The sequence below is a fragment of the Butyricicoccus sp. AM05-1 genome (genome assembly GCF_003474415.1).
Classification (GTDB): domain Bacteria; phylum Bacillota; class Clostridia; order Oscillospirales; family Butyricicoccaceae; genus Agathobaculum; species Agathobaculum butyriciproducens.
In genome coordinates, this window is sequence record NZ_QUDG01000001.1 from 619,580 (window position 1) to 709,573 (window position 89,994).

The window sequence follows — 89,994 nt, forward strand, 5'->3', positions numbered from 1 at the left end:
GAAAAGTATCAGCCGCTGTTTGCAAACGGCGTGAAATACTTTAAGTAAAGCCTGTGCAGAAAGCGCCCTCGGAGAGGGCGCTTTCCTATCAATAAATACAATATGAAAAACGATTAAAAAATACTATAAGCGCATCATGCAAGACATTTTAGGATATATCAGTTTATCCCCATATTGACGGCAAATTCTTCGAGATACTCCTGCATTTTCCCCAATTATATTAGAGACTGCCGATCTCGCACAGTTCGATTGTCATCTTGCTCATATTTGCCAGCGAAATGGACTTTCTTTCGGTGTATATCGAACCGAGTTTGATCCTGTCAATAGTCACGAATGCTTGATCTTTATATATGCAAACGACTCATTTTGTTCACATCTTTGTGCCGTTTCCTACAATAATCTTGATTATTTATAACAGGAGCACCTACAACAGAAATTTATACAGAGCGTGGTTTCTATAACAGCTCCTATGAATTGTCTTTTCATGATCTATCCAAATATTCTTTAACGCCAAAGAACAAACTTGCAATCCAAAAACTTCGCAACTCACTTTCTTCCAATAACGAGGTGTTTTTATGAACCCCTGTGAGCACAAAGTCCAATACTATGAAACCGATGGCATGGGCATCGTCCACCACTCGAACTACATCCGCTGGTTCGAGGAGGCGCGCGTGGATCTGCTCGAGCAGCTCGGCTTCGGCTACGACCGCATTGAAGAGGCCGGTTACAGCGGTCCGGTGCTGGAGGTCTCCTGCCAGTACAAAACCATGTCGAAATTCGGCGAAACAGTGCGAATCGAAGCATCTATCACGCAGTACAACGGCGTACGCATGACGCTGCACTATGATGTCTACGACAAGGCGACCGGCACGCTGCGCTGTACCGGCGACAGCCGCCATTGCTTTATCAACGCCGAGGGCAAACCGGCTATCCTCAAGCGGTGCTGGCCGGAGTTTGACGCGACATTGGCTGCAAATATTGTCAAAGAGTAAAAAAACCGTCATCTCTGCATTTGAGATGACGGTTTTTGCCTGCGTTATCCTTTATTTTCCACGCCGGTCAGGTCCTGAACAACTTCACCTGCGATGATAAGACCCGCAACAGCAGGCACAAACGCAGTGCTGCCCGGAACCTGTCGGCGCTGTGTGCATTTTCTAGCAGTGCCCGGCGGGCAGATGCAGTTCTGGCGGCAGCCGATCGCCATATCGTCGATGGGCGTCATAGCCGGCTCCTTGGAGTACACGACCTTGAGCTTGCGGATGCGGCGCTTGCGCAGCTCGTAGCGCATAACACGCGCGAGCGGACAGCCGGAGGTCTTATAAATATCCGTCACTTCCAGCTTGTCGGCGTGAATCTTGTTGCCCGCACCCATGCAGCTGATGATGCGCGTACCGGCCTTGGTTGCCTGCTCGATCAGCTCGAGCTTGCCGGTTACGGTGTCGATGGCGTCTACAACATAGTCATATTGGGTGAAATCAAACTGAGGAGCGGTCTCAGGCGTGTAAAAGGTTTTGTAAATGTTGACCTTGCAGTCCGGATTGATATCGTGAATACGCTCGGCGGCGGCCTCTACCTTGTATTGACCGACCGTCTTGCGGGTAGCGATGATCTGGCGATTGATGTTGGTCAGGCACACCTTATCATCGTCGATGAGGTCAAGTGTACCGACACCCGAACGCGCAAGCGCTTCTACCGTGTAGCCGCCTACACCGCCGATGCCGAACACCGCAACACGCGCGTTGTACAGGCGCTCCATGCCCTGCTTGCCAAGCAGCAGCTCGGTTCTCGAAAATTGATTGAGCAAGTTTTTTCTCCCTTTCGTGCAGTTTTTCGCTTAATTATAAGTATAGCGGGGAATGCCTACTGTGTCAATAGGAAAGCTGTTGTTTCCCTGCACCGATTGACCGAGGCCGAACTGCGCAGGTGGGTTCGCCCTATCCGGGCAGCTTCTTTTTCGGCACCGACTGACCGGGGTGCTCGAACTGCGCAAGCGTGTTCGCCCCTAACGGGCGGGAAGTTTTTCGCTGAACCTCAGCGGGGGATTCGCCGTCTGCGGACGGCGGGACGTTGCGGCGCCCGCCGCGGGGGCAAAAAGGAAGGGACACCTGCGGTTTCCCTTCCTCTTTGAACTCCTACCTTTCCCTTATTTCTTAGTCTGGCGCAAATCAGAGACCGGCGACCGCTGCGAAATAGAGGAACGACAGAAGATTTTTCTCTGCTACGGACGAACTACCTTCGGAGTCCGTCCTCTTAAGCAACCTGTTCGCAGTGTCGGAGACCGTACTGCTACACAGGCGGTTTTGTCTCCGCAGGCGCGACATAACAGTGTCGCGCAAATCCTTGGCACGTTGTAACGCACGGCACCTACGGATTATGTTGCGAAACAAACAGGGTAGAAACCGTAGGTGTCTACCCTCTTGCCCACCGCGCGGGCGCGGCGTCAGCGCAGTTATACTCGCTTCCAAGCGACCAATGCCACTCCTGCCGAGATAAACTCCGTCACCCAGAACGCATGCCAGACGCCATTCGCGCCCATAATCCTACACAGCACGACCGCGATCGGCAGAATGACCACGGTATACCGGCACAGCGAAATCACGAGTGACGCCGTACCCTTTCCGAGTCCTTCCAGTGCGCCGGATGCCGTAACCGAAACCGCCGAAACAAGAAATCCCACACAGATAATGCGCAGCGCATGTGCACCGATGACCACCGTCCGGATATTTTCGGTGAAAAGCGCCATCAGCGGAGACGCGAACGCCAGACACAGCACCGTGCCGATCATCATAATGCACGCACACAGCGCAAGCGCTACCTGAAAAATACGGCTGACGCGTTCCCGCTCACCCGCACCGTAGTTGTAACCGATCACCGGACGCATCCCCTGAATAATGCCGCTCGCAGGCAGATACAGGAAGGTCTGCAACTTGTAATAGATGCCGAGCACGACCACATATGCCTGACTGAACCCCGCCAGCAGCGCATTCAGACACGAGATGAGCAATGACGGCAGCGCCAGATTGAGTGCTGCCGGAATGCCGACTGCATACAGCCGTGCCGTGATGCCTCGAGCGCCGTGCAGCCCCTTGCGTGTGATATGCACGGACACCGGCTGCAGCCGATATATCACCAGATAGAATGCCAGCGTTACCAGCTGGCCGATGCCGGTGGCGAGCGCCGCGCCGCGCATGCCGAGCCGCGGGAACGGCCCGATACCGAAGATGAGCAGCGGGTCCAGCACGATATTTGTTACGCAGCCGAACAACAGCGCCGTCATGGTCACCTGCATGCGGCCCATCGCCTGATAAATCTTCTCGAACGCGAGACCGACCATGATAATCACCGAGAACGCGAACGCAATAGACGCGTACTGCGTACCCATCTCCGCTACCTGCTCAGAATCCGTGAACAGCCGCAGGAAACGCGGCATAACGGTGATGCACACGATCATGCTCACTACGCCGTGGATAACCGAGCACGCAATACCGCGCGTCGCCGCCGCGTCCGCCTTGTCGAGCTCACCGGCACCGAGATGATACGAAATCACTGCGTTAATGCCCACGCCGAAGCCGATAGCGAGCGCGTTTATCAAATTCTGCACCGGATAGACCAGTGACAGCGCTGTTATCGCGTCCTCCCCTATTTTTGCAACAAACAGGCTGTCGATGATGTTGTACAGCGAGTTCACCAGCATGGAAACCACCATCGGCAGCGCCATTGAGAGCAGCAGCGGCAGTATCGGCTTTTCCCGCATAAAGCGTTGGTTCACGTTCGGTTCCTCCCTTTTGTGCAAATAAAAAACCGCACGACCGGAATCCCGGTCGTGCGGCGAAAAAGAACATCTTGAGATGCTGTAAAAATCCACACAAATTTTAGTGAGATAAGTTTATCATAAAAGATGCGGAATTGTCAAGCCGTCAGTTAATCTCGGTCGGCAGATCGACATAGCTGCTCAGATCGGTCGGCAGCGTAATCTTAACCGCATCGCCGGTAGCGGTTACCTTAGCGGCTGCGTTCAGAGTTGCGCTGATGGTCTCGCCCTCTGCTGTAATATCAACCGTACCGGAAATCGCGGTATCGGTAAGCATGCCATTGACTGCCTTCGCGGTAACATTCATATCGCGGGTTTTGATGGAAACACCGTCCAGCATGCCGCCGAGCAGCTCGTCAAACAGGTCGGAACTGAAGACACTGTTCATGTTGTACTTAACGGTCATACCGCCGCTGCCCTTGGTAATGCTCTCGATCGCGCTGACCGGAACAGAACTGTTCATAGCAGAAATCTCCATGCCGTTCAGCACATCATCAAAGGACATCGCCATTTTGTACTTGCCCTGTGCACCCATATCCATGTAGTAAGTGCCATTGGTGAAGTAATAGTTAATATCCTGCGAAATACTGGTATCGCCGCCGTTCGCCAAAGACGGGTCGATCGTCATGTTCAGCTTGCCGCCAAATGCCATCACGGACTTGTCCAGCTCCTTGAGGTTCATATCGGCCTTAATCGTCATCGGCATGGACATATCGAGCAGCTTGGTGGTGCCGAGTTTAACGCTTGCCTTGATGTTCATATCCATAGCCATCTTGGACTCCGCCGAGGTGTTCTTCGCAGCGGTGTTGAATGTGTCCGCGTCTGCGAAAAATGCGCCCAGAGAAGCAGCCTTGGTCTTGTCAACCGCACCGTCTGCAACCAGCTTATCGAGCAGAATGCTGTCACTGCCCTTGACATCGGTATCAAGCGCGGTCAGGCTCATTGCAACTACGTTGTCACGCAGGAAATTCTTGGTGCTGCAATTGACATCGTCCACCAGGCCAACCTGCTCACCGAAATCCAGTGCTTTGGCATAGGTAAAATCGCCCTTGGCATCCGAGTAGCCGAGTGCGCGCAGCAGGAACGTGGTATACATCTGTGCAGAGCACTTGCCGGTCGGGTTATAGGCAGTCTCACTCATGCCGTTGGCAAGGCCGTTATCGTACAGGTACTGCACATACGGCTTTTCCCAGCCCTTCAGATCGGTAAACGGTGCGGTGTAGGTCAGCTTTTCCGCCTCAGCCTCCTTGCCCAGCAGACGGACCAGCATTGCCGAAGCCTCGGCACGGGTGGGTGCCTTGTCAAGCTGGTAACCCTGATTAGTGCCCTGAAACAGTCCCACGTCCTTCAGGCGGTCCGCACAGTTTGTGAAGTTCGCCGCACCGGCTGTTGCCGTAATACCGGCAGCAACCAGCATGGATGCCAGTGCGATTCTCATCTTTTTCATATTGTCTTCCTCCTTTTAATCGAAACAGCCAATAGCTTATCCTTAATATAGCATAGTCCTTGGAAAAAGTAAACAACAATTCAGAAACGATGCAGCGATCTGATGCATGATTGCAAATCCGCGCAGAACATGGTAAACTAAAGGTGCTTTTTGTCGGTTGTTTTGCCTTTCTGACAGCAATTTTACCATACAGGGATGTTTGCTACATGGTTTTCAGCAGTCTGATTTTTCTATTTTTCTTTTTACCTGCGGCGCTGTTCTGCTATTATATCGTGCCGCAGAAATTTATCCGTGTGCGGAATGCGGTGCTGCTTTTATTCAGCCTGTTCTTTTATTTCTACGGAGAGCCAAGGCTGATCGGCATGCTAATTTTTTCGATACTGATGAACTACCTGTTTGGTCTGTCCATGCGCAGTGCATACAGAAAACCACTGCTCATTTTGTGCGTTATCGCCAATCTGAGCCTGCTGGGTGTGTTCAAGTATCTGAATTTCTTCATTAGTACGGCGGACAGTCTGCTTGGACTGAGTATTCCGGTGACAGGCATTGTCATGCCGATCGGCATCTCGTTTTACACGTTTCAGGCGCTCAGCTACGTCATTGACGTATACCGCCGGGAGGTTCCGCCGCAGCACGACCCGTTTTCGCTGGCGCTGTACGTTTCCATGTTTCCGCAGCTGATTGCAGGCCCGATCGTACGTTACCACGATGTCAACGTGCAGCTTGCCGTGCGAAAACACTCGTTTGCGCAGTTCTCCGAGGGTATCAGCCGCTTCCTGTTCGGTCTCAGCAAAAAGGTACTGCTGTCCAATGTGTTCGCGCGGATTGCGGACGGCGTATTCAAATATGCACCGAACGAGCTGTCTGCCGCCGGTGCGTGGATGGGCGCGATTGGCTACACGCTGCAGATTTACTTCGATTTCTCCGGCTACTCGGATATGGCGATCGGTCTCGGCAAAATGTTCGGCTTCGAGTTTCTCGAAAACTTCAACTATCCGTACATCAGCAAGTCGGTCACCGAGTTCTGGCGCCGCTGGCATATCTCGCTGTCCACCTGGTTCCGCGACTATGTGTACATTCCGCTGGGCGGCAACCGGTGCTCGCCCGCACGGCACATTTTCAATCTGCTTGCCGTATGGACCCTGACCGGCTTCTGGCACGGTGCCAACTGGACGTTTATGGCATGGGGTCTGTACTTCGGTATCCTGCTCATTCTGGAAAAGAAATTCCTCGCCGGATGGATTACGCGCCTGCCGTCCGTGCTGCAGCATGTCTATGCGCTGTTTTTTATCGTCATCGGCTGGGTGTTCTTCCGCAGCGATTCGATGGGACTGGCGGTGCAGTACCTCGGCAGTATGTTCACCTCGGCGGTGCCGCTCAACCGATTCGTAATCGAATATCTGCTGCGGTTCTGGCCCTACCTGCTGTTCGGTGTTGTATTGTCCGCACCGGTATTCCCGCGTCTCAAGGCCTCCCGTGTATGGCGTGTACTGGAGTTTCCGGTGCTGGCTGTCCTGTTCACACTGTGCCTGATGCGCCTGCTCGCCAGCAGCTACAACCCATTTATCTACTTCCGCTTCTGAGGAGGGCTGAGACATGAAAAACGCGAAGCATATTGTCAAAACCGTGCTGTTCTGCGGTACGCTGGCCGTTTTTTCGGCTGTCAGCGTATTCAGTCCGAAGGAAAAAGGCTCGTTTTACGAAAACCGCAGGCTGGCGGTCTTTCCGGTGCCGAGCGTCGAGACCGTGCTGGACGGCACGTTTTTCTCCGATGTAGAGACCTATATCAGTGACCACTTTGCCTGCCGTGTTCCGCTGCTGCGGCTGAACATCCGCAAGGAGCTTGCGCTGCATAATCCGGTCGTCAGCAACACGGTTATCGCGGGTGATACGCTGCTGCCCTATCACGGCAAGCCGCGCACCGATTACGACCATGAGGACATGCAGACCGTACTGGATGCGCTCTCGCAGGTAAACACGGCGTGTGAGACTGTCGGTGCAAGGTTTGTCTATCTGTCCATTCCCGAGCAGAGCAGTGCTTTGCGGTACAAGTATCCGTCGTACCTCACGTCCGGCACCTACACGGATGATTCCATGCGCACGGACTTCCTCGCCGGACTGGATGCACGCGGCATTGACTGCCTGAACATGGCGGACTATCTCTGTACCGATCCGGAGAAATATTACAGCAAAACCGACCATCACTACAACTTTTACGGCGCATATGAGACCTATCTGCGCACCATGGAGCACTTGCAGACGCTCGGCATAGACACGCCTGTCACCACCGATGTGACCATCGAGCCAATCGAACGGCAGTTTCTCGGCTCCCGTTCCCGCAAGCTGCTCGGCGAGTACCCCACAGATGACAAGCTGTACCGCTTTACGCTTGGCACGCCTGTGTCCTTCACCCGCACGGATAATGGCAAGCCGGTTGCCAGCACGGTGGTCAACGAAAATTTCAACAACGTGTATGATTACTACATGGGCGGTGACATCGGCGAAACCATTATTAAGACAAACCGTCCCGGCCTGCCGCGTGTGCTTGTCATCGGCGATTCGTTCACCAACCCCTTGGAGGGCATCCTGTATACCTCGTGCGATGAAATGCACAGCCTGGATTACCGCCACTATGACGGCGAGAATATCCTCGACTATATCGCAAAATATCAGCCTGATGTCGTGCTGTATGTCCGTGATGATCTGACCTGCATCACCACCGAAGGCAACGGCACGATGGGACTTGCGGAATAAAAAAGACACCCGGGGGTGTCTTTTTCAGGTAGACATGCGGTGCAATGGAGAACGGAAAATCCTTCTCGGGCTTTTACTTCAATTACAGCCAATCAAGCGGCTTCGGCTGCTCAAATGTAGTTGTTGGCTCACAGAAGACGTGCTCATGCGCACTCTTGAGGATGCACTCCATCACCTCAAGCGAATGCAGCGCCATCTCGCCGGAGGCACGCGGCTTGCGGCCCTCCTCGAGCGCGTAGACGAGATCCACCAGACCGATACCGCGCGGGTTCTCGGCGTGGCTGACCGAATTATACGGATGGCTGTTCGGCACGACCGGCCACGGCGCGTTTACGTTCTCCGGACGGCGTTCGGCATCCGCCCAGCGGTACTGGTCGGGCGTGCGCATGAGCGTATCGCCGCCGAACAGGTTGGGACCGGAAATCGGATCCTTTTCATCAATGAGCACCGTGCCCTCAGTACCGTAAATCTCCATGCGCGGCAGCTCGGAATCCCAGACGTCAAAACTGCAGGTCAGCGTCACCTGTGCCCCGCACACAAACTCGAGAATCGCGTTGATATGAGTATCCACGTCCACCGGCAGCACCTGTCCCTTGCTCGGGCCGGACGGCACAGTTCGCGTCTCCCCTGCCTTGGTGGCCATTGCGCAGACGCGCTTTACCGGGCCGAGCAGGCTGAGCAGCGCGGTGACGTAGTACGGCCCCATATCGTACAGCGGACCCGCACCCGGCTGATAGAAGAATGCCGGAGCCGGATGGTGGAACTCGTGCCCGTGACCGACAAACCACGCACCGCCGCCCGTGATGCGGCCCAGTCTGCCGCTGTCGATCAGCTCGCGGATGTTCTGCAAGCGACCGCCGAGGAAGGTGTCCGGCGCGCAGCCAATCAGCAGTCCCTTCTCCTTAGCAAGCGAAACCAGTTCCCTGCCCTGCTCAAACGTCATCGCCAGCGGCTTCTCCGTGTAGACATGCTTGCCCGCCTTCAAGGCTGCCAGATTATACTCATAATGTGCCTGCGGTGTCGTCAGATTGAGGATAATGTCAATATCCGGGTCAGCGATCAGCTCCATACCGGAGGCATATGCCTTGGGAATATCGTGCTCTGCCGCCTTTCGCTGTGCCTTCTCCAGTCCGCGTGAGGCACACGCCACCACCTCGACTGCGTCATACTTTTTCAGATTGTTCAGGTAAACATTGCTGATGTCGCCAATGCCGATTACACCAACGCGTAATTTCTTCATCTTATGTTCCTCCCTTTGCTCTTTGACCATATTATAAAAGGAATGCGGATGGATGTCTTACAATATCTTGCGATTTCTTACAGGCAGGAGACAGGAGTTTCGATTGCGGTTTACCGCTGCGCAGGAGACCACCGACCGCCCGACAACACGGGAAACCATCGTCCGCTCCTCACTTCTGCCTCCTCATTTCTCACTTTTTACGACCTGCATGTGCGGATATGCAATATCAATGCCTTCCGCGTCATAGGTGAGCTTAATGCCCTCGAGCACGGCGCACTTCAGTGCGAATGCGGTGGCGTTATCCTTCGCCCACAGCGATGCACGCAGAACAACCGCGGAATCCGCCAGCTCAAGCACAACGACCGGCGCATCGGGCACACCGTCCTTTTTCTGCTGCTCGGTGCGAATATCGAGGAAGGCCGGCTGCTTCCGCACCTCGCGGGCGAGCAGCTCTTTGGCTTTTTTGAGGTCGCTTTCGTAGGTAATCCCCACTGTCAGGAACACGCAGACCTTGCTGTCCGCATAGTCGGCGTTCTCGATGATGGCACTGTTCATCTTGCTGTTTGGGATGATGACGCGCTTGTTCTCGAACGTGCGGACCGCAGTATGGTGCAGCGTGATCTCCTCAACGCAGCCGGTGATGTCATTATCGACATAGCGCACGACATCGCCCATCTTAAACGGCTTGAATGCGAGGATCATCATGCCGCTGACCACGCTGCCGAGGGCTTCCTGTGCTGCAAGACCGGCAACCACCGCGATCACACCGCCGGTAGCCAGCAGAGTACGCACCGCACTCGACAGCACCGGAATCGCGCCTACGATGACCATGCCGCCCGCAAAGTACACCGCAGCAACCGCTATGTAGCGCACAAATCCTAAGACGGTCGCAATACTGCTGTTCGTTTTCCGGTGACGGTCAACCAGCTTTTTCATCAGCCGATTGACCAGTCCGGCCGCCGCCAGCGTTAGGAGCAGCACCGCCACGGCCAGTATTCCCGTGGAAATCAGCTTTCCCAGCGGCGATTCCATAAATTCTGTAAACCATTCAAACATCAGGGTTCCCTCTCTTTCCGGAGATAGGTTTATTATAGCGTATCTGCGGGTACGATACAATAGAAAAAGCCTCGGAGCATACATCTCCGAGGCTTCAGCTTGTCGAAAAAGCAATATTCGATTTTTATGCTTCGTGCGGCAGCACGCATTCAATCGAATTTGCTTTGCAAATTCATAAATTCCGGGAGCATGGTCCAGACCACCCTCTCTTGCCGCTATGCGGCAATTCACCTTGTGTATCTCGGAATTTATACAAGGAAAGAAAAAATGTGTCCGCAGGACGCGGTTTTTCTTCGAGATTCGCTCGAAAGCGTGGTTTCGAGCGAGAGGCTGCTCGGAAAAAGTTAGTTTTTCGACAGCCTCAAGCCTCGGAGCATACATCTCCGAGGCTTTTCACACGTTCCTAAATGATATCCTATCGTTTGCCTGATGCTATCACCGCATAACCTCCACGAATGCAGGTTGCCCGGCAGGATGCTTACCCTTCCGGATAAAACTCCGCCGACGGTTCGGTCAGATGCTCATACACACGCACGAACGAGCTTTCCATATACGCCGAAAGAAAACCGTTCAGCACAGCGGTCAGGCATAGCGCCGCCACCAGAGCCGCCGCGAATACCGCAATCGCCATGCCGGTGCTCATCGCAGTCAGGCCGACCGTACCGAGCAGGATACATCCCCACAGAACAACGGCGATCAGTACATACCAGCCGATAAAGCTGAGGTCGAACACAAACAGCTTCATCAGATTTCCGCGGAACGCCCATGAAGCCTCACGCGTAGCTGCCCATGCACTGCGGTTCTCATCCTGCGCGAGCAGGAGCCAGCCTGCGTTATAAGTCTGCAGCTTAACGCGAATCGGAATCATCACCAGCAGGTACACAACCTGCAGCGCTCCCGCAATCACCTGATACTGTGCCATATCCGAGACAGCCATAGCAGCCGCAAACACGATTGTCGAATAGATGACGGTCGGCACGATTGACCAGATAATGCCGCGCAGCCACAGCGTAAACACCATACGGATGCCCGCCCAGACACTTTTTAACGAGGTGAACGGGTACATGAGCATACCCATCGTCACATCCTCGCCGTGTGCGAGACCAATGTAAAAGTGCATAAGGCCGAACTGCAGGGGGCCCGTGATCGCCAGCATAAGCGCAATGCACAACCATACCGTATTCAGTCCGCGCGAGAGTGCCGCCATCAACTGGTAATCATTCGCAGAAACACCGCCTGCGATGAGCGCGAACGCTCTGCCGAACACGGAAACGTACAGGATCACCATCAGCAGCACATACGGCACGAGGTACATCAGCTGGATGCCGATACACCGGCCAAGGTTTTCCATTACACGCGCCTTCTGCTCCCGCTTAAGCTGTCTGCGGGTCTCAGCTGTAAAATTGTTCATAAAATTCTCCATTTTCTTTATCATTCACCGACGTACACGACCTCATCCCGCTTGGAATAGGTGGAGCTGTTGGCCAGCACCTCGGTCGTCTTGCCATTTTCAGTAATCTGCTTGTAGGTCTTGGTCGAGTAGCCCGTGATGCCCGAGGTCTCCACGCGGCTGTCGCCTGCCTCCATCGAGCTGTCCGTCTTGGTAACGGTCTCCGGCTTATAGGTCTCGAGCACCTCTGTGCGGGTCGTGACCGTCTTGTCGCTCGTTTTGGTGCCGACAATAGTCATGATCATCTGACCGTCGGTCTGCTCGGCAAGAATCTTGACCGGATACGCCGTATTGTTGACGAACCGGAAATCCAGATTGCCGTAATCCACGGTTGCGTCCTCGCCGAGCGGTGTGTAGGACACGGTAAACGAATGATTATGCCGTTCGGTCACCTTCAAATCGGCACGCAGTACAGCCATGTACAGCGTCGAGGACGGCTGGCAGACACCGCCGCCGAACTCGTCAATAATCTTGCCGCCCGAGTAGGCATGCGCCTCCTGATAACCGCGTGCGGCTGTGCGCTCGCCAACCGTGCCGTTATAGGAAAACTCGTCACCCGGATTGAGGATAGTGCCGTTGATGGCCTTAGCCGCCAGACGGATGTTGTTCGTACGCGGTGCGTTGCCCTCGTCGAGATTGGTCGCCGTGCGCGCGAGCGTATCGTGGAACAGCTTCGCCTTGAGCGTCTCTGCCGTGATGGACGGCTGGGTGATCGTCACAGGAATGGTGTAGGTCTCTTGCGAGCCGTCGCCAATGATCTCCTTGGCCTTATCGGTGTCGAACGACACGCCTGCCTTGCCGGCGATGATGGTCTTGCCGTCCTCCTTGCTGACGGTAGCGTTGACCGGGTCACCGATAATGTCGGCTGCAATCTTGTCAACGTCAATCGCCGGAGCGGCTGTCACATCGGTCGAGACCTCATACGGCTCAAAGTCCATCAGGCGAATCTGATCAGTCAGCGCCTGCTCTACCGCATCCGTGTCAAACTTGACGCCCGGCTTGCCGGAATGCACGATCAGATTGCTGTCCTTCAGTTCCCAGGTCGGATTGACCGGTTCGGTCAGCGCCGTGTCCGCGATTTCGTTGAGCGTGCCGCGCAGACTTTCCTCATCTACAGTTGCCGCAATCTGTGCCTCTCTGTGGCCGCGCATTGCGCCGATGATATCGCGCACGCGCTCGAGCGGATTGCCGGTGCGGCCTATTTCATAGGCGTTCTCGGCGGACTGGATGCCGTCCACGCTTTTCAGCACCTTATCGACCGGAATATCATAGTTGGAGCCGTAAATCGTCACCGTGACATTCTTGCCCTCGTACAGCGGCGCACTCTGGTCCTCGATGGTGTTTGCCGCGTCATCGCGGTTCATGCCCCCGACCGCGATCGGTCCGACAGTCACGCCCGGAAAAACATTCGGGTAGCAGTACACATAGCCGAATGCACCGGCTGCCGCCGCAATGACAACGCCGACGGCAATCTTTACACCGATAGGAACACGACGTTTCTTCTTCGGCCGCTTCGCTTCCGTCCGGATGACCTGCGCCGGTTTTTCCGGCTTTTTGGCCTGCTTTTTGATCAAATGCGCTCCCTTCTTCGGTTTGTTTGCGCTTTTATCTGCCATGAGTATACCTCTTAACTAATCTATGCTTGGAATATGCTTTGGATTCTCGATGCACCCGCCATTATTCGACAGGTATACCTTTATATTATAGCGCCCTGTATTCATGATAGCAACCACAAATTCGGATAAATTCGGTATACGCCGTCATAATCTGTCGCTTTAACTTGCTATCACGGCTCTTTTCTGCTATAGTATTATTAGTATGCTAAAATTTTTGTGAAAAAGAGGAGTAAATGCAAGTGAAACAATTAGGACTGTTAATTCGACTGATTATCGGCATCATCGCCGGTATCCTCATCGGTATGTGTGGACAGTGGTTCGGCATCGCGGACACTGGGTTCTTCGTTGCCATCATCCGCCTGCTGGCAACCTTTACCTCGCTGTTCTCAACCTTCCTGTCATTCATGATCCCGCTGATTATCCTGTCGTTCATCACGGTCGGCATGGCAGAGCTTGGCAAGAAGGCCAACCGTCTGTTTGGTCTGACCCTGCTGCTGGCCTACGGCACAACCGTTATTTCCGGCCTGCTGACCTTCTTCATCGGCAAGGCCGTTCTGCCGGGGATCATTCAGCCCATCACCGGCGATGTACTCGAGAGCAACGCCTTCGAGCCGCTGTTCTCCATCACGGTTGACCCGGTGTTCGGCGTTATGACCGCACTTGTGCTCGCGTTCGTGATCGGCATCGGCATGGCAAATCTTAAGGGCGATTCCCTGCTGAACGTTTTCCGCGATCTGCAGAAGATCGTTACCGGCGTACTCAGCCGCATTATCATTCCGCTGATCCCGATCCACATCGCAGGTCTGTTCGCCAACATCGCAGCCGAGGGCCGTCTGGCGGCTACCGTCAAGATGTTCGCTTCCCTGTATGCTATCATTATTGTGCTGCAGCTGCTGTACATCTTGTCTCAGTTTGGTCTGGCAAGCATTGTCTGCCGCAAGAACCACTTCAAAAGCATGAAGAACGCCGCTCCGGCATACTTTACCGCACTCGGCACCCAGTCCTCTGCATCGACTATTCCGATTGCGCTGAACTGTGCATATAATAACAATATAAATAACGACGTTGCCGACTTTGTCGTTCCGCTGTGCGCTACCATCAACCTCAACGGCGATACCATCTGCCTCGTACTCGGCTCGATGGGCATCATGCTTGCAAGCGGCATAACCCCGACCTTTGCCATGTTTGCTCCGTTTGTATTCATGCTGGGCGTTACCATGGTTGCGGCTCCGGGTGTACCGGGCGGCGGTGTTATGTCGGCACTGGGCCTGATCACCTCGATGCTCGGCTTCACCGACCCGATGCAGCAGCTTATCATTGCCCTGCACTTCTCGCAGGACAGCTTCGGCACTGCTACCAACGTCACCGGTGACCAGGCGATTGCCCTCATCGTGGACAAGGTAGACCGTTCTGCTTCCGAAAAATAACCGGGAAGTTGTTTTATGACCATCCCCCGGTCATAAAACAACTTCCAATCTCCTGAAAGGCGGCGATTCCGGTAAATGGATATTCTGCTCGATATTGTGCATTCAGTTGACTACGGCGTTCTCGCGTACATCTCGGAGCACTGGCGCGGTGGTCTGTCCGACACAGTCTGGAAGGTGTTCTCCCTGATGGGCAGCTACGGTGCTGTCTGGATTACGCTTGCCGTACTGCTGCTGTTCTTCCGGCGAACACGCCGCGCCGGTGCGGCGATGCTGATCGCGCTCGGTGTCGGCTTTCTGCTTGGCAACGTGTTCCTCAAGAACCTTGTCATGCGGCCGCGTCCATTTGTCACCCACACCGACCTGACGGCGCTGCTCGTTCCGGAGGACCCGTGGTCGTTTCCGTCCGGGCACACGCTCAGCTCGTTTGCGGCAGCTTCGGCGCTGTACTTCTTCCACCATAAAACCGGTTTTCTGGCCTTTCTGCTGGCGGCAGCTATTGCGTTTTCGCGGCTGTATGCCAGCGTCCATTACCCGACCGACGTACTGGCCGGAGCGGTCATCGGCGTGCTGTGCGGCATTATCGCTGCATGGCTGACCGACCGCGTTACCGACCAGTGCCACACACTCCGGCTGAGAAAGGGCAAAAAATGAATCAATACAAACGCCTTCTCGGCAATACCTTTATCTTTGCGATAGGCACGTTCAGTTCCAAGATTCTCGTCATCCTCATGCTGCGTTTCTACACCGGCATGATGACGCAGGATGAAATGGGTGTCGCTGACCTGATCATCAAGACCACCAGTATTCTGTATCCGGTGGTGTCGCTGTCCATCGGACAGGCGGTCATCCGCTACGGACTTGAGCGCAAGTATTACAAGCGCAGTGTGTTTACCATTGCGCTCGTGACCGTGCTGTGCGGCTTCATTATCGCACTGCCGTTCCATCCGCTGCTGAGCCTCATCCACTATAATACCTCGGCGGGTGTTACCGGCTCACTGCTTGAGTATCAGTGGATCATCTACCTGTATGTTCTGACCTCGTGCACGCAGAATGTGTGCAGCCAGTTCATCCGCGCGCTCGGACACGTCCGCCTGTACGCGATCGACGGCATTTTCCGTACGTTCGTCACCATCATGCTGAACATCCTCTACCTGAAGGTGTTCCGCTGGAACATCCTCGGCTATGTGTTCTCCATCATCTGCTCGGACGCGCTTTCCACTGTTTGCCTGTTCATTATTGCCGGTTTGTGGAAGTACGTCAAGCTCAAGCGTCTGGACATGCACCTGTGGCGCGGAATGCTGGCGTACTCGCTGCCGCTCGTGCCGGATGCGATTCTCGTGTATATTATCGGCTTCTCGGATCAGGTGTTCCTCGCTTCCATGCAGGATACCGCAGTCAGCGCCATCTACTCGATCGCCTACCGTGTGCCGACGCTGATCGCGCTTGTCGCGTCCATCTTTGTTGATGCATGGCAGATATCCATGGTCAACAACAACACCAAGGAAGAGCAGATCACGTTCTTCTCGAACGTCGGCAACACATACTCGTCCATCGTGTTCATCATCGCGTCCGGCGGCGTAATGTGCGCCAAGCTGGCTATGACGGTTCTCGCCGTGCCCAGCTACTATATCGGCTGGACGTTCATCCCGATTCTGGCGGTCGGCGCGGGCTTCAACTGCCTGTCCAGCTTCCAGAAAAGCGTGTACCTGCTGGAAAAGAAGACGGTTGCGTCCTTCCTGTCCACGGCATTCTCCGCGGTCATTAACATCGGTCTGAACGCCCTGCTCATCCCGCGGATGGGCGGCACCGGTGCGGCGCTGGCAACGCTCATCAGCTATGTGGCTCTGTTCCTGTACCGTGCGATCGACAGCCGGCGGTTCATGCCGGTCCGCTGGAAGGTGCCGCGCTTGGCGCTGACCGTGATTTTGCTTGCCGTGCAGTCCGTACTCATGCTGCTCGAGCCGCCGCTGTGGCTCGTCTGGCAGATTGCACTGTTCGGCGCGGTTGCGGCGCTCAACAGCCGCGAGATGCTGCTCAGTGTCAAAAAGCTGCTGCATCGAGCATAAGTTTATATGCAAAGGGAATGTCTGTGGGGCGTTCCCTTTTTCTTTTGCTGTCTACACGATATTATCACGTTATATCGTAGGATGCACCGACTCGGTGCACCGCCTGTAAACCACATGCACGCACATAGAAGATAAAACCGCATCGTTCATTCTCCATTACTCAACGAAAAAAAGACAGACGAAAAATCGTCTGTCTTTTTGCGTTAGATGGAAAAATTAAGCGTTCCGTTATTGACAAGATCCTCGAGCGTGACCGAATCAACATAGTTATTGATTGCGTCATACAATCCGCGCCAAAAGCTGAGCGTAATGCATTCATCTACACGAGGACAATCCACTGGCTCATGCTCCAAACAAGCCACCGGTGCAAGAGAGCCTTCGGTAATGCGCAGAATATCGCCCACGGTATACTCCGAAGGATGCCGCGCCAGCTGGTAGCCGCCCTGTGCGCCTCGCGTCGAGATAACAAAGCCCGCACGCGAAAGCTGCACCACGATCTGCTCCAGATACTTGGCCGAAATCTGCTGTCGCTTGGAAATATCGCGCAGCGGAATGTAGCCGCCTGCGTCATGCTGCGCCAGGTCGATCATCAGACGAAGCGCATATCTTCCTTTGGTTGAAATCTTCATAGTTGCAAATTCCCCTTTTCACTAATATACCACAGGTTTACTATGAATTCAAGTCCAAACCGATTTTGTTTACAATTTTTTCAGAATTGCCTCAATATGCTCATTGGCCTGCTCTACTTCCCAGTGCAGCTCGGTCGCGGAGATACGCTCTGCGCCATGTCCGAGAATGATCATCTGCTCCATGCCGTCCGAGGTAGCCACACGAACACGGTGCTTGCGCGACAGGTCGTAGGACGCCTGCTCAATGTACATATCCGCAGTTTCGGCCTCCTTGGTGTAGACAATATGGATGCCGCCGCGATGCTCAATTGAGCCGGTGCCGCCTTTGACCTTATAGGCATCGAACACGAGAATAAGATGGCATCTGCGCACACCCTGATAATTGCTCAGCACGTTGACGAGCGCTTCACGGGCTGCGTTGACATCACGGGCGGCAATGTCGCGCAGCTCGTCCCACGAGAAGATGATGTTGTAGCCGTCCACGAGCAGATAATCGTCCTCACGAATGCGGGTGACGTACAGCTGCTCAAGCGTCGCGGCCTTTTTACGGCTCTGCTGAAAGGCTTCAAAGCCGCGGTTTTTGACCGGACCGTAGGTGCGTTCAAACAAGGCCCGCAGTTCCGCGTCGCCGCCGAAGCCGTCTCCACCGCCTGTGCCGGAGGAACGCACCGGACGGACTTGTTCCGGCTCTTCTTCCCTAGGTTTAAGCACGTTTGAAGTATCAATATGCGCGTGCTCCGGCACCTCATTCCACTTGACAACATAGCCTGCACCGTGCGAGCAGAACACGGAATCCGGCGTATTCTCCACATCGGCGGTCGGGTCGTAGGCAGCTGCCGAGATGACTTCCTCCGCGTTGTGGCAAGGCGCGTAGCCGTTCGGCGTGCACGACAGCCGACCGCGTCCCTTGGTGTACGCCGCGACCTCGGTCCAGTAGTTGCGCATGGTGGAAACCGGCGCCGTTCCGGTCAGAATCGAGCCGTGAGCACCCTGTTCCGGAGGCTCAAACGTGCCGTTCATTCGCTGAATATCGGTCATGGCGCGTCCGACGCACTCGTCCGGCAGCTCCAGCCGAAATGCATAATACGGCTCAAGCAGCAGGCTTTCCGTGCGCATAAGGCCGTTGCGGACGGCGCGGTAGGTTGCCTCACGGAAGTCGCCGCCCTCCGTGTGCTTGACGTGTGCGCGTCCTGCAAGGATGGTTATCTTCACATCCGTGATGGGTGCACCGGTCAGCACGCCCAAATGCGGTTTTTCCGCCAGATGTGTCAGAATCAGGCGCTGCCAGTTCAGGTCGAGCACATCGGTCGGACACGCCGTTGACAGCTGAATGCCGCTGCCGCGCTCTGCCGGTTCAAGCAGCAGATGCACCTCGGCGTAATGCCGCAGCGGCTCGAAATGGCCGATACCGATCACCGGCTCGGTGATGGTCTCGCGGTAGACGATACTGCCCTCGTCAAAGGTCACATCCACGCCGAAGCGTTCCGCGATAACGCTGGTGAGGATTTCCAGCTGCACCTCCCCCATTAGCTGCAGGTGTATCTCACCGAGCCGTTCGTTCCACACCACCCGAAGCTGCGGGTCCTCCTCCTCAAGCTGGCGCAGGTTGCGCAGCATGACATGTGCGTCACACCCTTCCGGCAGGCACACGCGATAGCCGAGAACCGGCTCGAGCACCGGCGGCAGTGCACCGGCTTCCGCGCCAAGACCCATACCCGGACGCGTGTGCGTGAGTCCTGTCACCGCACAGACCATGCCGCTCTCGACGCGCTCGGCCGTGCGGAATTTTTCACCCGAGTAGATGCGGATGCCGCTCACTTTTTCCTGCCAGCCGCCGTCCTCGCCGCCCGAAAGCTGCTCGCGCACGGAAAGCGCACCGCCGGTGATTTTGAGATATGACAGGCGGTTGCCCTGTGCGTCACGCGCGATTTTGAACACGCGCGCACCGAAGTCCGCGCCGTACTGCGGTGCAGGAAGATAGCGTTCCAGACCATCCAGCAGCGCGTCCACGCCGTCCAGTTTGAGTGCCGAGCCGAAGTAGCACGGGAACGCTTTTCGTTCCGCAACCAGCTGTGCGATCTGGCTGTCGTCCACCATTCCTGTCTCGAGGTACTGCTCGAGCAGACCCTCATCGCACACGGCAAGCTCCTCTGCCATTGTGTCCGTCGAAGTGAAGTCAACACAGCCGCTGTCCAGCCGCGATTTCAACTCCTGCAGGAGTGCATTTCGGTCTGCACCATCCAAATCCATCTTGTTGATGAACAGAAACGTCGGGATTCCCTGACGCGTCAGCAGCCGCCACAGCGTTTCCGTGTGCGCCTGTACGCCGTCCGTGCCGCTGATGACCAGCACCGCACAGTCGAGCACCTGCAGTGTGCGTTCCATCTCCGCCGAAAAGTCAACGTGCCCGGGCGTGTCCAGCAGTGTCACCTCGGTGTGCGGCAGGGAGAACTCCGCCTGCTTGGAGAAAATTGTGATGCCGCGCGCGCGCTCGAGCGCAAACGTATCGAGGAACGCATCCTGATGGTCCACGCGGCCTAATTTTTTCAGCGCACCCGCCTGGTACAGCATGGCTTCCGACAGGGTGGTTTTTCCGGCATCAACGTGCGCCGTGATGCCAATACAGATATGTTTCATAGCAAAATTCGCTTTCATATTCGAGTGATTCTAACTCCTACTATTATCGCAGGTTTTGCGTGATTCTTCAAGGCATAGCATGTATTCTTTCCTGTTATATCGTCATAAACAACAGATATTGGACAAATTTCTTGTGCAGGTTTACAATAGAATCATCAGCAAAGGCGCTGAAACCTACCGACTAAGGGGTTTCAGCACCTTTTTGTTTTCTTGTATTCCAAATCTTAACAGGAGCGATAGATATGCAGTATGAAATTTCCAACCGTATGAGCGATGTGCACGGCTCGGCCATCCGCGAGCTGTTCAAGCTCGGCGCAGACCCGAACATGATCTCGTTCGGCGGCGGCAACCCGTCTGCGGAGACTTTCCCGGTTCCCGAGATTGCGGACATCATCGCAGACGTCATGAAGGACGCACCGGTCTCTGTTCTGCAGTACGGTCTGTCCGAGGGCTACACGCCGCTGCGCGATACGATGAAGGACTACCTCACCCGCACACAGGGTTTTGATTTCGAGAACAATGAGCTGTTCATCCTGTCCGGCGGTCAGCAGTGCGCCGACCTGACCACCAAGGTTCTGGTCAACGAGGGCGATATCATTCTGACCGAGGACCCGGCCTTTGTCGGCTGCCTGAACACATTCCGTTCGTATGGCGCCAAGCTGATCGGCATTCCGATGCAGCAGGACGGCATGGATACGGATGCGCTTGAGGCCGCTCTCAAGGCGCATCCCGAGACCAAGCTGCTGTACACGATCCCGTCCTTCCAGAACCCGTCCGGCATCACGACTACGCTTGAAAAGCGCAAAAAGGTGTATGAACTCGCGTGCAAGTACGATATCGCCATTCTTGAGGACAACCCGTACGGCGAGCTGCGCTTTTCCGGCGAGGACGTGCCGACCATCAAGTCGATGGACACCGAAGGCCGCGTGCTGTACGCAGGCAGCTTTTCCAAGGTTATGGCTCCTGCGTTCCGACTGGGCTTCCTCGTGTTCAACAAGTCGCTCACCATGCCGCTGACCATCGCCAAGCAGACCACCGATGTGCACTCTAACGTGCTGTTCCAGTATGTCTGCAACGAGTACATGACCAAGTACGATTTTGCCGCGCACCTCGACAAAGCGCGTGACGTATACCGCGCAAAGTGCAATCTCATGCTCGATACCATGCGCCGCACCTTCCATCCGGCGGTCACGTTCTCGCAGCCGGAAGGCGGCCTGTTCGCCATGACCTTCCTGCCGGACGGCATGGATTCGCAGCCGTTTGTCCGCGAGGCGATTCAGCACGGTGTACTCTGCGTGCCCGGCTCAGCGTTCCTGGCAGACGAAAAGCAGGTGTCCAACGCCTTCCGTCTCAACTATTCTACCCCGACCGACGAGCAGATCGTCAAGGGCATCGAAATTCTCGGCAAGCTCACCCACGAATGGATCAAGGAGTAATAAAAATGAAAGTTATGGCATTCAATGCTCGTCCGGACGAACGCGCGTTCTTCGATCACTTCAGTCAGTCGCTTAATATGGATCTTACGCTGCAGAAGGACACGCTGACCCTCGATAATGTTGCGCTGACCCGCGGCTACGACGGCATTTCCTGCACCTGCGACCTGCCTGCGCCGATTCTGGAAAAGCTGGCCGAGAACGGTGTCCGCTATGTGGCCCTGCGCACCATCGGCTACGATAATGTAGACCTGAAAGCTGCAGAGCGTCTCGGCATCCGCGTATCCCACGCCGGATATTCGCCGTATGCCGTTTCCAACTACACGGTTATGCTCATGCTGATGTGCATCCGCAAGGCCGGCTACATCATGTTCCGCTCGCACACCGCAGACTACTCGCTCGGCGCATCCGGTGCGGCCCGCGGCATGGAGATGCAGAACCTGACCGTCGGCGTCATCGGCACCGGCCGTATCGGCAAGGCCGTCATTCACAATCTGTCCGGCTTTGGCTGCCGCATTATCGCACATGACCCGTTCCCGTCCGAGGAAATGAAGCAGATGGGCGTGGAGTACGTTTCGCTCGAATCGCTGTATGCGCAGTCCGATGTCATCACGCTGCACACCTTTCTCAACGACAGCACCTACCACATGATCAACACCGATGCTATTCAGCAGATGAAGCCGGGTGTTGTCATCATCAACTGCGCACGCGGCGCGCTCATCAACACCCGTGCGCTCATCGATGGCATCGAATCCGGCCGCATCGGCTCGGTCGGCGTGGACTGCTTTGAGGGTGAGGATGATGTGATCCGCGTCGATCACAATTACAACAGCCGTGTCACCAACCACGATTACATCATCCTGAAATCCTTCCAGAACACCATCGTTACCCCGCATGTTGCGTTCTTCACCGATCAGGCGGTGTTCGATATGGTTCAGTGCTCGCTCGAAAGCCTGCATCAGTTTGAGCTTGGCGAGAAGGTACCGCTGGAAGTCCACGCCGCATGATCTGTCGCGGATTTACGCCATCTGCGCAAAATACCGCTCCAAATACGCAGTAAACGCGCGAATGCTCTGCGTGCGGAACCGTCCGAGCGTCTGCACATAGATATACCGGCGGCACTGTGCGTCCTTGATGTGCAGCAGGCGCACGCCTGCGTCCTCGCAGACCTGCCGCCACTCGCCGGACGCGACCAGTGCAACACCCATGCCGCACGACAGCAGTCGGATCTGCAAGGCCGCGCTGTCGCACTCGATAGCGGCGTGCATCTCCACACCGGCTGACCGAAAAATATGCTCGGAAATCTGTCGGAACGACTGCGAATTGCTCAGCGCGATAAACGGATCGTCGGCAAGTTCTGTCAGCGATACGCTTTCCCGATCGGCATACCGGTGTCCCTCGGGCACAGCCACGCACATCTCCTCATCGTACAGCAGGACGGCGCCTGCAGGCACCTCGTCCCGCGATACCGCGGAATCGAGCAGCAGGTCGCTGCCCTCGGGCGTGCTGCTGATGCGCAGATCCAGATTGCCGTACTCGGCAGAAAAACCTGCGAGTATCTCACTGATACGCTCCGCGCACGACAGCGCACAGATGCACAGACCGCCTGTCCGGTGCAGGCTCTCCTCGATTTCGCCGCGTGCGTCGCGCTCAGCTTCCAGCATCGTCCGTGCGTACCGCAGCAGGATATCTCCCTGCTCGGTGCGACGCAATCCCTTTCCCGTTCGCTCGAATAACTCGGCTCCCAGCTCGCTTTCCAGATTCCGTATGGTTTTGGATACAGCGGGCTGCGCCACGTTCAGGCTCTCGGCGGCGCGCGTCATATTTTCGTATTTGGCTACGGCGGCAAACTGCCGAAGCTGATATAATTCCATCGTGTTCCCCTCCATTCTATGAAAGTACAGGAAAATTTCCCTTATGATTACTCAAATTCTGCTTCAGCAGACGATCATCATGTTTCTTTTGATGATGCTCGGTCTGCTCCTCTCCCGCCGCGGCATGATAACCGAACAGGGCAGCCGTGATCTGTCCAACGTGCTGCTGTACGCAGTCATTCCGTGCGTCATCCTGCGCAGCTATATGTCCGAGTTCAGCGTGGACAAGCTGCGTGCCATGGGCATTTCGGCTGTTATCGCGGTGATCGCGTTTGTCGCGTCCATCGGCGTGGCGTACCTCACCTGCGGCACCCGGCACCGGATTGAAAACTTTGCGGTCGCGTTCGGCAACGCCGGCTTCATTGGTATTCCGCTCGTCACAGCCGTGTTTGGCGCGGAGGCGGCGTTCTACATTGTCTCGTACAGCACACTTGTCAATCTGCTGCAGTGGACGTACGGTATTGTTATTATATCAGGCAAAAAGGAAACCATCAATCTGAAAATGGTGTTCGTCAATCCGGTTTTCATCTCCATGGTGATCGGTCTCATCCTGTTTGTGACTCAGCCGACGCTGCCCTCGGTCGTCACCGGCACGATCGGCTACATCGCGGATGCCAATACTGCTCTGGCGATGATTATTCTCGGTTTCTATCTGTCCAAGGTGCGCCTGCGCGACCTGTTCGCGAGTGCAAGGCTGTACGTTGTCTCTGCCGTGCGCCTGCTTATCGTTCCGGCGGTGACCGTGCTCATCTTCCTGCTGTTCCCCTTTGCCCGCGGCGAGATCACGCTGATTACGCTGATCGCAGCCGCAACGCCGGTTGCCAGCAGCACAGCCATCTTTGCGCAGAAGTTCGATCAGGACTACCGGCAGGCGGTGTCGTATGTATGCCTGTCCACCATTCTGTCCGTGGCAACGCTGCCGCTGGTAATGCTGGTGGCTGAACGTTTTCTTTCCTAAAACCAGATAACAAAAGCGGCGCAGACCGATCGGTCTGTGCCGCTTCTTTGCGTCTTCTTGAAAATATCGTTCCGCGACAGACGTTATCCCAGAACCACCTTGTGGAAGGTCTTTTTGCCCTTCTTGATCATGCACTCCTCGTTAAAGAAGTCCTTGGTCAGCTGCTGCTTGAAGTCCGCGACCTTTTCGCCGTCCAGCGATACGCCGCCGCCCTGCACCAGCTTGCGCGCCTCACCGTTGGAGGCTGCAAGGCCGCACTTGACGAGCAGCGTCAGCACACCGATCTGGCCGTCAGTGAAGTCCGCATCGGTCAGCGTGGTGGTCGGCATGTTGGCAGCCGCACCGCCGGAAACGAAGATCTCCTTGGCAGCGGTCTGTGCCTTCTCGGCCTCTTCCTTGCCATGTACCAGAGCGGTCAGCTCGTATGCGAGGATTTCCTTCGCGCGGTTCAGCTGTGCGCCTTCCCAGCTGTCCATCGTCTCGATCTCCTCAAGCGGCAGGAAGGTCAGCATACGGATGCACTTGAGCACGTCCGCATCGTCCACATTGCGCCAGTACTGGTAGAAATCGTAAGGAGAAGTCTTGTTCGGATCGAGCCAAACGGCGCCGGAAGCGGTCTTGCCCATCTTCTTGCCCTCGGAGTTGAGCAGCAGAGTGATGGTCATCGCATGCGCGTCCTTGCCCAGCTTGCGGCGGATCAGCTCGGTGCCGCCGAGCATATTACTCCACTGGTCGTTGCCGCCGAACTGCATGTTGCAGCCGTAGTTCTTGAACAGGTAGTAGAAGTCGTAGGACTGCATCGGCATGTAGTTGAACTCGAGGAAGCTCAGACCCTTCTCCATGCGCTGCTTGAAGCACTCGGCACGGAGCATATTATTAACCGAGAAGCACGAGCCGATGTCGCGGATGAACTCAATGTAGTTAAGGTTCATCAGCCAGTCGGCGTTGTTCACCATCTGCGCCTTGCCCTCACCGAATTCGATGAAGCGCTCCATCTGCTTCTTGAAGCAGTCACAGTTGTGCTGGATGGTCTCGACGGTCATCATCGAGCGCATATCGGTACGGCCGGACGGATCGCCGATCATAGCGGTGCCGCCGCCGATCAGCGCAATCGGCTTGTTGCCTGCCATCTGCATGCGCTTCATCAGGCAGAGCGCCATAAAGTGGCCAACATGCAGGCTGTCCGCAGTCGGATCGAAGCCAATGTAGAAGGTTGCCTTGCCGTTGTTGATCATCTCGCTGATCTCTTCTTCGTTCGTTACCTGCGCGATCAGACCGCGCGCTTTCAGTTCGTCGTAAAGCTGCATTATTCTGTCTCCTGTATTTCAATTTGTTTGATTTTTATGATAAAAGAGTCCGAATACCGTTACGGAGCACGCTCTTTTCTGCGTTCGTCTATGATTACCACGGGTTCACGCTCCCTGTCCGGCCGCGTCGAGCAGTTCCTCTGCATTGCGGCGTGCTGCATCCGAGATTTCCTCGCCGGAGAGCAGACGTGCAATTTCGTCTACGCGGTGTGCTCTGTCCATCGGGCTGACATCGGTGTAGCTGCGGCCGTCCCGCACGGATTTGGAAATGCGCAGGTGATGGTCGCCCATGGCGGCAATCTGCGGCAGATGGGTAACGCACAGTGTCTGCTTCTTTTTCGCAATCGCAGATAGCTTGCGGCCGATCTGCTGCGCCGCATGGCCGGAAACGCCGGTGTCGATCTCGTCAAAAATCAGCATACCAACATCTTCGCCCGCTGTCAATACGTTTTTAAGCGCAAGCATAATTCGGCTCAGCTCGCCGCCGGAGGCCACCTTGGAGAGCGGCTTTTCCGGCTCACCCGGATTGACTGAAATCTCAAACGTCACGGTGTCGCAGCCGTGCGCGGACAGCTTGGTGCCGGTGCGGACCGCAACCCGCATTTTCACCTTATCCATGTCGAGTTCGCTCAGCTCGCGCACGATTTCGCCCTCCAGCTGCTTGGCAGCCTTGCGGCGCTGCTCGGTGAGTTCAGCGGCGATGCCCTTGGCCTCCGCGAGCATGCCGCGGTACTGCTCCCGCAGTTCTTCCCTGCGGTCGTCCGCGTTCTCGAGCGTATCCAGTTCGGCGGTTATCTTCTCAAGGTACGCGAGGATTTCCGGAATCGTACCGCCGTATTTCTGCTTCAGACGGTAGATTTCATCCAAGCGCTGCTCGACCATCTCGCGCTCTGCCGGAGAAAAGTCCAGATTGTCCCCCTGACTTGCCACGCTGTCGCGCAGGTCTGCCGCCAGCAGACGTACTTCCTCGGCCTGCTCGGCCATGCCGTCGAAGGCATCCGACACTTCGCGCAGGCTCTCGATGGCGCTTGCCGCCTGATCGAGCAGCTCACACGCGCCCGCAATTTCATCGTCACCCGAGAGCGCCATACGCGCCTGCTCGAGTGCGCCCGCAATCTTGCCCGCGTGATCGAAATACGCCTTGCGCTGTGCAAGCACCTCATCTTCATCGGGTTTAAGTGCCGCCTGCTCGATTTCCTCCTTGTGGAAGGTCAGCATGTCGATGCGCTGCAGGCGTTCCTGCTCGCCGGTCTCCAGCGCAGTAATCTCCCGCCGGAGTGTCACCAGCGCCTGATATTTCGGGCGGTATCGCTCGAGTATTTCGGCACAGCCTGCGTAGCCGTCCAGATATTCGATGTGATGCGCTTCATCGAGCAGCTTCTGGCCGTCATTCTGACCGTGAATGTCGATCAGGTACGGCGCCAGCTGCCGCAGGACAGCTGCACTGGCCGGCTTCATATTCACGCGGCAGGTGCTCTTGCCGTCTGCGGAAATCTGCCGCTGGACGTACAGCGTGTCAGGCTCGTCACCGGAAAGTGCAAGCTCGTCAAGCAGTTCGCGCAGAGCACGCGGCAGATCGGTGAATACCGCGCTGACAAAGCCCTTCTGTGCACCCGAGCGCACTAAATCGCGGCTGACGCGCTTGCCGAGCAGCGCACCGATCGAATCAATAACGATACTCTTGCCCGCGCCGGTCTCGCCGGAAAGCACGGTCAAACCCTTATCGAGTTCGATGTCTGCACGTTCGATGACCGCTATATTTTCAATGTGGAGTAATTGCAGCATTGCCGCCTTATCCCTCGCTTACTTTAGAATGTCTCTTGCCTGTTTGCAGAACTTTTGCGCGCTGTCGTTATCGCGCATAACGGCGAATACGGTATCGTCGCCGCCAAGCGTGCCGACCACATCGGGTGCGCGCATGGCATCAATCGCCATTGCCGCCGCCTGACCCAGACCGGGCAGTGTTTTAATGACGACCATGTTCTGCGCCGCATCAATATCCGTGACGCATTCACGGAAAATGTTGCGCAGACGCGTGGTGAAGCTATCCGCCGCACCGGCGTTCGAGGAGGTGTACTTGTACTTGCCGGTCTCCGAGGAGAGCGTCTTGATAAGCCGCAGCTCCTTGATATCGCGCGAAATGGTCGCCTGTGTGGTGTTGTAGCCGAGTGCCCGCAGATGTGCGGTCAAATCCTCCTGCGTTTCAATCTCAAACCGGTCGATGAGATCGAGGATTTTTGCCTGTCGTTGAAACTTCATCGTTCGCGTTTTCCTCTCTTATAGCAGCGCCGCTCACAGCTTCTGCTGTAAAATTCGATAAAAACTATTGCCTTTCAGACGAATCAGCCGCGTCTGCAGGTCGGAACGGGTGATAATGACCCGATCATCCGGCCGCACGGCAAAACCCTGTCCGCCGTCCGCCGAGATGAACACCTCACTGCCGCCCTCACAGGCTGCGGTGATGGATACGCTGCGCTCGGGCGCAAACACGAACGACTTCGCCGCCAGCGCATGTGCACAGATGGGAATAACGGCGATGTTCTCCGCGCTCGGCTCAATGACCGGGCCGCCTGCCGATAGACCGTAGGCCGTTGAGCCGGTCGGCGTTGCCGCGATCACGCCGTCACCGTTAAAGCGGGTGACCTCCTCGTTGTCCGCCGAAATGCCGACGCACACCACGCGGAACGCGGTGCCCTTTGCGATAACAATATCATTGAGCGCGTCGTTCTCATACACGATACGCCCGCCGCGCTGCACAGCAACATGCAGCATCATGCGGCTGTCCAGTGAAAATTCACCGGTGAACAGCTTTTCCATTTCGGGCAGCTCAGCCGGTTCCAGTTCGGTCATAAAGCCGACGTGACCGACATTGATGCCGAGCAGCGGCAGCTGATTCTGCGCCGCCTCTCTCGCCAGACGGAGCATGGTTCCGTCTCCGCCAAGCACGACCGCCATATCCGCAAACTGCACGGCGTCCTCGGTTTTCATGTAATCCGCGTCCTCAATGATGGGCGGCACGACCCGCATCTGCTTGGGCAGCATAAGCCGCACACCGTCACGCCGCAGCTGATCGCACACCGGCTGCAGGATATCGCGTGCGCTGTCCTTGCGCAGATTGGGATAGATGAAAATGTTCTTCATCATGCCTTTGCGTCCAGCTCCTCATGTGCCTGACGGACAACCTCCGCCAGATCCGGAATGTGCTCCTCGCCCTGCTTTGCCAGATAGCCGAGAAATTCAATGTTGCCCTCAGGTCCCTTGATGGGAGAAAACGTCACATCAAGCACTTTAAAGCCTGCCGCATGCGCGTTTTCCACATAATTCTGCAGCACCTCAAGGTGAATCTCCGGCTCACGGACAACGCCCTTTTTGCCGACCTTGCCCTTGCCGGCCTCAAACTGCGGCTTGATAAGGTTGGCCACATGGCCGTCCTCGGTCAGCAGGCTGGAAACGACCGGCAGTACCAGCTTGAGGGAAATAAACGACACGTCGATGACGCAGAACGACGGCGTTTCCTCCAGCATATCCGGCGTTACATAGCGGATATTGGTGCGCTCCATGCACTTGACACGCGGATCCTGCCGCAGACTCCACGCCAGCTGACCGTAGCCAACGTCAATGGAATACACCTTGCGCGCACCGCGGCGCAGCAGGCAGTCGGTAAAGCCGCCGGTCGATGCGCCAACGTCCATCACGACCAGATCGGTCGGGTCGATATTAAAGTAGTTGAGCGCCTTCTCGATCTTCTTGCCGCCGCGGGACACAAATGCGTTCTCGTTGCCGCGAACCTCCAGTTCGGCGTTTTCGTCAACCATATCGCCTGCTTTGCCCGCCTTCTGGCCTGCAATGTAGACGATTCCCTCCATAATCGCAGTCTTTGCGCGCTCCCGTGAGGGGCAAAGACCCTTTTCAAACAGCAATACGTCCAGTCTCTTCTTAGCCAACGCCGTTCTCCTTCCCATTCCGATTTTTCATGATATATGCCGCAATGCCCTCGGCATCAATGCCGCAGTGACGGTACAGCTCGTTTACGCCGCCGTGCGGCAGAAAGCGGTCGCCGGTGTTCAGCAGATCGGTGCGCTCGCTGCGGTGCGCGGCAAGCCACTCGCCGACGCTGCCGTTCGGCACAACGTCCTCCGCAACGACACACCAGCCGCCCAGCTTTTCCTTCACCTCGGCATACGCCTGTTCCAGTCCGCTGCCGATTTCATTTACCTTGTAAACCTGTGCGCGGATACCCTCGTGCATGAGGATCTCCGCGGCGTCGATCGCCTGATTGACCATAATGCCGTGTGTGACGATCGTCACCTCACTGCCGGATTGCTCGTGTACGCACACGAGCGGCTGCGCCGACAGCTCCTTGCGGTACGCGCCTTCGCTGCCGCGCGGATAACGGATAGCGACCGGTCCGGTCTCCCTGTAAATCGCACGGGACAGCATGACTCGGAGTTCCGCAAAGTCGGACGGACAGAAAATCTTCACACCCGGGATAGACCGCAGGAACGCGATATCCAGCACACCGTTATGCGTTGCGCCGTCCGCGCCGACAATGCCCGCGCGGTCCACGCACAGAACAACGTGCAGACCTTCGATTGCAATATCGTGAACGATCTGGTCATAAGCGCGCTGCAGGAAGGTCGAGTAAATGGCCGCTACCGGCACCAGTCCCTGTGCCGCCATACCGGCCGCCATACCGATGGCGTGTTCCTCGGCGATGCCGACATCGAAAAAGCGTTCCGGGAATTTCTCGGCAAAGCGGGTCAGGCCCGTGCCGGACGGCATAGCTGCCGTGATCGCACAAATGCGGTTATCCTTCTCAGCGAGTGCGCAAAGCTCCTTGCCGAAGAACGCAGAAAAATCCTCCTTCTTCGCGGCAAGCGGTGCGCCTGTTACGCGGTCGAACTTGGAAACGCCGTGGTATTTCTCCGGATACTGCTCACTCGGGGCATAGCCTCTGCCCTTCTGTGTCATAACGTGCAGCAGAACCGGTTTTTTCATTTTTTTTGCCAGTGCGATGAACTCACACACGCTCTTGATGTCATGACCGTCCACCGGACCGAGATAGGTAAAGCCCATCTGCTCGAACAGCGAGGTCGGCAGGACAGCCCGCTTGATCTTCGCCTTGAAGCGCGATACCGCGCGCGTGATCGTTCCGCCGCCCGGAATGCGGCTGAGTCGCTCCTTGATGCGGGTTTTTGCACGCAGATATTGCGGGCTGACACGCAGGCGAGACAAATGGCGGCTAAGTCCGCCGACATTCTTGGCGATCGACATATTGTTGTCGTTGAGCACCACGAGCAGCGGCTCCCGAGAGGTGCCGGCGCTGCTCAGCGCCTCATATGCCATGCCGCCGGTCAGCGCACCGTCGCCGATGACCGCGACAACGTGGTATTTCTGGTTTTTAATCGTGCGTGCATGTGCCATGCCGAGCGCCACCGAAACCGAATCCGAGGCATGTCCCGTGATGCACGGGTCGGTGATGCTCTCCTCCGGCTTCATAAAGCCGCACAGACCGCCGTACTGCCGCAGCGTGTCAAAGCGGTCGCGCCGACCGGTCAGGATCTTGTGGACATAGCACTGATGACCTACATCGTAGATGATGCGGTCGCGCGAGGAGTCAAACTCGCGTTCAAGTGCGACAGCCAGCTCTACAATGCCCAGATTGGACGCCAAATGACCTCCGGTCTGCGACACCGAGTCCACAATGAACTCGCGCAGCGCAGCGCACAACACGCCGAGTGTGTCGTACGACAGTCCGCGCAAATCGGCAGGACTGCTTATATTGTCTAAAATTCCGTATCGTTTTTGCTTCATCAATATCCCCACCTTTGGAAAGGCAGTTTATCTGTATTTATATCGTTACTTTCGGTTATCCAGCTTGAGCGGCAGAACGGACAGCACGCGTCCGCAGAGCGCCAGCACCTTGCTGCTGCACATCACCGCGATGCCCTTGCCGGCTGCCTTGCCGCCGATGGTCAGTGCCGAAACCAGACCGGTAATCAGCAGAGATACCACAACCTTGAGTCCCGCACTCACGCCCGAGGTGATATGTGCAACAATGAGTGCTCCGGTCGCACCGGAGATAATGCCGCAGATATCGCCCACCACATCGTTGCAGATGCTGGAAACCTTCTCTGCGTTTCGCACCATCCAGACCGCCTCGCGCGCGCCGCGCACACGGTGGGCCGCCATCGAGTGAAATTCCTTCTCGGTCGCCGAGGTGGATGCTACGCCGATCATGTCAAACACAATGCCGAGCGCAATGAAGAGCAGCAGCACCGCAAAGGACAGAATCGTGCCCGCACTGGCCAATGCTTCATTCGAGATGTAGGACATGACCACGCTCAGCGCAAAGCTGATGACGGTGATCAAGCTGACCCATGCGGTATTAACAGCCTTGGGCTTTTGCGGCGGTTTTTTCTTTTGTTTGTCGGTCGTATCCACTGAAGATAACTCCTTCACCGATTTTTGCCCCGGATTTATTCCATAATAGCAGAAAATTGCGGCAAACCGCAAATTCCGCCGCCGGAGCGTCTATATGAGCCGCTTTCGCGGTTTCTTTATTAAAGTAAGTGACGGCAGACCGAGTAAATCTTGCGGCTTGAGGTTCGGTTGGTTTTCCCCGCGGACTGCCTCGCGTCGCCGTCAAGGGGGTTTCCCATTAAAGTCCGTGCCGAGATGTTACCATGTTCGGGACCGAATTGCCACTGAGTCCGCACTGCAATCCACGGTCTGCCTCGTTAGAATAGCCTAGGTGATTTCCACTACAGTCAAAACGATTCTTAGCCTCTTTTGCAGACATGGTTTCAAAAGTCAATTCCCGCGGCATTCCTGGCCGGGAAACCGCAGGCGGATACCTTATTCACCATGGCCACTCAAGGCAGGCTACACTGCACACAGCACTTTGGTCCTTACGTCGGTGATCAATCCTTTGTAACTTCCGCTGCACCGCATTGCAGGTTTCATCCCGCGCCGTTGGACGTCCATCAATCTCTTATGAAATGCTATAGGCATCCGACAGTCACGGGTCTCCACGGCAAGAGGGTCGGTACTTCATGCCATTGAAGCGCGCCCTCAAGCCTTAACCTCCAGCATCCACCCCAAACTGGGCGTAAGAAGCAAACACCAGAGACTTCATCGATATGCCCGTCTACGGATTTTTAGGCCCGTCTTGGGAATCGCATGAACTGACTAGGATACTACGTCACTTATCTGTTATATTAACACAGAACGCATAAATATTCAAGAAATGTGTGTAAATTTTATGTGAATGTGCGTCTTACCTGGTGCGGCCGGTCAGGCTGCGTGCCAGTTCGACGAGGAACGCATGACCGTCCAGCGGTTTTACCGCGTCCACCGCTTCCTCGGTCAGCTTTGCCGCAAGCTCTCGGCATTCCTCCAGACCGAGCAGAGACGGAAACGTGGATTTCTCGCTGGCCGCATCCTTGCCGATGGATTTTCCGAGTGTTGCGGCATCTCCCTCAATATCGAGGATATCGTCCTCAATCTGGAACGCCAGACCCAGCTTTTCACCGTAAGCGCGTGCCCGAGTGAGGGTGTCCTCGTCAGTCGCACCGGCAGCCGCACAGCCGAGTTCACACGCCGCACGGAGCAGGCACCCGGTCTTCAGCTTCTGCAGCAAGCGCAGTTCGTCGAGCGAGATTTTGCGGTGCTCGGCGCCCATATCGAGCACCTGACCGCCGATCATGCCGTTCATGCCCGCGTTTTCGCCCAGAATACGAATGCAGCGCACGATGATCTCCGCCGGAACATCCTTTGCCGCCGAAGCCGTCTCAAAAGCCGCCGTCAGCAGTCCGTCACCCGCGAGGACCGCCGTCGCTTCATCGAAAGCCTTGTGGCAGGTCGGTCTGCCGCGGCGCAAGTCGTCGTTGTCCATGCACGGAAGGTCATCATGGATGAGTGAGTAGGTATGGATCATCTCAAGCGCACACGCGAACGGCAGCGCCTTCTCGATATCGCCGCCGCACAGGCGGCAGAATTCCAGCACGATCACCGGGCGCAGGCGCTTGCCGCCTGCCATCGCGGAGTACTTTGCAGCCTCGAAAATGCGGTCGTAACCCTCGCCGGTCTCCCGCGAGAGGTATTTCTCCAGTGCAGGTTCAATGAGCGCAATATCTGCCTTTAACTGCTCGGAAAACGTCATTTTGCTTCCTCCTCTGCCGCAAACGGCTGCTCTGTGAGTTCACCCTGCATGTTCTCCTGCATGACGGTGACCTTCTGCTCGGCCTTGTCCAGCAGCTTGCCGAGGGACGCGGACAGTCTGGTGCCCTCCTCGAACAGCTTCATGCTTTCGTTCAGCGGTGCTTCACCGCGCTCGAGCAGCCGCACGATCTCTTCCAGACGTGCCATCTGGCTTTCAAATGTTCTTTCCGCCATGTTACTTGTCCTCCTCGATATCGGTCACGCGGCAGTCTGCCGCACCTTCTGCAAATTGAATATGCAGGGTGTCTCCCTGCTTGAGCGCCGCTGCATCGGTTACAACCGTATGCTTGGCACCCTTGGTCGCTACCGCGTAGCCGCGGCCCAAAACGCGCAGCGGACTCATTGCGTCGAGTGTCGCCACAGTCTGTGCGAACCGCAGTTTACAGCGGTGCAGACCGCTTTGTCCTGCCGTGAGCAGGCGCTGCCGCAGTCCGTTCAGTCGGTTGTGCTCGGTCTCCAGCCGCGCCGGAACCGCCGAAAGCAGGCGTTCCTCGGTCTGGGTCAGCAGCAGGCGTTTTTCCTCGATGTATTTCATCGGTGTGCGATTCGACAGCCGCTCCTGCAGACCGTCCAGCAGCTTTCTCTGCTGCTCTGTTCTGCGGTGCGCCGCCGTGTGCAGACGTGCATCCAGTGTGCGTAAGTTCAGCGCGTACTCGGCTCTGTCAGGCACGGCAAGCTCCGCCGCACCGGACGGCGTAGGCGCACGAAGATCGGCAACAAAGTCCGCAATCGTGAAATCCGGCTCGTGGCCGACCGCGGAAATCACCGGAATCTCAGAGGCAAAAATCGCCCGGGCAGTCACTTCCTCGTTGAACGCCCACAAATCCTCCATCGAGCCGCCGCCTCGACCGCACAGAATGACATCTGCTTCGCCGATGGCGTTCGCCAGAGCGATCGCGCGTGCAATGCTCTCCGCCGCGCCCTGACCCTGCACCTGTGCAGGATAGAGCACAACCTTGGCCAGTGGCCAGCGCCTACCGAGAATGCGGATCATATCGCGCACCGCCGCGCCGGTCGGTGAGGTCACAAGCGCAATGCCGTTCGGACAGGTCGGAATCGGCTTCTTGTACCGCTCGGAGAACAGGCCTTCCGCCTGCAATTTAGCCTTGAGCTGCTCAAACGCAAGGTTGAGCGCACCTGCACCGTCCGGAATGATCTCGGAGACGTAAAGCTGCACCGCGCCTGTGCGCGGGAACGAGCTGACGCGCGCCTTGACGATGACCTTCATGCCGTTCTGCAGACGGAATTTCAGCCGCATCGCATCCGAACGGAACATGACCGCATTGATGGCCGCATTTTCGTCCTTGAGCGTCATGTAGTGGTGCCCGGACGAATGCGCCTTGTAGTTCGAGATTTCGCCCTGCACCATTAACCCGCGGTAGCCGGGAACCGCATCGAGCAAGTCCTTTATTTCATTGTTTAATTGAGATACTGTGTAAATCGTTGCCATTCCAACAAGTTAGGAGTGAGGAGGCAGGACTGAGGAGTTTGGTTCATTTTCCATCCTCCATTTTCAATTTCCCATCCCTACCACCGAACTCCTACCTCCTATCTGTTACAGAGTTTTGCCGCCAGCACTGCCACGCCCACAGCATTATCTCCCGAAAGTGTCGGCTCCGCGAAGGAGATCTCCCCGCCGAACCGTTTATTCATGCGGGCACGGATAATCTGGCTGGCCATGACGCCACCGGCGCATAAAATCGGGCAATGATACTGCTCGCGTGCCTGCTCGGTGGCTTTGATAACGGCATTTGCCACGGTCTCGAGTGCAAAACGCGCCATCTGCTTTGGCTCGGCGCTCTTGAATTTATTCTCTACCTGATTCTGCATACCGGAGAGCGAGAATTTACACTCGTTTACCTTGGGTTTGAACCCCTTTTCCGGCTCGGCGGTAAGCGCCAGCGCGTCCAGTGCGCCACCGGACGGGAACGGCAGACCGAGCAGATTTCCCGCGCGATCGAGCAGCTGACCGGCTGCAAGGTCGGTCGTGCCGCCGATGCAGGCGCAGTCCGGCAGGCCGTCCGCGCCGCACTTCACATGCAGCAGCTCACTCGTGCCGCCGGACAGATGCCACGCCAGGAATTCGCCGTCAAGCAAATCCAACTTGCCAGCCGACAGCGCCGCTGCCGCGATATGTCCCTGCTGATGGGAAACGGTAAAAAGCGGCACGGAAAGCAAATGCGCCGCGCTCCGCGCGACGCTCTCTCCTGCCAGAAAACACGGCATATACGAGCCTTCCACCGCACGGGGACGGGTGCTGACGCCGATGGCGCGCACCTCTCCCTGCGGCAGAGCCTCGATTTTTTCATGCAGACGCACGGTATGCTGGAACAGCGCATCCGACTGGCGCAGACCGATCGCGCCTTCCGGCACGGTCAGCAGTCCGCCGCGGTTGACCCACTCACCGGTCTCGGCGTTGTAAATCGCCGCCGACGTGCGGTAGTTGGACGTATCAATTCCCATAAAGCGCTCAGGCATTGGTACTCTCCTGCTTTCCCTGCGGGAACTCTGCACGAGCGGCAGAGCCGAGCACGCCGTTGATGAAGGAAGCCGCATCCTCGGTGTCATACTTCTTCGCCAGCTCAACGGCCTCGTTGATCGCTACGCCAACCGGAACATCGTCCACATCGCGCATCTCAAAGAGCGCCAGACGCAGTACCGCGATCGTCATGTGGGACAGGCGGTTGAGCGACCAGCCCTTGGAATTGGCCTCGATAATGGTATCGAGCACCGGCAGGTCGTTCGCCACACCCTTTACCACCGCGCGGATATACGCGGTCTGTTCCTCGCTCAGCTTGCCCGCATACAGTGCGATATCGCCGCTGATGGACTTCATGATTTCCTCATCCAGTCGCTCGTTCAGATTTTCTTCTTCAAACTGCTGGAACCCCATCTCAAAAATCAGGTGCAGCGCAATTTCTCTTGCTTTTGTTCTGCTCATCACACACATGCGGCAGGACCTCCTATATTCTACGCAAATTTTGCCTATTATTCAGTATAACTATTTTATCCTATTTTCGGGCAAAACGCAAGGCGGTATTCCATATTTCATAAAACCGGACAACAAAAAACAGGCACAGCCGCAGCCATGCCTGTTTTGCTTATGTTACTCGGCGTCTGCCGTCTCCGCCGGAGTTTCGGTCTCGGACGATGCCGGCTCGGCCTTTTCCTCAGCCGAAGCGGACGGCTTGAATGTCACGCCGCCGACATGCACGTTGATCTCGACAACGCGCAGACCGGTCATGGACTCGATCGAGGACTTGACGTTCTCCTGCACTTCCTTTGCCACATCGCAGATGTTGTAGCCGAACAGTGCGAGGAAACCGATTTCCACCTTAACGGTATCATCGTCGCCGAGTTCGATACGGACGCCCTTGGACAAATTCTTTTTACTGATAAAGCCGACAATGTCGCTCGTCAGGCTGGAATACAAACCGCTGACACCCTTGGTTTCCGAGGCCGACAGTGCTGCGATAGACGCAACAACATCCTCAGAGATACGGATAGAGCCCTGATCGCTTTCGGTGGACCAGTACTCCTTGTGATCTGCCATAGTGCTCACTCTCCTTTTTTGAGACAATCCCATCATCCGGTATTGTCTAAGAGCATTATAGCACAGTTTGTGTAAAAAGCAAAGTAAAAATACACGCTATCTATTAAGATGCTTCCACGATTTTGATCTGCCCTGCCGTCATGCCGGTCTCCGAGATAACGATATCACGGATAACAGCCACGTCCTCAGCCTGCAGACCACCGTCCGGCGGCGCTACCACAATATTCGCGCTGCTGTCACCGAGCATCACAACTGCGTCCTCGTAGCCTTTGGCGCGAATCAGGCTCTCGATGTTGGCTTCGGCCACCGTGTCGTCCGCCAGTGCGGAAATTTGTGCCGCCGCATCGTCTTTTGCACTCTGGTCTGCGGTGTCGCTCTCACTAAGTTCCTTGAGTGTGCTCACCGCTTCGTCTCGCGCCTGCGTGCGCGTTAGCCGTGAGGACGCAAAGTAATCGCTCTCACCGGCGGCACTGCCCGCCGAGGTATCGGTCTGCGTATCCACCTGTGCGTCGGTCTGCTGCGCCGCAAGAAGGTCCTCCGGCGTGTCAACGTAGCTCCAGTTCAGGTAAGCCGCTGCGCACAGCAGCAGCGCGATCACACCGTAGACCGCTCCGCGTTTTTTGATCTTCTTCATCTGCCTGCCCTCCTAACGAATTGGTATACCTTATGTATCGGATTTCATTTTCAGAACCGTAACTTTGTCTGCACCGATGCCGCACACCGTGCTGACCGCCTGTGTGACGGACAGCCGAACGGATGCGTCATCTGCGCCATCGCACAGCACAACCGCACCGCGGAATACCGGCAGAACGCGCTTGACCGTCACGGGCGTTTCGCCGTAGCTGCCGTTCGATACCACGCTGACATCGCTCTCCAGACTGTGGCTGTCACTCCCGCTTGTCTGGCGGGTGTTGACCGCGTAGACCGATTCCTCGGTCTGGTCGAGCGACAGCATGAGCTCCACACGTCCGGCGCCGGAAATCCCCGAAAGTCTCGTCTGCAGTTCCTGTTGAAAATCGTTCAGGTCGAACGACTGCGAAACCGTTGTATCCGCACTTGTGGTCTGCACCTGCTCCGTGTTTCCGCTGTGCCCCGAGGTGAGCAGCAGCACGCCCGCGAGCAATACCGCCAGCACGGCCCGATATTTCTTCAAAACCGGCAGGATTTTCTCCTTGACGGCAGTTAAGTTTTCGTTATCCGGCAGTTTCATCTTGCGATCAGCTCCTGTCGTTCTGCGGGTACGCCGCATTCCTTGGTCAGCAGACTTTGCAGCTCGGACAGGCGATTCGCCGCTGTACTGTCATAGTACACGGTTACTTTATCGACCTGCAGCAGTCCGTCCGCATCATTCGCCATCTCCACATTCACCGTGCACGGAATACCGGCTTCCTCCGCACGCTGCTGCACCGCCTTCGCAATGCTCGCCGCGACCGTGCTCATCGTGGTCTGCATGTTGTGCGCCTGCATTTCGTCTAAGTCGCTCTGCGAGACGCTGCTCTGCCAGTTCCACGACAGCAAGTGCAGTCCCGCCAACGGCTGCAGAAGCGCCAGCAGCATGAGCAGACCGGCGGCTGTCCGCACAACCTCTTTTAAGGCTCCGCCGCCTGCCAGCTTGAGCGCCACCGCAGACGCGGCTCCCGCGATCGTCACGCGCAGTAATATTGTTTGCAGTAATTCAGTCATATCGGTTTCACCATCGCCACCATATACACGAGTTCGAGGAATAAAATCATACAGCAGGTGCTCAGCATGCCGAGCAGCAGACCAAAGCCGGTGCCTACGTTTTCGAGGAACCGCTTCATGCCGTCCGAGCACAGCGGCGAGAGCACGGCTGCCCCCGCCTTGTAGCACAAATAGCTTGCTCCCGCTCGAACGAACGGCACAAAGCAGATAGCCGCTACACACAGCATCCCGAAAATGCCGATTGAGCCGCGCAGCAGAGCCGCACCGGACAGCATGGTTTCGGTCGCGTCCGAAATCACACCGCCGACCACCGGAACCGCACCGGACACCGCAAGTTTCGCGGTCTTGAGCGCCATGCGGTCCACGTTGCCGGAAACACCGCCCGCTATCGCAAGATATGCGGTGAACAGCGTTAAAATGAGTTTAAGTACACCCGAGGTCAGGGTTTTTATGCCGTCCGCGATGCCGCGCAGCATGCCGTTGCCCGCCGCGGCATCCACCGCCGTGATAGCAAGATACGCGCACGCCGCCGGAACAAGCAGGGCGTTCACCAGCCGTATCACAAGATCAAACACCACCATAGTCGCCGCCTGTAAAACCGTTGCGGTCGCCGTGTTGCCGCCGGTCGCAAGTACAGTGGCGAGCACCGGCTGAAGTGCGCCCGAAAACACGCCGATCTGGTCGAGCGTGTCGCGGCAGAGCGACAGCACACCCGTGAAATCCCGCAGGAGCACTGCCGCACAGCCAAGTGCCGCCGCCATGTCGATCCAGTCGTTGGCCTCGCCGCCCGCCGCCGCAGAAAAGCCGCGCGCCGCCGAGGCCAGCAGCACAATCACGGCTACGCGCAACAGTCCGCCAAGTGCAGTCCGAATCGCACTTTGGCTGTCCGAGGTCATGTTTTCCAGCACGCGGGAGACCGAATCCGACAGCGTGTCCGCGTTTTCCGGCGATACGCCGTCAAGGTATTGCCGCGCACTGTTCGGCATAGCGTCAGTCAGACTGCTGCCGCCGACTGACTGCACCTGTTCCTCACTCACAGCCGCATGCGCGAACGGCAGAAGCAGCAGGAGCACGAGAATGGCGTTCAGCGCCAGTTTGCATTTGCTCATACCGCCCACTCCGTAATAAGGTCGAGCACCTGCTCGAAAAGCGGCAGGCACACGGAAAGCGTCAGGACAGCGCCTGCAATCTCCATCTTGGCGGCAAGCGCGGATTGACCGGCGTCCCGACAAAGCGCGGCTGCGATCCGCACCACGACCGCCACACCGACTGCCTTGCACACCGGCAGATACAGCGCGGAATCCAAGCCGCACTGCGAGAGCAGACCGGAAAACCGCTGCGCCGCGCTTCCGGCTGCGCTGAACACCCGCAAAAGCAGGATCACGCCTGCCGTCAGCACCAGCAGAAACGCGATAGCGGGCGCGTCCTTTTTCAGCACCAGCGACAGCGTGAGCGCCGCAAGGACAATGCCGCAAATCAAGCCTAATTCCATCGTCAAAACCCAAATACATTTTTCATCATGGTGAACAGGCGGTCGATTTCCTGAACAATCAGCATCAAAACGACAATTAAACCCGCGAGTGTCGTCATCAGCGCCTGCTCCTCCCTGCCCGAGCGGGAAAGCAGCTGTCCGAGCACCGCCACTAAAATTCCTACCGCCGCAATGCGGAAAATCAGATCAACATCCATCGTTTTCCTCCGCTTAGATCAGCACCAGAATCACCAGCAGACCGAGCGCAATGCCGCAGGTCCGGTACAGATTCCCCCGATTGGCCAAATCCTCCTGTGCTGCCTCCCGCGAGGCCGCCAGCCGCCGCTCCACCTGCGACAGTCCGGTCAGCTGCTCGTCCGCATCGTAGCGACCTAAGTAGTTTGCGGCGTCGCACAGAATGTCGCACTCCTGCGCGCCAAGTCCGACCTGTGCGCGGCAATCCCGCAGGGTGCTGCGCCACAGGTAGCCGAGCGACAGACCGTTCTGCTCCCGCAAGCGGCGCTGCAGCGTGCGAAAGACTTTGCGGATAATCGGCTGCTCGTTTTCCGCCAGCAGACCGACAATTTCCGGCATAGGTGTCCGTCTTCCGGAAATCTCGCTGCGGATAAGACCGAGCGCAAGCAGCATCGCGTCTGCCGCCGCCACTCTGCGCCGCAGATTTTGCCGCGCAGACAGTCCGAGCGCCGCACATGAGCCGAACACCATCACCGAACCGATCAGCTTTAACATTTCGTCTCCTCCCATCGTTCCATGCGGTAGACCCGCTGTCCGTCCCGTTTTTCGATAATAACCGCCTGATGAAATGCGCCGAGTGCGAGCAGCTCACGGTAGATCGGCCGCTGCCGCAGATCATCCAGTCCGGCCGCGTGTGCACACGCAATCACTGCCGTTCCACAGTGTGTGCAGAGCGATACCGCCTTTGCGTCCTCAGGCGCAGTAATTTCATCAAGAGCGAGCAGGGCAGGCGACATGGTTTTGAGCAGCATGACCGCCGCCTGCCATTTTGAGCAGCCTTCCATCACATCCGTGCAGCGCCCAACTGCAAGCTGCGGTACGCCGTCCGCGAGAGCGGCAATCTCGCTGCGCTCGTCCGCAATCGCAGCAGTGAAACCGCGGTCGGAGAAGTAGCGCACCCACTCTCTCAGCAAGGTCGTTTTGCCATATCCCGGCGGTGACAGGAGCAAGGCAGACTGCGGCTCGTCCGTTCCTATCCAGCGGGCAATCTGCGCCTGTAAATCCTCAGCTTGATGTGCAATGCGCAGGTTGATCGAACTCAGGCCGCGCACCCCGATAACGCGGCCGTCCTCTTCGGCGGCTGTGCCGCAGATGCCCAGTCGATGCCCGCCGGATAACGTCAGGAAGCCGTGCCGCAAACTGTCTGTATAACTATGCACGGAATACTGCGCGGCTCGGCTGAGCATCTCGCGCAGCTCCGCCGATGTGACTGCCTCAAGAGGGAGCGGCCGCTCTCCGACGGCAGTTTTCGCCGCAGGCGGCTGTCCCGCGCGAAAGCGTAATTCCTCGATGTCCTCCGGCCTGTCCAGCCGCTCCAGCTGCGCCCGCCGTATCGGCGGCAGGCACGAAATCGCCTGCCGGAAGGCCGCTTTTCGTTTGTCCATTTTCATCACCACTATACCTTATGCCGCAGATTGCTAAAGTAGAAGGGTAAATTGAGAATTGAGGATGGAGAATAAATGTTGTGATTGACCATTATCCTTCATTGCCAATCTGTATTGCAGGGCAGGATGACCTCATCCCGCCCTGCGGTGGTTCATTACGCATCCGCTTGACGTGCGGAAGGTCAGGGACTTGTCAGAATATATGAAAATTTATGCATTTTTTCATCGAACCATGTCAAATCAGTCATTGACAACTCGCCCGTCCAGCGATATAATAAACACAAATATTGCACAAAGCGATGACAGAGGAAAGTAATCGTTCCAAGTGCGGCTTTCAGGGAGTGTCCGGCATGACTGGAAACGGACGCAGACGCCGGTACGATGAAGTTCCCTCCTGAGCTGCGGCGCTGAACCCTATCGAATTAGGCGCTGACGGATTTCCTCCGTTAAAGGGATAGGATATATTTGTATCCGAAAAAGTGCGGCATTGTTATGCCGAATGTGGGTGGTACCGCGGAACCGTTTGTCTTTCGTCCCTCTTTGTGGATGAAGGGCTTTTTTTATACCCATTCTGCCGTGACAAACAGCAAATACCACCTATATAAGGGAGATACACAACATGATCATCATTATGAAGCAGGGCACGACCCACGAACACGTTGAGGAACTGTCCCAGCATATCGAGCGCTGGAACGTAAAGGCAAACCCGATCTACGGCGAGGGCACCATCGTTATCGGTCTGGTCGGCGACACCGGCGCTGTTGACAAGGACGCACTCATGCTTGACCCGCAGGTTGAGAACATCATTAAGGTGCAGGAGCCGTTCAAGCTGGCAAACCGCAAGTTCCATCCGGACAACTCCACCGTTGAGATCGCACCGGGCGTTGTTGTCGGCGGCAAGAAGCTGGTCGTTATGGCAGGTCCGTGCTCGGTCGAGAGCGAGGAGCAGATCATCGACGTGGCGAAGCATGTGCAGGCAGACGGCGCGACCGTTCTCCGCGGCGGTGCGTGGAAGCCGCGTTCTTCCCCGTACTCCTTCCAGGGCCTGAAGGCTGAGGGTCTGGACTTGCTGCACAAGGCGCATGAGGCAACCGGTCTGCCGGTTGTCACCGAGATCACCAATCCGGCGCATATCGACATCTTCATGGACAAGTGCGACTGCTTCCAGGTCGGCGCACGCAATATGCAGAACTTCGAGCTGCTGAAAGAACTCGGCCAGACCCGCAAGCCGATCCTGCTCAAGCGCGGCTTCGCAAACACCATGGAGGAGTTCCTGATGAGCGCCGAGTACATCATGGCGGGCGGCAACGAGAACGTTATCCTCTGCGAGCGCGGCATTCGCACCTACGAGAAGTACACCCGCAACACGCTTGATATTTCCGCCGTTCCGGTGCTCAAGCGCATGAGCCATCTGCCGGTCGTCGTTGATCCGTCCCATGCAGGCGGCATTTACTGGATGGTCGAGCCGCTGGCAAAGGCTGCTGTTGCAGCCGGCGCAGACGGTCTGATGATCGAGGTTCACAACGATCCTGCACATGCTCTGTCCGACGGTGCACAGTCGCTGACCTACGATTCGTTCCACCACACCATGAACGCACTGCGCGCTGTTGCAGCGGCAGTTGACAGAGAAATCTGATACGCATTATAATGTAAGATAGCCGGAGGTCGGTGTTCCACCGACCTCCTTCGCAAATATAAAGGATAACGGCAATTACTAATTCCTCATTCCTAATTACTAATTCAACCAAAAGGGTGTTGTAAAAATGGCAGAAACGCTGAGTCTGACGGGCGCGAACGGCGTGTCCGAAATTCATATCGAAACCGGATTGCTGGACCACGCGGGCACGGTAATCCTCGAAACCTTTTCGCCCAGCCGCGTGCATATCGTGTCGGATTCAACGGTAGCGCCGCTGTATCTCGAGAAGCTGGAAAAGCAGTTCTCCCTGCCGGTGACGCACACGGTCATTCCCGCCGGTGAGGAGCACAAGCAGCTTTCCACGGTTGAGGGCATTTACCATGATCTGCTGACCGCCGGCATGACCCGCAAGGATTTGATTATCGCGCTCGGCGGCGGTGTTGTCGGCGACATCACCGGCTTTGCGGCGGCGACCTTCCTGCGCGGTGTGTCGCTGTGCCAGATCCCGACCACGCTGCTCGCGCAGGTGGATTCCTCGGTCGGCGGCAAGACCGGCGTTGATCTGCCCGAGGGCAAAAACCTCGTCGGCGCGTTCTATCAGCCGCGGCTCGTGCTCATCGACCCGAACGTGCTCGCTTCCCTGCCGGACAGCACCTTTGCGGACGGCATGGCCGAGGTCGTTAAGTACGGCTACATTTCCAACCGGGAAATCCTGACGATGGTTTCTCAGCCGAACTACAAGTCCAACATTGAGAATATCATTTACGAGTGCGTTAAGATCAAGCGCGATGTAGTTGTCATCGACGAGCACGACACCGGACTGCGCATGATACTGAACTTCGGCCACACCATCGGCCACGCGGCAGAAAAACTGGGCAACTACACCGACCTCACCCACGGTCAGGCGGTGGCGATCGGCATGGTGGCCGCGATGCGGCTCTCTGCCCTGCTGGGCAACGAGGATCTGACCGCGCCGCTCATCGACATTCTGAAGCACATCGGTCTGCCGACCGAGCTGAACTACGACCGCGAGTCCATCTTTCATGCTCTGCTGTCGGACAAAAAGAAATTCGGCGCAACGGTCAACTTTATTCTCGTGCGAGAAGCCGGTCGGGCAGAAATTACCCCGATTGATGCAGAAAAGCTGCACGAATACGTTCTGAAGCTGTAAGGAGGGAGAAGCATGGGTTCTACCTGGGGCAATACAATCAAAATTTCCATTTTCGGTGAATCGCACGGCACGGGCATCGGCGTTGTGATCGACGGATTCCCGTCCGGTGTGGCGTATGACGAGGCGTTTGTCCTGCGCGAGATGGAGCGCCGCGCACCGGGCCGCAACAAGCAGTCCACCGCGCGCAAGGAGCCGGACAGGCCGGAAATTCAGTCCGGCATCTACAACGGCAAAACGACCGGCACGCCTATCTGTGTCGTCATCCGCAACACCGATCAGCGCTCGAACGACTACGCAGAGCTGGCGGCGCAGCCGCGTCCCGGCCACGCAGACTACACGGGTATGCTGCGCTACGATTCCTGCAACGACCCGCGCGGCGGCGGCCATTTCTCCGGCCGACTGACGGCTCCGCTGGTGTTTGCCGGTGCGCTGTGCAAGCTGTGGCTCAAGGAACAGGGCGTGACGGTCGGCTCGCACATCCAGTCCATCGCGCAGATTCAGGATATGCCGTTCGACGATGTAGAAGTCACCGCCGAGCAGCTGGATGCGCTGCGGAACGCCGAATATCCGGTGAACAATCCGCGTGCGCTCGAGGCCATGCTGGCCGCCATCGAGGAGGCCCGCGAGGAGCAGGATTCGGTCGGCGGTGTCATCGAGTGCGCCGCAGTCGGACTCCCCGCCGGTATCGGCAGCCCGATGCTCGACAGCGTGGAGAGCCGTCTGGCCTCCATCCTGTTCGGCGTGCCCGCTGTCAAGGGCGTGGAGTTCGGCGCAGGCTTTGCCTTTGCGGCGCTGCGCGGCTCGCACGCAAACGACCCGTTTTATGAGGAAAACGGGGTTGTCAAGACCGAAACCAACAACAACGGCGGCATCCTCGGCGGCATCACGAGCGGCATGCCGCTCATCGTACGCGCGTGCATCAAGCCTACGCCGTCCATCGGCATGGTGCAGGATACGCTCAACATCCACACCGGCAAGGTCGAGCCGCTGTCCATCCACGGCCGCCACGACCCATGCATCGTCACCCGCGCCGCGCCGGTGGTCGAGGCCGCCTGTGCCGTTGCACTGGCAGATCTTCTGAGGGAGGCGAAGGGTTATCATGCGTGAACTTCCCGAAATCCGTCAGGACATCAACCGCGTTGACTCCGCTATCCGCGAGCTGTTCCTGCTGCGTATGTCGCTGGCGCTCGAGGTCGCAAAGACCAAGGCCCAGTCGGACGACAAAATCTACAAGCCCGACCGTGAAGCGGAAATCGTTGAAAAGCGCTCCGCCGGTATGGAGGAGGAGCTGCAGCTCAAGTACGTTTCCCTTCTGCAGAGCATGATCCGCGCGAGCCGTGAGTATCAGTACAGTGAGATTCTGCGTCAGGCGCCGGAAAAGTTCCCATTTAAGCCAAATGAATCGCTTATCGAGCCGAAAACCGTGTTCTATCAGGGGGTTCCGGGCGCATATCAGGAGCTGGCCGCGCGGGCGCTGTTCCCGAACTGCGAACCGCACAACGTCCCCACCTGGGAGCAGGTTTTCCAGTCCGTCCGCGACGACAAGGCCGACATCGGCGTCGTACCGGTCGAGAACACGACGGCAGGCACGGTCAGCGAGGTCTATGACCTTCTGCTCGACTACGACCTGTACATCAACCGCTCGTACATCAAGAAAATCTCGCACTGTCTGGCGGCGGTGCCCGGCACAAAGCTCGAGGATGTCAAGCGTGTCTGCTCGCATCCGCATGCGCTGCCGCAGTGCCACAGCTTCATTTCCGAGCACGATCTGGAGGCCATCGAGGTGGCGAACACCGCCATCGCGGCCCAGAACGTGCAGAAAAAGGGCGACAAGAGCCTTGCTGCCATCTGCTCGCAGGAGGCGGCTGTGCGCTACGGTCTCGACATTCTCGCCGAGGGCATCAACGACATGCAGCACAACGAAACACGCTTTATCGCCGTCAGCAGAACGCTGACCTGTCAGCCCGAGGATAACCGCATCGAGATCGCATTCCACATTCCCAATGCGTCCGGTACGCTCATCACCGTGCTGGACACCATCGCGCACTACGGCATCGACATGACCGAAATCCACTCGCGTCCGCTTAAGGACAGCCCGTGGTGCTATGTGTTCTATGTCGATTTCACCGGCAACATGCGCGACCATGCGGTGCAGTCCTTGCTGTATCAGCTTCATGAGGAGCTTCCCTATATCAAAGTAATCGGCAGCTATTGCGTGCCTAACGAATAAAAGGAGTACAAACCCATGCAAATTCAACCCTGCGGCCCTTTGCGCGGTGAAATTACCGTGCCGGGCGACAAATCCATCTCGCACCGTGCCGTTATGCTCGGCGCACTTGCCAACGGCACCACCCACATCACCGGCTTTCTGATGGGCGAGGACTGCCTGTCCACCATTGACTGCTTCCGCAAGATGGGTGTCGAGATCAACATCACCGATGACGAGGTTATCGTGGAAGGCGTTGGTCTGCACGGTCTCGAAGCGCCGTCAGAAGCGCTGTACACCGGCAACTCCGGCACGACCACCCGCCTGCTGTGCGGCATTCTGGCCGGTCAGCCGTTCACCGTTACCATGAGCGGCGACCCGTCCATCCAGAAGCGCCCGATGGGCCGCGTGATGAAGCCGCTGCGTGAAATGGGCGCGTCCATTGAGGGCAAGAACGACAATTTCTGCCCGCTGACCCTGTTCCCGAGCGAGCTGCACGGTATTGAATACCGTCTGCCGGTAGCATCCGCTCAGCTCAAGAGCGCCATCCTGCTGGCAGGTCTGTACGCCGAGGGCCAGACGACCGTTATCGAGCCGGCTCCCTCCCGCGACCACACCGAGCGCATGTTCCGCGCACTCGGCGTTGAGATTGAGACCAGCGGCAGCACCATCACGCTCGACCCGCCGGAGGATCTCCATGCGGTCGATATTGCGGTTCCGGGCGACATTTCCTCGGCGGCGTTCTTCCTCGTTGCGGGCGCTATCGTACCGGGCAGCGAGCTGACCATCAAGAATGTCGGCGTGAACCCGACCCGCACTGGCGTTCTGGACGTTCTGCGCGACATGGGTGCGGACATCACCGAGTCGAACTTCCGCGATGAGGCCGAGCCGATGTGCGACCTGACCGTCAAGTACAGCAAGCTGCACGGCGTGGAAATCGGCGGCGCTATCATCCCGCGCCTGATCGATGAGCTGCCCGTTATCGCGGTAGCCGCTGCATTCGCTGAGGGCGAAACCGTTATCCGCGACGCGCAGGAGCTCAAGGTCAAGGAGTCCAACCGCATTGCCGCTATGGTCGCAGAGCTGACCAAGGCCGGCGTAGATGTCGAGGAGACCGACGACGGCATGATCGTGCACGGCGGTGCAAAGCCGCACGGCGCATCGTTCGAGACCTATAAGGACCACCGCATTGCGATGAGCCTTGCCGTGCTCGGTCTGGCAGCCGAGGGCGCAAGCCGCATTGACGAGCCGGAGGTCGTTGCTATCTCCTACCCCGATTTCTTCAACACCCTCGAACGTCTGGGGGACTGAGTCATGCTGCTTTCCATGGACGAATTTCGCGCTTTCGAGCCGAAAAAGACCACCTATGCCCTGTTTGGCTGGCCGCTCGGTCACACCATGAGCCCGGAGCTGCACGCGCAGCTGTTCGAAGCCTCCGGTCAGGATGCGGACTACATCGGCGTTGCCGTTCCGCCCGAGGATTTACCCGAAGCGTTCGAACTGGCCAAGCGCAAGCTCGGCGGCATCAACTGCACGATTCCGCACAAAAAGGCCGTCATCCCGCTGCTCGATGAGATTGATACTGCCGCCCGCGACCTGCACTCGGTCAACACGGTCCGCTTTGCGGACGGCAAGGCGACCGGCTTCAACACGGATATCCTCGGCTTTGCGGAGTCGCTGAACCGTGACGGCGTATCGCTCCAGGGTAAAAAGGTGCTGCTGCTCGGCTATGGCGGCGCGGCTTCCGTGATGGCATACCACTGCGTGACGCAGGGCGCGTACCTAATCATCACGGGACGCAACCTCGAGAAGGCGGAGGCACTGCAGAAGCAGCTGACCGATGCCGTTCCGGGCGCACGCATTTCCGTGTTCAGCCGCCGGCACATTCCGCGCGATATTCATATCGTGCTCAATTCCACACCGGTGGGCATGTACCCGAAGGAAAACGCGGCTCCGCTGCATTATCTGCCGCACAAGACCGAGTATGTGTTCGATGCAATCTACAATCCGCCGGTGACCTCGACTATGAAGCTCGCCAATCCGCGCAAGACCAAAACACGCGACGGACTGTTCATGCTGGTCATGCAGGCGGCGCATGCGCAGACCATCTGGACCGGCGTGACCTTTGAGCCGCAGGCGTGCGAAACCATTCTGCGCCGCACCTATGGTAAAATGGCGGTCAAGCGTCTGCACGAGAAGCATGGCAAGAAAAATCTGGTGCTGTGCGGCTTTATGGGCAGCGGCAAGACCACTATCGGCCGTAAGCTGGCGCGTCTGACCGGACTGGAATTTATTGACGCGGACATCTACCTTGAGGCGAAGGAAGGTAAGAAAATCTCCGAGATTTTCGCTGAAAAGGGCGAAGCCTATTTCCGCGACCGCGAGACCGCGTATATTAAAGAGCTGTCTCAAAGAGACGGCATCGTACTTGCGCTCGGCGGCGGCTCTGTCCTCCGTCCGGAGAATGTGGCGGCTGTCAAGGAGACCGGTCTGCTCATCTTGCTCGACACACCGTTCTACCGCATTATGAAGAACCTTTCCTATTCCACGAATCGCCCGCTGCTCGATAAGCCGGACAAGCAGGCGGAAACACACCGCCTGTACAATGCGCGCAAGGCGCTCTACCATCGAGTGGCCGATATCGCGGTGCGCAGTCCCAAGCTGTCCGAGGTTCTGGAAAAAGTAGTAAAGAGTGTGTAAGGTACTGGACAAATCCACCAGAAGCGTTTACAATTAGGGACATACTGAAAAGTATGTCCCTTAGCTTGTCGAAAAAGCAATATTTGATTTTTATGCTTCGTGCGGCAGCACGCATTCAATCGAATTTGCTTTGCAAATTCATAAATTCCGGGAGCATGGCCCAGGCCACCCTCTCTTGCCGCTATGCGGCAATTCACCTTGTGTATCTCGGAATTTATACAAGGGAAGAAAAAATGCGTCCGCGGGCCGCGGTTTTTCTTCGAGATTCGCTCGAAAGCGTGGTTTCGAGCGAGAGGCTGTTCGGAAAACGAAGTTTTTCGACAGCCTCAGGGACATACTGAAAAGTATGTCCCTTTTTTCACACCCGCAATAAAAGGAGGAACTCAAGGATTATGAGAACATCAGTCAAACGTCCCTATCGCCTGATTGCAGCCGCGCTTGCCGCTCTGCAGCTATGCGCAGGCGCTGCCGGAGCCGTTTTCGACAACAGCTTCAGCTACACCTACTCCCTCGGCAGCGGTCTGCAGTACAGCCGCACCGAGGGCAAAAACAGTGCCGGTCTGCAACGCGCGAACGTGCTGACGTACTCGCCGAACACCGGTGTCACGCCCCTCATGGTCTACGCCGATGAGCAGCTGTACGGCAGCAAGGCCACCATCACAAATGCGGTGAAATATCTGCAGAATCAGGGAAAAACCGTGCTTGGCGGCATGAATGCAGACTTTTTCGTTATGTCTACCGGCATTCCGATCGGTCTGGTCATCGACAGCGGCGAGCTCATTTCGTCCGATGCCTGGCAGTACGCGGTCGGCTTCAAGCAGGACGGCACAGCTGTCCTCGGCCGCCCGACTATGGGCATCCGCGTGAGTGGCAAGAGCGGCACGGTCAACGTGTCCTACTTCAACAAGACGCGCACGACGGCTGGCGCGTACCTGCTCGATCACAACTACGATGACTCGACGCACTTTGCAGCCAAGGGCACGAGCATTATCCTCGAGCGCGTGGATGATACACCGGTCAAGGTCAACGGCTCGGTCAAGCTCAAGGTCGTGAACAAGGGCACGGGCAGCAGTCCCATTACGATCACTAAAAACCAGATGGTGCTTACCAAGTCGGACGGCGCAAATGTGCCCTCGTGGGTGGATTTCGAGGTTGGCGAAGAAGTCACGCTGTCCATCGCAGCGAACGACAGCAGCTGGAGCGACGTGCAGTATGCGGTCGGCGGCAAGCTGCTGATGGACAACAGCACGATTACGACCGACGGCATTGACGCAGGCTCGACCCGCAGAGCACGCAGCGCAGTCGGCGTGAAAGCGGACGGCACGGTTGTTCTGTATGAAATCGACGGCAACCAGCCCTCGTACAGCGTCGGTCTGACGGCGGCAGAACTCGGTCAGGAGCTGAAGGAGCTCGGCTGTGTCCGCGCCATCTGTCTGGATGGCGGCGGCTCCTCCGCAATGGCGGTCCGCAATCCCGGCGAGAGCACCGCAGCATTGATCTCCCAGCCGTCGGACGGCTCGCAGCGCGCGTGCGCCAACTACATTTTCTTTGTCAACAACATCGCGGCGGACGGTGTGACGGCTCATGCTGTGCTCACGCCCAGCCACCGTTATGTGCTCCCGGGCGGAAGTACCTGGTTCTCGGTCAAGGGTGCAGATGCGTCTTACGCCTCGGCAGACGCACCGACCGACCTCAGCTACACGGTGAATGATGAACTGGGCACGGTCTCCGGCCAGACGTTCACCGCGGGCAGCGAGGCCGGACGTGCGACCATTACCGGCTCAAACGGCACGATTTCCGGCTTGATGAACGTGTGCATCACCACCGGTGTGGACTCGATCGCACTACAGAGCGGCGGCAAAGCGCTCAGCTCTATCTCGGTCAAGCCGAACCAGACCGTCAACGTGGATGCGCTCGCGTACCACCTCGGTCATATAATGGGAGCTGCGGATTCCTGCTTCAAGTGGAGTGTGTCCGACGATGTCGGTGCGGTAAATGCGGACGGCGTGTTCACTGCGGGCAGCCAGATGGCCTCCGGCACGCTCACCTGCTCGTATGGCAGCGTAAGCAAGTCCATCCCGATCAATGTCGGCATGGGCGATGCCCAGAGCGCTCATACCGTTGCGGATTTTGAAAACGGTCTGAACAATCTGACCGCATCGGACGGCGTAACACTCTCGCGGGTGACGGATTACACCTCGGTGGCACGCGGCACCGGTTCGCTCCAGGCGATGTGGAACGGCACCGACACGAACGGCTTTACGATTTCCGTTCCGGCGGCTGATGCTTCGAGCATGCAGTACCTGACACTGTGGGCGCGCAGCAGGAACACGGCAGGCACGCTCACGGCGGTGTTTGCCGACGCGGAAGGCAATGAGCTGACCGCTCCCCTGTCCGCTGCAACCGGCAACAGCTGGAAGCAGCTGACGGCAAGCGTGCCGGACGGCGCACAGCAGTTCACCGGTCTGCGGTTTGACAAATCCGGCGCAGGCTCCGGCGGCTCGGCGCTGTACCTCGACCAGATCGTACTGAGCGCAGATCATGCGGTGACGAATACGGATGCACCGTCGGTCAAGCTGAATACGACCTCGGCAACGGTCAGCATCGGCACAAATGCCGCGCTTTCCGGCACTGCCACCATGGAAAACGGCAAATATCCGGTCCGCGCAAGCAATATTGCGGTCAAGGTGGACGGCAAAGCCGTTTCCGGTGCAGCTGTGATGAGCGGCTCGACCATGACCATTACGACCGGCACGCTGTCTGCCGGTACGCATACCGTGACCGCTGACGTGTCCGATGATGCAGGCAACCGCACGCGCGTTTGTGCGACCGTAACCGCCGGTTCGGCATCCAACGTGTTCGCGGATACCGCGTCGCACTGGGCAAACGGCTATGCTTCCCTGCTGAGCGCACGCGGCATCATGAAGGGCGAAACCGCAAACGGCAGCACCTATTTTCGTCCGAACCGCAACCTGACTCGTCAGGAATTCGCGGTGACGATGGCGCGTCTGCTGAATCTGGATACCTCCAACACCTCCGGCACGCTCGGCTTTGCTGATGAGGACAGCATCCCGAGTTGGGCACGCGGCGCAGTTGCCGCAGTTTCGCGTGCGAACATTATGAACGGCTCGGGCAGCAACGGCAAGCTGTACTTCAACCCGCAGGCTACCATGACGCGCGCTGAGGTTATGACGGTCATCGGCCGCTGCCTGCCGCGCGGCTATGCGGCGGTCAGCCTGAATTACACGGACGCGTCCGTAATTCCAACGTGGGCGACCGAGCAAGTCAAGACCTGCGTTTCCGCCGGTGTCATCGGCGGTTACTCGGATGGTACCATCCGACCGAACGGCAATATCACCCGCGGTGAGATTGCGAAAATTCTGGCTCTGTTCTGATAGCTGCCGCGCAACCGCAATTTTACAACAAAAACACCCGTCAAGAAGAATCTTGACGGGTGTTTTCTTATGCCTTTTCAGTTTTCTTCGGAAGCAGCAAGCCAATCAGCAGACCGACCGCAGCCGGCATCAGCCAGCCGAAGCCGAGTGCGTTCAGCGGCAGTGCCCGCAGCAGCGGCGACAAAATCGGAATCGGGAATGCCGCGGCAATGCTCTGCACAGCAGTAAAGGCAATGCAGAGGCGGTAAACCGCACCGTGTTTCTCCGGCTTCGGGAGGAACGACAGCACGATCAGCACGATAGCGACCGGATAAATCGCGTTCAGCACCGGCGTGGACAGACGGATAATACCCGCCAGACCGATATTCGAAATAATCATGCTGGCCACAGCAAAAAACGCCGCAATGGCCGGATACGGAATACGCGGCAGCAGCTCATGGAAATACTGACCGACGCAGGCAATCAGGCCGACACAGGTATTGAAGCATGCAATGACGAAAATTGCGGCAAGCAGCACCTGCCCGACCGGGCCAAACAGACCTCTGGCAATATTGCTCAGCGTGTCCGCGCCAGTCGAGCCGCCCGGCCATGCCGCACCGGACAGTGCGCCAACGTGCGTCAGCATCGCGTAAATCAGAAGCAGCATTGCGCCTGCAATCCAGCCTGCACGGATGGTGCTGCGGCGCACCTGCTGTTCGTCCTCGATACCGTAATCCCGAATATTCAGCGCGATAACCGCGCCGAAATTGAGTGCCGCCAGCGTATCCATTGTCTGGTAGCCATCCAGAATGCCCGTCAGGCTCGGCAGCGAAGCGTAGTCTGCGGTCGGCACGCCGTAATGCTCTGCCACCGGATGAAACAGGCAGCCGAAAAACAGCACGAAAATCAGTACAATCAGCGTCGGACATAGAATGCGTCCGAGCCAGCTTGTCAGCTTTTCCGGGTGCAGTGCAACAAAAAACGCTGCCGCAAAGAACACGATAGAGTAAATCAGCTGCCGCATTGCATCTCCGCCGATGAGCGGCGCGAGCATTTGGAATGACGTACTCGCCGTGCGCGGGATGGCCAGACACGGACCGATCGACAGGTAAACCAGCAGCGCAAATACTTGCGCAAATCGCGGATGCACACGCCCGGCCAGCTCGGACAGCCCGCCTGCACGCGCGACAGCGATCACGCCAATAACCGGCAGACCGATCGCGCTGACCGCAAATCCGACAAAGGCCAGCCACGCGACAGTGCCCGCCTGTGCACCGAGATACGGCGGGAAAATCAGGTTTCCGGCACCGAAAAACATAGAAAATAGTGTAAAACCTACCAAAAGCAGGCTTCTTCGGCTCAACTTTTGCATAGCAGTTCTCCCCTTCCTTCTGAATAGTGATAGTGCCATCATCGCGGGACAATGGCGCTCGGGTTTGCATCCGGGTCAGATGCGTTTGCTCATTTTTTCGCTGTATTCTGCGCGATAGTCCTCGAATGTGCCATTATCGAGTGCGTCACGAATTTCCTGCATGAGGTGGTTGTAGAACCACAGATTGTGCATAACGAGCAGTCTCTGGGACAGCATTTCACCGCTCTTGAGCAAGTGGCGCAGATAGGCGCGGCTGAACCGCTGACAGGTCGGACACTGACAGCCTTCTTCGATCGGACGGTCATCGGTCTGGTACTTGGCGTTCATAATGTTCAGAATGCCGTTGTGCGTGAACAGATGACCGTGACGCGCGTTGCGGGTCGGCATAACGCAGTCGAAGAAATCAATGCCGCGGGCGACACCTTCAATAATGTTGCTCGGCGTGCCGACACCCATCAGGTAGCGCGGCTTATGCTCAGGCGCATGCGGCAGAACAACATCGAGAATATGGTACATGACCTCGGTGCTTTCACCGACGGCAAGACCGCCGATGGCATAACCCGGCAGATCCAGCTCCGCAATCGCTTCCATGTGCTCGATACGCAGGTCATCATAAGTGCCGCCCTGATTGATACCGAACAGCAGCTGGTGCGGGTTTACCGTATCCGGCAGCGTGTTCAGACGGTCAAGCTCGGTTTTACAGCGTTTGAGCCAGCGTGTGGTACGGTCAATGGAGTTTTTAACATACTCACGCGGCGCCGGATTCTCAATACACTCGTCGAACGCCATCGCAATATCCGAGCCAAGGTTGGACTGGATTCGCATGCTCTCCTCCGGTCCCATGAAAATCTTGCGGCCGTCAACGTGCGAGTGGAAGGTTACGCCTTCCTCCTTGATCTTGCGCAGGGTCGCCAGCGAAAACACCTGAAATCCGCCGGAGTCGGTCAGCATCGGACCGTCCCAGCGCATGAATTTGTGCAGACCGCCCATCTGCTTGACGATCTGGTCGCCCGGACGGACGTGCAGATGATAGGTGTTGGACAGCTCAATCTGGCAGCCAAGCTCCTTGAGGTCGAACGCGTCAACCGCACCCTTGATAGCACCCGCTGTGCCGACATTCTGGAATACCGGCGTCTGTACCACGCCATGTGCCGTGCAGAACTCGCCGCGACGGGCGCGGCCCTCGGTTTTGATTAGGTTAAATTTTCCGATTTCCATAATTCCCTCTTATCCTGTTTTATTAGTACAAAAGCATCGAATCGCCGAACGAGAAGAAACGATATTCTTCCTTAATGGCTTCCTGATATGCGTTCATGACCATTTCTCGTGTTGCGAATGCCGAAATCAGCATCATCAGCGTGCTCTCCGGCAGATGGAAGTTGGTCACAAGATGATCGACTGCCTTGAATTTATAGCCCGGATAGATGAAAATATCCGTCCAGCCGGACTGTGCGCGCACAGTACCGTCGTCAGCTGCGATGGTCTCCAGCGTGCGGGTGGCTGTTGTGCCGACCGCCCAGATCTTGCCGCCTGCGGCACGCGTATCGTTGATGATCCCCGCGGTCATCTCGTCCATGACATAATACTCGGAGTGCATGATGTGGTCGGTGATCTCATCCTCCTTGACCGGACGGAACGTACCCAGACCGACATGCAGCGTCACAAACGCCAGTTTTACTCCCTTGGCTTTCAGCGCATCAAGCAGTTCGGTCGTGAAGTGCAGGCCGGCGGTCGGTGCAGCTGCAGAGCCCGGTGTTTTGGAATAAACCGTCTGGTAGCGTTCGGGATCATCCAGCTTTTCCTTGATATACGGCGGCAGCGGCATGGTACCGAGCTTGTCGAGGATTTCCAGGAAAATGCCCTCATAGTGGAAACGGATCAGGCGGTTGCCGTCCGGCTGAACCGCCTCAACGGTTGCGGTCAGCAGGCCGTCACCGAAGGTCAGCTCTACGCCGGTGCGGGTCTTTTTACCCGGACGCGTCAGGCATTCCCACAGGCCGTCGCCCTTGTCGGTCAGCAGCAGCACCTCGATTGGCGTAACATGGCCGACAGCGTGGCCCATCAGCCGCGCCGGAATGACGCGGGAATTGTTGAACACCATGCAGTCGCCCGGCTGAACATACTCCAGCAGATCGCGGAAATGGCGGTGCGTCACCGAGCCGTCCCTGCGGTCGAGCACCATCAGGCGAGACGCGTCGCGCTGCTCCAGCGGATGCTGGGCAATCAGGCGTTCGGGCAAGTCAAAATAAAAATCGCTTTTCTTCATCACAAAGGCAAGGACGCTTTTAAGACAATATCGCCTAAGCGCCCCTGCCGTTTTTCCTCCCTTGCGTGTTGATTTTATAGATTACTCGGCAATCTCAATGCCGGTAAAGTAGAATTTCAGAATCTGGTCATAGGTGAAGCCCTTCTGCGCCATTGCGTAAGCGCCCCACTGACTCATGCCGACGCTGTGTCCCCAGCCGGAGCCGCTGAACGTATAACTGGTCGGATTGGTAACGGTCGGCGTGGTATTCGAGCCGGTATTGTCCGAATTACCGCTGTTTGTGCCCTCGTCATCGCCGGAATAGTCGCTCGTGGTTTTGACAAGCACAGTGCTGCTTGCGTTGTCAAAATCAACGTCAAAGCCGATCGCCTTGCCGATATCGCGCAGCTTGTAGTAGTTGTTGCCATTGATGATGTAGCCGTCCAGTGCGATCGTCTCGCCGTCGAGCACGATCGTCGAGGTGGATTTGCCGATTTTCTCCACCGCCGTGGACGAATCCGCAAGCTCACCGCCAACGGTCTCATACGCCGTGCCGGAGGTCAGGAGAATGCGTTCATTCTCCTTATCCCAACGGACGTTGAACTGACCTTTGGTGCCGCTCAGCAGATAGGCAATATCGCGCAGTTTGAAGTAATTGTTGCCGTACTGCGTGCCGTTTACAATGTAATAGCCCTGCGGAGATACGGTTTTGCCGTTGACCTTGACGTTATGCGTCGAAGCCTTGACCTGCAGACTGGTCTTGTTGCCCGAGCCGCCGACCGGCGTGATCGTGTAGCGAATGCTCTTGAGACCGAACACTGTGCGGACGCTGCTCCTGGAAATCGTAACCGACTTGCCGCTCGTATCCGTCACCGTCACTTCGTTTACGTTATCGGTTGCGGTGCGCTTGGTGACCTGCACATTTGCTACCTTGCCGATGGAGTAGCCTGCGGCATTCACCTTCTGCTGAATCTCATCGGCGGTGAGCGTCACCGTCCATCTGTCCTTGCTCGGGTCCTCATACGGGTCAGCCTTGCCCTTGAGGTACGCGTAATCGCCGCCCCAGACGTTCGCTGCGTCCTCGGTTGCGCCGCCGTCCGACGAATAGAAATAACCGATGACCGAGCTGCCGTTGTACGACAGTGTTTCACCCTTGGTCGCATCTACTGCCGCGTCAGAGGCCTCGGTTGCACGGTTGGCGCCCAGATACACCTGACAGTTCGTGGTGTTGCACAGGTCGTACTCACTGCCGTGCTTGTGTGTGCCCAGTGCGAACGAACGAGCACAGACTGCCTGCGCCTTCTGTGCTTCGGCAGGCCAGTCCGGGTCGATCTCGTACGGCAGAACACCCTTCACATAATCCTCCACACCCACATAGTTTATAACAGTGATGCTGCCGTTCGATGCGCGGCGGTACACAAAATCACCGTGCCACTTGTAGCCCTTGAACCACGTCAGCGCGCTGTTCGGACGGATGGCGATATGGTCTGCACCCGCTGCGGACGTATACAGCACCGAGCCGCTGTCGGTATCGCTGACCTGAAAGGCATCGTTCACCAGCTTGACGGTCAGCGCACTGCTCGTGATCGACTTGCTGCCGGAGAACGCGGTACCGCTGACGGTGCCGACCGTGTAGCCGGTTTTGCAGCCGCTAACGTTCTCGAGTTGCGGTGCCGCAAAGGCGGAAGCGCCGCTGATTGTCAGACCGACACGCAGGCGTGTATCGCTGTTTGCTGCATGTGCCGGAACAGCACCGATGCAGGTGACCGTCATCACAGCGCAAAGCAGCATGGATAACAGCTTTTTCATTTTATCAACTCCTGTTTTATTTTTTATCCTTGTTTCGCCTTGTTCTTATTGACAAACTCAAGGGTATATTCTAAAATAAAAAGCGAAAGTATCAATACAGATAGAGGTGCGGTTTTCATCAGTACCGGTTGGAAGGGTCCGCAGACCCGATAATCACCCGGGAAAGGGACCTCCGCCGAAGCCGGTGCTTGTTGCGGAAAGGCCGTGCTGGACGCCGTCGGAAAATATCCCAGCGTCTGTCATCAGCGGAAACGCCGGTGGAGAGCTATTCTGTTTAGAGCGCAGCGGTTTGTTCCGCTCCCTCTATTATAGTATAGATCATACCGGTTTTTCAACCGGTATTTTTCTTTTGAGGTAACTCCGCGCAATTCGTTTGCGGCACTTTGCGGAAAATTGCTCTTGCCGAATCATCCGAAGTCGCCTCTGGATATTCTTTCTGTATGTTTTTCATCACATAATTTCTTTGTTAGAATACCTTTTGGAAGGATTTGATAAACATGAAGCAGTACAAAGTAGGCATCGTCGGCGCGACCGGTATGGTAGGTCAGCGCTTCACCCTGCTGCTGGAAAACCACCCGTGGTTCGATGTCGTAGCACTCGCTGCATCCGGCCGAAACAAGGGCAAGACCTATGCCGAAGCTTGCGAGGGCCGCTGGAAGATGACCGTTCCGATGCCCGACAAGTACAAGGACATGGTAATGTATGATGCAACTGCTGATGCAGAGGAGATCGCCTCCAAGGTTGATTTCATCTTCTGCGCGGTAGATATGAAGAAGGATGAGATCCGCGCCCTTGAGGAGAAGTACGCAAAGCTCGAGTGCCCGGTTTGCTCCAACAACTCCGCTCACCGCGGTACCCCGGATGTTCCGATGATCATTCCGGAGATCAACGCTGACCATGCCGAGATCATTCCGGCACAGCGCAAGCGTCTGGGCACCAAGCGCGGCTTTATCGCCGTTAAGTCCAACTGCTCTATCCAGTCCTACGTTCCGGCGCTGTCCGCTCTGATGGACTTTGAGCCGACCGAGGTTTCCGTCTGCACCTATCAGGCGATCTCCGGTGCCGGCAAGACCTTCGAGACCTGGCCCGAGATGGTAGACAACGTTATTCCGTACATCGGCGGCGAGGAAGAGAAGAGCGAGAAGGAGCCGATGAAGATCTGGGGCCACATCGAGGGCGACCACATCGAGTCTGCGACCACTCCGGTTATCTCCGCACAGTGCCTGCGCGTTGCATGCTCTGACGGCCACATGGCTGCCGCTTCGGTCAAGTTTAAGAACAAGCCGAGCAAGGAAGTTATGATCGAGCGCTGGAACAACTTCAAGGGCCGCGCACAGGAACTGAACCTGCCGTCCGCTCCGGAGCACTACCTTACTTACTTTGAAGAGGATAACCGTCCGCAGACCAAGCTGGACCGCAACCTCGAGAATGGTATGGGTGTTTCCATCGGCCGTCTGCGTGAAGATACCATCTTTGATTACAAGTTTGTCAGCCTGTCGCACAACACTCTGCGCGGCGCAGCAGGCGGCGCTGTTCTGATGGCAGAGCTGCTTTGCGCCGAGGGCTACATGGACCGTTAAGGAGGTCACCGTTTTATTATGAAGAAGCCTGTTTTTACCGGTGCTGCGGTTGCTATTATCACGCCGTTCAAGTCCACCGGTGAGGTCGATTACGAGGAACTCGGCAAGATTATCGACCACCAGATTGCACATGGCACGGATGCCATCGTTGTCTGCGGCACCACCGGTGAGGCATCTGCCCTGCACGATAAGGAGCATCGCGAAGCCATTGCCTGGTGCTGTGAGTATGTCAATCACCGTGTACCGGTCGTTGCCGGCACGGGTTCCAACGACACCGCATACGCCATTGAGCTGACCAAGTTTGCAGCTGAATGCGGCGCTGATGCCGGTCTGTCGGTTACGCCGTACTATAACAAGACTACGCAGCGCGGCCTGATCGCGCACTACACCGCAATCGCAGACTGCTGCGATCTTCCGATCGTTCTGTACAACGTGCCGAGCCGTACCGGTGTATGCTTTACCGCCGATACCCTGTATGAGCTGTCCAAGCATCCGAACATCAATGGTCTCAAGGCCGCATCCGGCAATTTCAGCCTGCTGGCTGAGGCCATGGCTAAGTGCGGCGACAACCTGAATGTCTGGTCCGGCAACGACGACCAGATCGTTCCTCTGATGTCTCTCGGCGGCAAGGGCGTTATCTCGGTGCTGTCCAACGTAGCACCGCAGGTTGCACACGACATTACTCAGCTGTGCTTTGACAACCGTTATCCGGAAGCTGCTAAGCTGCAGCTGCAGTATCACGATCTGATCGACTCGCTGTTCTGCGAAGTCAACCCGATTCCGGTCAAGAAGGCTATGGAGCTGCTCGGCTGGAAGGTCGGCGGTCTGCGCCTGCCTCTGGTTGAGCCGAGCGAGGAGCACATCGCGTACATCAAGCGCGAGCTGGAAAACGCCGGCTGCAAGATCTAAAGGAGCTATAAAAAGATGTTGAAAATTGCACTTTCCGGCTGCTGCGGCCGTATGGGCCATGTCATCAACGACATTGTCAGCGGCAGAGAAGGTATGGAGATCGTTGCGGGATTTGATATCAATACGGTGCAGTATGCAGGTTTCCCGATTTTTGCCGATCCGTTCGAGTTTACCGGCGAATGCGATGTAATCATCGACTTCTCCAACGCCGCTTCTACCGAGCGCCTGCTCGATTACTGCGAGCAGCACGGCACGCCGGTCGTTATCTGCACCACGGGTCACTCTGCGGCGCAGCTGGACCGCATCCGTGCGGCTTCTGCAAAAATCGCAGTATTCCGTTCGGGCAACATGTCGCTCGGCATCAACCTGATGAGCGAGCTGCTCAAGCAGTCCGCCGCTGTTCTGGGTGACAAATACGACGTGGAGATCATTGAGAAGCACCACAACCAGAAGCTGGATGCTCCTTCGGGCACGGCTCTGATGCTGGCTGACGCAGTTGCGAGCGCACTCCCCTATGACGCGGAGTACGTTTACGACCGTCACGAGCGCCGCGAAAAGCGTCCGGCACACGAGATTGGTATCTCTGCCATCCGCGGCGGCACCATCGTCGGTGAGCACAGCGTGCTGTTCTGCGGCCGCGATGAGATCATCGAGATTAAGCACACCGCCCTATCCCGCGAGGTTTTCGCGGTCGGTGCGGTTGATGCAGCCGCTTTCATGGCCGAGCGCACCCAGCCGGGCATGTACGACATGAGCGACGTTATCGCATCCCACAAGTAAAGCAAAAGGGATTCTGTTTTCGGCAGAATCCCTTTTTTATACAAAAACCGCTCTCGAAAGTTCGAGAGCGGTTTATTTTTATTCTACGCGGAGCTTTTCTACTTCGGCTTCGTTCGGCGTGACATACGCGGTCTGGTACACATGGTAGATAACCATACCCGGCTTCGCGCCCGCAGGCTTTTTCACCTGGCGAACCGGCGTGTAGTCCACCGGAACCAGCGAGGACGAGCGTCCTCTCGAATGGTACGCCGCGATCATAGCGGCCTCGGTCATGGCCTCATCAGTCGGCTCCCTGCCATCCGTCACGAGGATAACGTGTGAGCCGTGAATCTTCTGCGTGTGGAACCAGATATCGCTCTTAAACGCGGTTTTGAGTGTCAAAAGATCGTTCTGCAGATTGTTTTTTCCCGCAAACACGTCAAATCCGTCGCTCGTGCGATAATGGAACGGCTTGGCCTGCACCGGCTTGCCGCGCAGCTTCTTGTTGCGCGTCTGCTTGGCAGAGAGCACACCGGACTGCGTGAGCTCCTCGCGCAGCTGTGCAAGATCACGCTCGTTTTCGGCTTCGCTGAGAGCAGCGAGGACACTTTCCAGATAATCCAGCTCAGCTGTGCCCTGTTCGATCTGCTGTGTGAGCACTTCCTCGGCGGTCTTGGCCTTGTTGTACAGCTTGAAATACTTCTGTGCGTTCTGCTGCGGCGTCAGGCGAACATCCAGCGTGATCTCGACCTCCGGACAGTTTTCTGCGTAGTAATCGACCACTTTCGCCTTGTTCATACCCTTTTCCAGCTGATACAGGTTCGCGGTGATGAGTTCGCCGGTGCGCTTGTACTGCTCACGGTTGTGCGTAGCCGCGAGTTCCTTTTTCTGCGCCGCCAGCTTACGGGCCACACGGTCACGCGCATTTGTGACAGTCTTGTGCAGATCACCGGTGCGGCGCTGCATACGCTCAACCTTGCCCTTTTTCTCAAAGAAGGCTGCAAGCAGCGCGCTGAAGCTGTCTGCCTGCGTGACATTCATCAGACCCTCATACTGCGTCACCGGCAGAAAGGTGAAGTCGAACACCGCACCGTCCTCGGCCTTGGTCAGCAGGAAAGGCTTGGCTCGGTCATCCTCGACATACGACATGAAATCGTCGTACACCTTGCCGAGCTGCTGACGGTTCTCGTCCGTCATGCGTGCGATTGGCTTGGCTGCGTCACCGGTCGCGCGGAAGGACAGCTCGCGGCAGAGCAGCGGCGAAAAGCCCAGAAGCTGACTGAGCAGCCAACGGTCGAGCGTCTGCCCTTCCTCGGCCTGCGATACGGCGGCGGCAAGTCCTGTGCCGGAAACCGTGAACGGGTCGTGCTTGTCCTGTGCGGGCGGCATGCGGTAAAACAGACCGGGCAAAACCTGCCGCTTGCCGGACAGGTCGCCGTCTACACGGCGCAGAGCGTCAATAATGCGGTTGTCCTCGCCGCACAGGATGACGTTGGAATGCTTGCCCATCAGCTCGCAGATGAGGTGCTTTTTGCAGGGTACACCCATTTCATCCGTCGTATCCAGTTCGATGGTGAGCATACGCTCGACCGCCGGCTGGCTCACTGCCGCAATCTTTGCGCCCTGCACATGCTTGCGCAGCAGCATGCAGAACATCGGCGGCGCCGCTGGATTCTCTCGAGCCGCGTCAATGAAATGCACGCGCGGCGAGCCTGCCGCGATCGACAGCAGCAGTCGGCGCGGACCGCCCTGACCGCCGCGTGTCTGCAGCACGATTTCATCGCGGTCCGGCTGATAGACCTTCTCTACACGACAGCCTGCCAGTACGTTATTGAGTTCATTTGTCACTGCCCGCAGGCAGATCGCATCTAATGGCATATAAATTCTTCCTTAAACAAATTGGATACAGTCCGCGTGCCGCTCGGAAACCTCGGTGAGCACCTGCGGGAATGCGGCTGTGATTTTATCGGCGAACACGGCCGCGACCGGATTTTCGGTCGGGAAGTGTCCTGCATCCACCAGAGACAGACCGATGGCCTGCGCACGCTGCATGAGATCGTAGCTGCAGTCGCCGATGACGAACGCCTGTGCGCCGCCTGCAGCGGCATAGTCCATCAGCTTGCCGCAGGCACCGCCGCCGACCGCTACGCGCGTGATCGGCTTGCCGCCGTCACAGAAGCGCACACCGCCCGCACGCAGGCATTCCTTGACATAGAGTGCAAATTCGCGCGGCTGCATTTCGCGCGACAGATCGCCCACACGACCGAGCATGCCGTTCTCGCCTGCCTCCATGCTCACCACATTGGTGAGAAACAGCGCAGATGCGAGTGCGTCATTGACACCGCCCTCCGCACAGTCTGCGTTGGTATGCATGCAGATAATAGAAATATCGTGCTTGATTGCGTAACGTAGCACTCGACCGGTCGTATCGTCCGATGTCACACGGCTGACCGAGGTGAAAATCGCCGGATGGTGTGCGACAACAAGCTGCGCACCGCGCTCAGCCGCTTCCTGCACGACCGTTTCTGTCACATCGAGCGCACAAAGCACGCTCGTGACCTCCTGCGCACGATCGCCGCACAGCAGGCCGACATTGTCCCAGCTTTCCGCCAGCTCGTAGGGAGCAAGACCCTCCATAAATGTCAAAATATCCTGAACTGTCGTCATTTCAGTTCCTCCCTTGCAGATTGGATGCACTGCACCAGCGCACGCTGGTATGCGAGACGCTTGTTCTCCGATGTACCCTGTTCCATGCCGTCCAGTGCCTTTTTCTCCCGCAGATAGAGCTGCTCAAGATAATCGGCGGCACCCTCTGCACGCAGCAAGGCCGGAGAGACAGCACATTCGGTCAACGGCATTTCCCGCTTCGGTGCACCGCCGCGTACGCTGAGAACGACGTAACGCCGTCTGTCCTCGCGGCACAGCGTTTCACGCTCGATGGCGTAGCCGTGCGCGTACAGCCACCGGCGCAGCTCGGCAATCATGGTCATCGGTTGGAGCAGCAGCAGATGGTTACCTTGGGCGGTCCACGGTGCGGCAGTCAAAATCTCTGCGATGGTCTGGCCGCCCATGCCTGCGATTGTTACGGTGTCGCATTCCTCTGCCCGCACGGCCTCCAGTCCCGGCGCAAGCCGCAGAGACAGGGATACGTTATGCTCTTTCGCATTGCGCTCCGCATGCGCCAGCGGTCCTGAACGGATATCCGAGCCGATAGCCGATGCAATATGCCCATCCAGCAGCAGTGAAATCGGCAGCTTGCCGTGATCCGTTCCGATATCCGCCAATCGAGCATTTTGCGGCACCAGAGCCGCCATACAGGCCAGCCGCGGTGTTAAAATCATACTTTCCATGTAAAACTCCAAAAAAACAGAGCCGGCAAACAATGCCAGCTCTAATTTTCTTACTCACTCGACTTATTCGCCCAGAAAAGCGTTGAGCTTGGCAACCAGTTCATCTGCATTGGTGCCGTGTACCATGCAGGCCTCCTCGATGCTCTCGCCCTGAGATGCCGGGCAGCCGAGGCAGTGCATGCCGATTTCCATAAAGAAACGAGCGGTCTCGATGTTCATATTCAGAACCTCACCAATGGTGGACTTCTTCGTAATAGCAGCCATGATATTAACCTCCTGTTGCTTTTTGTTTGTTTATAGTATACCGCAAAAATCCGTACTATTCAAGTAGTAAATAGTATTCCCTGTGAAATCGGTCAGAAAACTGCGTAAAGCAGACAAATCATGTATTCACCGAGAAGTTCCCGCTGTACGAATCATCTCCGGCTGCTGCGGAACTGCTTCATCCGGATTTTCGAGCAATGGCTGCATGAGGCTCCGGAGCACGCAAATCCGATGATACTCATACAAAAACAGAGCGTTTCACTGCTGTGAAGCGCTCTGTTTTCATTTTTAATTCCTGCAACAAAAAGCCGGCTCCTGCATTTTGCAGGCGCCGGCCTCATACATATCTGACACTTTTCCGCCTTCACACTGATAGCATTTCTCTATTTTCCTACCACAAGAATACCGGAAGGACTGCCGGATTTTCCATGCGATGTGCCAGATACCGCCCGAGACGGATGCCGAGCAGCCTCAGCACGAGCAAATACAGTATGATAGCCGACACGAGTGCTGCCGTGAGGGCGGTCACGGTGTTATCAAACCGGCAGGCGAACGTCTGCGCGAAAAAGCGAGTCCACAGAAAAACCGCAGCGCCGCAGAGCAGCGGCACGCCGAACCGCCGGAAGGGTTTCAGGCGGAACGCTGTCCGCCGGTGCAGGATGGCAAGGTTGACCGCAGCGGCGCTCGCTCCGGTCAAAAACATGGCAAGCAGGTAGCCGTAAATGCCGAGCGTTGGTCTTGCGCACCAGCGGTACAGCAACGCAAGCTGGCACAGCTCCGCAGAGATGGCGGTTGCCACGTTCCACCTTTGCAGACCGAGTGCATTGAGCAGGCTGCCGGTCGCCATCTGGTAGTAGGCCGCCACGGCTGCCGCGCCGAGCAGCGCGGCGTAGCCGCCGGTGAGCGGCTGGCGGAAAAACATCTCGCTCAGCTGCGGTGCCAGCGGCACGAGAACAGCAGTTGCCGGCATGCCGATGAGACCCACAGTCGTAACGGCACGGCCGGTCAAAACACGCACGCGTGCCTGCTCACCGACCGCCTGCGCTGCCGTGACGGCGGGCAGCAGCGCCGTGCAGACCGAGCTGACGAACGCGACCGGAAACAGCAGCAGCGGCATGGCCATGCCCGAGATCACGCCGAGCGCGGACAGCGCCTGCTCATAGTCCAGACCGGCCGCCATCAGCCTTTGCGGCAGCAAAACGGATCCTGCCGAGCCAAGCATATTCCCGATCAGCGCCGAGGCCGATAATGGCGCGGCAATGCCGAAAAACTGACCGTAAAGTTCCTTATCCGGTCTTGTGAAGCGAATATACCGCATATTTCGTCGGAACAGCCGTGTGAGGAAAAGCGCGCTGAAAATCTCGCTGCACACCATGCCCGCGAAGATGAGCATGGCAATTCTGCCATAGTCGCCGCTGCCATATTCGTACAGCAGAAAGCTGACCGCGAATATGCGGATAAGCTGCTCACCGACCTCGGAGCAGGCCGTGTACTGCACCCTTTCCAGTCCGATAAACAGCGATTTAAAAATATTTTCCACGCCGGTTAGTGCGAGACACAGCAGCATGTACGGAAACGCGCGCGCACAGCGTCCGTCACCGAGCAGGTTTGCCGCGATACTGCCGCCGCACAGCAGCACCACCGCTGTACAGGCCGCACTCAGCGCAAAAAAGGCCCGGAACGCCAACCGCAAAACCGCGCCTAAGCGATGACTCTCCCCTCTTGCTTCGCACGCCGCGCTCAGCCGCGAACACGCCGTTGTCACGCCGGACAGACAGCCTGCATTCAATACTAAATACACCGAATTGACCAGCCGATACACGCCCAGACCTTCCGCACCCGCAAAGCGGCTGAGCACCACGCGATAGACAAATCCGAGCACCTGCAGCAGCACATTTCCGCACGCGAGCACACCTGCCGCGTATAAAATCGTTCCTTTTCTGACCCGCACAGCATGACCCCATTTCACGAAATTCTATGCGGATTTCGGACGGAATATGCGTACAAAAACTCCCGCAGCAAACCGCCTGCTCTGTCCACGAGAATGCTTCTTTTTCCGCAGTTTTCCTCATTAAAAAAATCCCTGCACAGAATTCTCACTCTGTGCAGGGATTTTTTACTTGCGTTTGCGCTTAGGCTTCTCCTCGATGCCGGTGGACACAATATAATTCTGCCGGAACTTATTCGGCGGCATGCCGACGTTTTTGGTAAACTGCAGATTGAAATAGCTCTGCGTGTCATATCCCACCATCTCTGCGATACGCGTGATGGACAGGTCGGTCGTGATCAGCAGCGTCTGTGCTTCACCAATGCGGCGGCGCAGCAGATACTGCACGGGCGAATACCCGCTCATCTGCTTGAAAACATGCGATAAGTAATACGGACTGATGTGCAGCGCCTCACCCATGCTCTGCAGCGTGATCGGCTCCATATAATGCTTGTCAATATATTCCTTAATTCGTCTGCCGAGAATGTGCGGCTCCTCCAGCGGCTTTTCCGACTCCGCGTGAGAACCGGCGGTGACCGTCAGCACCGACATCAGCAGCGCGTGCATCAGCGAACTGCAGAACAACTCAGCATTCGGCTCGCCTGCCGACAGGGTGCGGAACATCATTTCAAACAGGCAGTGCAGATCAGCGAAATACTTGCCGGTCGGGAATACATAGCCCGCATCATCCGGAATGAGTGCGTTTTCGCGCAGACCGGGTATATGCAGCCCGCCGACGGCAATGCAGTAGCTGCCGACCTCCATATCCGGACCGGAAACCTCGTCGTGCACCACGCCTGCGTTGTATACGAGCAGATCACCCGGCTTGATGATGACTTTTTTATCGTGAATCAGGTATTCACTTGAACCGCTGCAAATAAGAATCAGCTCGACAAAATCCTCATGCGCATGCATGACACGCGGATGCGCGCTGGCATCCGGTCGGATTTCACTGACGTAAAGCAGCTTCGGCTGATTCTCCCCCTCAAAAATTGATTTAACTTCCTTCTCTACAAAGCACTGTACGTTCAGGCTTGCCTTCGGCATAGTTTTTTGCAGCTCCTCTCTTTCTCTGACGGTGATTTTACTCTTATAAAAGTATAGCACACGGATCCGTTGTGCGCTAGCACATATTTGCTTTTGCAGACCGCCGTATATCGTGCTTTTTTGCGGTCGGGCTGAGAATAATTATAGATTCTTGCTATTTGCAGATTCTTGTTTTTTGTTCTCGCTTATTTATTGTATAGCATATCCGACCGAGAATCTTCCGTATGTTTCTCTGCGGTTTTTCAGCTTTCGCAAACCTGCCGATTCGCCGGTCTCCGACCGGCAAAAAGCAGGATTTATAAAAACAAGCGCACAGCCTCAAACCCGCTCCGAAAAAATACTGTGCATTTTTACCGCCGCTTTTACCTCTAATATATTATATATTATGGGATTTTCGGGTGTCCGAAAAAAAGTTTCCGTTTTTTGAATCAAGCCAAGAATCTAAAAGAAACCGTTCGTCATATCTGCTAAACTATAAGCACAAAGAGAAGAAAGAATCTCACAGCTCAGTTGTGAGATACAACAAGAATGAAAGGACGAAGCATTATGTTAGATCCCAAAAAGGTTAAAATCGGTATCGCTCCTATTGCATGGACCGAGGACGACATGCCGGAGATGGGTGCTGAAAACAGCTTCCTGCAGACGATCAGTGAAATCGCTCTGACCGGTTATGTTGGCACCGAGATCGGCTGCCAGTTCCCGCGTGATCCGGCGATTCTGAATAAGGAGTTTGGCCGCCGCGGTATTTCCGCCATCACCGGCTGGATCAGCACCTACTTAAATGAACTGCCGATGTGGCAGAACGAGCGTGCATTTGTTGACCACATGAACTTCCTGAAGTCGATCGGTGCTACGATTATCAACACGTCTGATCAGTCGTTCTCCATTCAGCATCAGTGGAACACTCCGCTTTCCAACAAGAAGGTGCTGAACGACGATGAGTGGGAGGTACTGACCAAGGGTCTGGATCACCTCGGCAAGATCGCTTATGACAGCGGCATGAAGATCGTATACCATCATCACATGACGACTACCGTGCAGAAGACCGACGAAATCGACCGTATGCTCGCTATGACCGACCCGAAGTACGTCAGCATGATTTACGATACCGGTCATCTCACCTTCTCCGGCGAGGACCCGATCGAAATTCTCAAGAAGCACCACGACCGCATCGGTCATGTCCATCTCAAAAATGTCCGCAAGCCTGCAATGGACAAGTGCTACGCCGAGAACAAGAGCTTCCTCCGTTCGATTCCGGAAGGCGTGTTCACCGTTCCCGGCGACCCGGAAGGCTGCGTAGACTTCCCGACCGTATTCAAGCTGCTCGACGAGTACAACTACGAGGGCTGGCTGGTCGTAGAGGCTGAGCAGGATCCGGCTATCGCAAATCCGCTCGAGTACGCCCGCATGGCCCGCGCCTACGTCAAGGAGCACACCGGACTGTAAGTTAACCCATTATTTTCAAGGCAATACCGCATAATTGGACAAGAGCGATTTGCGAGTAAATTTTGCGTACTGACGAGGCGCGGTTTTGCGGTAATACTTGACGTATTACCGTGAAATCGCAACAAAGTCAGGGCACAAAATTTCCGCAAAGCGCCGCAGCTTTAATTGTGCGGTGTTGCCTTAATAAAAAGAGCAGGAAAAGATCGCAAAGGAGAGTATTACTATGAAAAAACTGAAGATCGGTATCATCGGTGTAGGCCGTCTGGGTTATGAGCATGCCTGCAACATTGCAAACCGCGTTCCGGGTTCGGAGTTGGTAGCTATTGCAGACGCAAACTTCGACCGCGCAAAGCAGGTCGCTGAAGAACTGGGCGTAACCGCCGTTTACAACGACCCGAAGGATCTGTGCGCTGACCCGAACGTCGAGGCCGTTGCCATCATCACCAACACCGCTTCTCACGTTGAGATGATCAAGATTGCGATGGACGCAGGCAAGCACGTTTTCTGCGAGAAGCCGCTGGCTGACACGGTTGAGAAGTGCAAGGAGGCCGAGGCCATCATCGCCGCTCACCCGGAGCTGACCTTTATGCTGGGCTTCATGCGCCGCTATGACCACTCCTATCAGGTAGCCAAGAAGAAGATGGAGAACGGCGACATCGGTGATGTTATTCTGGTTCGCTGCTACTCGCAGGACCCGATCTCCATCATCGAGGGCACCCTGGAGTACGCTCCGCGCTCCGGCGGTCAGTTCATCGATATGTCCATTCACGACTTCGACCTGATTCGCTGGCTGACCGGCTCCGAGGTCAAGGAGCTGTGGGCTACCGGCGGCTGCTACGAGTTCAAGCAGTACAAGGACTGGGACGACGGCGATAACGTTTCCGGCCTGATGAAGATGGAAAACGACGCTATGGCATTCTTCTTCGCCGGTCGTGCAGCAGCTCACGGCTCTCATGTTGAGACCGAAATCGTTGGTACCCGCGGCACCCTGCGTATCGCTTCCGTTCCGACCGACTCTCTCGTAGAGGTTATGAGCCAGCACGGCGTATGCCGCGAGTGCTATCAGGACTTCATCACCCGTTGGCACGATGCATACATCACTGAGATCGAGGAATTCTGCGACTGCGTAGCAACCGGCCGCAAGGCAACTCCGGGCGTTATCGACGGCACCCAGTCCACCAAGATCGCCTTCCGCTGCAAGGAATCCTTCCTGACCGACAAAAAGCTGACCCTCGAATAATCGTTCTCGAAACCGCATTCTTATTCCACATTCAATTTATTCTCTCTTATTTATATTCAAGTCTCCAAACAGAATACAAATACAACCTAATTCAAAAGAAACCCGGGAATCCTTCGATTCCCGGGTTTCGCCTTTTATTCCACCGCCAATACGCTGCGAATCGTGCGGCACACGCCGTCCTCATCATTGGATGGACAAACATGCTTTGCGACCTTCTTGAGCCGCTCATGTGCATTCGCCATCGCGTAGGACTCGCCCACCGAGCGCAGAAGCTCCACATCGTTCAGATAATCGCCGAACGCCATGCACTGCGCGGGTGTGATGTGCAGATTATCGCACATAACGCCTACGGCCACGCCCTTGCTCAGCCCCAGACGCATCAAATCCACCCAGTCCGCGCCGGAGAGCGCTACCTGCAGCTTATCGTCGAACATCTGCCGATAGTACGGCAGCACGTTGGTTTCCGCCGCATTTTTGCAGAAAAGCGCCACCTTGCACACCGGCTCCTGCTGCACGGCTTCAAGCAGATCAGGCACCTTTTTGCGCCGCGCGTAGTACATCGCCATGTTCTCCACGAACACCGGATCGTCGTCCTCGTAGGCCGCGCCGTCCCGCATGGACGCGATTGCGTGCACATTCGGCAGACCGCGCGCCAGCTCCACAGCCGCGCACACCAGCTGCTGCGGCATGGCCTCGAACGACACGATTTTGCGTCCGTCGCACACCATGCCGCCGTTTTCGCTGATGTACATCAGCTCGTCCGCGATCTCGCCGAACTGCTCGTACAGGTTGTAATACTGCCGTCCGGATGCAGGTGCGAAGCGTACGCCTATCTTTTTCAGCGTGCGCACCAGCGGAAAAAAGCCCTTGGGCAGCTGCTTACGGCTGGACAGCAGCGTGCCGTCCATATCCGCGGCGATCAGTTTGATCGACATGGTTTACCGTTCCTTTCCGGCGGTCTCCTCCGCCTCGAGCGTATGTTCTTCCTCGACAAACATGACTGCAAAGACCAGACTCAGCGGGATACAGGTCAGCAGCAGCGCTTTTTCGCCAATTCTCGCGGTCGTCAGTGCGCCAATCGCACCGCCGAGGATGAAAAACAGAATGATTGCGTAATAGTTGCGCGTTTTGCGAATCGCATTCCGGTCGCCGGTCTGTGCCCAGATCACAAGCTGCTCTGTGCCCGAACGCAGGTTGCCTGTACACATCGTGGTTGCAAATGCGCTGCCGCGCACCTTGCGGAACGACTCGACCTGCATCGCGCAGATGAATGAGATCATAATGTTGACCGTGGTATTCAGCGTCTGCGGCATAAAAGCCGCTGCGGTCAGCAGCACGATCTCGACCAGCACGACAATCTGTCTCCAGTGAATGTTGATGTCGCTCTGGCGTTTTTTGTACCGCCGCTTGACAATCTCCGCCGCCACAACGCCCAGTGCGAACGCCAGAATCGGTAAGAGATACTCGGCCGCACGCAGCCAGTTGCCCTCGGCAATATTCGCGCCAAACAGGACAATATTGCCGGTCTGCGCGTTGGCGAACACCTTGCCGCGGCAGAGATAGGTATATGCATCAAAAAAACCGCCGGCCATAGCCAGCAGTGCGCCCAGCAGCAGCGATTCCGACATCTGCCCATGCGCTCGTTTCATGGAAATTCCCCCATTTCACTTCGACAGAGAACTTTTCTTTGTCTTCCAGCGGCTATTATAGCACAAAAAATCCCCCGATTCAATCAAATCGAGGGATTTATATTCGGTCAATATGCCGAATTATTCAGTAATGCTGATACAATTCCTCTGCCGGAAATTGTATCATTTGCTCTCCGCGATGCGAATACGGTTTACCGCCTTTTTCAGCTTGCCCTGTGCGATATCCATTTCACGGTCGCCGGTCTTTTTCTGCAGAATCGCTTTCGCACGGTCTGCGGCCTCACGGGCACGGGCAACGTCGATTTCGTCGGCCCACTCGCAGGTACGCGCCAGCACGACCGTCTGCTCTGCCGAAACATCCACAAAACCACCCGAAACCGCCGCTACACGGCGTTCGCCGTTCCGGATAATGGTCAGGCCGCCGGTGCCGAGCGCCGCAACATACGGCACATGGTTCGGCAGGATGCCGACATCGCCCTGTGAGGTGCGAACCACGATACGGTCCACCTCACCGTCGAAAAACTGCTTATCGACCGTGAGCACCTTGAGATGAAAGGTAGCCATATTATGCCCCCTTCTTAGCCTTCTCCACTACCTCGTCGATCGTGCCGGCAAACAGGAACGCCGACTCAGGCAGATCGTCATGCTTGCCCTCAAGAATCTCCTTGAAGCCGCGGATGGTCTCAGCGACCGGCACATACTTGCCCGCCATACCGGTGAACTGCTCTGCAACATGGAACGGCTGCGAGAGGAAGTTCTGGATCTTACGGGCACGGGCAACGGTCAGCTTGTCCTCGTCGGACAGCTCATCCATGCCGAGGATGGCGATGATATCCTGCAGATCCTTGTACTTCTGCAGAATGGACTGCACCGCACGGGCAACCTCGTAATGCTCCTTGCCGACAACGTCCGCCGACAGGATACGCGAGGACGAATCCAGCGGATCAACCGCCGGGTAAATACCCATGGATGCGATATCACGCGACAGAACGACCTTTGCATCCAGATGCGAGAACGTGGTAGCCGGAGCCGGGTCGGTCAGGTCATCGGCAGGCACATAAACAGCCTGTACGGACGTGATCGAGCCCTTCTTCGTCGAGGTGATTCGCTCCTGCAGCGCGCCCATCTCGGTTGCCAGCGTCGGCTGATAGCCTACGGCAGACGGCATACGGCCGAGCAACGCGGAAACCTCCGAACCGGCCTGCGTGAAGCGGAAGATGTTGTCGATGAACAACAGCACATCCTGACCCTCGACATCGCGGAAATACTCCGCCATAGTCAGACCGGAAAGTGCAACGCGCATACGCGCTCCGGGCGGCTCGTTCATCTGGCCGTAAACCAGCGCGGTCTTGTTGATAACGCCGGATTCCTGCATCTCGTTGTACAGGTCGTTGCCCTCACGGGTACGCTCGCCGACACCGGTGAATACCGAAATACCGCCGTGCTGCTTTGCGATGTTGTTGATCAGCTCCATGATGATAACGGTCTTGCCGACGCCTGCGCCGCCGAACAGACCGATCTTGCCGCCCTTGGCGAACGGCGCGATCAGGTCAACGACCTTGATGCCGGTCTCAAGGATCTCGGTCGTGGACTGCTGCTCCTCGTAGGACGGCGCCGGACGATGGATCGGCCAGCGCTCCTCGCCCTCGACCGCCGGCTTGTTGTCCACCGGCTGACCGAGCAGGTTGAAGATACGTCCGAGGTTCTTGTCGCCTACCGGCACCGTGATCGGGCTGCCGGTATCGACTGCCTTCATGCCGCGCACCAAGCCGTCGGTGGATTCCATTGCGATGCAGCGCACGGTATCCTGACCGATGTGCTGCGCAACCTCGACCGTGATGATCTGACCGTGGTTGTCGATCGTAATAGCATTCAGCAGCTTCGGAAGCGCGTCAGCGGCAAATTTAATGTCAAGCACCGGTCCGGTGATCTGGACAACGGTGCCAATATTCTGCTCACTCATTGGCAAAACTCCCTTTTGTGAAAAGAGTGAAGAGTGCAGAGTTCCGAGTGAAGAGATGAAAGTGTTCTCCACTCTCCACTCTTCTATCTCCACTCTCGATTAAGCTCCTACCTCGCCCGAGCCGGCCACGATCTCCGTAATTTCCTGTGTGATCGCTGCCTGACGCGCACGGTTGTAGGACAGATTCAGATTTTCGATCATCTCGCCCGCGTTATCGGACGCAGCCTCCATTGCCATGCGGCGCGCGGACTGCTCGGAGCAGTAGCTTTCGACTACCGCGCCGTACAACACGCCGTACAGATACTCCGGAATGACTGCATCAAACACGCTCTCCGGCGAGGGATCGTATTCGGTCAGAACATGGGCGCCTGCCGGCTGCTCGTCCGCCGCATCAAAGTGCGCAGGCAGCAGCTTGAGGCACTTCGGCTCCTGCTGCAGAGGGGAGATAAACTCCGTGTAGCACAGGAAAACCTCGTCCACCCTGCCCTCGCGGAACAGCTTCAGCATGTCCTCCACGATGGGATGCGTATCACTGATGCGCATGGTCTCGGCAATGCCGGGATAGTCCGCCGCCACCGTTACCGGACGCTTTGCGTAATGCTCCTGCGCCTTTTTGCCGATGGTGATAACCTGTGCCTGCTTGCCCTGCATCTCGGCAGCGGCCAGCTTGAACAGGTTGGCGTTGTAGCCGCCTGCCAGTCCGCGGTCGCCCGCGATGACGATGTACAGGCTGTTCTTGACCTCACGCGGCTTGGTGTACACCGACTCGCTGCCGCGGGTCGCGCCCGCAAGGCGGGTGATGGTCTGATACAGCGCGTTAAAGTACGGACGGGCCCCGAGAGCACGCTCCTTTGCGCGGCGCATCTTGGAGGACGCAACCAGCTCCATCGCCTTGGTGATCTGCATGGTGGACTGCACCGATTTGATACGGCGCTTGATGTCCTTCATATTTCCGGAAGCCATTTTCAGTCCCTCCCTTTCACATTAGTGCTCGGAAAGGAACTTACTCTTGCATTCCTCGATTGCCTTTGTCAGCTTTTCCTTCACATCGTCCTCCAGCTTGCCGGTGGTGCGGATGGACTCCGGAATGTCGCCGTAAACGCTGTCCACGAAGGAGAACAGCTCCTTCTCGAACTCGCCGATCTGGTTTGCCGGAATATCGAGCAGTGCGCCCGAAACAACGGCATAGATGATGATAACCTGCTTTTCGACCGGGATCGGGCTGTTCTGCGGCTGCTTGAGCACCTCTACGATGCGTGCGCCCTGTTCCAGACGCTTCTTGGTGTCCGCATCAAGGTCGGAGCCGAACTGCGAGAACGCCTGCAGCTCACGGAACTGCGAGTACGCCAGCTTGAGCGTACCGGCAACCTTCTTCATCGCCTTGATCTGCGCGTTGCCGCCGACGCGGGATACCGAAATACCCGGGTTTACTGCCGGACGGATACCGGAGTTGAACAGCTCGGTCTCGAGGAAGATCTGACCGTCGGTAATGGAAATTACGTTGGTCGGGATATACGCCGAAACGTCGCCTGCCTGCGTCTCGATGATCGGGAGTGCGGTCAGGCTGCCGCCGTTCTGGATGTTCGCTGCACGCTCGAGCAGACGGGAGTGCAGATAGAATACGTCGCCGGGGTACGCCTCACGTCCTGGCGGACGGTGAAGCAGAAGGGAAAGTGCACGGTAAGCTACCGCGTGCTTGGACAGATCGTCGTAAATGACCAGAACGTCCTTGCCCTTGTGCATGAAGAATTCACCGATCGAGCAGCCCGCGTACGGTGCAATGTACTGCAGCGGTGCAGACTCGGATGCGGTTGCGGCTACGATGCAGGTATAATCCATCGCGCCGTTGGCAGCGAGCGTCTCTGCAACCTGTGCAACGGTCGAACGCTTCTGACCGATGGCTACATAGATACAAATAACGCCGGTGCCCTTCTGATTGATGATGGTGTCCAGACAGATCGCGGTCTTGCCGGTCTGACGATCACCGATGATCAGCTCACGCTGACCGCGGCCGATCGGGATCATGGAGTCGATCGCCTTGATACCGGTCTGGAGCGGCACATTAACGGGTGCACGCTCGATGATGCCCGGTGCGGGCATTTCGATCGGACGGCTCTCCTTGGTTTCGATAGCGCCCTTGCCGTCGATCGGCTTGCCGAGTGCGTCAACAACGCGGCCCAGCATTGCTTCACCGACCGGGACCTCTACGATTCGCTTGGTGCGCTTTACCGTGTCACCCTCGCGGATGTTCTGATCCGAGCCGAGGATAACCGCGCCGACCAGCTCTTCCTCCAGGTTCTGCGCCATGCCCTGCACGCCGCCCGGGAATTCGAGCAGCTCGCCTGCCATGCAGTTTTCAAGGCCATGGATATGCGCGATACCGTCACCGACGGTAACGACAGTACCTACGTCGGTCAGCTTGATCTGGCTCTGATAATGCGTGATCTGCTCCTTGATAATGCTGCTGATCTCTTCGGAGCGCAATTCCATAAAAATCACCTGCTTTCCTGTGTACCGGTCAACCGTGCTGCAAGCTCTTCCAGACGGGTGCGCAGACTGGTATCGAACTGCTCGTTGTTGACTTTCACAACGATGCCGCCCATGATGCTCGGATCGACCGAGCATTTCAGCTCTACCTTTTTGCCCGTAACCTGTTCCATCTTGCCGCGCAGCTTGTCGGTCAGCGCCGCACTCATCGGCACCGCCGTGACCGCCAGCACCTCTACGATGCCGTTTTCAAAATAATACTGCTCCTTATATGCCTGACACATCTCGTGGATGAGACCGATGCGGCCCTTATCCGTTACAAGCATCAGGAAATTGAGCAGAAAAGGCTCGATACGTCCCTCGAACACGGCTTTCAGGACATTCCGTTTGTCCTCCGCCGCGATAGAGGGCGTTGTGAGCATTTTGAGGAAATCCGGTTCGCTGTCAAACGCCGCACACACCTCGGTCAGCTGATCGAGATACAGCTTTTCCTGCTTCTCGTCCTGCGCGACCTCGTAAAGGCTCAGTGCGTAGCGCTCGCTTACCATATCCGCCATGTTTGCTCACCCCACCTTGTCAATAAAGTCTTCGATAAAGCGTTCGTGATCCTCCGGCTTTACATCGCGCTCCACGATCTTGGAGGCGATCATCACGGACAGATCCGCAACCTCATCCTTGAGTTCCTTGTGTGCCTTGATGCGCTCCTGCTCGATGACGCGCTCGGCCTTCTTGACCATAGCGGATGCCTGCTGCGAGGACTCGCGCAGGATCTCATCGCTGCGCTCTGCCGCACGGCGGGTAGCGGAGCCGACGATCTCGGCAGCCTCCTCCTTCGCCTTGGACAGACGCTCGGTATATTCGCTGCGCATCTGCTCGGCCTCGCTCTGCGCCTTCTCGGCGGTGGCGTACATGGACTGTACCTCCTCGCTGCGAGCAGCGAGCATCTTGCGCACCGGCTTGTACAGAAACTTCTTGATGATCAGGAACGTGATGAGCGTGTTGCACATCGTCACAAGGATCTCCCACCAGCCGATGCTGACGAACGCTTCATATAATGCTGCTGTCACTGGTTTACCTCCTTCCCAAACGGAAGAATCCGTTTCGTCTTTTCAATCATAGACCGCTCAATACGCGCGGTCTATGAAGAGGCAATATTTCAACTGGCAAACCCAGTTGGGATATTGACGCTTCCCTTAAAACTGACTAACAAACGGATTGGCAAACAGCAGGATCAGCGCGATAACCAGCGCGTAAATACCGGTGGACTCTGCCATTGCGATACCAAGGATCATGGTACGGGTGATATCGCCCTGCGCCTCCGGCTGACGGCCGATTGCGGAGCACGCCTGACCGGCGGCATAACCCTCGCCGATACCAGGGCCAAGGCCGGCGATCATTGCCATACCTGCACCAAGAGCGGACATACCTGCTACGAATGCTTTGGGATCCATACTTTTCTTCCTCCTAATTCAGATAACGAAATTGGAATTTGTTTTTTCTTCACGTCAGCTGTTGCGTGCGTCACCCACATAAGCCATGGTGAGCATACTGAAGATGAACGCCTGCATGCAGGCCGTGAAGCAGTCAAAATACAGCGACAGCACACCGGGCAGACCGATCTGCAGCAGCGCGATATTATCGGGCAGGAAACCCAATACCGCATTAGACAGCACCTTGAGTGCGCCCATGATCAGCGTAGTGATGACAAGGCCGCCTGCCATGTTGCCGAAGTGACGGAACGACATGGAGACCGGCGTTGCGATCTCGCTGAGCACGTTGAGCGGCGCCATGACGAAGATCGGCTCGAGGAAACCTTTGAGGTAGCCCTTGATGCCGCCGTACTTGATCTTATTGAACGTGATCAGCACGAACGTGATGAGCGCCCAGCCGAGCGTGGTGTTCAGGTCTGCCGTGGTAGAGCGCATCCAGAACAGGCTGGCCAGTGAACCGAACAGCGAGCTCATCATCAGCGTCATAATGTACGGCGAGAAAGCCTGACAGCCTTCTCCCATCGTGCTCTCGACCAGACCGTCGATCATCAGCACCGCCTTTTCGGCCAGTGCCTGCTTGCCTTTGGGGATCTTCTGCATGCGGTGTGTTAAAAAGATACACAGGAACAGGATAAACGCCATGATGATCCATGAGTTTCTCATGGTCTCCGTGATCGGCAGATTGGTATTGCCGAACAAATAACCCAGTATTTTAGGACCGTTTATTTCGACGTTCAACCGTTTAACCTCCTTTCCGCTGAACTGCGTGGCGCCAGAGGAGCAGCGCCTTGGTGAAAAACAGCGGAATGACCGCTGCAGCTGCGTTCAGATACGGCAGCTTGATCGCTGCGATCACGAACACCGCCGTGAGCATGTAGCGAACTACATAGCCGCGCCGCGTAATGCGAATGCCCTGTGCCGGCGGAAAGGCGGTTGCCCTTACCGTACTCCTGCCGATCATGTAGAACAGCAGCAGCGCGAACGCCGTACCGAGCAGAACGCTTGCGCCGGACCGAGCGATGCCCTGTCCGCAAAGAGCGAACACACCGAAGGTCACCAGCGCCAGCGGGAGCATGCCGCGCAGCATGCGCTTCGTTTCCTCATAAACGATGTGCATTTCCGTCACAGCTCCTTTTCTTTCTCTGCGCTTTCTCTGGCTTTGCGCTCGGTAAATCGCAGAAAGTCACGCAGGCTGCAGGCTGCAACCGCGATACCGAGCAGGATTCCGATAATCACCGCACCGTTGCCCCAACCGAACCGGTTGCGGAGCCATATCGCCCCGAAGCAGCAAAGCACCGGCGGTGTGATCACTGTGAAGCCTACCTGAGAAAAATAGATCAGGTAGCGCAGCACACTAAAGCCTTCTTTCCCTCTTTGCAATCGCATTCCCCCTTCATGAACGCCATAGCAACATTGTACAAAATGCAGCGTGCTCTCTCGGCACGCTATATTACTTATTATAAACAACTTGCCCAAAAAGTAAAATACTTTTGCTCAGAAAAGCTAAATATTTTTTGTGACTTTGTGTCGTATCATACATTCTGCATAAATTATTCTTATTAAGTATATACAAAATGCCAGATTGTCTTTTTTATCACAAAGGGAAAAAGACGCAGCATTCCCCATTGTTTTTTCTTACCAGCACGACTGCGGGCAAAAGAAAAAAGCAACGACTTTCATCGTTGCTTTTTTGTGCTTGCGATATGTATTTCCGTTTAAGGATTACAGGAAACGCTTCATGTCTTCGGTAGCAGACTCCGGCTCCTCGCTGAGCGAAACGGTGAAGTTTACGCTGTGCTTGGAAGAGAATGCGTCCAGAGCGACGAGGAACTCCTCAGCCTTGGCTGCGTCCTTGCCGCCGATGATCTTGTACAGACCGTCGATGAAGACACGGGTGATATCGTAGTTGCCGGCATGCAGACCGCCGACAAAGCCGAGCAGGCTTGCGATGTCGCTAACCGGATAATCCGCTGCGTCGATCAGACGTGCGTCATGCGAGATATCGAAAGTCAGCTTGTTGCCGCGGGAAATGCAAACGACACTGCCCTTTTCTTCTTTTACTGCAGCGTTGACCTGATCAATAAGCTCCTTGGTCTTACCGGAACCGGTACCGCCAATAATAAGTTTTACCATAGTTTTTATCCTCCCAACCTTTGAGGTTGCTATTAGTGTACCATAGTTTAGCCAAAATCACAAGTCCGAATTGCAAACTTTCCGTCATTTTGTATGGTAAATTTCTCACCCTTTCCAATTTTGTTCGGAAAACGCCGAATTTTGACGTTATTTTGCATCTTTTACAACATTTCCTGCAAGGCCGCGCACAAAGGAAATAAGCAGCCCGGACAGTCCGAGCGCGTCCACACCGGCTTGGGCGATGATCGGAACGGTTAAAACCGTCTCTCCGCCGGCGGATACCGTCATTTCGCCCAACTGCTGACCGGCCTGTATCGGCGCGGCAAGTGTCTCCGGCAGGTCGAATGTGGTCTGCATATCCTCTGCTCTCGTCTTTTCGATGACGACCGTGTCGCTGCCCTCGAGCACCGGCTGCACGGTCTCCGCGGTGCCGAGCGTCACCGGAATGGGTTCCAAGTCCTCCGCCGCAGGCGTGTACGCCGTGAAGTTGGCAAAGCCGTAGTTGAGCAGCGCGGTCGCATCCGCTGTGCGGTTCTCCTTGGTGGGCGCCGCCATCACGACCGCCACAAGGCTCAGTCCGTCCCGCTCGGCACTTGCAGAAATGCAGAAGCCGGCCTCGCGGATGTAGCCGGTTTTGAGACCGGTCAGACCCTGATAGCTTTTGAGCATCTTGTTCGTGTTCGCCAGACCGAATTTGCCGCCGCGCACGGTGTCCATCCAGATGCCGGTGTACTCCAGTATTTTCGGGTGGCGCAGCAGCTCGCAGGAAATAAGCGCAAGATCGCGTGCCGAGGTCAGCGTCTTTTGACCTTCGCCGTCCAGTCCGTTGGCGTTGATGAACGTTGTGTTCGTGCAGCCGAGTTCGCGTGCGCGCGTGTTCATCCGTTCGACAAAGGCGGCCTCTGTGCCCGCCAGATGCTCCGCTACCGCAACCGCACAGTCATTCGCTGAACCGACCGCAATCGCCTTGAGCATTTCATCCAGTGTCAGCTGCTCGCCCGGCTCCAGCCAGATCTGCGTGCCGCCCATCGAGCAGGCGTACTCACTGCCGGTTATCATGGTGTCCAGTGTCACCTCGCCGCGCTCGAGCGCCTCCATCGCCAGCAGCATGGTCATGATCTTTGTCACCGACGCAGGCTGCAGCTGCTCGTCGGCGTTGTAGACGTAAAGCTCCTGCCCGTTTGCCGCATACAGTGCCGCCGATTTCGCGTAGAGCGCGCCCATTTCGGGCAGCGCCGCCGCCTGCACCGTAAGCATACCGCTGAGTAAAGCGGCACAGATTATCTTCTTCACTTCTGTTCACCCCTTTATGACAGGCTATGTGCCGGACGGATAGATTATGCAGTCAGGCAGGAGTTAGGAGTGAGGAGGTTTCCTTAATTAGTAATCAGGAATTAGAAGTTAGTAATTGGCGGAATCTGGTGTGTTCTTCCAGTATTCCGGATTTTTTGGCGAGAAATCGCTATTTCTTGGCGAGAAATGGGCATTTCTTGGCGAGAAAGTACACAGAGCAGAGAAGAGTACAGAAGAGCAGAGAACAGTACAGTAGAGCAGACCAGAGCAGAGAAGAAAAGAAAAGAGTAGATATTATAGTAGAGAACAGCAAAGCAGAACAAAATTGAGAATTGAAAATGATTGACTGATTCTGATTTGACTGATCTGACGGAAAGTGAATTTATTTCTGAATGAAAAAATGGAGAACGCGCTCCCATCGAGTTCATTCTCCATTATCCATTCTCAATTATCCTCCACGGTGCGACCGTACCGAACGAATGAAAATTCCACCGGGCCTCGGTGAGCGACAGCCCATGATTCTGGTCGCTCGGCTTATTCGGCTCACCTTCGACATCGTAATCAATCTCCCATCCGCACATCGGGCAGATATAACCCCACGAAGGATTCTCGGGGATCTCTGCGCCGCAGCACGGACACGGCTCGGTCGGCGTTTCCGGCAGCCAGCTCATATCCGGCTCGGGTTCTTCGTCCTCGGGTACGGCATCCGGCCGAAAGTACGGGTCGAGCACCTCCTCGTCCTCCCGCTCCTGCACGCCGTCGAAAAACGCCTCCGGCAGAAAGGCATACTCGTCCTTATTCAATTTCGATCAGCACCGGACAATGATCCGAACCGAACACGTCGGTCAGGATGCGCGCGTCCTTGACCCGCTGGGCAAAGCGATTGGACACGAGGAAATAGTCGATACGCCAGCCTGCGTTCTTCTCTCTGGCGTGGAAACGGTAGCTCCACCACGAATACACGCCCTCGAGCGTGGGGTAAAAATGGCGGAACGTATCCGTAAAGCCTGCGGCGAGCAATTCGGTCATCTTGCCGCGCTCCTCGTCGGTGAAGCCTGCGTTCTTGCGGTTGGTCTTGGGGTTCTTGAGGTCAATTTCCTGATGCGCGACATTCATATCGCCGCACACGATGACCGGCTTCTCCTTATCCAGTCGGCACAGATACTCGCGGAAGGCGTCCTCCCACGTCATGCGGTAATCCAGACGCTTCAGCTCATTCTGCGAGTTGGGCGTATACACGGTAACGAGGTAGAATTCGCCGTAGTCGGCGGTGATGACACGACCCTCGTGGTCGTGCTCCTCAATGCCGAGACCGTAAACGACGCTCTGCGGCTCGGTTTTGGTAAACAGCGCCACGCCGGAGTACCCCTTCTTCTCTGCCGAGTTCCAGTATTCGCGGTAGCCGCCCTCGAGCGGCACATCAGCCTGTCCCGGCTGCATTTTGGTCTCCTGCAGGCACAGCATATCCGGCTGCTCGGCGGCGACGAAATCAAGGAAACCCTTGCCCATGCACGCACGCAGGCCGTTTACATTCCATGAAATCAGCTTCATTTGCGTTCTCCTTCACGCTACGATGCGGACGGTATTGCCGTCCGGGTCGAGCACAAAACTGCCGTAGCAGCCATCCTTGCCGACGACAGGGCCATCCGTGATCTCATAGCCCTCCGAGCGCATCTGCTCGGTCAGCGCGTCCACGTTCTCTCGGGTGCCCGCCTTGAACGACGTATGCGCCCAGCCGGTCCACAGACGCGAATGCTCGGCGTCCTCAAACTGCGGACGGGTCACGATTTCAAGCCGTGCGCCGTCGGCAAAGGACACAAAGCACGCCTGCGTGCCGGTCTCCTCGTTCTGGTACAGCTTGCCCGCCGTACCGTCAAAATATTTGGTGTAAAATTCACACAGACGCTCTAAATCACGCGTGTACAGTGCAATATGGTCGATCTGCATAATAGAAACTCACTCCTTTACAATACCGCTCTCGTCAATGCGACGAACCGCCTCTGCCATGCGCTCGGGCGGAACGACAAGCGCCATGCGGACGTAGCCCTCGCCCTGCGCACCGAAAGCGCTGCCCGGAACCACGATAACGCCGGTCTTTTCCATCAGCTCAATGGCGAAGTCCACCGAGGACACAAAGCGCTCCGGAATCTTCGCCCAGACGAACATGGTGCCCTGTGCATCCGGCACGTTCCAGCCGATCGAGCGCAGACCGCCGCACAGCGCGTCGCGGCGTGCCATGTAGCCGGTGCGGTTGCTCTCTACCACATCCTGCGGACCGTTGAGCGCGGCAGCCGCACCCGCCATGATCGGGTAGAACATGCCGTAGTCGATCTGCGAGCGGAACGCGCGGAAACGGCTGATAACCTCGCGGTTGCCGAGTGCGAAGGACACGCGCATGCCGGTCAGGTTGTAGGTCTTGGACAGCGAGTTGAACTCAATGCCGACCTCCTTCGCACCCGGAATGGACAGGAAGGACAGACCCTTTTCCCCGTTCAGCATAATGTCGGAATACGCGTTGTCGTGCAGAACGATGATGTTGTGCTCACGCGCCCAGAGTACCAGCTTTTCGTAGAACTTACGGTCGGCAACGGCGGTGGTCGGGTTGTTCGGATAGGAAACAACGATCGCCTTTGCACGCTCTGCCACGTCCTCCGGAATGTCGTTAAAGTCCAGCTGCCAGTTTTTCTCGGCGTACAGCGGGTACAGACCGACCGTTGCGCCGGTCATCATCGGGCCGAACGAGAAGATCGGGTAGCCCGGGTCCGGTGCAAGGATCAGGTCGTTCGGGCCGGCGAAGGCAAAGCCAACGTGTGCAATGCCCTCCTGCGAGCCGCACACAGCCATGATCTCGTCGTCGGCAAGCGTGACGTCATAGCGGCGCTTGTACCAGTTTTCTACGGCATCGAGCAGCTCGCGCGTTTCATTCAGCGAATACTTGTACATCTCCGGATCGAGTGCAGCGCGGCTGACGGCCTCCATCACATGCTTTCCCGGCTGAAAATCCGGCGTGCCGATGGACAGATTGATGACGTCCATGCCGCCTTCGAGGAGTGACTTCTTGCGCTCGTCGAGCTTGTTGAAAATATTGCTGTCTGCGATTTCTCCCGCTTTGATGAATTTCATGCTGATTATCTCCCAAGTAAAAATTCTATAACCGTCCGGTTGAAGCGGGACGGCTGCTTTGCTGCAACAAAGTGGTCGCCGTCGCGGAAAACCTCCACTTCACAGTGGGGAATGTGCGAGGCCATCTCCTTTGTCTGCTTTTCGCGTATTGCATCGTGCTCACCGACGATGATGAGGGTCGGCATGGTCAGCCGCTCCAAATCGTTCATCGTCACCCCATACGGGTGCACCATCAGTCCGAGCACATCCCTTCGGCGCGCCGCCTTTTTGCTGAAACGGCTCAGCGCCGCAGCAACACCGTAGCCTGCCATAATGGGCAGCTGCACCTGCGGTTTAACGCCGCTGAACATCTCCACATTAGCCGCGTTGAGGATGAGTTTATCTATATATTCCGGGTACGTCAGTGCGAATTTGATCGCCAGATTGCCGCCGTCCGAAAAGCCGAGGAAGTGCGCTTTCTTCACGCCGAGCGTGTCCAGCACGGTTTTGAGATCCTCCGCCATCATTTCAAACGACAGGCCGTGCCCGCCGCTCCCGGAGGCGCCGTGCCCGCGGCTGTCCACCGCAATAACGCGGTAAAAGCGGGTCAGCTCGGGTATCTGGGCGTTCCAGTACGAGCTGTCCTCGCCGTTGCCGTGCAGCAGCACGAGCGGCTTTCCTCGGCCGACATCGTAATAAGCAATCCGGGCATCGCCGCACACGACGAATTCCGGTTCATAACCGAACATATCTATTTCAAACCCTTTCTGCATTGCTCCACAAAATCAGTCGGGTGATGGATGAGAGCGGCGGTTTCCTCCACGGAACGGCCCTCGTCCAGCAAGCGAAGTGCGATGTGCTCCATGGACTCACCGACCTCGATCATGTGCCAGTCCGGGTCGTACAGGCGCACCACACGCTGTTGCCACGCATGCGTCATCGGCGGATGCACCAGTTCCACGTCCAGGTGTCCGCGCAGCTTTTCCGTGAACGCGTCAAAGTCGTCCACCTCAAAGTAAAGCTCCATGTTGTGCGACTGGTGCAGGATCGTGGATTTGGGCACGCCGGTCAGCCTGTCAAAATCCTGCTGAACGGAAAAGCCGCCGGAAAACGTCACGTTTCCGCCTAAATCCAGCACAACCTCCTGATCGAACAGATCATGGTAAAATTTCTTTGAAATCTCCACATCACGCACCGCCAGCAGCGGCATTCGGAACTTTATCATAGTGCAGCCTCCATCAAACCAAACCCAAAGCGGAAAATCCGCTCGGAATAGAAACTAAATTTTCTGTTTGGTTTCTATTTTATCACATTTTGATGAATCGGTAAAGTAGGCATGGAAAAAGGGAATGAATTTTACTTCATTCCCTTCTTGCAATCAGATTGTCGCCAGAACGCTCTTTGCAGGCTCCAGCTCCGTGCGTTTAACGTAGATCTTGTAAACGAATCTCACCTCGGCATTCATGCCGAACGTGCCGGACGAACGCCGGTTTTCCAGTAAACCACCGCTCATCAGATCGACCGTTTTCGTGGTCGCGTCTATGCCTTTCGCGCTGAGTATCTTGACGATTTTGTCCATCTCCTCCATGGTGGAGACTTCGGTAAGCTCTGTTTTGAACAGCATTACATTCCCTCCCTATGCAATTCCGTAAATAATTATCCTGCCTTGTGCTTATCATACCCCGGAGAGTGCGGTTTGTCAATCGTCATGCGGCAGCCGGATTACAGTTTTAACAAACACAAGGAAAAGAGATACAAAAGCGTAAAATTAAATTAAAACATAACAAAAACCCGAGTTTTCTAACGAAAACTCGGGTTTCGTGGTACACCATCACGGGCTCGAACCGTGGACCCACTGATTAAGAGTCAGTTGCTCTACCAACTGAGCTAATGGTGCATACTTTCTTGTGTACAAGAAAGTATGCAAAGAAAACTTTACCTGCACACTTCGTGTGCTTTACTTTCTCATTCACAATCTGAAAGTGTAATTTATTTCTTTACACCCTCAAAACTGAACAATCCTACTCGCAAGCTATCTTTCGAGGTTACCTAACATTTAAGGTCAAGCCCTCGGCCTATTAGTATCAGTCCGCTCCATACATTACTGCACTTCCACTCCTGACCTATCAACCTTGTAGTCTACAAGGGGCCTTACTCCCGAAGGATGGGAACACTTATCTCGAGGGGAGTTTCACGCTTAGATGCCTTCAGCGTTTATCTCGTCCGTACTTAGCTACCCAGCTATGCCCTTGGCAGAACAACTGGTGCACCAGCGGTACGTCCATCCCGGTCCTCTCGTACTAAGGACAGCTCCTCTCAATATTCCTGCGCCCGCAACAGATAGGGACCGAACTGTCTCACGACGTTCTGAACCCAGCTCGCGTACCGCTTTAATTGGCGAACAGCCAAACCCTTGGGACCGAATTCAGCCCCAGGATGCGATGAGCCGACATCGAGGTGCCAAACCTCCCCGTCGATGTGGACTCTTGGGGGAGATCAGCCTGTTATCCCCAGGGTAGCTTTTATCCGTTGAGCGACGGCATTTCCATTCACATACCGCCGGATCACTAACTCCAACTTTCGTTACTGCTCGAACCGTCATTCTCGCAGTTAGGCTCGTTTATGCGTTTACACTCAGTGCACGATTTCCATCCGTGCTGAACGAACCTTTGAGCGCCTCCGTTACTCTTTTGGAGGCGACCGCCCCAGTCAAACTGCCCACCTGACAGTGTCCCCCGACCAGATTCATGGTCGCAGGTTAGAATCCCAATATCCCAAGAGTGGTATCCCAAGGTTGGCTCCATAAACGCTGGCGCGCTTACTTCCTAGCCTCCCACCTATCCTGTACATGGAATACCGAGATCCAATATCAAGCTACAGTGAAGCTCCATGGGGTCTTTCCGTCTAGTTGCGGGAAACCGGCATCTTCACCGGTACTACAATTTCGCCGGGCGGGCTGTTGAGACAGTGCCCAAATCGTTACGCCATTCGTGCGGGTCAGAACTTACCTGACAAGGAATTTCGCTACCTTAGGACCGTTATAGTTACGGCCGCCGTTTACTGGGGCTTAAGTTCGCACCTTCGCTTGCGCTAAGCACTCCCCTTAACCTTCCAGCACCGGGCAGGCGTCACCCCCTATACGTCATCTTTCGATTTAGCAGAGAGCTGTGTTTTTGCTAAACAGTCGCTTGGGCCTTTTCACTGCGGCCTGCTCTCGCAGGCGCCCCTTATCCCGAAGTTACGGGGCCAATTTGCCGAGTTCCTTAACAACCCTTCTCCCGTTGGCCTTAGAATACTCATCCCATCTACCTGTGTCGGTTTGCGGTACGGGCACCTTAGTATACACTAGAGCTTTTCTCGTCTCTCTCGCCAGTTACTTCCCTACTATATTTCGGTCCCTTACGCCCGGGGCAACCATCGCCCGGGATAACCTTAAAGAAAGCGTCCCTCTAGCTTAAATGTTCGGTGGTTACGGAATTTCTACCGTATGTGCATCGCCTACGCCTTTCGGCCTGAGCTTAGCTCCCGACTAACCTTGGGCGGACGAACCTTCCCCAAGAAACCTTAGATTTTCGGCCATTATGATTCTCACATAATTCTCGCTACTTATTCCGGCATTCTCACTCGTATGCAGTCCACCAGTGCTTCCGCTCTGACTTCGCCCCGCATACGACGCTCCCCTACCCAATGTACAAAGTACAATGCCTAAGCTTCGGTTGAACACTTAGCCCCGTTACATTTTCTGCGCAAAACCACTCGACCAGTGAGCTATTACGCACTCTTTGAATGAGTGGCTGCTTCTAAGCCAACATCCTGGTTGTCTTCGCAGTTTCACATCATTTTCCACTTAGTGTTCATTTGGGACCTTAGCTGTAGATCTGGGCTGTTTCCCTTTTGACTATGAGACTTATCTCACACAGTCTGACTGCTATTCATCAATTATCCGGCATTCAGAGTTTGATAGGCTTTGGTAACCTCGCGGCCCCTAGACCATTCAGTGCTTTACCTCCGGTAATCTAAAATAACGCTAGCCCTAAAGCTATTTCGGGGAGAACCAGCTATCTCCGAGTTCGATTGGAATTTCTCCGCTATCCACAAGTCATCCCCGGCTTTTTCAACAGACGTGGGTGCGGCCCTCCACGGTGTCTTACCACCGCTTCAGCCTGCTCATGGATAGGTCACCCGGTTTCGGGTCTAATACCTGCAACTTCATACGCCCTGTTCAGACTCGCTCTCGCTGCGGCTCCGGAACTCCAGTTCCTTAACCTCGCTGCAAATATTAACTCGCCGGACCGTTCTACAAAAAGTACCCGATCATCCATTAACGGACTCTCGGTGCTTGTAGGCACAAGGTTTCAGGTTCTTTTTCACTCCCCTCCCGGGGTACTTTTCACCTTTCCCTCACGGTACTGCTCCACTATCGGTCACTGAGTAGTATTTAGGCTTGGAGGATGGTCCCCCCATCTTCCCAGCGGGTTTCACGTGTCCGCTGGTACTCTGGATACTG

General features: G+C 56.4%; 84 protein-coding genes, 1 tRNA gene, 1 rRNA gene, 1 riboswitch and 1 other annotated feature (1 of these 88 running past the window's edge). Of the genes, 22 read left to right on the forward strand and 64 right to left on the reverse strand.

Annotated features, from left to right (window positions below; all coding sequences use genetic code 11):
* Both DW088_RS03475 and DW088_RS03480 read left to right on the forward strand, forming a co-directional pair.
* Window positions 1–48: the 3' portion of a phosphoribosylformylglycinamidine synthase gene (locus DW088_RS03475; RefSeq protein ID WP_199720397.1), read on the forward strand. Its footprint begins 3,684 nt before the window's first position; 48 of the gene's 3,732 nt are visible here — the last part of the coding sequence; its start codon lies beyond the left edge, outside the window; the stop codon is at window positions 46–48.
* A 527-nt stretch (window positions 49–575) separates the two neighbouring features.
* The gene (locus tag DW088_RS03480) at window positions 576–992 is read left to right on the forward strand and encodes an acyl-CoA thioesterase (protein WP_118359509.1); all 417 of its coding nucleotides are present in this window, start codon (window positions 576–578) and stop codon (window positions 990–992) included.
* Window positions 993–1,036: 44 nt separating this feature from the next.
* On the opposite strand, the gene DW088_RS03485 is transcribed toward DW088_RS03480, so the two are convergent.
* The 3 genes from DW088_RS03485 to DW088_RS03495 form a co-directional block, all read right to left on the reverse strand.
* On the reverse strand, window positions 1,037–1,804 hold the full coding sequence (locus DW088_RS03485) for a tRNA threonylcarbamoyladenosine dehydratase (RefSeq protein ID WP_118359511.1): 768 nt from the start codon (window positions 1,802–1,804) through the stop codon (window positions 1,037–1,039).
* A 645-nt stretch (window positions 1,805–2,449) separates the two neighbouring features.
* Window positions 2,450–3,769 carry an MATE family efflux transporter gene (locus tag DW088_RS03490; RefSeq protein ID WP_118359513.1) on the reverse strand — a complete coding sequence of 440 codons (1,320 nt, stop codon included), beginning with the start codon at window positions 3,767–3,769 and terminating at the stop codon, window positions 2,450–2,452.
* Window positions 3,770–3,917: 148 nt separating this feature from the next.
* Entirely contained in the window at window positions 3,918–5,258 is a 1,341-nt protein-coding gene (locus tag DW088_RS03495) for an S-layer homology domain-containing protein (RefSeq protein WP_118359515.1), read from the reverse strand.
* A 206-nt stretch (window positions 5,259–5,464) separates the two neighbouring features.
* Here DW088_RS03495 and DW088_RS03500 point away from each other — a divergent pair, with 206 nt between their 5' ends.
* Together DW088_RS03500 and DW088_RS03505 are read left to right on the forward strand one after the other, a co-directional pair.
* Window positions 5,465–6,841 carry an MBOAT family O-acyltransferase gene (locus DW088_RS03500; RefSeq protein WP_118359517.1) on the forward strand — a complete coding sequence of 459 codons (1,377 nt, stop codon included), beginning with the start codon at window positions 5,465–5,467 and terminating at the stop codon, window positions 6,839–6,841.
* A 13-nt stretch (window positions 6,842–6,854) separates the two neighbouring features.
* Window positions 6,855–8,012: a DHHW family protein gene (locus DW088_RS03505; RefSeq protein WP_118359519.1), complete on the forward strand. Its 1,158-nt coding sequence runs from the start codon at window positions 6,855–6,857 to the stop codon at window positions 8,010–8,012.
* An 82-nt stretch (window positions 8,013–8,094) separates the two neighbouring features.
* On the opposite strand, the gene DW088_RS03510 is transcribed toward DW088_RS03505, so the two are convergent.
* The 4 genes from DW088_RS03510 to DW088_RS03525 all read right to left on the reverse strand — a co-directional run bounded on the left by DW088_RS03510 (window position 8,095) and on the right by DW088_RS03525 (window position 13,374).
* A complete protein-coding gene (locus tag DW088_RS03510) occupies window positions 8,095–9,252 on the reverse strand; it encodes a Gfo/Idh/MocA family protein (protein ID WP_118359521.1) in 1,158 nt (385 codons plus the stop codon).
* Between the two features lie 183 nt (window positions 9,253–9,435).
* Window positions 9,436–10,308, reverse strand: coding sequence for a mechanosensitive ion channel family protein (locus DW088_RS03515; protein ID WP_158574596.1), 873 nt, complete (start codon window positions 10,306–10,308; stop codon window positions 9,436–9,438).
* Window positions 10,309–10,786: 478 nt separating this feature from the next.
* Window positions 10,787–11,719 carry a DUF975 family protein gene (locus tag DW088_RS03520; protein ID WP_158574597.1) on the reverse strand — a complete coding sequence of 311 codons (933 nt, stop codon included), beginning with the start codon at window positions 11,717–11,719 and terminating at the stop codon, window positions 10,787–10,789.
* Between the two features lie 20 nt (window positions 11,720–11,739).
* Complete coding sequence (locus DW088_RS03525; RefSeq protein ID WP_118359527.1) at window positions 11,740–13,374, reverse strand: VanW family protein; 1,635 nt, start codon at window positions 13,372–13,374, stop codon at window positions 11,740–11,742.
* Window positions 13,375–13,613: 239 nt separating this feature from the next.
* Here DW088_RS03525 and DW088_RS03530 point away from each other — a divergent pair, with 239 nt between their 5' ends.
* The 3 genes from DW088_RS03530 (at window position 13,614) to DW088_RS03540 (ending at window position 16,867) form a co-directional block, all read left to right on the forward strand.
* Complete coding sequence (locus DW088_RS03530) at window positions 13,614–14,801, forward strand: cation:dicarboxylate symporter family transporter (protein WP_199720398.1); 1,188 nt, start codon at window positions 13,614–13,616, stop codon at window positions 14,799–14,801.
* A gap of 75 nt (window positions 14,802–14,876) precedes the next feature.
* Window positions 14,877–15,452 carry a phosphatase PAP2 family protein gene (locus DW088_RS03535; RefSeq protein ID WP_118359676.1) on the forward strand — a complete coding sequence of 192 codons (576 nt, stop codon included), beginning with the start codon at window positions 14,877–14,879 and terminating at the stop codon, window positions 15,450–15,452.
* Complete coding sequence (locus tag DW088_RS03540) at window positions 15,449–16,867, forward strand: lipopolysaccharide biosynthesis protein (protein WP_158574598.1); 1,419 nt, start codon at window positions 15,449–15,451, stop codon at window positions 16,865–16,867. The genes DW088_RS03535 and DW088_RS03540 overlap by 4 nt, the downstream gene beginning before the upstream one ends.
* A 203-nt stretch (window positions 16,868–17,070) precedes the next feature.
* Here DW088_RS03540 and DW088_RS03545 read toward each other — a convergent pair whose 3' ends face one another.
* Both DW088_RS03545 and DW088_RS03550 read right to left on the reverse strand, forming a co-directional pair.
* Window positions 17,071–17,496, reverse strand: coding sequence for an RrF2 family transcriptional regulator (locus DW088_RS03545; RefSeq protein WP_110436718.1), 426 nt, complete (start codon window positions 17,494–17,496; stop codon window positions 17,071–17,073).
* A 69-nt stretch (window positions 17,497–17,565) separates the two neighbouring features.
* Window positions 17,566–20,133, reverse strand: a complete 2,568-nt coding sequence (locus tag DW088_RS03550) for a translation factor GTPase family protein (RefSeq protein ID WP_118359678.1) — start codon at window positions 20,131–20,133, stop codon at window positions 17,566–17,568.
* 242 nt (window positions 20,134–20,375) lie between these two features.
* On the opposite strand from DW088_RS03550, the gene DW088_RS03555 reads away from it, so the two are divergent.
* Entirely contained in the window at window positions 20,376–21,569 is a 1,194-nt protein-coding gene (locus DW088_RS03555) for an aminotransferase-like domain-containing protein (protein WP_118359533.1), read from the forward strand.
* 5 nt (window positions 21,570–21,574) lie between these two features.
* A complete protein-coding gene (locus tag DW088_RS03560; protein WP_118359535.1) occupies window positions 21,575–22,573 on the forward strand; it encodes a D-isomer specific 2-hydroxyacid dehydrogenase family protein in 999 nt (332 codons plus the stop codon).
* Window positions 22,574–22,585: 12 nt separating this feature from the next.
* Here DW088_RS03560 and DW088_RS03565 read toward each other — a convergent pair whose 3' ends face one another.
* Window positions 22,586–23,440 (reverse strand): LysR family transcriptional regulator, encoded by an 855-nt coding sequence (locus tag DW088_RS03565; RefSeq protein WP_158574599.1) that lies wholly within the window; start codon window positions 23,438–23,440, stop codon window positions 22,586–22,588.
* Between the two features lie 43 nt (window positions 23,441–23,483).
* Here DW088_RS03565 and DW088_RS03570 point away from each other — a divergent pair, with 43 nt between their 5' ends.
* Window positions 23,484–24,398, forward strand: a complete 915-nt coding sequence (locus tag DW088_RS03570) for an AEC family transporter (protein WP_118359539.1) — start codon at window positions 23,484–23,486, stop codon at window positions 24,396–24,398.
* Between the two features lie 83 nt (window positions 24,399–24,481).
* On the opposite strand, the gene tyrS is transcribed toward DW088_RS03570, so the two are convergent.
* From tyrS to DW088_RS03675, 21 genes are all read right to left on the reverse strand, one after another.
* Window positions 24,482–25,705 (reverse strand): tyrosine--tRNA ligase, encoded by a 1,224-nt coding sequence (tyrS, locus tag DW088_RS03575; RefSeq protein WP_118359541.1) that lies wholly within the window; start codon window positions 25,703–25,705, stop codon window positions 24,482–24,484.
* A 105-nt stretch (window positions 25,706–25,810) separates the two neighbouring features.
* Window positions 25,811–27,490 carry a DNA repair protein RecN gene (recN, locus tag DW088_RS03580; RefSeq protein WP_118359543.1) on the reverse strand — a complete coding sequence of 560 codons (1,680 nt, stop codon included), beginning with the start codon at window positions 27,488–27,490 and terminating at the stop codon, window positions 25,811–25,813.
* A gap of 18 nt (window positions 27,491–27,508) precedes the next feature.
* Complete coding sequence (locus tag DW088_RS03585; protein WP_110436711.1) at window positions 27,509–27,964, reverse strand: arginine repressor; 456 nt, start codon at window positions 27,962–27,964, stop codon at window positions 27,509–27,511.
* Window positions 27,965–27,997: 33 nt separating this feature from the next.
* Window positions 27,998–28,849 carry an NAD(+)/NADH kinase gene (locus tag DW088_RS03590; protein ID WP_118359545.1) on the reverse strand — a complete coding sequence of 284 codons (852 nt, stop codon included), beginning with the start codon at window positions 28,847–28,849 and terminating at the stop codon, window positions 27,998–28,000.
* Window positions 28,846–29,667, reverse strand: a complete 822-nt coding sequence (locus DW088_RS03595) for a TlyA family RNA methyltransferase (protein ID WP_118359547.1) — start codon at window positions 29,665–29,667, stop codon at window positions 28,846–28,848. The genes DW088_RS03590 and DW088_RS03595 overlap by 4 nt, the downstream gene beginning before the upstream one ends.
* Window positions 29,642–31,519 (reverse strand): 1-deoxy-D-xylulose-5-phosphate synthase, encoded by a 1,878-nt coding sequence (gene dxs / locus DW088_RS03600; RefSeq protein WP_118359549.1) that lies wholly within the window; start codon window positions 31,517–31,519, stop codon window positions 29,642–29,644. Before dxs ends, DW088_RS03595 begins: the two co-directional genes overlap by 26 nt.
* A gap of 45 nt (window positions 31,520–31,564) precedes the next feature.
* Window positions 31,565–32,149, reverse strand: a complete 585-nt coding sequence (locus tag DW088_RS03605; protein WP_199720399.1) for a hypothetical protein — start codon at window positions 32,147–32,149, stop codon at window positions 31,565–31,567.
* 835 nt (window positions 32,150–32,984) lie between these two features.
* Complete coding sequence (locus DW088_RS03610) at window positions 32,985–33,869, reverse strand: polyprenyl synthetase family protein (RefSeq protein ID WP_118359551.1); 885 nt, start codon at window positions 33,867–33,869, stop codon at window positions 32,985–32,987.
* Entirely contained in the window at window positions 33,866–34,102 is a 237-nt protein-coding gene (xseB, locus tag DW088_RS03615) for an exodeoxyribonuclease VII small subunit (protein ID WP_117490672.1), read from the reverse strand. Before xseB ends, DW088_RS03610 begins: the two co-directional genes overlap by 4 nt.
* Before the next feature lies 1 nt (window position 34,103).
* A complete protein-coding gene (gene xseA, locus DW088_RS03620) occupies window positions 34,104–35,378 on the reverse strand; it encodes an exodeoxyribonuclease VII large subunit (protein WP_118359553.1) in 1,275 nt (424 codons plus the stop codon).
* A gap of 98 nt (window positions 35,379–35,476) precedes the next feature.
* Complete coding sequence (locus tag DW088_RS03625; RefSeq protein WP_118359555.1) at window positions 35,477–36,406, reverse strand: DNA-binding protein; 930 nt, start codon at window positions 36,404–36,406, stop codon at window positions 35,477–35,479.
* Window positions 36,399–36,878 carry a transcription antitermination factor NusB gene (gene nusB / locus DW088_RS03630; protein WP_118285986.1) on the reverse strand — a complete coding sequence of 160 codons (480 nt, stop codon included), beginning with the start codon at window positions 36,876–36,878 and terminating at the stop codon, window positions 36,399–36,401. The genes DW088_RS03625 and nusB overlap by 8 nt, the downstream gene beginning before the upstream one ends.
* 156 nt (window positions 36,879–37,034) lie before the next feature.
* Entirely contained in the window at window positions 37,035–37,481 is a 447-nt protein-coding gene (locus DW088_RS03635) for an Asp23/Gls24 family envelope stress response protein (protein WP_118359557.1), read from the reverse strand.
* 103 nt (window positions 37,482–37,584) lie between these two features.
* Window positions 37,585–38,115: a SpoIIIAH-like family protein gene (locus DW088_RS03640; RefSeq protein WP_118359559.1), complete on the reverse strand. Its 531-nt coding sequence runs from the start codon at window positions 38,113–38,115 to the stop codon at window positions 37,585–37,587.
* Between the two features lie 30 nt (window positions 38,116–38,145).
* Window positions 38,146–38,691: a hypothetical protein gene (locus DW088_RS03645; RefSeq protein WP_118359561.1), complete on the reverse strand. Its 546-nt coding sequence runs from the start codon at window positions 38,689–38,691 to the stop codon at window positions 38,146–38,148.
* Complete coding sequence (locus tag DW088_RS03650) at window positions 38,688–39,164, reverse strand: stage III sporulation protein AF (protein WP_118359563.1); 477 nt, start codon at window positions 39,162–39,164, stop codon at window positions 38,688–38,690. The genes DW088_RS03645 and DW088_RS03650 overlap by 4 nt, the downstream gene beginning before the upstream one ends.
* The gene (locus DW088_RS03655; protein WP_118359565.1) at window positions 39,161–40,273 is read right to left on the reverse strand and encodes a stage III sporulation protein AE; all 1,113 of its coding nucleotides are present in this window, start codon (window positions 40,271–40,273) and stop codon (window positions 39,161–39,163) included. Before DW088_RS03655 ends, DW088_RS03650 begins: the two co-directional genes overlap by 4 nt.
* Window positions 40,270–40,656 (reverse strand): SpoIIIAC/SpoIIIAD family protein, encoded by a 387-nt coding sequence (locus DW088_RS03660; protein WP_118359567.1) that lies wholly within the window; start codon window positions 40,654–40,656, stop codon window positions 40,270–40,272. Before DW088_RS03660 ends, DW088_RS03655 begins: the two co-directional genes overlap by 4 nt.
* Window positions 40,657–40,658: 2 nt before the next feature.
* On the reverse strand, window positions 40,659–40,853 hold the full coding sequence (gene spoIIIAC, locus DW088_RS03665; protein ID WP_110436696.1) for a stage III sporulation protein AC: 195 nt from the start codon (window positions 40,851–40,853) through the stop codon (window positions 40,659–40,661).
* 13 nt (window positions 40,854–40,866) lie between these two features.
* Window positions 40,867–41,385, reverse strand: a complete 519-nt coding sequence (locus tag DW088_RS03670; RefSeq protein WP_158574600.1) for a stage III sporulation protein AB — start codon at window positions 41,383–41,385, stop codon at window positions 40,867–40,869.
* The gene (locus DW088_RS03675) at window positions 41,379–42,275 is read right to left on the reverse strand and encodes a stage III sporulation protein AB (protein WP_147356542.1); all 897 of its coding nucleotides are present in this window, start codon (window positions 42,273–42,275) and stop codon (window positions 41,379–41,381) included. The genes DW088_RS03670 and DW088_RS03675 overlap by 7 nt, the downstream gene beginning before the upstream one ends.
* A 290-nt stretch (window positions 42,276–42,565) precedes the next feature.
* Window positions 42,566–42,816: a binding site (T-box leader), on the forward strand.
* A 78-nt stretch (window positions 42,817–42,894) separates the two neighbouring features.
* Between DW088_RS03675 and aroF the strand changes: the two genes are divergently transcribed.
* The 7 genes from aroF (at window position 42,895) to DW088_RS03710 (ending at window position 53,383) form a co-directional block, all read left to right on the forward strand.
* Window positions 42,895–43,911, forward strand: coding sequence for a 3-deoxy-7-phosphoheptulonate synthase (gene aroF / locus DW088_RS03680; protein WP_118359573.1), 1,017 nt, complete (start codon window positions 42,895–42,897; stop codon window positions 43,909–43,911).
* A 127-nt stretch (window positions 43,912–44,038) separates the two neighbouring features.
* On the forward strand, window positions 44,039–45,082 hold the full coding sequence (gene aroB, locus DW088_RS03685) for a 3-dehydroquinate synthase (RefSeq protein WP_118359575.1): 1,044 nt from the start codon (window positions 44,039–44,041) through the stop codon (window positions 45,080–45,082).
* A gap of 12 nt (window positions 45,083–45,094) precedes the next feature.
* Window positions 45,095–46,189, forward strand: a complete 1,095-nt coding sequence (aroC, locus tag DW088_RS03690) for a chorismate synthase (RefSeq protein ID WP_118359577.1) — start codon at window positions 45,095–45,097, stop codon at window positions 46,187–46,189.
* On the forward strand, window positions 46,182–47,312 hold the full coding sequence (gene pheA, locus DW088_RS03695; RefSeq protein ID WP_117750868.1) for a prephenate dehydratase: 1,131 nt from the start codon (window positions 46,182–46,184) through the stop codon (window positions 47,310–47,312). The genes aroC and pheA overlap by 8 nt, the downstream gene beginning before the upstream one ends.
* Before the next feature lie 15 nt (window positions 47,313–47,327).
* On the forward strand, window positions 47,328–48,599 hold the full coding sequence (gene aroA, locus DW088_RS03700; protein WP_118359579.1) for a 3-phosphoshikimate 1-carboxyvinyltransferase: 1,272 nt from the start codon (window positions 47,328–47,330) through the stop codon (window positions 48,597–48,599).
* Window positions 48,600–48,602: 3 nt separating this feature from the next.
* Window positions 48,603–49,988, forward strand: coding sequence for a shikimate kinase (locus DW088_RS03705; protein ID WP_118359581.1), 1,386 nt, complete (start codon window positions 48,603–48,605; stop codon window positions 49,986–49,988).
* 392 nt (window positions 49,989–50,380) lie between these two features.
* On the forward strand, window positions 50,381–53,383 hold the full coding sequence (locus tag DW088_RS03710) for an S-layer homology domain-containing protein (protein WP_118359583.1): 3,003 nt from the start codon (window positions 50,381–50,383) through the stop codon (window positions 53,381–53,383).
* A gap of 67 nt (window positions 53,384–53,450) precedes the next feature.
* Here the strand turns inward: DW088_RS03710 and brnQ are convergent, their stop codons facing one another.
* The 4 genes from brnQ to DW088_RS03730 all read right to left on the reverse strand — a co-directional run bounded on the left by brnQ (window position 53,451) and on the right by DW088_RS03730 (window position 58,788).
* Entirely contained in the window at window positions 53,451–54,734 is a 1,284-nt protein-coding gene (gene brnQ / locus DW088_RS03715) for a branched-chain amino acid transport system II carrier protein (protein WP_118359585.1), read from the reverse strand.
* 75 nt (window positions 54,735–54,809) lie between these two features.
* Window positions 54,810–55,952, reverse strand: a complete 1,143-nt coding sequence (tgt, locus tag DW088_RS03720; RefSeq protein ID WP_118359587.1) for a tRNA guanosine(34) transglycosylase Tgt — start codon at window positions 55,950–55,952, stop codon at window positions 54,810–54,812.
* A 22-nt stretch (window positions 55,953–55,974) separates the two neighbouring features.
* Window positions 55,975–57,000 (reverse strand): tRNA preQ1(34) S-adenosylmethionine ribosyltransferase-isomerase QueA, encoded by a 1,026-nt coding sequence (gene queA, locus DW088_RS03725; protein ID WP_118359589.1) that lies wholly within the window; start codon window positions 56,998–57,000, stop codon window positions 55,975–55,977.
* A gap of 81 nt (window positions 57,001–57,081) precedes the next feature.
* On the reverse strand, window positions 57,082–58,788 hold the full coding sequence (locus DW088_RS03730; RefSeq protein ID WP_118359591.1) for a SpoIID/LytB domain-containing protein: 1,707 nt from the start codon (window positions 58,786–58,788) through the stop codon (window positions 57,082–57,084).
* A gap of 93 nt (window positions 58,789–58,881) precedes the next feature.
* Window positions 58,882–59,064: riboswitch (Lysine riboswitch) on the forward strand.
* 221 nt (window positions 59,065–59,285) lie between these two features.
* Between DW088_RS03730 and asd the strand changes: the two genes are divergently transcribed.
* Genes asd through dapB form a run of 3 tightly spaced genes read left to right on the forward strand, consistent with a single transcriptional unit; the run spans window position 59,286 to window position 62,057 of the window.
* A complete protein-coding gene (asd, locus tag DW088_RS03735; protein ID WP_117490632.1) occupies window positions 59,286–60,368 on the forward strand; it encodes an aspartate-semialdehyde dehydrogenase in 1,083 nt (360 codons plus the stop codon).
* Between the two features lie 18 nt (window positions 60,369–60,386).
* Window positions 60,387–61,277 carry a 4-hydroxy-tetrahydrodipicolinate synthase gene (dapA, locus tag DW088_RS03740; RefSeq protein WP_118359593.1) on the forward strand — a complete coding sequence of 297 codons (891 nt, stop codon included), beginning with the start codon at window positions 60,387–60,389 and terminating at the stop codon, window positions 61,275–61,277.
* 15 nt (window positions 61,278–61,292) lie between these two features.
* Entirely contained in the window at window positions 61,293–62,057 is a 765-nt protein-coding gene (gene dapB, locus DW088_RS03745) for a 4-hydroxy-tetrahydrodipicolinate reductase (protein ID WP_118359595.1), read from the forward strand.
* 78 nt (window positions 62,058–62,135) lie between these two features.
* Here dapB and DW088_RS03750 read toward each other — a convergent pair whose 3' ends face one another.
* From DW088_RS03750 to DW088_RS03775, 6 genes are all read right to left on the reverse strand, one after another.
* Complete coding sequence (locus DW088_RS03750) at window positions 62,136–63,914, reverse strand: Rqc2 family fibronectin-binding protein (RefSeq protein WP_118359597.1); 1,779 nt, start codon at window positions 63,912–63,914, stop codon at window positions 62,136–62,138.
* Between the two features lie 12 nt (window positions 63,915–63,926).
* Window positions 63,927–64,703 carry a Nif3-like dinuclear metal center hexameric protein gene (locus DW088_RS03755; protein WP_118359599.1) on the reverse strand — a complete coding sequence of 259 codons (777 nt, stop codon included), beginning with the start codon at window positions 64,701–64,703 and terminating at the stop codon, window positions 63,927–63,929.
* Window positions 64,700–65,386 (reverse strand): tRNA (adenine(22)-N(1))-methyltransferase, encoded by a 687-nt coding sequence (locus DW088_RS03760; protein WP_118285965.1) that lies wholly within the window; start codon window positions 65,384–65,386, stop codon window positions 64,700–64,702. Before DW088_RS03760 ends, DW088_RS03755 begins: the two co-directional genes overlap by 4 nt.
* 63 nt (window positions 65,387–65,449) lie before the next feature.
* Window positions 65,450–65,650, reverse strand: coding sequence for a DUF1858 domain-containing protein (locus DW088_RS03765; protein ID WP_110436676.1), 201 nt, complete (start codon window positions 65,648–65,650; stop codon window positions 65,450–65,452).
* A 391-nt stretch (window positions 65,651–66,041) separates the two neighbouring features.
* Window positions 66,042–67,601, reverse strand: a complete 1,560-nt coding sequence (locus DW088_RS03770; RefSeq protein WP_158574601.1) for an oligosaccharide flippase family protein — start codon at window positions 67,599–67,601, stop codon at window positions 66,042–66,044.
* Window positions 67,602–67,766: 165 nt separating this feature from the next.
* Window positions 67,767–68,684, reverse strand: coding sequence for a helix-turn-helix transcriptional regulator (locus DW088_RS03775; protein ID WP_118359603.1), 918 nt, complete (start codon window positions 68,682–68,684; stop codon window positions 67,767–67,769).
* Between the two features lie 546 nt (window positions 68,685–69,230).
* On the opposite strand from DW088_RS03775, the gene iolE reads away from it, so the two are divergent.
* Together iolE and DW088_RS03785 are read left to right on the forward strand one after the other, a co-directional pair.
* Window positions 69,231–70,130 (forward strand): myo-inosose-2 dehydratase, encoded by a 900-nt coding sequence (gene iolE / locus DW088_RS03780; RefSeq protein ID WP_110436673.1) that lies wholly within the window; start codon window positions 69,231–69,233, stop codon window positions 70,128–70,130.
* A 223-nt stretch (window positions 70,131–70,353) separates the two neighbouring features.
* A complete protein-coding gene (locus tag DW088_RS03785; protein ID WP_116705252.1) occupies window positions 70,354–71,370 on the forward strand; it encodes a Gfo/Idh/MocA family oxidoreductase in 1,017 nt (338 codons plus the stop codon).
* A 134-nt stretch (window positions 71,371–71,504) separates the two neighbouring features.
* On the opposite strand, the gene DW088_RS03790 is transcribed toward DW088_RS03785, so the two are convergent.
* From DW088_RS03790 to DW088_RS03900, 23 genes are all read right to left on the reverse strand, one after another.
* Window positions 71,505–72,305, reverse strand: a complete 801-nt coding sequence (locus tag DW088_RS03790) for a Cof-type HAD-IIB family hydrolase (RefSeq protein ID WP_118359604.1) — start codon at window positions 72,303–72,305, stop codon at window positions 71,505–71,507.
* A gap of 3 nt (window positions 72,306–72,308) precedes the next feature.
* On the reverse strand, window positions 72,309–73,019 hold the full coding sequence (locus DW088_RS03795; RefSeq protein ID WP_118359606.1) for a YoaK family protein: 711 nt from the start codon (window positions 73,017–73,019) through the stop codon (window positions 72,309–72,311).
* A 162-nt stretch (window positions 73,020–73,181) separates the two neighbouring features.
* Entirely contained in the window at window positions 73,182–73,583 is a 402-nt protein-coding gene (gene atpC, locus DW088_RS03800) for an ATP synthase F1 subunit epsilon (protein WP_118359608.1), read from the reverse strand.
* A 1-nt stretch (window position 73,584) separates the two neighbouring features.
* On the reverse strand, window positions 73,585–74,982 hold the full coding sequence (atpD, locus tag DW088_RS03805) for a F0F1 ATP synthase subunit beta (RefSeq protein ID WP_117750882.1): 1,398 nt from the start codon (window positions 74,980–74,982) through the stop codon (window positions 73,585–73,587).
* A 99-nt stretch (window positions 74,983–75,081) separates the two neighbouring features.
* Complete coding sequence (gene atpG, locus DW088_RS03810) at window positions 75,082–75,945, reverse strand: ATP synthase F1 subunit gamma (protein ID WP_118359610.1); 864 nt, start codon at window positions 75,943–75,945, stop codon at window positions 75,082–75,084.
* Window positions 75,946–75,966: 21 nt separating this feature from the next.
* Window positions 75,967–77,472 (reverse strand): F0F1 ATP synthase subunit alpha, encoded by a 1,506-nt coding sequence (atpA, locus tag DW088_RS03815; protein ID WP_118359612.1) that lies wholly within the window; start codon window positions 77,470–77,472, stop codon window positions 75,967–75,969.
* A 5-nt stretch (window positions 77,473–77,477) separates the two neighbouring features.
* On the reverse strand, window positions 77,478–78,026 hold the full coding sequence (atpH, locus tag DW088_RS03820) for an ATP synthase F1 subunit delta (RefSeq protein WP_118359614.1): 549 nt from the start codon (window positions 78,024–78,026) through the stop codon (window positions 77,478–77,480).
* Between the two features lie 6 nt (window positions 78,027–78,032).
* On the reverse strand, window positions 78,033–78,536 hold the full coding sequence (gene atpF, locus DW088_RS03825) for a F0F1 ATP synthase subunit B (protein ID WP_118359616.1): 504 nt from the start codon (window positions 78,534–78,536) through the stop codon (window positions 78,033–78,035).
* A gap of 126 nt (window positions 78,537–78,662) precedes the next feature.
* The gene (gene atpE / locus DW088_RS03830; RefSeq protein ID WP_117490611.1) at window positions 78,663–78,920 is read right to left on the reverse strand and encodes an ATP synthase F0 subunit C; all 258 of its coding nucleotides are present in this window, start codon (window positions 78,918–78,920) and stop codon (window positions 78,663–78,665) included.
* Between the two features lie 54 nt (window positions 78,921–78,974).
* A complete protein-coding gene (locus DW088_RS03835; RefSeq protein ID WP_242988059.1) occupies window positions 78,975–79,697 on the reverse strand; it encodes a F0F1 ATP synthase subunit A in 723 nt (240 codons plus the stop codon).
* Window positions 79,698–79,701: 4 nt separating this feature from the next.
* Window positions 79,702–80,076 (reverse strand): ATP synthase subunit I, encoded by a 375-nt coding sequence (locus tag DW088_RS03840; protein ID WP_110436662.1) that lies wholly within the window; start codon window positions 80,074–80,076, stop codon window positions 79,702–79,704.
* 5 nt (window positions 80,077–80,081) lie between these two features.
* A complete protein-coding gene (locus DW088_RS03845; protein ID WP_147356543.1) occupies window positions 80,082–80,339 on the reverse strand; it encodes an AtpZ/AtpI family protein in 258 nt (85 codons plus the stop codon).
* A 342-nt stretch (window positions 80,340–80,681) separates the two neighbouring features.
* Window positions 80,682–81,092 carry a hypothetical protein gene (locus DW088_RS03850; RefSeq protein WP_118359620.1) on the reverse strand — a complete coding sequence of 137 codons (411 nt, stop codon included), beginning with the start codon at window positions 81,090–81,092 and terminating at the stop codon, window positions 80,682–80,684.
* A gap of 147 nt (window positions 81,093–81,239) precedes the next feature.
* A complete protein-coding gene (locus DW088_RS03855; RefSeq protein ID WP_147356544.1) occupies window positions 81,240–82,385 on the reverse strand; it encodes a D-alanyl-D-alanine carboxypeptidase family protein in 1,146 nt (381 codons plus the stop codon).
* A gap of 434 nt (window positions 82,386–82,819) precedes the next feature.
* Window positions 82,820–83,188 (reverse strand): CPCC family cysteine-rich protein, encoded by a 369-nt coding sequence (locus tag DW088_RS03860; RefSeq protein ID WP_118359624.1) that lies wholly within the window; start codon window positions 83,186–83,188, stop codon window positions 82,820–82,822.
* Window positions 83,181–83,936: an exodeoxyribonuclease III gene (locus tag DW088_RS03865; protein WP_118359626.1), complete on the reverse strand. Its 756-nt coding sequence runs from the start codon at window positions 83,934–83,936 to the stop codon at window positions 83,181–83,183. Before DW088_RS03865 ends, DW088_RS03860 begins: the two co-directional genes overlap by 8 nt.
* A 12-nt stretch (window positions 83,937–83,948) precedes the next feature.
* Complete coding sequence (locus DW088_RS03870) at window positions 83,949–84,332, reverse strand: VOC family protein (protein WP_110436655.1); 384 nt, start codon at window positions 84,330–84,332, stop codon at window positions 83,949–83,951.
* 9 nt (window positions 84,333–84,341) lie between these two features.
* Window positions 84,342–85,508 (reverse strand): aminotransferase class I/II-fold pyridoxal phosphate-dependent enzyme, encoded by a 1,167-nt coding sequence (locus tag DW088_RS03875; protein WP_118359628.1) that lies wholly within the window; start codon window positions 85,506–85,508, stop codon window positions 84,342–84,344.
* Between the two features lie 5 nt (window positions 85,509–85,513).
* Complete coding sequence (locus tag DW088_RS03880) at window positions 85,514–86,236, reverse strand: alpha/beta fold hydrolase (protein WP_158574602.1); 723 nt, start codon at window positions 86,234–86,236, stop codon at window positions 85,514–85,516.
* A 2-nt stretch (window positions 86,237–86,238) separates the two neighbouring features.
* Entirely contained in the window at window positions 86,239–86,709 is a 471-nt protein-coding gene (locus DW088_RS03885; RefSeq protein WP_118359680.1) for a VOC family protein, read from the reverse strand.
* A gap of 156 nt (window positions 86,710–86,865) precedes the next feature.
* Window positions 86,866–87,111: a hypothetical protein gene (locus tag DW088_RS03890; protein ID WP_118359632.1), complete on the reverse strand. Its 246-nt coding sequence runs from the start codon at window positions 87,109–87,111 to the stop codon at window positions 86,866–86,868.
* 197 nt (window positions 87,112–87,308) lie between these two features.
* Window positions 87,309–87,384: transfer RNA gene (locus tag DW088_RS03895), tRNA-Lys, on the reverse strand.
* Between the two features lie 161 nt (window positions 87,385–87,545).
* Window positions 87,546–89,994 (reverse strand): 23S ribosomal RNA (locus tag DW088_RS03900); the annotation flags it as partial.

Coding starts and splice junctions, on each gene's coding strand:
- DW088_RS03480 (WP_118359509.1), top strand. CDS start 576: ATGAACCCCTGTGAGCACAAAGTCCAATACTATGAAACCGATGGCATG.
- DW088_RS03495 (WP_118359515.1), bottom strand. CDS start 5,258: ATGAAAAAGATGAGAATCGCACTGGCATCCATGCTGGTTGCTGCCGGT.
- DW088_RS03500 (WP_118359517.1), top strand. CDS start 5,465: ATGGTTTTCAGCAGTCTGATTTTTCTATTTTTCTTTTTACCTGCGGCG.
- DW088_RS03505 (WP_118359519.1), top strand. CDS start 6,855: ATGAAAAACGCGAAGCATATTGTCAAAACCGTGCTGTTCTGCGGTACG.
- DW088_RS03510 (WP_118359521.1), bottom strand. CDS start 9,252: ATGAAGAAATTACGCGTTGGTGTAATCGGCATTGGCGACATCAGCAAT.
- DW088_RS03515 (WP_158574596.1), bottom strand. CDS start 10,308: ATGTTTGAATGGTTTACAGAATTTATGGAATCGCCGCTGGGAAAGCTG.
- DW088_RS03520 (WP_158574597.1), bottom strand. CDS start 11,719: ATGAACAATTTTACAGCTGAGACCCGCAGACAGCTTAAGCGGGAGCAG.
- DW088_RS03525 (WP_118359527.1), bottom strand. CDS start 13,374: ATGGCAGATAAAAGCGCAAACAAACCGAAGAAGGGAGCGCATTTGATC.
- DW088_RS03535 (WP_118359676.1), top strand. CDS start 14,877: ATGGATATTCTGCTCGATATTGTGCATTCAGTTGACTACGGCGTTCTC.
- DW088_RS03540 (WP_158574598.1), top strand. CDS start 15,449: ATGAATCAATACAAACGCCTTCTCGGCAATACCTTTATCTTTGCGATA.
- DW088_RS03545 (WP_110436718.1), bottom strand. CDS start 17,496: ATGAAGATTTCAACCAAAGGAAGATATGCGCTTCGTCTGATGATCGAC.
- DW088_RS03550 (WP_118359678.1), bottom strand. CDS start 20,133: ATGAAACATATCTGTATTGGCATCACGGCGCACGTTGATGCCGGAAAA.
- DW088_RS03555 (WP_118359533.1), top strand. CDS start 20,376: ATGCAGTATGAAATTTCCAACCGTATGAGCGATGTGCACGGCTCGGCC.
- DW088_RS03560 (WP_118359535.1), top strand. CDS start 21,575: ATGAAAGTTATGGCATTCAATGCTCGTCCGGACGAACGCGCGTTCTTC.
- DW088_RS03565 (WP_158574599.1), bottom strand. CDS start 23,440: ATGGAATTATATCAGCTTCGGCAGTTTGCCGCCGTAGCCAAATACGAA.
- DW088_RS03570 (WP_118359539.1), top strand. CDS start 23,484: ATGATTACTCAAATTCTGCTTCAGCAGACGATCATCATGTTTCTTTTG.
- tyrS (WP_118359541.1), bottom strand. CDS start 25,705: ATGCAGCTTTACGACGAACTGAAAGCGCGCGGTCTGATCGCGCAGGTA.
- recN (WP_118359543.1), bottom strand. CDS start 27,490: ATGCTGCAATTACTCCACATTGAAAATATAGCGGTCATCGAACGTGCA.
- DW088_RS03585 (WP_110436711.1), bottom strand. CDS start 27,964: ATGAAGTTTCAACGACAGGCAAAAATCCTCGATCTCATCGACCGGTTT.
- DW088_RS03590 (WP_118359545.1), bottom strand. CDS start 28,849: ATGATGAAGAACATTTTCATCTATCCCAATCTGCGCAAGGACAGCGCA.
- DW088_RS03595 (WP_118359547.1), bottom strand. CDS start 29,667: ATGGGAAGGAGAACGGCGTTGGCTAAGAAGAGACTGGACGTATTGCTG.
- dxs (WP_118359549.1), bottom strand. CDS start 31,519: ATGAAGCAAAAACGATACGGAATTTTAGACAATATAAGCAGTCCTGCC.
- DW088_RS03610 (WP_118359551.1), bottom strand. CDS start 33,869: ATGACGTTTTCCGAGCAGTTAAAGGCAGATATTGCGCTCATTGAACCT.
- xseB (WP_117490672.1), bottom strand. CDS start 34,102: ATGGCGGAAAGAACATTTGAAAGCCAGATGGCACGTCTGGAAGAGATC.
- xseA (WP_118359553.1), bottom strand. CDS start 35,378: ATGGCAACGATTTACACAGTATCTCAATTAAACAATGAAATAAAGGAC.
- DW088_RS03625 (WP_118359555.1), bottom strand. CDS start 36,406: ATGCCTGAGCGCTTTATGGGAATTGATACGTCCAACTACCGCACGTCG.
- nusB (WP_118285986.1), bottom strand. CDS start 36,878: ATGTGTGTGATGAGCAGAACAAAAGCAAGAGAAATTGCGCTGCACCTG.
- DW088_RS03635 (WP_118359557.1), bottom strand. CDS start 37,481: ATGGCAGATCACAAGGAGTACTGGTCCACCGAAAGCGATCAGGGCTCT.
- DW088_RS03640 (WP_118359559.1), bottom strand. CDS start 38,115: ATGAAGAAGATCAAAAAACGCGGAGCGGTCTACGGTGTGATCGCGCTG.
- DW088_RS03645 (WP_118359561.1), bottom strand. CDS start 38,691: ATGAAACTGCCGGATAACGAAAACTTAACTGCCGTCAAGGAGAAAATC.
- DW088_RS03650 (WP_118359563.1), bottom strand. CDS start 39,164: ATGACTGAATTACTGCAAACAATATTACTGCGCGTGACGATCGCGGGA.
- DW088_RS03655 (WP_118359565.1), bottom strand. CDS start 40,273: ATGAGCAAATGCAAACTGGCGCTGAACGCCATTCTCGTGCTCCTGCTG.
- DW088_RS03660 (WP_118359567.1), bottom strand. CDS start 40,656: ATGGAATTAGGCTTGATTTGCGGCATTGTCCTTGCGGCGCTCACGCTG.
- spoIIIAC (WP_110436696.1), bottom strand. CDS start 40,853: ATGGATGTTGATCTGATTTTCCGCATTGCGGCGGTAGGAATTTTAGTG.
- DW088_RS03670 (WP_158574600.1), bottom strand. CDS start 41,385: ATGTTAAAGCTGATCGGTTCGGTGATGGTGTTCGGCTCATGTGCGGCG.
- DW088_RS03675 (WP_147356542.1), bottom strand. CDS start 42,275: ATGGACAAACGAAAAGCGGCCTTCCGGCAGGCGATTTCGTGCCTGCCG.
- aroF (WP_118359573.1), top strand. CDS start 42,895: ATGATCATCATTATGAAGCAGGGCACGACCCACGAACACGTTGAGGAA.
- aroB (WP_118359575.1), top strand. CDS start 44,039: ATGGCAGAAACGCTGAGTCTGACGGGCGCGAACGGCGTGTCCGAAATT.
- aroC (WP_118359577.1), top strand. CDS start 45,095: ATGGGTTCTACCTGGGGCAATACAATCAAAATTTCCATTTTCGGTGAA.
- pheA (WP_117750868.1), top strand. CDS start 46,182: ATGCGTGAACTTCCCGAAATCCGTCAGGACATCAACCGCGTTGACTCC.
- aroA (WP_118359579.1), top strand. CDS start 47,328: ATGCAAATTCAACCCTGCGGCCCTTTGCGCGGTGAAATTACCGTGCCG.
- DW088_RS03705 (WP_118359581.1), top strand. CDS start 48,603: ATGCTGCTTTCCATGGACGAATTTCGCGCTTTCGAGCCGAAAAAGACC.
- DW088_RS03710 (WP_118359583.1), top strand. CDS start 50,381: ATGAGAACATCAGTCAAACGTCCCTATCGCCTGATTGCAGCCGCGCTT.
- brnQ (WP_118359585.1), bottom strand. CDS start 54,734: ATGCAAAAGTTGAGCCGAAGAAGCCTGCTTTTGGTAGGTTTTACACTA.
- tgt (WP_118359587.1), bottom strand. CDS start 55,952: ATGGAAATCGGAAAATTTAACCTAATCAAAACCGAGGGCCGCGCCCGT.
- queA (WP_118359589.1), bottom strand. CDS start 57,000: ATGAAGAAAAGCGATTTTTATTTTGACTTGCCCGAACGCCTGATTGCC.
- DW088_RS03730 (WP_118359591.1), bottom strand. CDS start 58,788: ATGAAAAAGCTGTTATCCATGCTGCTTTGCGCTGTGATGACGGTCACC.
- asd (WP_117490632.1), top strand. CDS start 59,286: ATGAAGCAGTACAAAGTAGGCATCGTCGGCGCGACCGGTATGGTAGGT.
- dapA (WP_118359593.1), top strand. CDS start 60,387: ATGAAGAAGCCTGTTTTTACCGGTGCTGCGGTTGCTATTATCACGCCG.
- dapB (WP_118359595.1), top strand. CDS start 61,293: ATGTTGAAAATTGCACTTTCCGGCTGCTGCGGCCGTATGGGCCATGTC.
- DW088_RS03750 (WP_118359597.1), bottom strand. CDS start 63,914: ATGCCATTAGATGCGATCTGCCTGCGGGCAGTGACAAATGAACTCAAT.
- DW088_RS03755 (WP_118359599.1), bottom strand. CDS start 64,703: ATGACGACAGTTCAGGATATTTTGACATTTATGGAGGGTCTTGCTCCC.
- DW088_RS03760 (WP_118285965.1), bottom strand. CDS start 65,386: ATGGAAAGTATGATTTTAACACCGCGGCTGGCCTGTATGGCGGCTCTG.
- DW088_RS03765 (WP_110436676.1), bottom strand. CDS start 65,650: ATGGCTGCTATTACGAAGAAGTCCACCATTGGTGAGGTTCTGAATATG.
- DW088_RS03775 (WP_118359603.1), bottom strand. CDS start 68,684: ATGCCGAAGGCAAGCCTGAACGTACAGTGCTTTGTAGAGAAGGAAGTT.
- iolE (WP_110436673.1), top strand. CDS start 69,231: ATGTTAGATCCCAAAAAGGTTAAAATCGGTATCGCTCCTATTGCATGG.
- DW088_RS03785 (WP_116705252.1), top strand. CDS start 70,354: ATGAAAAAACTGAAGATCGGTATCATCGGTGTAGGCCGTCTGGGTTAT.
- DW088_RS03790 (WP_118359604.1), bottom strand. CDS start 72,305: ATGTCGATCAAACTGATCGCCGCGGATATGGACGGCACGCTGCTGTCC.
- DW088_RS03795 (WP_118359606.1), bottom strand. CDS start 73,019: ATGAAACGAGCGCATGGGCAGATGTCGGAATCGCTGCTGCTGGGCGCA.
- atpC (WP_118359608.1), bottom strand. CDS start 73,583: ATGGCTACCTTTCATCTCAAGGTGCTCACGGTCGATAAGCAGTTTTTC.
- atpD (WP_117750882.1), bottom strand. CDS start 74,982: ATGAGTGAGCAGAATATTGGCACCGTTGTCCAGATCACCGGACCGGTG.
- atpG (WP_118359610.1), bottom strand. CDS start 75,945: ATGGCTTCCGGAAATATGAAGGACATCAAGCGCCGTATCAAATCGGTG.
- atpA (WP_118359612.1), bottom strand. CDS start 77,472: ATGGAATTGCGCTCCGAAGAGATCAGCAGCATTATCAAGGAGCAGATC.
- atpH (WP_118359614.1), bottom strand. CDS start 78,026: ATGGCGGATATGGTAAGCGAGCGCTACGCACTGAGCCTTTACGAGGTC.
- atpE (WP_117490611.1), bottom strand. CDS start 78,920: ATGGATCCCAAAGCATTCGTAGCAGGTATGTCCGCTCTTGGTGCAGGT.
- DW088_RS03840 (WP_110436662.1), bottom strand. CDS start 80,076: ATGCACATCGTTTATGAGGAAACGAAGCGCATGCTGCGCGGCATGCTC.
- DW088_RS03850 (WP_118359620.1), bottom strand. CDS start 81,092: ATGGTAAAACTTATTATTGGCGGTACCGGTTCCGGTAAGACCAAGGAG.
- DW088_RS03865 (WP_118359626.1), bottom strand. CDS start 83,936: ATGAAGCTGATTTCATGGAATGTAAACGGCCTGCGTGCGTGCATGGGC.
- DW088_RS03870 (WP_110436655.1), bottom strand. CDS start 84,332: ATGCAGATCGACCATATTGCACTGTACACGCGTGATTTAGAGCGTCTG.
- DW088_RS03875 (WP_118359628.1), bottom strand. CDS start 85,508: ATGAAATTCATCAAAGCGGGAGAAATCGCAGACAGCAATATTTTCAAC.
- DW088_RS03880 (WP_158574602.1), bottom strand. CDS start 86,236: ATGTTCGGTTATGAACCGGAATTCGTCGTGTGCGGCGATGCCCGGATT.
- DW088_RS03890 (WP_118359632.1), bottom strand. CDS start 87,111: ATGCTGTTCAAAACAGAGCTTACCGAAGTCTCCACCATGGAGGAGATG.